Origin of the sequence: Streptococcus sanguinis SK49, assembly GCF_000212815.1 — a bacterium.
Taxonomy (GTDB): Bacteria; Bacillota; Bacilli; order Lactobacillales; family Streptococcaceae; genus Streptococcus; species Streptococcus sanguinis_C.
On sequence record NZ_GL890985.1, the window covers coordinates 1 to 114,354 of the forward strand.

At 41.4% G+C, this 114,354-nt stretch carries 113 protein-coding genes, 3 tRNA genes and 3 pseudogenes (1 of these 119 only partly in view); 41 read left to right on the plus strand and 78 right to left on the minus strand.

Annotation, left to right across the window (positions count from 1 at the left end):
- The 5 genes from HMPREF9380_RS10920 to tgt all read right to left on the minus strand — a co-directional run.
- Positions 1-842, minus strand: an 842-nt coding sequence (locus tag HMPREF9380_RS10920; RefSeq protein WP_002931532.1) for a vWA domain-containing protein, incomplete at its 3' end; no start/stop codon positions are given.
- A 63-nt stretch (positions 843-905) separates the two neighbouring features.
- Positions 906-1,496, minus strand: coding sequence for a peroxiredoxin family protein (locus HMPREF9380_RS10915; protein ID WP_032907077.1), 591 nt, complete (start codon positions 1,494-1,496; stop codon positions 906-908).
- A gap of 423 nt (positions 1,497-1,919) precedes the next feature.
- Positions 1,920-2,456, minus strand: coding sequence for a transcription termination/antitermination protein NusG (nusG, locus tag HMPREF9380_RS10910; protein ID WP_002894018.1), 537 nt, complete (start codon positions 2,454-2,456; stop codon positions 1,920-1,922).
- Between the two features lie 231 nt (positions 2,457-2,687).
- On the minus strand, positions 2,688-3,326 hold the full coding sequence (locus tag HMPREF9380_RS10905; RefSeq protein WP_002931535.1) for a uridine kinase family protein: 639 nt from the start codon (positions 3,324-3,326) through the stop codon (positions 2,688-2,690).
- A 25-nt stretch (positions 3,327-3,351) separates the two neighbouring features.
- Entirely contained in the window at positions 3,352-4,494 is a 1,143-nt protein-coding gene (gene tgt / locus HMPREF9380_RS10900) for a tRNA guanosine(34) transglycosylase Tgt (RefSeq protein WP_002931536.1), read from the minus strand.
- 152 nt (positions 4,495-4,646) lie between these two features.
- Here tgt and HMPREF9380_RS10895 point away from each other — a divergent pair, with 152 nt between their 5' ends.
- A complete protein-coding gene (locus HMPREF9380_RS10895; protein WP_002931537.1) occupies positions 4,647-5,522 on the plus strand; it encodes a DUF975 family protein in 876 nt (291 codons plus the stop codon).
- Between the two features lie 16 nt (positions 5,523-5,538).
- On the opposite strand, the gene HMPREF9380_RS10890 is transcribed toward HMPREF9380_RS10895, so the two are convergent.
- From HMPREF9380_RS10890 to polA, 3 genes are all read right to left on the minus strand, one after another.
- On the minus strand, positions 5,539-6,051 hold the full coding sequence (locus tag HMPREF9380_RS10890; protein ID WP_002931539.1) for a kinase: 513 nt from the start codon (positions 6,049-6,051) through the stop codon (positions 5,539-5,541).
- Position 6,052: 1 nt separating this feature from the next.
- Complete coding sequence (locus tag HMPREF9380_RS10885) at positions 6,053-6,490, minus strand: CoA-binding protein (RefSeq protein WP_032907078.1); 438 nt, start codon at positions 6,488-6,490, stop codon at positions 6,053-6,055.
- A 273-nt stretch (positions 6,491-6,763) separates the two neighbouring features.
- Positions 6,764-9,406, minus strand: coding sequence for a DNA polymerase I (polA, locus tag HMPREF9380_RS10880; protein WP_002931546.1), 2,643 nt, complete (start codon positions 9,404-9,406; stop codon positions 6,764-6,766).
- 110 nt (positions 9,407-9,516) lie between these two features.
- On the opposite strand from polA, the gene HMPREF9380_RS10875 reads away from it, so the two are divergent.
- On the plus strand, positions 9,517-10,002 hold the full coding sequence (locus HMPREF9380_RS10875; RefSeq protein WP_002931548.1) for a YcxB family protein: 486 nt from the start codon (positions 9,517-9,519) through the stop codon (positions 10,000-10,002).
- 47 nt (positions 10,003-10,049) lie between these two features.
- On the opposite strand, the gene HMPREF9380_RS10870 is transcribed toward HMPREF9380_RS10875, so the two are convergent.
- From HMPREF9380_RS10870 to hisS, 20 genes are all read right to left on the minus strand, one after another.
- Positions 10,050-10,664: an HAD-IA family hydrolase gene (locus HMPREF9380_RS10870; protein ID WP_002931550.1), complete on the minus strand. Its 615-nt coding sequence runs from the start codon at positions 10,662-10,664 to the stop codon at positions 10,050-10,052.
- Positions 10,661-11,938 carry an MATE family efflux transporter gene (locus HMPREF9380_RS10865; protein WP_032907079.1) on the minus strand — a complete coding sequence of 426 codons (1,278 nt, stop codon included), beginning with the start codon at positions 11,936-11,938 and terminating at the stop codon, positions 10,661-10,663. The genes HMPREF9380_RS10870 and HMPREF9380_RS10865 overlap by 4 nt, the downstream gene beginning before the upstream one ends.
- Before the next feature lie 182 nt (positions 11,939-12,120).
- Positions 12,121-13,056 (minus strand): YitT family protein, encoded by a 936-nt coding sequence (locus HMPREF9380_RS10860; protein WP_002894123.1) that lies wholly within the window; start codon positions 13,054-13,056, stop codon positions 12,121-12,123.
- Positions 13,043-14,797 carry an aspartate--tRNA ligase gene (aspS, locus tag HMPREF9380_RS10855; protein WP_002931555.1) on the minus strand — a complete coding sequence of 585 codons (1,755 nt, stop codon included), beginning with the start codon at positions 14,795-14,797 and terminating at the stop codon, positions 13,043-13,045. Before aspS ends, HMPREF9380_RS10860 begins: the two co-directional genes overlap by 14 nt.
- A gap of 169 nt (positions 14,798-14,966) precedes the next feature.
- Positions 14,967-15,179: a hypothetical protein gene (locus HMPREF9380_RS10850; protein ID WP_002931558.1), complete on the minus strand. Its 213-nt coding sequence runs from the start codon at positions 15,177-15,179 to the stop codon at positions 14,967-14,969.
- Positions 15,180-15,378: 199 nt separating this feature from the next.
- Positions 15,379-16,263, minus strand: coding sequence for a DUF4299 family protein (locus tag HMPREF9380_RS10845; protein WP_002931560.1), 885 nt, complete (start codon positions 16,261-16,263; stop codon positions 15,379-15,381).
- Positions 16,260-16,727, minus strand: a complete 468-nt coding sequence (locus HMPREF9380_RS10840; protein ID WP_002931562.1) for a hypothetical protein — start codon at positions 16,725-16,727, stop codon at positions 16,260-16,262. The genes HMPREF9380_RS10845 and HMPREF9380_RS10840 overlap by 4 nt, the downstream gene beginning before the upstream one ends.
- 1 nt (position 16,728) lies before the next feature.
- A complete protein-coding gene (locus HMPREF9380_RS10835; protein ID WP_002931564.1) occupies positions 16,729-18,927 on the minus strand; it encodes a hypothetical protein in 2,199 nt (732 codons plus the stop codon).
- On the minus strand, positions 18,924-19,367 hold the full coding sequence (locus HMPREF9380_RS10830) for a hypothetical protein (RefSeq protein WP_002931566.1): 444 nt from the start codon (positions 19,365-19,367) through the stop codon (positions 18,924-18,926). Before HMPREF9380_RS10830 ends, HMPREF9380_RS10835 begins: the two co-directional genes overlap by 4 nt.
- Before the next feature lies 1 nt (position 19,368).
- Positions 19,369-20,031, minus strand: coding sequence for a hypothetical protein (locus HMPREF9380_RS10825; RefSeq protein ID WP_002931568.1), 663 nt, complete (start codon positions 20,029-20,031; stop codon positions 19,369-19,371).
- Entirely contained in the window at positions 20,028-20,360 is a 333-nt protein-coding gene (locus HMPREF9380_RS10820) for a hypothetical protein (RefSeq protein ID WP_002931570.1), read from the minus strand. The genes HMPREF9380_RS10825 and HMPREF9380_RS10820 overlap by 4 nt, the downstream gene beginning before the upstream one ends.
- A 12-nt stretch (positions 20,361-20,372) precedes the next feature.
- Positions 20,373-20,762 (minus strand): hypothetical protein, encoded by a 390-nt coding sequence (locus tag HMPREF9380_RS10815; protein ID WP_002931572.1) that lies wholly within the window; start codon positions 20,760-20,762, stop codon positions 20,373-20,375.
- Between the two features lie 16 nt (positions 20,763-20,778).
- Entirely contained in the window at positions 20,779-21,420 is a 642-nt protein-coding gene (locus HMPREF9380_RS10810) for a hypothetical protein (RefSeq protein WP_002931575.1), read from the minus strand.
- A gap of 25 nt (positions 21,421-21,445) precedes the next feature.
- A complete protein-coding gene (essC, locus tag HMPREF9380_RS10805; RefSeq protein WP_002931576.1) occupies positions 21,446-25,861 on the minus strand; it encodes a type VII secretion protein EssC in 4,416 nt (1,471 codons plus the stop codon).
- Positions 25,862-25,863: 2 nt separating this feature from the next.
- Positions 25,864-27,123, minus strand: a complete 1,260-nt coding sequence (gene essB, locus HMPREF9380_RS10800; RefSeq protein WP_080560622.1) for a type VII secretion protein EssB — start codon at positions 27,121-27,123, stop codon at positions 25,864-25,866.
- A 1-nt stretch (position 27,124) separates the two neighbouring features.
- Entirely contained in the window at positions 27,125-27,364 is a 240-nt protein-coding gene (locus tag HMPREF9380_RS10795) for an EsaB/YukD family protein (protein WP_002894139.1), read from the minus strand.
- 1 nt (position 27,365) lies between these two features.
- Positions 27,366-27,824 carry a type VII secretion protein EssA gene (gene essA / locus HMPREF9380_RS10790; protein ID WP_002931581.1) on the minus strand — a complete coding sequence of 153 codons (459 nt, stop codon included), beginning with the start codon at positions 27,822-27,824 and terminating at the stop codon, positions 27,366-27,368.
- A 6-nt stretch (positions 27,825-27,830) separates the two neighbouring features.
- Positions 27,831-30,821 carry a type VII secretion protein EsaA gene (esaA, locus tag HMPREF9380_RS10785; protein ID WP_002931582.1) on the minus strand — a complete coding sequence of 997 codons (2,991 nt, stop codon included), beginning with the start codon at positions 30,819-30,821 and terminating at the stop codon, positions 27,831-27,833.
- A 217-nt stretch (positions 30,822-31,038) separates the two neighbouring features.
- Positions 31,039-31,326 (minus strand): WXG100 family type VII secretion target, encoded by a 288-nt coding sequence (locus HMPREF9380_RS10780; RefSeq protein ID WP_032907081.1) that lies wholly within the window; start codon positions 31,324-31,326, stop codon positions 31,039-31,041.
- Positions 31,327-31,489: 163 nt separating this feature from the next.
- Positions 31,490-32,770 (minus strand): histidine--tRNA ligase, encoded by a 1,281-nt coding sequence (gene hisS, locus HMPREF9380_RS10775; protein ID WP_002931585.1) that lies wholly within the window; start codon positions 32,768-32,770, stop codon positions 31,490-31,492.
- Positions 32,771-32,950: 180 nt separating this feature from the next.
- Between hisS and HMPREF9380_RS10770 the strand changes: the two genes are divergently transcribed.
- Positions 32,951-33,292, plus strand: a complete 342-nt coding sequence (locus tag HMPREF9380_RS10770) for a metal-sulfur cluster assembly factor (RefSeq protein ID WP_002899327.1) — start codon at positions 32,951-32,953, stop codon at positions 33,290-33,292.
- A gap of 82 nt (positions 33,293-33,374) precedes the next feature.
- Here HMPREF9380_RS10770 and ilvD read toward each other — a convergent pair whose 3' ends face one another.
- Both ilvD and HMPREF9380_RS10760 read right to left on the minus strand, forming a co-directional pair.
- Positions 33,375-35,078 carry a dihydroxy-acid dehydratase gene (ilvD, locus tag HMPREF9380_RS10765; protein ID WP_032907459.1) on the minus strand — a complete coding sequence of 568 codons (1,704 nt, stop codon included), beginning with the start codon at positions 35,076-35,078 and terminating at the stop codon, positions 33,375-33,377.
- A gap of 188 nt (positions 35,079-35,266) precedes the next feature.
- Positions 35,267-36,133, minus strand: a complete 867-nt coding sequence (locus HMPREF9380_RS10760) for a hypothetical protein (protein WP_002931588.1) — start codon at positions 36,131-36,133, stop codon at positions 35,267-35,269.
- A 185-nt stretch (positions 36,134-36,318) separates the two neighbouring features.
- Between HMPREF9380_RS10760 and rpmF the strand changes: the two genes are divergently transcribed.
- Both rpmF and rpmG read left to right on the plus strand, forming a co-directional pair.
- Positions 36,319-36,501, plus strand: a complete 183-nt coding sequence (gene rpmF / locus HMPREF9380_RS10755; protein WP_002894148.1) for a 50S ribosomal protein L32 — start codon at positions 36,319-36,321, stop codon at positions 36,499-36,501.
- A gap of 15 nt (positions 36,502-36,516) precedes the next feature.
- Positions 36,517-36,666, plus strand: a complete 150-nt coding sequence (gene rpmG, locus HMPREF9380_RS11245) for a 50S ribosomal protein L33 (RefSeq protein WP_001265622.1) — start codon at positions 36,517-36,519, stop codon at positions 36,664-36,666.
- A 78-nt stretch (positions 36,667-36,744) separates the two neighbouring features.
- On the opposite strand, the gene HMPREF9380_RS11960 is transcribed toward rpmG, so the two are convergent.
- Positions 36,745-36,930: a hypothetical protein gene (locus HMPREF9380_RS11960; protein WP_002892741.1), complete on the minus strand. Its 186-nt coding sequence runs from the start codon at positions 36,928-36,930 to the stop codon at positions 36,745-36,747.
- Between the two features lie 28 nt (positions 36,931-36,958).
- Between HMPREF9380_RS11960 and HMPREF9380_RS10750 the strand changes: the two genes are divergently transcribed.
- The 10 genes from HMPREF9380_RS10750 (at position 36,959) to HMPREF9380_RS10705 (ending at position 44,790) form a co-directional block, all read left to right on the plus strand.
- Entirely contained in the window at positions 36,959-37,573 is a 615-nt protein-coding gene (locus HMPREF9380_RS10750) for a CadD family cadmium resistance transporter (protein WP_032907083.1), read from the plus strand.
- An 11-nt stretch (positions 37,574-37,584) separates the two neighbouring features.
- Positions 37,585-37,923, plus strand: coding sequence for a Cd(II)/Zn(II)-sensing metalloregulatory transcriptional regulator CadX (gene cadX, locus HMPREF9380_RS10745; RefSeq protein WP_000711078.1), 339 nt, complete (start codon positions 37,585-37,587; stop codon positions 37,921-37,923).
- A gap of 50 nt (positions 37,924-37,973) precedes the next feature.
- Entirely contained in the window at positions 37,974-39,389 is a 1,416-nt protein-coding gene (locus HMPREF9380_RS10740; RefSeq protein WP_000667640.1) for a helix-turn-helix domain-containing protein, read from the plus strand.
- Between the two features lie 320 nt (positions 39,390-39,709).
- Positions 39,710-40,159, plus strand: coding sequence for an RNA polymerase sigma factor (locus HMPREF9380_RS10735; RefSeq protein WP_002931599.1), 450 nt, complete (start codon positions 39,710-39,712; stop codon positions 40,157-40,159).
- 201 nt (positions 40,160-40,360) lie between these two features.
- Positions 40,361-40,681: a hypothetical protein gene (locus HMPREF9380_RS10730; protein WP_002931600.1), complete on the plus strand. Its 321-nt coding sequence runs from the start codon at positions 40,361-40,363 to the stop codon at positions 40,679-40,681.
- Positions 40,681-41,781 carry a type IV secretion system DNA-binding domain-containing protein gene (locus HMPREF9380_RS10725; RefSeq protein WP_002931602.1) on the plus strand — a complete coding sequence of 367 codons (1,101 nt, stop codon included), beginning with the start codon at positions 40,681-40,683 and terminating at the stop codon, positions 41,779-41,781. Before HMPREF9380_RS10730 ends, HMPREF9380_RS10725 begins: the two co-directional genes overlap by 1 nt.
- A complete protein-coding gene (locus tag HMPREF9380_RS10720) occupies positions 41,778-42,383 on the plus strand; it encodes a hypothetical protein (protein WP_000182709.1) in 606 nt (201 codons plus the stop codon). The genes HMPREF9380_RS10725 and HMPREF9380_RS10720 overlap by 4 nt, the downstream gene beginning before the upstream one ends.
- A 205-nt stretch (positions 42,384-42,588) precedes the next feature.
- Complete coding sequence (locus HMPREF9380_RS10715) at positions 42,589-43,194, plus strand: replication protein (protein WP_002931605.1); 606 nt, start codon at positions 42,589-42,591, stop codon at positions 43,192-43,194.
- Positions 43,187-43,435 (plus strand): MerR family transcriptional regulator, encoded by a 249-nt coding sequence (locus tag HMPREF9380_RS10710; protein ID WP_001058391.1) that lies wholly within the window; start codon positions 43,187-43,189, stop codon positions 43,433-43,435. Before HMPREF9380_RS10715 ends, HMPREF9380_RS10710 begins: the two co-directional genes overlap by 8 nt.
- 89 nt (positions 43,436-43,524) lie before the next feature.
- The gene (locus HMPREF9380_RS10705; protein ID WP_002931608.1) at positions 43,525-44,790 is read left to right on the plus strand and encodes a tyrosine-type recombinase/integrase; all 1,266 of its coding nucleotides are present in this window, start codon (positions 43,525-43,527) and stop codon (positions 44,788-44,790) included.
- A 214-nt stretch (positions 44,791-45,004) separates the two neighbouring features.
- Here HMPREF9380_RS10705 and HMPREF9380_RS10700 read toward each other — a convergent pair whose 3' ends face one another.
- The 3 genes from HMPREF9380_RS10700 to HMPREF9380_RS10690 form a co-directional block, all read right to left on the minus strand.
- Positions 45,005-45,229, minus strand: coding sequence for a helix-turn-helix transcriptional regulator (locus HMPREF9380_RS10700; protein WP_002931610.1), 225 nt, complete (start codon positions 45,227-45,229; stop codon positions 45,005-45,007).
- A gap of 2 nt (positions 45,230-45,231) precedes the next feature.
- On the minus strand, positions 45,232-45,828 hold the full coding sequence (locus HMPREF9380_RS10695; protein ID WP_002931613.1) for a hypothetical protein: 597 nt from the start codon (positions 45,826-45,828) through the stop codon (positions 45,232-45,234).
- Positions 45,829-45,985: 157 nt separating this feature from the next.
- Positions 45,986-46,849: a cation diffusion facilitator family transporter gene (locus HMPREF9380_RS10690; RefSeq protein WP_002931616.1), complete on the minus strand. Its 864-nt coding sequence runs from the start codon at positions 46,847-46,849 to the stop codon at positions 45,986-45,988.
- Between the two features lie 169 nt (positions 46,850-47,018).
- Here HMPREF9380_RS10690 and HMPREF9380_RS10685 point away from each other — a divergent pair, with 169 nt between their 5' ends.
- Both HMPREF9380_RS10685 and HMPREF9380_RS10680 read left to right on the plus strand, forming a co-directional pair.
- A complete protein-coding gene (locus tag HMPREF9380_RS10685) occupies positions 47,019-47,540 on the plus strand; it encodes a TetR/AcrR family transcriptional regulator (protein ID WP_002910979.1) in 522 nt (173 codons plus the stop codon).
- A 38-nt stretch (positions 47,541-47,578) separates the two neighbouring features.
- The gene (locus HMPREF9380_RS10680) at positions 47,579-48,745 is read left to right on the plus strand and encodes a CynX/NimT family MFS transporter (RefSeq protein WP_002931618.1); all 1,167 of its coding nucleotides are present in this window, start codon (positions 47,579-47,581) and stop codon (positions 48,743-48,745) included.
- A gap of 26 nt (positions 48,746-48,771) precedes the next feature.
- Here the strand turns inward: HMPREF9380_RS10680 and HMPREF9380_RS0110925 are convergent.
- Both HMPREF9380_RS0110925 and HMPREF9380_RS10675 read right to left on the minus strand, forming a co-directional pair.
- A pseudogene (locus HMPREF9380_RS0110925) lies at positions 48,772-50,034 on the minus strand (S41 family peptidase).
- Positions 50,035-50,037: 3 nt separating this feature from the next.
- On the minus strand, positions 50,038-50,619 hold the full coding sequence (locus tag HMPREF9380_RS10675; protein ID WP_032907091.1) for a DNA-3-methyladenine glycosylase: 582 nt from the start codon (positions 50,617-50,619) through the stop codon (positions 50,038-50,040).
- Positions 50,620-50,899: 280 nt separating this feature from the next.
- Here HMPREF9380_RS10675 and HMPREF9380_RS10670 point away from each other — a divergent pair, with 280 nt between their 5' ends.
- From HMPREF9380_RS10670 to HMPREF9380_RS10660, 3 genes are all read left to right on the plus strand, one after another.
- Positions 50,900-51,295, plus strand: coding sequence for a hypothetical protein (locus HMPREF9380_RS10670; protein WP_002931628.1), 396 nt, complete (start codon positions 50,900-50,902; stop codon positions 51,293-51,295).
- A 162-nt stretch (positions 51,296-51,457) separates the two neighbouring features.
- On the plus strand, positions 51,458-52,204 hold the full coding sequence (locus tag HMPREF9380_RS10665) for a DeoR/GlpR family DNA-binding transcription regulator (protein ID WP_002931630.1): 747 nt from the start codon (positions 51,458-51,460) through the stop codon (positions 52,202-52,204).
- A gap of 32 nt (positions 52,205-52,236) precedes the next feature.
- Entirely contained in the window at positions 52,237-53,064 is an 828-nt protein-coding gene (locus tag HMPREF9380_RS10660; protein WP_002931632.1) for a Cof-type HAD-IIB family hydrolase, read from the plus strand.
- Between the two features lie 31 nt (positions 53,065-53,095).
- Here the strand turns inward: HMPREF9380_RS10660 and HMPREF9380_RS10655 are convergent, their stop codons facing one another.
- The 6 genes from HMPREF9380_RS10655 to HMPREF9380_RS10630 are packed head-to-tail and all read right to left on the minus strand — an operon-like array spanning position 53,096 to position 58,084.
- The gene (locus HMPREF9380_RS10655) at positions 53,096-53,581 is read right to left on the minus strand and encodes a GNAT family N-acetyltransferase (RefSeq protein ID WP_002931633.1); all 486 of its coding nucleotides are present in this window, start codon (positions 53,579-53,581) and stop codon (positions 53,096-53,098) included.
- Between the two features lie 40 nt (positions 53,582-53,621).
- Positions 53,622-54,890, minus strand: coding sequence for a D-alanyl-lipoteichoic acid biosynthesis protein DltD (gene dltD, locus HMPREF9380_RS10650; protein ID WP_002931634.1), 1,269 nt, complete (start codon positions 54,888-54,890; stop codon positions 53,622-53,624).
- Positions 54,883-55,122 (minus strand): D-alanine--poly(phosphoribitol) ligase subunit DltC, encoded by a 240-nt coding sequence (gene dltC, locus HMPREF9380_RS10645; protein ID WP_002894204.1) that lies wholly within the window; start codon positions 55,120-55,122, stop codon positions 54,883-54,885. Before dltC ends, dltD begins: the two co-directional genes overlap by 8 nt.
- 19 nt (positions 55,123-55,141) lie before the next feature.
- Complete coding sequence (gene dltB, locus HMPREF9380_RS10640; protein ID WP_002931635.1) at positions 55,142-56,386, minus strand: D-alanyl-lipoteichoic acid biosynthesis protein DltB; 1,245 nt, start codon at positions 56,384-56,386, stop codon at positions 55,142-55,144.
- Positions 56,383-57,933, minus strand: a complete 1,551-nt coding sequence (gene dltA / locus HMPREF9380_RS10635; RefSeq protein WP_002931636.1) for a D-alanine--poly(phosphoribitol) ligase subunit DltA — start codon at positions 57,931-57,933, stop codon at positions 56,383-56,385. Before dltA ends, dltB begins: the two co-directional genes overlap by 4 nt.
- 19 nt (positions 57,934-57,952) lie before the next feature.
- Positions 57,953-58,084 (minus strand): teichoic acid D-Ala incorporation-associated protein DltX, encoded by a 132-nt coding sequence (locus tag HMPREF9380_RS10630; protein ID WP_002894209.1) that lies wholly within the window; start codon positions 58,082-58,084, stop codon positions 57,953-57,955.
- Between the two features lie 258 nt (positions 58,085-58,342).
- On the opposite strand from HMPREF9380_RS10630, the gene HMPREF9380_RS10625 reads away from it, so the two are divergent.
- The 5 genes from HMPREF9380_RS10625 to HMPREF9380_RS10605 all read left to right on the plus strand — a co-directional run bounded on the left by HMPREF9380_RS10625 (position 58,343) and on the right by HMPREF9380_RS10605 (position 62,060).
- A complete protein-coding gene (locus tag HMPREF9380_RS10625; protein ID WP_002931639.1) occupies positions 58,343-58,681 on the plus strand; it encodes a PadR family transcriptional regulator in 339 nt (112 codons plus the stop codon).
- Positions 58,656-59,255 (plus strand): DUF1700 domain-containing protein, encoded by a 600-nt coding sequence (locus HMPREF9380_RS10620; protein WP_002910970.1) that lies wholly within the window; start codon positions 58,656-58,658, stop codon positions 59,253-59,255. The genes HMPREF9380_RS10625 and HMPREF9380_RS10620 overlap by 26 nt, the downstream gene beginning before the upstream one ends.
- Entirely contained in the window at positions 59,248-60,315 is a 1,068-nt protein-coding gene (locus HMPREF9380_RS10615; protein WP_002931642.1) for a DUF4097 family beta strand repeat-containing protein, read from the plus strand. The genes HMPREF9380_RS10620 and HMPREF9380_RS10615 overlap by 8 nt, the downstream gene beginning before the upstream one ends.
- Positions 60,316-60,460: 145 nt before the next feature.
- Complete coding sequence (locus HMPREF9380_RS10610; RefSeq protein WP_002931645.1) at positions 60,461-61,414, plus strand: S66 family peptidase; 954 nt, start codon at positions 60,461-60,463, stop codon at positions 61,412-61,414.
- The gene (locus HMPREF9380_RS10605; RefSeq protein ID WP_002931650.1) at positions 61,407-62,060 is read left to right on the plus strand and encodes an HAD family hydrolase; all 654 of its coding nucleotides are present in this window, start codon (positions 61,407-61,409) and stop codon (positions 62,058-62,060) included. The genes HMPREF9380_RS10610 and HMPREF9380_RS10605 overlap by 8 nt, the downstream gene beginning before the upstream one ends.
- An 83-nt stretch (positions 62,061-62,143) precedes the next feature.
- Here HMPREF9380_RS10605 and HMPREF9380_RS10600 read toward each other — a convergent pair whose 3' ends face one another.
- The 3 genes from HMPREF9380_RS10600 to HMPREF9380_RS10590 form a co-directional block, all read right to left on the minus strand.
- Positions 62,144-63,403 carry a carbohydrate-binding domain-containing protein gene (locus tag HMPREF9380_RS10600; RefSeq protein ID WP_002931651.1) on the minus strand — a complete coding sequence of 420 codons (1,260 nt, stop codon included), beginning with the start codon at positions 63,401-63,403 and terminating at the stop codon, positions 62,144-62,146.
- A gap of 19 nt (positions 63,404-63,422) precedes the next feature.
- On the minus strand, positions 63,423-64,136 hold the full coding sequence (locus HMPREF9380_RS10595; protein WP_002931652.1) for a polyphosphate polymerase domain-containing protein: 714 nt from the start codon (positions 64,134-64,136) through the stop codon (positions 63,423-63,425).
- Positions 64,137-64,325: 189 nt separating this feature from the next.
- Positions 64,326-66,749: a YhgE/Pip domain-containing protein gene (locus HMPREF9380_RS10590; RefSeq protein ID WP_002931654.1), complete on the minus strand. Its 2,424-nt coding sequence runs from the start codon at positions 66,747-66,749 to the stop codon at positions 64,326-64,328.
- Between the two features lie 215 nt (positions 66,750-66,964).
- Between HMPREF9380_RS10590 and HMPREF9380_RS12095 the strand changes: the two are divergent.
- Together HMPREF9380_RS12095 and HMPREF9380_RS10585 are read left to right on the plus strand one after the other, a co-directional pair.
- A pseudogene (locus HMPREF9380_RS12095) lies at positions 66,965-67,075 on the plus strand (DUF4947 domain-containing protein); the annotation flags it as partial.
- Between the two features lie 201 nt (positions 67,076-67,276).
- The gene (locus tag HMPREF9380_RS10585; protein WP_002931655.1) at positions 67,277-67,807 is read left to right on the plus strand and encodes a TetR/AcrR family transcriptional regulator; all 531 of its coding nucleotides are present in this window, start codon (positions 67,277-67,279) and stop codon (positions 67,805-67,807) included.
- A 104-nt stretch (positions 67,808-67,911) separates the two neighbouring features.
- On the opposite strand, the gene HMPREF9380_RS10580 is transcribed toward HMPREF9380_RS10585, so the two are convergent.
- The 15 genes from HMPREF9380_RS10580 to mnmA all read right to left on the minus strand — a co-directional run bounded on the left by HMPREF9380_RS10580 (position 67,912) and on the right by mnmA (position 84,112).
- Positions 67,912-68,856, minus strand: coding sequence for a 3-oxoacyl-[acyl-carrier-protein] synthase III C-terminal domain-containing protein (locus HMPREF9380_RS10580; protein ID WP_002907590.1), 945 nt, complete (start codon positions 68,854-68,856; stop codon positions 67,912-67,914).
- Between the two features lie 100 nt (positions 68,857-68,956).
- Positions 68,957-70,216 carry a F390 synthetase-related protein gene (locus HMPREF9380_RS10575; protein WP_002931656.1) on the minus strand — a complete coding sequence of 420 codons (1,260 nt, stop codon included), beginning with the start codon at positions 70,214-70,216 and terminating at the stop codon, positions 68,957-68,959.
- Positions 70,185-71,012, minus strand: coding sequence for an MBL fold metallo-hydrolase (locus tag HMPREF9380_RS10570; RefSeq protein WP_002931657.1), 828 nt, complete (start codon positions 71,010-71,012; stop codon positions 70,185-70,187). Before HMPREF9380_RS10570 ends, HMPREF9380_RS10575 begins: the two co-directional genes overlap by 32 nt.
- Complete coding sequence (locus HMPREF9380_RS10565) at positions 70,987-72,018, minus strand: NAD-dependent epimerase/dehydratase family protein (RefSeq protein WP_032907100.1); 1,032 nt, start codon at positions 72,016-72,018, stop codon at positions 70,987-70,989. Before HMPREF9380_RS10565 ends, HMPREF9380_RS10570 begins: the two co-directional genes overlap by 26 nt.
- Before the next feature lie 200 nt (positions 72,019-72,218).
- Positions 72,219-72,830: a 30S ribosomal protein S4 gene (rpsD, locus tag HMPREF9380_RS10560; RefSeq protein ID WP_002899562.1), complete on the minus strand. Its 612-nt coding sequence runs from the start codon at positions 72,828-72,830 to the stop codon at positions 72,219-72,221.
- Between the two features lie 262 nt (positions 72,831-73,092).
- Positions 73,093-73,815, minus strand: coding sequence for an ABC transporter ATP-binding protein (locus HMPREF9380_RS10555; protein ID WP_002931661.1), 723 nt, complete (start codon positions 73,813-73,815; stop codon positions 73,093-73,095).
- Positions 73,812-74,813 carry an ABC transporter substrate-binding protein gene (locus HMPREF9380_RS10550; RefSeq protein WP_032907102.1) on the minus strand — a complete coding sequence of 334 codons (1,002 nt, stop codon included), beginning with the start codon at positions 74,811-74,813 and terminating at the stop codon, positions 73,812-73,814. The genes HMPREF9380_RS10555 and HMPREF9380_RS10550 overlap by 4 nt, the downstream gene beginning before the upstream one ends.
- Before the next feature lie 44 nt (positions 74,814-74,857).
- Complete coding sequence (locus HMPREF9380_RS10545) at positions 74,858-75,610, minus strand: ABC transporter permease (RefSeq protein WP_032907105.1); 753 nt, start codon at positions 75,608-75,610, stop codon at positions 74,858-74,860.
- 303 nt (positions 75,611-75,913) lie between these two features.
- Positions 75,914-76,537, minus strand: coding sequence for an HAD family hydrolase (locus HMPREF9380_RS10540; protein ID WP_002931664.1), 624 nt, complete (start codon positions 76,535-76,537; stop codon positions 75,914-75,916).
- Positions 76,538-76,633: 96 nt separating this feature from the next.
- A complete protein-coding gene (locus HMPREF9380_RS10535; protein WP_002894239.1) occupies positions 76,634-76,909 on the minus strand; it encodes a Veg family protein in 276 nt (91 codons plus the stop codon).
- A 2-nt stretch (positions 76,910-76,911) separates the two neighbouring features.
- Complete coding sequence (dnaB, locus tag HMPREF9380_RS10530) at positions 76,912-78,267, minus strand: replicative DNA helicase (RefSeq protein WP_002894241.1); 1,356 nt, start codon at positions 78,265-78,267, stop codon at positions 76,912-76,914.
- 26 nt (positions 78,268-78,293) lie between these two features.
- On the minus strand, positions 78,294-78,746 hold the full coding sequence (gene rplI, locus HMPREF9380_RS10525) for a 50S ribosomal protein L9 (RefSeq protein ID WP_002894242.1): 453 nt from the start codon (positions 78,744-78,746) through the stop codon (positions 78,294-78,296).
- Positions 78,743-80,734: a DHH family phosphoesterase gene (locus HMPREF9380_RS10520; protein WP_459561810.1), complete on the minus strand. Its 1,992-nt coding sequence runs from the start codon at positions 80,732-80,734 to the stop codon at positions 78,743-78,745. The genes rplI and HMPREF9380_RS10520 overlap by 4 nt, the downstream gene beginning before the upstream one ends.
- Before the next feature lie 187 nt (positions 80,735-80,921).
- Positions 80,922-82,829: a tRNA uridine-5-carboxymethylaminomethyl(34) synthesis enzyme MnmG gene (mnmG, locus tag HMPREF9380_RS10515; protein ID WP_032907461.1), complete on the minus strand. Its 1,908-nt coding sequence runs from the start codon at positions 82,827-82,829 to the stop codon at positions 80,922-80,924.
- 137 nt (positions 82,830-82,966) lie between these two features.
- On the minus strand, positions 82,967-84,112 hold the full coding sequence (gene mnmA / locus HMPREF9380_RS10510; protein WP_260469364.1) for a tRNA 2-thiouridine(34) synthase MnmA: 1,146 nt from the start codon (positions 84,110-84,112) through the stop codon (positions 82,967-82,969).
- A gap of 274 nt (positions 84,113-84,386) precedes the next feature.
- On the opposite strand from mnmA, the gene sdaAB reads away from it, so the two are divergent.
- From sdaAB to HMPREF9380_RS10495, 3 genes are read left to right on the plus strand one after another with little or no spacing between them, the layout of a single operon-like run.
- A complete protein-coding gene (sdaAB, locus tag HMPREF9380_RS10505; protein ID WP_002928563.1) occupies positions 84,387-85,058 on the plus strand; it encodes an L-serine ammonia-lyase, iron-sulfur-dependent subunit beta in 672 nt (223 codons plus the stop codon).
- A gap of 8 nt (positions 85,059-85,066) precedes the next feature.
- Positions 85,067-85,939 (plus strand): L-serine ammonia-lyase, iron-sulfur-dependent, subunit alpha, encoded by an 873-nt coding sequence (sdaAA, locus tag HMPREF9380_RS10500; protein ID WP_002920017.1) that lies wholly within the window; start codon positions 85,067-85,069, stop codon positions 85,937-85,939.
- Between the two features lie 51 nt (positions 85,940-85,990).
- Positions 85,991-86,638: an HAD family hydrolase gene (locus HMPREF9380_RS10495; RefSeq protein WP_002931669.1), complete on the plus strand. Its 648-nt coding sequence runs from the start codon at positions 85,991-85,993 to the stop codon at positions 86,636-86,638.
- A gap of 133 nt (positions 86,639-86,771) precedes the next feature.
- Here HMPREF9380_RS10495 and HMPREF9380_RS10490 read toward each other — a convergent pair whose 3' ends face one another.
- From HMPREF9380_RS10490 to yfmF, 8 genes and pseudogenes are all read right to left on the minus strand, one after another.
- Positions 86,772-87,362: a LysM peptidoglycan-binding domain-containing protein gene (locus tag HMPREF9380_RS10490; RefSeq protein WP_002894257.1), complete on the minus strand. Its 591-nt coding sequence runs from the start codon at positions 87,360-87,362 to the stop codon at positions 86,772-86,774.
- A gap of 210 nt (positions 87,363-87,572) precedes the next feature.
- Positions 87,573-88,367 carry an energy-coupling factor transporter transmembrane component T family protein gene (locus HMPREF9380_RS10485; protein WP_002905670.1) on the minus strand — a complete coding sequence of 265 codons (795 nt, stop codon included), beginning with the start codon at positions 88,365-88,367 and terminating at the stop codon, positions 87,573-87,575.
- Complete coding sequence (locus HMPREF9380_RS10480; RefSeq protein ID WP_002908343.1) at positions 88,360-89,199, minus strand: energy-coupling factor ABC transporter ATP-binding protein; 840 nt, start codon at positions 89,197-89,199, stop codon at positions 88,360-88,362. The genes HMPREF9380_RS10485 and HMPREF9380_RS10480 overlap by 8 nt, the downstream gene beginning before the upstream one ends.
- On the minus strand, positions 89,175-90,011 hold the full coding sequence (locus HMPREF9380_RS10475; protein WP_002931670.1) for an energy-coupling factor ABC transporter ATP-binding protein: 837 nt from the start codon (positions 90,009-90,011) through the stop codon (positions 89,175-89,177). Before HMPREF9380_RS10475 ends, HMPREF9380_RS10480 begins: the two co-directional genes overlap by 25 nt.
- Before the next feature lies 1 nt (position 90,012).
- Positions 90,013-90,552, minus strand: coding sequence for a CDP-diacylglycerol--glycerol-3-phosphate 3-phosphatidyltransferase (gene pgsA, locus HMPREF9380_RS10470; protein ID WP_002905673.1), 540 nt, complete (start codon positions 90,550-90,552; stop codon positions 90,013-90,015).
- Positions 90,553-90,568: 16 nt separating this feature from the next.
- Entirely contained in the window at positions 90,569-91,423 is an 855-nt protein-coding gene (gene rodZ / locus HMPREF9380_RS10465; protein ID WP_002931671.1) for a cytoskeleton protein RodZ, read from the minus strand.
- A 33-nt stretch (positions 91,424-91,456) separates the two neighbouring features.
- Entirely contained in the window at positions 91,457-92,752 is a 1,296-nt protein-coding gene (gene yfmH / locus HMPREF9380_RS10460) for an EF-P 5-aminopentanol modification-associated protein YfmH (RefSeq protein ID WP_002931672.1), read from the minus strand.
- Positions 92,752-93,999, minus strand: a pseudogene (gene yfmF / locus HMPREF9380_RS0110930) (EF-P 5-aminopentanol modification-associated protein YfmF). Before yfmF ends, yfmH begins: the two are co-directional and overlap by 1 nt.
- A 187-nt stretch (positions 94,000-94,186) precedes the next feature.
- Between yfmF and yaaA the strand changes: the two are divergent.
- Together yaaA and recF are read left to right on the plus strand one after the other, a co-directional pair.
- Positions 94,187-94,585: a S4 domain-containing protein YaaA gene (gene yaaA / locus HMPREF9380_RS10455; protein ID WP_002931679.1), complete on the plus strand. Its 399-nt coding sequence runs from the start codon at positions 94,187-94,189 to the stop codon at positions 94,583-94,585.
- Positions 94,586-94,587: 2 nt separating this feature from the next.
- Positions 94,588-95,682 carry a DNA replication/repair protein RecF gene (gene recF / locus HMPREF9380_RS10450; protein WP_002931681.1) on the plus strand — a complete coding sequence of 365 codons (1,095 nt, stop codon included), beginning with the start codon at positions 94,588-94,590 and terminating at the stop codon, positions 95,680-95,682.
- 180 nt (positions 95,683-95,862) lie between these two features.
- Here recF and guaB read toward each other — a convergent pair whose 3' ends face one another.
- Both guaB and trpS read right to left on the minus strand, forming a co-directional pair.
- Entirely contained in the window at positions 95,863-97,344 is a 1,482-nt protein-coding gene (guaB, locus tag HMPREF9380_RS10445; RefSeq protein ID WP_032907112.1) for an IMP dehydrogenase, read from the minus strand.
- A gap of 205 nt (positions 97,345-97,549) precedes the next feature.
- Positions 97,550-98,575: a tryptophan--tRNA ligase gene (gene trpS / locus HMPREF9380_RS10440; RefSeq protein ID WP_002931685.1), complete on the minus strand. Its 1,026-nt coding sequence runs from the start codon at positions 98,573-98,575 to the stop codon at positions 97,550-97,552.
- Positions 98,576-98,865: 290 nt separating this feature from the next.
- Here trpS and HMPREF9380_RS10435 point away from each other — a divergent pair, with 290 nt between their 5' ends.
- On the plus strand, positions 98,866-100,488 hold the full coding sequence (locus HMPREF9380_RS10435) for an ATP-binding cassette domain-containing protein (RefSeq protein ID WP_002931688.1): 1,623 nt from the start codon (positions 98,866-98,868) through the stop codon (positions 100,486-100,488).
- 75 nt (positions 100,489-100,563) lie between these two features.
- The gene (locus HMPREF9380_RS10430) at positions 100,564-103,149 is read left to right on the plus strand and encodes a YfhO family protein (RefSeq protein WP_002931689.1); all 2,586 of its coding nucleotides are present in this window, start codon (positions 100,564-100,566) and stop codon (positions 103,147-103,149) included.
- 87 nt (positions 103,150-103,236) lie between these two features.
- On the opposite strand, the gene HMPREF9380_RS10425 is transcribed toward HMPREF9380_RS10430, so the two are convergent.
- From HMPREF9380_RS10425 to rlmH, 7 genes are all read right to left on the minus strand, one after another.
- Positions 103,237-103,310 (minus strand) — tRNA-Asn (locus HMPREF9380_RS10425).
- A gap of 5 nt (positions 103,311-103,315) precedes the next feature.
- Positions 103,316-103,387, minus strand: a tRNA-Glu gene (locus HMPREF9380_RS10420).
- A 45-nt stretch (positions 103,388-103,432) separates the two neighbouring features.
- Positions 103,433-104,197 carry a competence system response regulator transcription factor ComE gene (gene comE / locus HMPREF9380_RS10415; protein ID WP_002931690.1) on the minus strand — a complete coding sequence of 255 codons (765 nt, stop codon included), beginning with the start codon at positions 104,195-104,197 and terminating at the stop codon, positions 103,433-103,435.
- 5 nt (positions 104,198-104,202) lie between these two features.
- The gene (gene comD / locus HMPREF9380_RS10410) at positions 104,203-105,537 is read right to left on the minus strand and encodes a competence system sensor histidine kinase ComD (protein WP_002931692.1); all 1,335 of its coding nucleotides are present in this window, start codon (positions 105,535-105,537) and stop codon (positions 104,203-104,205) included.
- Between the two features lie 27 nt (positions 105,538-105,564).
- Positions 105,565-105,672: a hypothetical protein gene (locus HMPREF9380_RS0110935; RefSeq protein WP_002894290.1), complete on the minus strand. Its 108-nt coding sequence runs from the start codon at positions 105,670-105,672 to the stop codon at positions 105,565-105,567.
- A gap of 181 nt (positions 105,673-105,853) precedes the next feature.
- Positions 105,854-105,927 (minus strand) — tRNA-Arg (locus HMPREF9380_RS10405).
- 42 nt (positions 105,928-105,969) lie between these two features.
- On the minus strand, positions 105,970-106,449 hold the full coding sequence (rlmH, locus tag HMPREF9380_RS10400; RefSeq protein WP_002931694.1) for a 23S rRNA (pseudouridine(1915)-N(3))-methyltransferase RlmH: 480 nt from the start codon (positions 106,447-106,449) through the stop codon (positions 105,970-105,972).
- A 203-nt stretch (positions 106,450-106,652) separates the two neighbouring features.
- Between rlmH and HMPREF9380_RS10395 the strand changes: the two genes are divergently transcribed.
- The 5 genes from HMPREF9380_RS10395 (at position 106,653) to HMPREF9380_RS10375 (ending at position 111,848) form a co-directional block, all read left to right on the plus strand.
- Positions 106,653-107,840, plus strand: a complete 1,188-nt coding sequence (locus HMPREF9380_RS10395) for a S1C family serine protease (protein ID WP_002931698.1) — start codon at positions 106,653-106,655, stop codon at positions 107,838-107,840.
- Positions 107,841-107,903: 63 nt separating this feature from the next.
- Positions 107,904-108,665, plus strand: a complete 762-nt coding sequence (locus HMPREF9380_RS10390) for a ParB/RepB/Spo0J family partition protein (protein WP_002931699.1) — start codon at positions 107,904-107,906, stop codon at positions 108,663-108,665.
- Positions 108,666-108,878: 213 nt separating this feature from the next.
- Complete coding sequence (dnaA, locus tag HMPREF9380_RS10385) at positions 108,879-110,231, plus strand: chromosomal replication initiator protein DnaA (RefSeq protein ID WP_002931701.1); 1,353 nt, start codon at positions 108,879-108,881, stop codon at positions 110,229-110,231.
- A 158-nt stretch (positions 110,232-110,389) separates the two neighbouring features.
- Positions 110,390-111,526: a DNA polymerase III subunit beta gene (gene dnaN, locus HMPREF9380_RS10380; RefSeq protein ID WP_002908362.1), complete on the plus strand. Its 1,137-nt coding sequence runs from the start codon at positions 110,390-110,392 to the stop codon at positions 111,524-111,526.
- 127 nt (positions 111,527-111,653) lie between these two features.
- Positions 111,654-111,848, plus strand: coding sequence for a DUF951 domain-containing protein (locus HMPREF9380_RS10375; RefSeq protein ID WP_002931702.1), 195 nt, complete (start codon positions 111,654-111,656; stop codon positions 111,846-111,848).
- Positions 111,849-111,974: 126 nt separating this feature from the next.
- Here the strand turns inward: HMPREF9380_RS10375 and HMPREF9380_RS10370 are convergent, their stop codons facing one another.
- Positions 111,975-112,466, minus strand: a complete 492-nt coding sequence (locus HMPREF9380_RS10370) for a DUF1307 domain-containing protein (protein WP_002894297.1) — start codon at positions 112,464-112,466, stop codon at positions 111,975-111,977.
- A gap of 166 nt (positions 112,467-112,632) precedes the next feature.
- Here HMPREF9380_RS10370 and ychF point away from each other — a divergent pair, with 166 nt between their 5' ends.
- Positions 112,633-113,748 (plus strand): redox-regulated ATPase YchF, encoded by a 1,116-nt coding sequence (gene ychF / locus HMPREF9380_RS10365; RefSeq protein ID WP_032907115.1) that lies wholly within the window; start codon positions 112,633-112,635, stop codon positions 113,746-113,748.
- Between the two features lie 73 nt (positions 113,749-113,821).
- Positions 113,822-114,354, plus strand: the 5' portion of a protein-coding gene (gene pth, locus HMPREF9380_RS10360; RefSeq protein ID WP_002931704.1) for an aminoacyl-tRNA hydrolase. Its footprint extends 37 nt past the window's final position; 533 of the gene's 570 nt are visible here — the first part of the coding sequence; it begins with the start codon at positions 113,822-113,824; its stop codon lies off the right edge, out of view.

Genomic DNA, 114,354 nt, shown 5'->3' on the forward strand with positions numbered 1-114,354 from the left:
TCACCAGCAGTTCTCAATTCATTGGCACGACCAGTAATATCTTGAGCCGCTTCTGGATAGCTATTCACTCCCCAAGCACGTTGGATATCCCATGTTCTTGTATAGCTCTTATCCATGACAACTGTGTTAGAACCTGGCAGACGGTAACCGTTGGCTACCCCATCCGTTACCAGGAGGAAGACCGTCTTCCGACCGTTTTCCATATTACCCTTAACGCGGTTGTACTGAGCGATTGTATCTTGAATAGCTGGAACAGTTGGGGTTCCACCATCAACAGCGATATTATCGATGAAGCTATGAACTTTATTTTGATCGCTCGTTAAACCACTATTGCCATAGGTGTAGTGTTTACCAGTTGTGTTCGGATCGGTAAATGTATCTGCAGGGTTGCCACTAAAATCGTTATTATTAAAGTAACGCACCTGATCCAAACCTTGGTAAGAAGCAACGAAGACCCGGTCAGTTGTCCGAGGATCATCAGTCTTAACGAGATAAGGGTTTGTCTCATCGTATTGTTCTGGACTAACATAAGTAGTCAACCGTTTAAGGGCACGTTTGACACTTGGAATCGTTGTTCGGAATGACCCACTGGCATCCTGCAGGATAACCAAGTCAATCGGTTTCCGTGGAACTGTCCAGTCCGTTGCGTCTGTTTTTTCAATCTTCCGATAACACCCATTTTGTGTAATCGTTGTATGTTCATCAATCCGTCTCGTCTCGATATTGAGCGGATTGTTTTCCTCCGCTTTGACACTACTGATAAAAGAACCCGTAGTAGCCGATGGAATGGACATGAACAAAATTGCAAATAGAACTAGAACTTTTTTGACAAAATCTCTCATGCTATCTCAAGCTTATATAAATAGTAGAAACTTTTATATAAGCTTCCTCCTTTTCTTCTTTCTTTATTTCAAAATACTTTGTAATTGCTTATCAAGTGCAGCTTCATCATGAAACTCCAAGATGACTTTCTGTACTACCTGATTCTTATCCACTAGATAGATGCTAGGGATTGTACTCACTTGAAGAATATCTGCTGCTTTTTGTCCAGTGTCAGAGTAGTAAGGAAACGTAAAACCTTTTTCTTTAATATACTTATCAGCCGTTTCCTCTGTCTCAGTAGTGCCATGACCCGGACCAAGCATGTTTAACATGACAAAGTGAAGTCTGTCTCCGTACTTTTCATATATTTTTTGAATTTCTGGCAGTTGTCTTTGACAGTAAGGACACCAGCTAGCCCACTCCATAATCACCATTGGTTTGTCATAGAATTCCGAGCTTTTCCTTTGCTGTCCATCATGATCAATCATTTCAAAGTCAGGCAACTTCTGTCCAACTAGATTATGTTGTGCTACAGCATTCGTAGTTGAACTGGAAGTGTTCTGGGTCGATTCTTTCTTTTGCTTATTTGGACTATTGATATATAGCAAACCAAACACAGCTAAGATAATGACCCCTAATGCTAGAAATGGAAGCCACCACTTATCTTTCAACATCGCATCTCCTTTGTTCATAAAAAACATCTAACATCATTGACCTAATGCCGTCTAAGTTAAGACTTGTATTTCGAATAATTTACACTATGTCAATTCTATCACATATTATAACATTTTTGTTTCATCTTGCCAATATTTTGGCTGCAAAAATTAGCAAATCATTTGCAAGACCAAACATTTATTTTCATGCACGAAAGAACGCCTTAACAAAGCGGTTTCTTCAAGTTTTTATTATAGGAAAAGTGAATAAATGAACGAAAAATGCAAAATTTTATGCTTAAAAAAATTAGACATATTAACTAATATAGTCAAAAACATTTCTACACCGTTCATTTTGTCCTTTCCCAGTAGCTTTTAGCTTTTTCATACAAAAATAAGAATAGGCTCTAAAGACCTATTCTTATTTCTTTTATATTTGAATTATTACAATTCTGCAATTTGGCTAAGATTAACTTCAGCCACAGTGTCATTACCAAACATGGAAATAATCATCTTGACCTTGTTATTATCAATCTCAGTAATCTTACCTGTATAATCAGTAAAGGCACCATCAATGATACGAACGGTATCCCCAACCTTAACATCCAAGTCAAACTCCTGCACTGTTTGACCCATGGAGATGAGAATGTTGCGAATCTCTTCTTCCAAGAGCGGCGTTGGCTTAGAACGGTTTCCGTGTGACCCGACAAATCCTGTTACATTCGGAGTATTCCGCACGACAAACCAAGCTTCGTCTGTCATTACCATTTCCACCAAGACATAACCAGGGAAGCGATTTTCTTCGATTTCCTTGGTCTTACCATTTTTCTCTACTTGCACGGTCTGAGTGGGGATTTCCACGCGCAAGATATTTTCCAGCATATTATAAGTCTGAGCGCGCTGCAAAAGATTTTCTTTTACCTTGTTTTCATAACCTGAATAGGTCTGCAGTACAAACCAGCCTTTGTCAAAACTGTCCATGAGTTCATCCTTTCCTAAATAAAAAAGCCTGCGGGCTTCTGCTTCTTTCTAGCCCTATTATACCATAATTTCCTCAAATGCAAAGGAATTTATTAGATAATTTCTCAGACTGTCAAATATGTTCAAGATTCTTTTAAAGTCAGACTTTTAGACAAATACTCTCAAAACAAAAATCTCACTGACGCACATCAGTGAGATCAAAAATGAAAATTTACTCTTAGCTACTTTGTTTTATAGCAAAGAGCTGACCTTTTCGATGCGAAAACTGTTGCCTGACTGGCAGATGACAAGGTCTGCAGCCGCTAGATAGGGCTGATAAAAGTGCCTATATTGCTCTCGTCGAGCTAGATGCGTCTGCTTTATCCAATCTGGCCTGCGCTCTCGCACAGCCAAATCTCTTGCCAAGCGGCGCTCTAACTCAGTCTGGTCGTCCGTGTAAAAGCAAATCGACAAATCAAACAAACTTTCAGGCAAAAAGGCAGCCGACATGCCTTCTACTATTAAAATAGGCTTTCGGGCTGATAAACGCAAGCTAGGCGACCAAGCTGTGGCAATGGTCAGAATATCCAGACCAGACTGCAAGGCACAAATATCTCGTTCCAGACTCCCGAGCTCATGAACAGCTGGGATACAGGCTGTGACTTTTTGATGAGGAAAATCTTTGGAACTGAGCAAATCTCGATACTCTCCAGTAATTACATAAGGATCTGTTTCCAACAGATTGGCTAGGTCCTCACCCAAGGCTAGCTGGAGTTTTCGAGCAAAAGTCGACTTCCCTGAAGCACCGTGACCGTAAATACGCAGGGTGTGTTTCTGGTCGTCTGACAGATAAGCTATCAATCTGTTCAGCAATTTCTCTTCATCAGACATGGCTTCTCCTTTCAAATGGAGCTTCTTAGAAATTTCGGCTGGATTTATTGTAGCCGTAGCGCTCAATAAAGTCTTCACGGAATTCCAGCAAGTTATCATCCATGATGGCTTGGCGAACCTTCTTCATAAGGTTTACCAAGAAGTAGAGGTTGTGATAGCTGGTCAGGCGGATGCCAAAGGTTTCATCCGCTTTAAGCAAGTGGCGGATATAAGCCCTCGTATAGTTGCTGCAAGTGTAGCAGTCACAGTCATGGTCCAGCGGCGTGAAATCTTCCTCAAACTGAGCGTTTTTAACAACCAGACGCCCTTCGCTAGTCATACAGGTACCGTTTCGGGCAATCCGAGTCGGCAGGACGCAGTCAAACATATCAACGCCACGGATAACCCCATCAATCAAGCTATCTGGCGCCCCAACTCCCATGAGATAGCGAGGCTTGTTTTCAGGCAGCATAGGCGTTGTGAAGTCCAGCACAGCATTCATCTCTTCGTGGGACTCACCAACAGCCAGTCCTCCAATTGAGTAGCCCGGGAAATCCATGTTGACCAAGTCTTGAGCAGACTGACGACGCAAATCTTCAAATCCAGCACCCTGAACAATCCCAAAGAGTCCTTGGTCGTGCGGACGGCTGTGGGCCTTGAGGCCACGCTCTGCCCAACGGCTGGTCCGCTCAATGGACTTCTTGACATAGTCATAAGGCTGGTAGAACTGCGGGCATTCATCAAAGGACATCATAATGTCACTGCCCAGATTGTTCTGGATGGAGATGGCCTTTTCTGGCGACAGGAACATCTTGGAACCATTGAGGTGGTTCTTGAAAGTTACCCCTTCTTCTGTGATATTACGGCTGTCAGCTAGAGAATAGACCTGAAAACCGCCACTATCCGTCAGAATAGGCTGATCCCAGTTCATGAACTTGTGCAAGCCACCTGCACGAGCAATCAGCTCATCGCCCGGCCGCAGCCAGAGGTGGTAAGTATTGGACAAGATGATACCTGAACCCATTTGCTTGAGCTCTTCTGGTGACTGGGTCTTGACCGTCGCCTGGGTACCAACCGGCATAAACATAGGCGTCGGAAAGGTCCCATGAGGCGTGATAATTTCCCCCAAACGAGCACCTGTATGCTTTTCTTTTTTAATCAAACGATATTGAATCGGTGATGTTGACATGTTTCCTCCTGCTGGGAAAAACAGTCCCAGCGATTTTTCTTTTATATAATGAGCAACAATAGCTCACAAGATACCGTATGATTTTACCAAAAAAACTTCTATCTGTCACGGGGTATGATATAATGTAACAGACAAATCCAAATGGAGGAATTATGAATCTAAGTCACATCAGAGCTCAGGCTCGTACCGTCCGCAGCCAAACGAGAGGGATTTTTCTTTTGTTTGCGGCCCCAACTCTTGTCAGCACCCTCAGTATCTTACTTTCCCTTTATGACAATCTAAGAGATTCCATTCCCAGCCTGACCTTTAGGCAGTTCATTTATTTTCTGATTAGCCGGACTCTTTTTCCGACAATCATTCATTTTATCACAACTCTCCTGCTGCTTTCTGCCAGCTACACCATGATAAAGGTTCTTCGTAATAAAAAGGATGACGTCAGCTTTTCAGATATTGGCCATCTTTTTACGAGCAAGAATTTTACACCTGTCTTCAAGACGGTTTTGCTCAAACAACTGCTGATTTTTCTTTGGAATATTCCTATGTTCTGCGGGAGTCTTCTAGCAATCTTTAATGCTTATAAAATCCTCTCTATTTCGGAAAAAATCCCAGCCCATACAGTAGTGACGGCTCAAAGTGCTGCAGGCCAGCAGATTCTTCAATACACCCCTGGTATGTTACTGGGAACCCTCTTGATATTCACTGGCTTAGGTATTGCCATCCCTCAGTACTATGCTTATGCTCAAGCAGAGTTCATCCTCTATGATCAGCTTGAGGCTGGGAGTTACCAGGGAGCTTTCTATGCTATCCGTCAAAGCCGGAAGCTAATGAAAGGCTATAAAGGAAAGCTTTTTATGCTTAATCTGAGCTTCATCGGCTGGAATTTATTGGCCAGATTAACTTACGGCTTGCTGAATTTTATAGTTCTCCCTTATACAGCGACTGCTTACATTCTCTTTTATGAAGAATTGAAAAAAGAAAACGCAATCTCACATGAAAACAACCCACAGGCACAGGACTCCTTGTCCTAAGCTTGTGAGTTGTTTTTTATTTACTATTATATTCTGTCTTGTCCAGGGCAGAGCAGATTTTGTCAAAGGCTGCCTCTAGTGAATCCTCATCTGTGAAAAAGGCTTCCTCTTCCCAGCCCAAGAAGTCTCTGTCTTTCCACCAGCGCTTCATGTCGGCTGGGGTAAATTCTTCTTGTTTAGCTCTGGTCTGATGGCGACGGACTGTTTCTTCAAAGGATAGGTCATAGTAGTAAGCAAAGACCTGCGGAGCGAAGAGTTTTTTCAACCGCTCTAGCATCTGTCCGTAAATGTCTGTCTCATAAAACCCTTCTACTAAAACCAGCAAATCATGTTCGTAGCCGAAGCGAGCCAATGTCTCCGTCAGGTCAATAGACAAATTTCCCGGTTCAACTTTTTCCTTGAGCATATCCCGTCTAACAGTATCCTGCGCAATCAAGAGAGTCCCTCGGCCGTAGTGAGCCTGCAGTTTACTAGCGAGACTAGACTTGCCAGATCCGGAATTCCCACGAATGATAACTAACTTGGCCATCTTATTCGCCCAGAATCAAGCGTGTATGCTCGCGTTTAATGCAGCGGTCCATGACAATGTCATCCCGACCGGCTGCCCGCAAAATTTGCTCAGCCTCCTCACTCTCCAAGCCCAACTGAGCCCAGAAAATCTTGGCATCCGACTGCAGAAAATCAAGTGCCACATCTGGCAAAAACTCACTGCGGCGGTATATATCGACAATATCCACCGGAAAAGGAATATCTTTGAGACTAGCATAAACAGTTTCACCAAAAATCTGACTGCCCGCTGCCCGCGGATTAACTGGGATAATGCGATAGCCCCGTTCCTGCATCTCCTTTGACACACGGTTACTGGTCGTTTCTTCACGGTCAGACAGTCCGACAACAGCAATCACTTTGCTGTTTTTCAAATAATGCTCGACGATTGCATCACTGGGATTTTGAAAATGATAAGTCATAGGCTTCCTCCTCATTCATAATAAAGCTGGATAGTTTTGTAGTATTTGCGTCTTAGCTGAATCCGGGCTAAACACCGTGTGAAAAAGACAAGCTTCCTTGCATTCATCGAATACTGTGTCAGCTTTCTATTTTCACTTTGTATTTCACGCCCTTGATATCTTAAACTGAACATGATCTAAAACCTTGGAAAATAGATCATCCGTTCTAGGAGCATCGCTCCTTCGTCCGGATTCCTAATTTTCAGTCGGTTTTGACGCTCTTTGTATCTTATCTTACTTCGCCTCGTACCAAGTTTGGCCGGCATTTTCATCAGCCACTAGTGGAACGGCCAGCTCAATCGCAGCTTCCATAGTTTCTTTGACTAGCTGGCGGACGGCTGTTAGCTCGTCATTTGGCACTTCCAGCACGATTTCATCGTGCACCTGCAAGAGCATGCGAGACTTGAAATTCTTCTCAGTCAGAGCTCGATCCAGATTAATCATAGCGACTTTGAGAATATCTGCGGCGGAGCCTTGGATCGGGCTGTTAATGGCTGTGCGCTCCGCAAAATTTCGGATGTTAAAGTTGCGGGAATTGATGTCAGGCAAAGAACGACGACGATGGTAAATGGTCTCTACATAGCCTTTATCACGCGCTTCGCGGACGATGGTTTCCATATAGTTCTTAATACCTGGGAAACGCTCAAAATAGGTCTGGATATAGTCCTTAGCAGCCTTGCGGGAAATGCCCAGATTATTGGCTAGGCCAAAGTCGGAAATGCCATAGACCACTCCAAAGTTGACGGCCTTGGCATTACGGCGGTCATTAGGTGTCACATCCTCTGCCTTTTCAATACCAAAGACCCGCATGGCGGTAGCCGTATGAATATCTTCTCCATGCTGAAAGGCAGCAATCAAATGCTCGTCCTGCGAAATGTGAGCCAGCACCCGTAGCTCAATCTGGGAATAATCCGAGCTGAGAAGCACACTGTCTGCCCACTCCGGTACAAAGGCCTTGCGAATAAGACGCCCCTGCTCCAAACGAACGGGAATGTTCTGCAGGTTCGGGTCAACCGAGGACAGGCGACCCGTCTGGGTCAAATCCTGAACATAGCGAGTGTGGATCTTGCCGTCAGCCGCTATCGCCTCCTGCAGTCCGATGATATAAGTGGACTGAAGCTTGCTGATTTGACGGTATTCCAGAATCTTAGACACAATCGGTGCTATCGGTGCTAAACGCTCCAGTACATCCACCGCTGTCGAGTAGCCCGTCTTGGTCTTTTTGGTGTACTCCAGCGGCAGCCCCATATCCTCAAAGAGAATAGTTCCCAGCTGTTTCGGCGAGTTGATATTGAACTCCTGACCAGCCAGATCATAAATCTCCTGAGTCAGACTTTCCAGCGTCTTTTCATTTTCCGCCTGCATGCCCTGCAGGGTTTCCCGCTCAACCTTGATCCCCGCAATCTCCATCTTGGCTAGGACAAACGCCAGCGGTTGCTCCATTTCAAGCAACAAATCCAGCTGATCGTGGGAACGGAGCTGTTCTTGCATTGGCTCTTCTGTTTCCAGCAGTACTTGGATCTTACGAGCTAGATGCTTAAAGAGCTGCTCTTGCTCCGGCAAAGCGCGCTTGGCTCCCTTGCCATAAACCTCGTCATCCGTCGGCAGAATTGTTTGGCCGTAGAGGCGAGCAATAGTCGCCAGCTCATTATCCTCGACCGTCGAAAGCAGATACTTGGCTAGGCGCGCATCAAAGGCTGCTGCCGGCAGTTCAATGCCGTAATGACTGAGCAGTACCTTAGTCCGCTTGAGATCGTAGGTTTTCAGAGCTGTTTTTGTCAAGAACTCCTGAAAGAGAGGCTGCTGCAGTAAATCGCTGGAACCGACATAAATCTGACCGCTATCACCCCAGGCAAGACCGACAATCTCTTCCCTGTGATAGTTGTCGCCCAAGATTTCAAAATAGAAAAATTGCTCTGGTGCCAACATATCTGCTGTGACCTCAGTCACTTTGGTAAATTCAATTGGTTTAACTTCTACCGGCTCTTGACCAGTTCCTAGCTGAGCCTTGAGCTGCTTGAAGCCCATCTCGTCGTAGAACTTGCTCAGAGCCTCTACCTGAGGACCCTTATAAACCAAATCATCCAGCCCGATTTCAATCGGAGCCTGAGTATTAATGGTAGCTAGAGTTTTGGATAAGAAGGCCTTGTCCTTGTCATTGATCAGATTTTCCTTCATCTTGGAAGCCTTGAGCTGGTCAATATTTTCATAGAGATTTTCCAAAGAGCCATACTCCAAGAGGAGCTTGAGACCAGTCTTCTCACCGATCTTGGTCACTCCGGGGATATTATCCGACTGATCGCCCATCAGCGCCTTGAGGTCAATGAACTGCTCTGGTGTGATGCCCATCTTTTCCATGAGGTAGGCTGGGGTAAATTCCTCAAACTCGGCCACGCCTTTCTTGGAAATCTCCACCACGGTATTATCATCCGTCAGCTGAATCAAGTCTTTATCGCCGCTGACAATGGTCACATCGTAAGGCACAGCTGTTTTTTCAGCCATCTTGTCCAAGGTACCGATAATGTCATCCGCCTCATACTGAGCCAAGTCATAGAAGTGAATGCCTAGGTGCTTCAGCATTTCACGGATAAAAGGCAGCTGCTCACGAAATTCATCTGGTGTCTTGGCCCGACCAGCCTTATAGTCGGCGTACATCTCGGTCCGGAAGGTCGTCTTGCCAGCATCAAAAGCTACCAGGACATGAGTCGGCTGCACGCGCTCCAAGAGATGATTGAGCATGAGGTGGAAGCCATAAATAGCATTAGTATGCAGGCCCGATGGACTCTTGAAACGGTCGATTTGATTATAAAGCGCAAAAAAAGCGCGAAAAGCAACGGACGAACCATCGATTAATAATAATTTGTTCTTTTTTTCCATAGGTTTATTATAACACGAAAGGCGGACAAAGACAGAAAAGGCGGCGTGGAAAATAAAAAGTGATTTTAATAATTCCTGTATGGTATAATAATAAAAACTGGAGGTAAAAGATGTTTCCAATCCGTATTACAACTCTTGTGACTGAGGAAGTGTATCAACGATTTGCTTGGTCTATTTTCTTACGCGGGAAAAGTTTTTTGCTGAATATCATCATTTTTATAGGAATCCTGTCTCTCTATCTAACCTTCCTACCTGACAACCTGAAGCGTTTTTCATTCTTTACCGTGCTATTTATATCTTTAGTGACATTCTCAGCAATGTACTTTGGCATGGACTTTCAGATAAAGAAAGCCTATCAAAAAACTCCTTTTTGGAAGGATATGGAGCAAACCCTTATATTTGAGAAAGATAAATTTTCTGTGAAAAGCAAACGAGGAGAGTTTCTTTATAGCTATGATGACATCGTTAAAGTTTTTCATACTAAGGATGATTTTTATATCATGTTGGGACCAAATATCGGTTTCCCTATCGGAAAAAAGAACTGTTCTCCCGAGGCTCTTGAGTTCTTGCTAGAACTTCACATTGAGCATATGTAAAAGAAAAAGCAGGATAGACTGACAGTAGATCAGTTCTGGTCTGCTTTTTATTTTGTAAATAGATGCTTGATATCCACCAACTTCTCTATTTTTTGATTGATTTCTGGTCGGTAGTCACAGAAGTTAATGCTCTGGATGCCACTGTTGGCAGCGACATCCACATCCAGGGTCCGGTCGCCGATATAGTAGGTCTTCTGCTTATCCAGGCTATATTTCTCAAGCAGATAGTCGACACCTTCTGGGTGGGGCTTGCGCTCAAAGCCGTTGGCTGTTGTGATGATTTCTATAAAATAGTCATGAATGCCCAAGTCTTTTAAGATTTGATGGGCATTGAGTCCTTTGTGGGTATAGACAAACTGAGCAATGCCTTGCTCTTCAGCCCAAGCCAGTATCTCCGCTGCTCCTTCCAACAGATGGATCTGAGCATTCTTCTCCTTTAGGCTTGCTCCACGGAAGGCATTCATCTCGGCAGCATCCAGCCCCTTCTCAGACGCTACTTTTTCCAAGAGCTTCTGGACAGAGTGCTTTAGGATATAGCTGTGAATACTCGCTCTGTCAAAGTCCAGACCATAGTGAGCGTAGGTTTCCTCAATCCCCGCCAAAATAGCATCGTAGGAGTCCAGCAAGGTGCCGTCCAAATCCCAAATAAACGCTTTTGTCATGTGATTTTCCTCATTTTTCTGTCAAATAAAACCTTTAAAAATAGCCAGCGGAAGCCATTGTCCAAGAGCATCCCAGTCCAGACTCCTGGCAGACCCAAGCCAAAAGTCACTCCCAGCAAGTAACCGACAATAATGCGAATCAGCCACATGCCAACAGTCGTGGCATAAAAGGGCAGTCTGGCATTCCCTAGCCCCTGCCAGATAGCTGTGTAAATAACGGTTCCCACTGCCATAGGAGTGCCCAGCAGGGAGAAAAGCATGACTGAAAGACTGGCTGTGATCGCTCCGCTATTGTCCGTATAGAGTAAGGTCAGTGGCCGACCAAAAGCGAAAATTCCTAGAGCCACGGGCAGCATGCAAGCAAAAGACAGCCAGAAGGTCCGCTGACGAATCAGACCGACCTCTTGCATATCTCCCTCACCTACCGCATGGCCTACCAGCATGACTGTTGCTGTCGCAACCCCAAAGGCAGGCATATAGTTAAACTGAGTCAAGACTTCACCGATGGCATTCCCCGCTACTGCGTCTGTCCCAAAGGCGACCACAATGGCGATGATAACTACATCACCCGCCCGCATCATGAGCCGCTCTCCAGCAGCCGGCAGAGACAGGCGCAAGAGCTCTCCATCTAAGCCCCAGCTCCAGCGGATTGTGGACAAATCCAGCTCCCGCCAAAGAATCAGCACACCAACTAGACGAGCCAGCACCGTTCCCAACGCTACACCGACAATACCAAGACGAAAGATGTAAATCCCTAAACCAGAAAAGAGGGCATTGAGGACATTAGTCAGAAGACTAACATACATGGGGAATCTAGGATTGCGTGTGACCCGCACTAAAGCTCCAAAAGAAGTCATCAAGCCTAGCAGAACAATAGTCCCACCAACCAGAGCCAGATAAAGACCGCCTGCTTCAGCCACCGCCTTTTCCGTCCCCAGAAGGTCCAGCATCTGCCTGCCAAAGAGCAGGGAAATCAGCCCCAACAGAAGGCTCAGAAGTAGCGTCAGCTTGATAGCCTCGGCTGTATGATAGGCCAAACGCTCCTTGTCTCCTTGAGCCAGAGTTTTGGAAATAAGACTGGAAATAGCAGCCCCCAGCGCGATAAAAATTGCCTGATAAATCGTAATGATGTTGCCGGCCACCGAGACACCAGAAATCGCAATCAGCCCAAGACTGGCCACCAGATAGCTGTCGACCATTCCCATGAGCATCTGCAAAAAATTCTCCGCCATAGCCGGCAAGGCGATATTCATGATTTTTTTATACGTCGTCATTTTCTGATAATCTCCTGCATTTGCATATCCTTTCTTACTTGAGATTTCCCCCCTCCACAATAGAGAATAGAAAGCGGTGGGACTATTGTCCTACCGCATATGAATCTCCTATCACAAAACCTCGTTTTAAGCACAAACTCCCACACTATACTACTTCGCATTCCCAAACTTAATGGATATCTTCACTCCTCCACAAAGAGTCCCAAGATATGGACATTATCTGCGACGGAAACGAAGGCAGCTGGATCTGTATGCTTCATGATTTGCTTAAATTCATTAAACTCAGCTCGGGTAATAACTGTCACCAGAACAGCTTTTTTCTCATGATTATAAGTTCCCTCAGCGCCATGGATTACTGTCGCCCCACGATGCAGCTTGTTATGAATCTTATCAATCACCCTATCCGGATGGCTAGTGATAATCATAGCCTGCATGCGCTTCTGCTTGGTAAAGACAGCATCCGTCACTCGGCTAGACACAAAAATAGTAATCATGGAGTACAGCGCATACTCCCAGCCAAAGGTCAAACCCGCAATCAGCATGATAATCCCATTGACAATCAAGGAAATATTCCCGACATTCCGGCCTGTTTTTTTCCGAACAGTCAGACTGACAATATCAGTCCCACCGCTGGAAATGCTGGACTTAAGGGCAAAGCCAATCCCCGTGCCCATGACCACACCACCGAAAAGGGCGTTGATAATAGGATTATCAGTCAAGGTCACTTCCGGCACAAACTGGATAAAAAGTGAGCTCATGGTAACCGTGATAAAGGTAAAAATGGTAAACTTATGCCCAATCTGGTACCAGGCCAGGATCATCAGCGGAATATTGATGGCGTAAAAAGTCACAGAAACCGGAATGGTAAAACCTAAGAAACGAGTACTGAGGGCAGTAATGACCTGCGCCAGACCAGTCGCCCCGCTGGAATAAACATGCCCCGGCTGAAAGAAGAAATTAACTGCGACAGCTGACAAAAAGCCATAGACAAGCGAGGCGGAAATCTTCTCATCGTACTTCTCACGCGAGATACTCTTTAAAGACCGCAAAATCTTAAAATTATAAGCAAACCTGCGGACATAATAGCGAAAGAGTTTGTAAAAATTAGTCTTCTTCATGTGCTTCCACTTGTAAACTTAATTCCTCTAGTTGAGCGACCGACACTGGGCTAGGTGCCTGTGTCATTGGATCAGAAGCCTTGTTATTTTTCGGAAAGGCAATGACTTCGCGGATATTTTCTTCACCAGCCAAGAGCATCACAAAGCGGTCCAAACCTAGTGCCAAGCCGCCATGCGGTGGAAAACCATAGTCCATAGCCTCCAGAAGGAATCCAAACTGCTCAGTAGCTTCTTGAGGTGAGAAACCAAGCGCCTTAAACATCCGCTCCTGCAAGTCTTTCTGGTTGATCCGAAGACTGCCGCCGCCCAATTCATAGCCATTAAGGACGATATCATAGGCCACAGCCCGTACCTTGCTCAGGTCACCTTCCAGCTCTTGCTCAGAATCTTTCTGAGGCAGGGTGAAAGGATGGTGGGCACTCATGTAGCGCCCCTCTTCTTCTGACCATTCAAACATGGGCCAGCCCACCACCCAAAGGTAGTTAAATGTATCTGGGTCAATCAAGTCCAACTCTTTGCCCAAACGTACACGAAGAGCTCCCAAAGCAGCATTTGCCACTTCCAAAGTATCAGCTACAAAGAGAACTAGGTCATTATTTTCAAGCTGTAAAGCTTCTGTCAACTGACTTGTCAAGTCTGTCAAGAACTTAGCAATTGGACCAGCTAGTTCACCATCAGCTACTTTCACCCAAGCAAGACCTTTAGCACCATGCTGTTTTGCTTGCTCTGTCAGCTTGTCTATATCCTTGCGAGAGTATTTATCTGCAGCATTTTTCACCACGATTGCCTTGACAGCTGGAGCTTCTGAAAAGACCTTGAAGTCAACTCCCTTGACAAGCTCTGTCAAGTCCTGCAACAACATCTCAAAACGAGTATCAGGCTTATCAACCCCATAAAGAGCCATGGCATCATCATACTTCATACGAGGGAAAGGCAGAGAAACATCAATACCTTTGGTCTCTTTCATGACACGAGCAATCAAGCCTTCTGTAATGTCCTGAATCTCCTGATCAGACAAGAAAGAAGTCTCCAAGTCCACCTGAGTAAACTCTGGCTGACGGTCACCACGCAAGTCCTCGTCACGGAAGCATTTAACAATCTGGTAATAACGGTCAAAACCAGCGTTCATCAAGAGCTGCTTGGTAATCTGCGGACTTTGTGGCAGAGCGTAAAAATGCCCCTGATGAACCCTGCTAGGCACCAAGTAATCACGCGCCCCTTCTGGTGTTGACTTGGACAAAAATGGTGTCTCCACATCAAGGAATTCCAGCTCATCCAGATAATTGCGGATAGAGTGGGTCACCTTGGCACGCAGCTTGAAGTTCTCCAGCATTTCTGGCCGGCGCAAGTCCAGATAACGGTAGCGCAAGCGCGTATCGTCATTCACCTCAATGCCGTCTTTGATTTCAAAAGGCGTCGTCTTGGCTGTATTTAAGACAGTCAAGCTTTCCACATGTAGCTCCACGCTTCCTGTCGCCAGCTTGTCATTGACCTGCTCACGCGCAGCCACTTTACCTGTCACCTCTATCACATACTCACTGCGCAGACTTTCTGCTGTTGCCATGATCTCTGCAGCCACTGTCTCAGGATTGATGACCAGCTGCATAATGCCTTCGCGGTCGCGCAAATCAATGAAAATCAGACCGCCCAAATCCCGACGGCGGGCTACCCAGCCCTTCAAAGTGACTTCCTGACCAACATGCTCCTTGCGAACACGCCCAGCATACATAGAACGTTTCATCTTTACTCTCCAAATTTTTAATTCTGTTACTATTTTACCACAAAGCGCCTAAGAAAGCCCTTCTGTCCGTTCTTTTTCTGAAAAATATTAAAGCTTCACATGACTAATGCTGACAATTATGACAAAAGGCCTGAGGCAAAGACCCCAGACCTACTGTCTACTCTATAGATTATTCCTTTTTCTTGCTATCCTCATAGAGACTGGGCGCAAATGCTTTTGTCACCATGGCTGTCAAGAAGCGAAACCCTCCCGCTGCTAGACCAAAAATTGGCGCTAAAGCACGGAAGAAAAAATCCCCCCGCATAAATAAACAAAGCAGACCAGTAATCACAAAGATAGCCAAGCTCTGCACTACAACTACCAATAATATTTTCTTCATCATTCCCTCGACTTTCTATAGACTATTATAGCATAAGAAAGGAAGGTTAGGACGGAAACCGGAAACTTTTGGAGAATAGCAAGTAGAAGAATGAGGCGCAAAGCTAAGTTCAGGTGGATATCCATACATTTTTTAAACAATTAATTTGTAATTAAATCGCCAACTGACTAGTAGAAAGTTCTTATCTCAGTGATTTTATCGCTTATAATTCTAGTTTTTCCATTATTTCCTGCAAAGTATCAGGTGAAATCGGGTCTACAAGAACATACTTGGCATCCAGCATATAGATGCCTTCAGTCAATGACTCTAAGTACTGACGATAAGGAACTTCGGCTAGTTTTTCCCCATCGGCTGTCATGATAAATAGTCGTGCAACTGCAACCTTACTTCCTCTATACTGTTGCAAATATTGAGGTTCTAACTCTGGTTGAGATGGTAAGATTGTTCGTCCTTCACTATTTAGATAGTTGACAGGGATGATGATATCTTCACCATCCTGCTCTACTTTAAAAACTTGCTGCTCAGAGTAATAAGCATTCAGCTGTTGGGTAAAGCGCAAACGCTGGTCATAGCTATTCAAAAGTTGCTCGTCCGGAACATGGATAATCTGCCCTAGGTAGAGTTCATTGATGTAAATGGGACGTTTCACTCCCATAACTTCTACTATAGGATTGACTTTTACTTCCTTAGTCAATTCTGAAAGAGCTGATAAGAAAATATCTGTGAAATGAAATTCTAGAATAGAATCTTTATCATACGCCACACCATCATGTTCACATACAGTTACATCTAAGAGAATGAGCAAGGTTTTCAAGAACATCAAGGCCCCAGTCCAGTCAGAAGCTGTCGCCAAATCTGGAACAGATACCTGATAAGCTTGACCATCAAAAGATAGACGGAACCCTAAACTAGACTTCTCTTTGACCCCAAACTGAACAGAATGGAAATCCGAAATAAGAGAGTCCGCAGATGGCTTTAATCCTGCATCCTTAGCGGAAACGCTGTAACATTCAAAGAGTTCTGCTTGAAGCACCTCACCAATTCTTAGTGATTGGTTGCTTTTTATTGTAAAAATAACTGATTTCATATTTTTCTCCTTCGGTCTACTGGCAAATCCTTTCTACGACGTAGAATCGTTACTTCGCTGACAGGGATTTTCCCTGATGCATACATGGTCTGGCCATATTTCTCATCCAATAATTCCGCATCATCAGCTAAATTGTTTTCAATTAGAAATTCTTTATCAAAAACCAGGAGTCGCACATAAGAATCGGGTGCTGTAAAATCATCATCCCCATGCTTGTGACCAGCCATTGTAAATTCCTGACCTTTATATAGGACACGATCATAAACCGAATACCTCTGACTAACCTCACTATAAGGCACAAGCTTCCCGTATACGCCTTCTCCGGCATCATCTACATAGAAACTATAGGGAACGTAGCCTTCTTCCAACATCGCTGGATCTTTTGAAAGTAGGATATAGTCATTTATATAATTCACAAAATTAGAGTATACTTTATTTTGGTAAACTAGATATTCTTTATCCATTTTATCCCTCCACGTATTCCATTATACCATCTTTATTAACCCTACCAACCAAGACTTCCTCGCCTCCGACATTTAGATATAATTTAGAACCTTCCTTGAGTCTACTTCTATCTGAATGAAGATATTCTGGAACCAAAAACTCGTCTGAATCTGATTTTATGAAGCCATTTCCACTAGCAGGGTCTATTACTTTCTTAGGCTTGCCTGTAGAGCTATTCATCACAATATTACCTTTTCCATCTATTAAATTCCCTTCCATATCCCCATATGGGATTTTAATATAGCCCGTCTCATCAGTAGTGTACTCTAAGCGAAGGTATGCATCGGTTTTAAGAACTAAATTACCATTCTGATCACGTACTGCAACCCTATTGCCATTTGCATCAATCATAGTTTCAACAAATGGAGATCCTTCATAGTCTAGTCGCAAGCCTTCTACAGCTTCTCTGATATTAGTAATATTTTTCACATCCGAACGTCTGGCTGCATAGCCACCTGCTGTTGCTTTTTTCTTCCTATCGAATAGCCAAACCTCAGCTTCAATAGGCATAATCTTTTGCATGACTGTTGAATCATCTGGATACGGAATTGCATTACGAATATCAATCATCATGTCATATTCAGACTGTGTCATTTTGGTTACATGCGTATTCCTTAGTCGATTAAACTCATCCCAAGAAACACCATACTCTTGTAATTTTTGGTCAATAATTGCTCGAGTTGTTGGTTGACTTGGTGATGGATTGACTGTTCCCTTGGCCTTCGGCACGTCCACATCTCCTGGCTTGACTCCGCTAACAGCCTTGACTGCGCCGTCGCCTGATATCTGCTTGACCTTCGGTACATCCACGCTGACTGTTGGATGGGGTTTCAGCTTAGCCAGGCTCATATCAGCTGAACTGGCTTTCAGATGCAGATCTGGCCTACTACTCAAACGTACATTAGCTGGATCCAGCTTGGGTAGCTGTCCAACTTTGCTCGATATATCAAAATCACCTGCTGGTCTGCTTCCACCTGGTAAGTCCACATCCAAGTCTGGCGTGCCTCCACGGCCGAACTTCCCACCAAAGTAATTACCAGCCTTGCCTACTCCAAAGCTAGTGACTTGCCCAATCACTAAATTCTGAAGTGCCGTGCTTGAGTCTTGATCTGTTGCTACTGTATAGAAAACCTTTGAGACATCATTGGCATCGTCCGCATACTTTCCTAATGTTGCCAAATTCTTCAATAAGTTTGGACCCGATGTGCCAAACTTCGTCAGATAAGCTAGTGAGCCCATTGATGCCAAAGTCGTAGCTGCATCTATCCCAGCCCAAACTCGATCCTCAGTTGAAAGACGATCGCCTGTTATCATAGTCTGACCTGTCCACGCGGAGTAAGCATTGTCCGCAAATAGATAGGCACCACTTGCATAAGTTAGGGTCAAAGATGCTCCAGAAGTAAAAGGAGCAAAGATAATACCTCCCGCTGCTGCTAAACCGGCTAAAACCTTTAAGCCAATATCAACTTTCTGCAAAGTATCCTTATTTTCTTCTTGAAAGCGACTAGCTTTCAACCCCTGATAATCAGGTATTTTGCTTGGGAAATACGCCTCAACAATATCTTCTGCACTTTTCCCTTCTAAATTTTTTATTTCTTTATCAGTCAGCTTATCTTTTTGAGCTAGATAGGCTTTTGCTGCCTGTAAGCGAGTCTCATAAACATCCTTTGCCGCCTCAATAGGACTAGCCTTCCCATCTAAAAGTTCGTGTAATTTGTACGGTTGGGGATCATTATAAGCCCTCTGTTCAAAACCATTTGCACCTGCTTCTTGCTTATATTTAATCGTATCTTTTTTTGTATATTTACTCTCGTAAGGTTTTTTATCTCCATTGACATTATTTAGACTCTTAAACGCATCATCCATTCCTCGGGTGAACTTATTGTCAATATTTTGCATGATGTCTGAGTGGACTTTCTTCGCGCTATTTAACATACTATAAATGCGCTGAATCGATTTGTCGAAGATACTACTATCTTTTTTTACACCTAAGGCGGCTTCCCCCTTCTGGGTATATAGGTCTTCAACACCTTCAGACTTTACAGTATTCCCAGCAGCTTCGATATTATCCATGATATCACTCATTGAGCTGAAATAATTATATGCTGGATCTGGTGCTTCTGTGGAAAAGTCTGGTTGATTAGAGTAGTACTTTGTCATTTCTGTGCTCCTCCCTCAAGACTCTTTCTATATTCTTGGTAATTACGCTTAATCTGGTCAATAGATCCTTTTGGATCCCGTTTAATAGCTTCCTTGTCTTCTGCTTTTGCAGTTGGATCGTTCAAGACTAGATTGGCAATTGAGGTTGCTAATACTTTGTCCATATCAATCATTGTATCATAAGTATTTTTTGAATGTCGGTAGAGTACTTCACAAATGGTTTCAAACTCTTGTGCTTTTAGGTGATAACGGGATAAACCACCATTACTATCACCCTTTCCTATAAAATCGTGAAAGGCGCCTTCAGACGAAAGGTTGGGAAGATTTGATCTAACACTTTGAATTTTTGTAACAATTTGTCCAGCCAGATTGACCATATTTAAACTATGATAAATAAGTTGTTCTTGGTCTGACAGAACTAATTTAATATCTACTGGCATATTAAAGACTCACTTTCAATTTTTTTATAATTTGCTCTTTCAGTTGATCACTGTCAATTGACCGTCGGATTTGCCTATAGAAATCATATTCATAAAGATGGTTATCGTTTTTTAAATAGATGATATCCTGCGTATCTTTTGACAATTCGTTAACTCGAATTCGAATAGCTTCATCATTTCCGTGATGAAGCACCAAGCTCATGAAAGCTTCTTCTTCCCATTGAGAGTGGATATAATCTTTCACGGTGTCATCAATATTTTGTAAAACGTTATGACTTTCCATCAAAAATGCTAGAAAAACTGCACATCCCGCACGATCAATTTGAAATTGATTTTCACCAACTTCTATAATGATAACTGCCATTCTCTTGAACTGATCAACCCCTGGAGCATAGAAAAACCGTTGATCAACTTGACAGTGATAAGATGCTTTATGATACTCTTTCAAATAAGCTCCATACATCGCGCATTCCTCTGTTGGCTGATTGTCAACTATAAGCCCAAGCTCCTTTAAATCTTCAAAGCCCTTCTCCAAAACCCATAAAAGATTTTCTTTTCGGGTTCCTGTCCATTCAGCTGGAGCCGGAAGCGGAAGAAATATTAAATCATCCGAATAATCATTAAATAAATGTAACGTATATAAAGCTTCTAACGTAAATATCATGCGTTATCAATCTCCTTTATTACATGAGAACTAGATATAGAACCAAGCAATTTTTTAAGACCTGATACAGCTGTTTGAAGTTCTTTTATACTCTTTCCATAATCAGTCCTATATAATTTAACAAACCTTTTCAAGTCCAAGTATTGATTTTTACTTTCACCTTTCCATTCTGTCTCATTTGCTTCAAGGCCAGATATTTCGGCATCAATATCTGAAAGAAGACTTTTGATTTCATTTAATTCACTTATTACAGTTTCTATCTGACTATCATCATATGTAACCACATTACTAGTATAGCTGTTATCAATAGCATTTATATTTGTATCCATAAGCTTCTCCTCTTACCACCAAAGTTGTTCCCAAATTGGTTTTCCTTTATTATAAGCAGCCCTGTTACGGCTGATAGATTTTTCTAAATCTGCGATTTTCTCTCCTAATGTCACATATAAGTCTTTGAAAGATGAGTTGGCATCTTTCACAAAATCAAGATACTCTTTTACAGTTTTTTTATCCGACTCCAATTTAGACTTTAGATTAGATAGATAATGATATCCTTCATTCCCATCAATCTTAGAAATAGCTTTTTCAGATAATTCTATATAATACTGATAGACACTAAGATCAATATCCGTATCTAATCCATGATTTTGAATCGAATTTCGTACTCTCTTATACTTATCTCGCTTAGCTTTATCACTATCGATTTGAGCTATCAAACTAGCATCACTCATTTATTTCTGCCTCCTTCTAGTTTCCGGATTGTTCACCTGATTGTTTTTCTTTCAAGTCTTGCACGGATTTATCTATAACCTTTTTCACGACTTCATCATCTGTACCATATATGTGAGGATATGAACTACCAGTATCACTGTTAGATTGGTTCGTCTGATCTTCTTCTGTTCCAGTTGATGATTGCTCTGTTGAAGAAGAGTCCGAACTAGAAGATTCAGAGGAAGTAGTTGAGGTAGTTGGCGTTGATGAGTCAAAATTTATTTTAGGCCTATCATTGAATTCTCTCACGTTAATATCTTGTTGCTGAACTGGCCTATAAAACATAGCAAAGGTCAAAAGCAAAATGAACGTTGCACCAATGCCAGCCAGTGTTCTTTGGGTTGCTTCCTTACTAGGAAGCTTCACTCCTTTTGGACTCAGTTCTTTCCAATCTGGATGCTCCTCTTCAATAGATTTTTTTTGTTTCAAAAAAGGAACAATAAGAAATTGATTTATAGATCCTAAAGTCACTATTGAGGCTGAGAAGAACGGTATGTATCTGGAAGAACTGAATAGAAGCATACAATAAAGAATAGAAAATAGAATAAAAAGACAAAATATCAAAAAAAGTCTGATTCTATACTCTTTTTTTATTTGCAAATACTGTTCCTTAGACATCTTAATCACTTCCTCGTTTCTTTAGTTATTTTGTAATCTTTAGTTTTACTTGCACGTTCTGATAGTGGAAGTAAATTTGATCATCTAACAGTGGCTCCTCTCGTCCCATAGATGAGCGAGTAAAGATACTTTGATCACTCATTTTCATAGCTATGAGAGCTGTGTCTAAATGAGCTTTCATGTATTTAGTTATGTCTGTATAACTGGCAAGATATGTTTTGTGGGTAACAAAGATGAAATGAAGTCCTACTCTCTGTCCTTCCTCTATTAGGAGAGCAAGCTCATTAGGTTCAATGTTACTTTGCGAAACAAACTGTGAGACATCCGTTATAACAACAAAATGTTCAAAAGTACTACGTTGTTTTCTAGCCATAAGAACCCTTTCCTTCAAGAACTCAAGTGTCGAACGGCAATCCATATCATAGCCTATATAATTACCTACATTATCTGAAAACTGACTGTGTTCCGCAATTGAATCAAAAATGGTAATCATCTCTTTGTTAAACATATGAAGCAATATTCTTATCATATGGTTTGTTACAGCAGTCATAGCAGTATCTTTATCAGATAACACGAGCAGATGTTTAAATTTACTAAACGGCAGACTAACCGTCTGAACTTCTTCAAATTCCACACCAATTGGTAGTTCGTGATTCTCAATGGCTTCCTTAGTGGTCGGTAGATTCATAAATTCATCAATCGTCAACTCCTCTGGTACCATCGGAATGGCACTTGGTCGCTGTCCGGTCCAAGCTTCTTGGAGAGAAGCGACTTCTTGACGCAGGTTGTTGAGGACCTGCGCATCATTGGCACCCGCTACCGGCAAAGCCAGCTGGATAACATCGACTTCGTCACGCTTCATGAGCGCCCGACCCTTGATGTCTTCCATCGTTTTCGCCAGTGGGGTAGAGTCCACGATAGAGCGGACTTCTCCGAAATCATTCTGTGGCAGACTCAGCTGGTGCTTGAAGTTGGCATAGAACTGCGCCCGAAGGTTGGACTGACGGCCCGCTGTTACCAAGAGGTGAACACCAATGCTGAGACCTTCACGAGAAATCCGCACTAAAAGCTTGAAGAGCTCCGCTTCATAAGCTTCTTCCCTCATGGACTCATAGCTGTCCAACAGGATGACGATAGCCGGTTCTTCCTGACCGCTAGCCTGACGGTAGAGCTCTAGTGTACCAACACCGTAGTCGGACAAAAGCTTCTTACGCCGGTTGAGCTCCCGCTCCATGATACGAACAAACTTGGCAATCTTCTCCGTCTGATCCAAAAGCAGGGTATCGGCTACCTGTGGTAATTGCCCCAGTGGTGCCAGACCATTGGTTCCGAAGTCCATTAGATAGAGCGTGACATCTTTGGGACTGAACTTGCGAGCCAAGTCCATGGCCGCACTCTGCAGGAAGGTTGTCTTCCCCGTACCAGGACTTCCGTAGAGCAGGATATGCCCATCCTTGGACAGGTTGACAAAGACAGGCTCTTGCTTCTGTGCCTGCGGAATATCCGCCATTCCCAGAAGGACGGAGACAGGCTTCTTCTGCTCCCAGGCTTCCTGCGGCTGGATCGGTTCCAGTTCCTGTAGGGTCATCCGCTCTTTAAGCGGTGGCAGCCATGGCTGTGGTACCGGTGGGATCTGCTGGCTCTCTGTCAGCAGTTGGATCTGACTGACAATAGCCTCCAGCTCTGTCGGTACTTCCTTGATATCCTCGGCTAGGTCAAGACCTGACAGGTCTTGATTGAGCACTTCGTATTGGCCTAGGTCGTTAATCAGGTAGATGGTATGGTCTTCGATACCCAGCTCATCCTTATCCGGCTGGTAGTCTGCCCCTGACCAGGCTGACTGGAAGAGTTCATAGACTTCATTATTCCCGACCTGCAGATAGGCCCGTCCAGTCTGGGTGATCTCCGCCGCATCAGGCGTCTTAAGCATTTCCATCGAGTCCGTCCGGTCTGCTACCTTGAGCGCCAGCTTAAAGCGGGAGTTGGACCAGATCTGGTCATCCACCACCCCAGAGGGCTTCTGAGTGGCCAGGATCAAGTGGACCCCGAGAGAACGTCCGACCCGAGCGATGGATACCAGCTCCTTGATAAAGTCAGGCTGGTTGACCTTGAGCTCTGCGAACTCATCCGAGATGAGGAAGAGATGGGGCAGAGGTTCGGTTGCTTCCCCGTTTTTAAATTTCTTTTGATATTGGTTGATATGATTGACTTCAAACTCTCTGAAGAGCCGCTCCCGACGGTGAATCTCCGCATTGATGGAAGCCAGCGCCCGCATGGATTGGGCACCGTCCAAGTTGGTAATGGTTCCCAAGAGATGAGGCAGGTTTTTGAAGAGATTGGCCATTCCCCCACCCTTGTAGTCGATGAGCAGGAAGGCCACATCGTGCGGGTGGAAGTTGACGGCCAGACTCAAGATATAGGACTGGATAGTCTCCGACTTCCCAGATCCAGTTGTCCCGGCAATCAGCCCGTGCGGGCCGTGAGCTTTTTCATGCAGGTTGAGGTAGACCAGGTCTTCCTTACCCCGCAGGCCGATAGGCACTGCCAAGCTCTTATACGGCGCATTCTGTTGCCACTTTTGCAAGACTTGCAGGTCTGAGAAGGTCTCTGCCCCATACATCTCCATAAAAGTCACAGTATCAGGGATCGAGCTCTTGAGATTCTGTAAGTGATTGAGCGGCGCCAAGGTCCGAGCGATTCGCTCCTTGTCATAGCCTTCTGGGAAATGATCCAAGCGGAAGTCAATTTCTCTAAGGATTCCTTCTTCCATGACCAGCTGACCAGTGTTGCGGTCCTTGATATTGACAACCGTCTTAATATTCTCAGACAGAGAGCTCATCACATCCTGCACGAAAATTAGTGAGCAGCCCAGGTCAGTCGGATCCTCAGTAAAGAACTCCATGATGATATGGTCGAGAATCAGCTTTTCATCCGTGACCAAGACCACATAGTGAGGACTGTAGAGCGTCGTCTCTTGCCGGGTTGCTTCTTCCTTCTGTGCCTTGCGCAGTTTCAGGATCTGATTGAGACTGTTTAGGACCTGATCGTGCGTCCGCTGGTTATAGACAAAGCCACGGACGTTCAGCTCTTGTAGAGTCGCATGCGGCAGCCAGCGCAGCCAATCCCACTGATCGCGCTCCTCCTCTGGCATGATGGTAATCACCTGCACATCGTGGTAGGAGTGAAAGACCGCTAACTGCATGACCAAGAGCTGGAGCTGTTCTAGGACCAGATTGCGCGGACCGATATAGCCGACCGGTCCATGGCTGAGATTAGCCACGATAGGAAGGTCGGGGATTTTCTTATGCCGAGTGTAGAGAGCATAGCCCTCCTCTTCCAGCGCATCTTTCTTGCCGCTCCGCTCCTCTTGACCGTAGGTCAGCTTATAAGAGGTTGGCACCTGGCCAAGTCCCAAGCGATAGTAGAGAAAGTCAAAGTGCAGCGGTGTCTTCTCGTAGATGCGGTGGCTGTAGTCTGTCACCAGACCCGTTAATTCGTTAATGTTTGGGAAATGGTAAAGCATGCCATCACGCTGCTCACGTTCCAGCTTATTCAGCTCAATAGCCTTATCTTTTAGATAGAGGTGATAAAGATCGATGCGCTCTTTCTTGTCTTCCTTGAACTTCTTGCGGTTTTTGAAGAAACCTCGAACCGAAAAGATAGCACTGGCGATTGACATAGTAACTGTAACGAGGATATAAATCCCCCGCGGCTGAACTAGTGTAATCAGTACCGTCACCCCAACCATGAGAAGTGGCGGCACAATCAGTCTCAAGAGCTCATCATTGGGCTTTTGAGGTTCCTTGCTTGGCGGAGCAATCTGAATCTTGTCCTCTGAGCTCCGATAGATAATCCGCGGTGAGCGGTGATAGTCTGGATAGTCTGGATAAAAACCATGACGAGAAGCCCCCCGCAAGGTCAGGTTAGGGCTGACCGTAGCTGGACCAGTCACCCAGATTTCTTCTGGATAGACCTTGAGGCAGATACCCTCCAAGCTTAGCTCGTCACCTGCTTCCAGCTGGATTTGGTCTCCCGTCCACTCAATGTGATTGAGGTAGACTTGACCTCGCATCTTGGTCAAAAGCCAAGAATCATTCGTTCGCTTCAAGAGCAACTCCAAAGGCGCTTCCAAGCTGATGTCAGCCCCCTTCTGGTCGCTGATGAGCAACTCTTTTCTGTCCAGCAGGTCATAAACGGATGGTTCTGAATCAGATTGATAAAAGGTGAGATTACCCAAGGCCAAGCCGTCAGTTACGACACCCGTATCTTCCCCCATCTGATAAAAGACTTGCCCCTCAGCTAGCTGAAGCTGGATAGGAGTTTCCTGATGGGGCAGGTAAAGCTGAGCCTTCTCACTCGCTGCCAAGAGAACTTTCTTGTCCTCTGTCAGCTGTAGCTCATAGCGCAGATGGTCTGTATAGATGATGATTGTCTTGCTCATACTTACTCCTTCGCGCTACTGCTAGATGACGCTTCACTGCTGGAGGAAGAGCTTGTTCCTGATGAAGCACTTTCACTAGAAGCACCAGAGCTAGAATCGCCAGTCAGAAGCTCTTTACGGCTATCCCAGTATTTCTTATACTCGCTCTCCAAAGACTCAAGCTTACTCTCCCGATCCTTACCAGACAAGCTATCGTCCTCACGAACCTGTTTCATATGTTTTGTCAATGCATAAATGATTAAATCTGAGTCATTAATCCGTTTGGCTGTGTCCAAAGCATCTTCAAAATCATTACGTCCAACTTGAATCCAGTAATTGAGATACAAATCATCTGATTTTAGTGTGACATTGTTCAGGATGACCTTACGCTGATCATCGGAAAATTCTAGTCCCTGAATATACGAGTAGGCTAGTTCATATTTCTGTGTATTCGGCAGACTCTTAGGAGAGATGCCCTCCAGCTCATCGATGACCTTGCTGTAGTCCACTTTTATAAAGGCAGTGTCCGCCTGTAACAGCTTTTCCTTGAAAGGATTCTGTATGAAAATCAAATAAATCAAAGGAATGGTCAAAATCACAACAGCTGCTGTCAGCCAGATGGTCGCCAGTTTGAAAATCTTATGCTGGCGCTTGGAGACCAATGTCTGCTTCTCCGCTTCTTCTGCAGCCTTTTCCTGATAGGATTTCTCCAAAACAGCAACCGCATCTTCCAGGCTGTCAGCCTCACGCAGCTCCACTAGGAAATCCGGCAGAGTTTCTAGCTCTAACGAGCCCTTGTAAAGCTCCATAAAGTCCAGATCTGCAAAGAGCGTCACCGCAAAGCACTTAGCCTGACGCAAAAAGTCCTCCCGAGAGATAGCCTGAGGTGTCATGATACCTGGAACACCACGGTAAGCAATCTTCGCCTGCGCATCCTTGGTAATAAAGAGATTGCTAGGATGCAGCAAAAAAGTCACCGGCAATTCCAATGCAGCTTCTAGGGCAAACACATTGAGAGCCAGACGAATCCGCTCAGAAATTGTACGCTTTTCAATCTCTTCTTTAGAAAGCCCTAAAGGCTCAATCTGATAGGTGAAGTAGACACTATCGTGGTCGGCCTTAGTCTCCTGCTCCAAGAAAAGCGGATGATGCAGGTCCAAAAGCAAGAGCTCCCGCAAATCCTGCGTTGCCACATCCGAGCGCTTCAGCGTTAGGCTCCAATTCTTGTCATTTTTTTCATAGATAAACTCTTGTTCAGCAAATACAAATTTTTCCTCAGTCACCTTAAATCTCCTCAATCTCTACTAAATCTCCCGTTGTGACTGGATAATCAGCCAAAACCTTGCCCTCATCCAGTATCAACCCCTTGTTAATAATCCGCAGCTGATACTTATGGCGCTTTCCTTCGATATTGAAAATCTGATCAATCTCCCGAATGAAGCGCCGGACCTCAATCCGCTTAGGAATGCGAATATCCACGTCCTTATCCCGCAAACGGAGGGTGATATTGATATGTCCTTCCATGTTATACTTCTCCCTTACTGATACGATAGCTGATAAAGACAGTCATACTGACCAAGAGTATGGCTGCTACAAAGTAGACTACTCCTGGCAGAAAATCATCCCAGCTGCTTTCTTCATCGCTTTTCAAACTCGTCTGCAGCTTGGACAATTTTTCCGTTCCCGGCTGAAAAAGCTCCTTGGAATGGTAAATATCCGTCGGCCCCTGTATAGCAGAAAACAGTTGTCCCGCTTCTGTGGCCAACTGTTTATTTTGATACTGCTTCATTTCCTGAATTTTTTCTTGATTCTCAGCAACGAAAAGAGACTTGGTGCCTTCCGATTGTGCTCCAAAGTTCAGTTCTTGCTCTTTTTCAATCCGCGAATTATCTATCTGCAGACGATTATCCTTTAGCTCATCTGCGGCGACAGCCGTCACCGCAAACGAACTTAGGAATAAGAATAAAAACAGAATTTTTTTCATACTCTTTTAAACTTCCTCAGTTTTTAATGTTCTAGTCTTGATAAAGATATTAGCTGCAACCAACAGAGCTAATACAATAACCATACTAAAGATAGCAAAGAAACCAGCGGTCTTACCGTCAAAGTAACCTGACAACATACCTTCCAAGAGTGACAGCACATTCAAGCTCTTGATAAAGGCAGGAAAACCTGTCAGACTGGCTGTCGTACCAATAGCATTGGATAGATATACAAAGCTGATAATCATGAAGAAAGCTAAGCCCATACCCAACACTCGCAAGTGTTTAAGAATCAAATATTGCCCTTGAATCAAGACAAAACTTGCAATCACAATCAGTAAAACCCAAGATGGCACATACTCTCTGCTAATATGAAGCTGAACACTTGAGACAATACCGATAACTAAGCCTACTGTCAAAGAAAGGAAAGCTAGAATGCCTACAGCTGTAATATCTGTATCTTGTAATTTATTCAGTTTAAAACGATCTTTAACCTTGCGCACAATATTTTGCGTTGCAAAAAGATAGGCCGTAAAGAGACTGACGATTTCCAATAAGAGAATCCAAGTAAATGGACGGTAAACATTGACAGTCGCTTTGACAGATGAAGAAGACTGAGCAACCGGATTAGATAGGAAATCCAACAACACTTCATTAGGAACACCGTTCTCATAGGCATTGTTAAGAACCTTTACAAAAGATTCCACAAAGTTACCATTGTCTTCCAATTCTTTATTAAATTGTCCCATCAAGCTTTCAGCATTCGCAGACAATTTCTCTGTCGTTCCCTGCGCATTTTCCAACTCTCGATTAAAGTTACTAAAAATCTGATTAACACTGTCGACCGCTTGGACATTCGTTTGTGAAGAAGCCTTAACACCTGAGGTAGAAGATAGCAAGGAAGTGAACTCTGAATTTAGAGATGACATGTCTGCATCTGTTTTTTGTAATGCTTTTGACGAGGTCTCTCGAGAAGTTGAGATATCTTTCAATTTCTGCTGTACATCTTTATACAAGGCTAGCTGTTTAGAAATTTCTTCTGTTAGAGTCTCATTGCTTTTCTCAATTTGCTCAAGGTTATTTTGCAAGTCTGGACCTAAATCTTCCAATTTCTTCAAAGCTGTATCTAATCGACCTTTAATACTTCCAGAAGGCTCTTGATTGTCTTTATTGTCCTTATCTTGAGTATCACTCTGAGTGATGCTTTCTTGATATTCACTCAAATTATTCTGAACAGCCTCAATTAAAAGGTTAGATAAAGCCTCAGACATATCTTCATTTTTAAGCTCGATGAAGTCATTGTACGTATCCATCGCATTCTTAGCTTTTTCATAGGAAGCAGAAATTTCCTGTACTTTGGCACCGTATAAAGCTGCAGCAGTCTGAGCAGCACTTACATCTACCGAAGTAGTAGCAACTGTGACACCATTCAATGAAATTCCAACGGAGCTGTTAACTGTTTTAGCTGCCTCCTCATTTTCAACACTAAAATGAATAGTAAAAGAACCATTCTCGACTAGCGTAATTTCTTGACCATCAGTTACAGATTTACCATCATAGGTAATTGAAGTGACTGTCATACCTGATGGAGCCTGAACAGAAACAGTAGCTTTCGTCCCCTCTTTCCCAGCCACTGGGCCACTAACCGCACTAGCTGCTTCATCAGCCTGAGATGCCAAGTAAACCAGTTCTGCTGCTGCATTACTTCTATTTTGAGTAAACTTGTCGGCAGCACTATTATCAAAATCATACGTAGATATAGAAAGACCAAATTTTAAATCACTTGGATAGCTACTTGGAACTTTTTCTATAGCATTGATTGCTTGATTTCTTAAATAAGTCTCATAGTTAGTTAAAGTATCTGAACCACCTTTTCCAAGCACAGTTTCTAAGGTGATTTGCGACTTGTCATTAACTCCATAGTAGCTTGTTAATTTCTTCTTAACAAAATTTGAAATATTTCCTTCGTGCTCAGCTAACTTTTCACGTTCAGCCTTCAAATTCTCAGATAAAGAAGCAATCTGTTTATTGACATCATCAGTAAGACTTGCATATGTTTTTAGTGTCTCAGGTTTAGTCTTATCAGAAGCACGCAACTGCTCACTCAAAGTTTTTTGCGTATCCTCCAAACTTGAATATAACTTCTGAGTCTCTTCATCCAAAAGTTGACGATCCATAGCAATCAATTGAGTCATGAACTCTTCGTAGCTTGTTTGATCACTAATCCGCTGCTTCAGAAGGCTATCAAAATTCTTTCCATAGGCTGCTTGAGAATTATCCAAATCATCAAAAGCCTTAGTATAGGTTTCTAAAGTGTTTTTCAGAGAGTTGTTAGCCTCAACAGAGGAAGAGGACATACTAACTAAGGTTGGAAAGATATTTTTAGAACCAATAGCAGATTCCAACAAATTGGTTCGATAATTCCCAATATTGGTTATTTGCACCTCTGAACTAGCTTGGACATTTTGCTGAGCTGTATATAGATTACTCAAAATGCTAACCATATACATATCAACAAGTTGACTATTTAAGTCAGCGATTATATCCTTAGCTAGATTATTAGCTTCTTTTTCAACCTGCATATTTCCAGCAGCATTTACCTTGTAAGAAACAGTTGTTTTATCGGCTTTGATAGCATTAACATCCAAAATTTTCTCTGAAAAATCACTTGGAATTGTCACGACAAGCTGATACTTACCATTTTCTAGTCCGGCATCCGCAGCACCACGAGTTACAATATACCAATTTTGTGAGTCATCACGCTCCAGATTTTTTACGTAGCTGGACCCCAAATTAAATTCCTTCTTATCAACCTTTACAGCCCGATCTTCATTAACGACCGCGACATTCAGTTTAGTTTTTTGATCTGTTTTAATCTTGCCATCTCTAGCGCTGCTTGTATTTTTTTGTACAGCGACATTCAGAGTAACCACGGACGCTAGCAGAGCAACGACTAAAACAACATTTCCTACATATTTAAGTAATTTTTTATTTCCCATAGATACTAAGTTCTTTTTCTTTTTTCTTCAATGTTATATAAAGGAGCACATAGTAAAGACACAGATAGCCCTAACAGTCTAATTCATATATTGATTCAGATTGTTAGAGCTTGCCTTAACATGATAGGGATCTTCTTCCAATCAATGAAAGAAGCCGCTTTTTTATTCTTTACAAAAATAGGAAGGCTCTCGCCTTCCTAAAGCCGTTATAACAAAATTAGTGAATTTGTGCAGCGATATCTTGGTCAGTTTGCTCAACGATGTCAGCAACTTTAACCAACTGAGCGTTAATATCTTGAAGCAATTGTGCAAATTCTTTGATTTTTGGAGATAATTCATTGAATTGTGCTTCAAAACTATCAAATGCAGAACCATCCCAGTTATCAGCAATAACTGCTTGTTCATTAGTCAAGTTATTAAGAACTTGAGTAACTTCCTCTGAACCTTGAGTGTACTTTTGTGCAGATGTGCGAAGTTCTTCTGGAGTTAATTTAATTTGTGCCATAGTTTTCTCCTTTAGCAAATTTATATAACGCATTTATTATAACAATAATTAGTCCATGTTTCAAGAGTTTTTTTATATTTTTTCTAAAAAATATTGTCACATTGTCAACCATCGATCGTGAACTTCTTTATAAATCAGCGTTTAATGCATGATTTATTGAGGCTTAAAACCCTAATTTTTCAAAAATAAGCTGATAGTTTTCTTGGATTTGGTCTAGGCTAACAGTAATCTCCTCACGATTATGATTATTCTTAACAGTCACCTGGCCACTTTCCACTTCGCTTTCACCCAAGGTGATAAGAGTTTTGGCTTTAAAGGTATCAGCCGACTTAAACTGAGCCTTGAGCTTGCGGTCCAGATAATCCCTTTCTGCCGCAAATCCTTGTGCGCGGAGAGCCTGCACTAACTCCAAAGCTCTGCCATTGGCACCAGGTCCTAAAACAGCTACATAAACATCCAGAGCGGTTTCAATCGGCAACTCTACTCCTTGCTTGTCAAGTACGAGAAGTAGGCGTTCTAAGCCCATACCAAAGCCAACACCTGGCGTCTCTGGACCACCAAAGTAAGCAACTAGCCCATCATAACGGCCACCGGCACAAATAGTCAGCTGACTGCCAGCCACCTCTGTCGTAAACTCGAAAATGGTGTGATTATAGTAGTCTAGCCCACGAACCATATTGGTATTGATGACATAAGGAATCTGTAAGGTCTCTAGCATAGAACGAACAGCCGCAAAATAGTTACTGCTCTCCTCATCCAGATAGTCCAGAATAGACGGAGCACCTTCTACAGCCGCCTTGTCCTCGGGCTCTTTAGAATCCAGCACGCGCAGCGGATTCTCCTCCAAGCGACGTTGGCTATCTGCTGATAGGCTAGCCTTCAATGGGGTCAGATAATCAATCAAGGCCTGACGGTAAGCAGCTCTGCTCTCAGGATTCCCTAGCGAGTTAAGCTCCAAGCTGACATTGGTAATGCCAATATCCTTGAAAAATTGAGCCGCCATGGCAATCATTTCTACATCTGTAGCAGGATTATTAGAGCCAAAACACTCTGCTCCAATCTGGTGAAACTCGCGCAGACGGCCAGCCTGAGGCCGCTCATAGCGGAACATAGAGCCCATATAATAGACTTTGACAGGCTTTTGCACTTCAGGAGCAAAAAGTTTATTCTCTACATAAGAACGCACCACGGGCGCTGTCCCTTCTGGACGCAGCGTAATATGGCGGTCGCCCTTGTCATAGAAGTCATACATTTCCTTGGTCACAATGTCTGTCGTATCCCCGACCGAGCGGCTGATGACTTCATAGTGCTCAAAAATTGGCGTGCGGATTTCACCGTAATTGTATTTTCTAAATGTCTTGCGGGCAAAGCCTTCTACATACTGCCACTTGGCTGATTCCTGAGGAAGAATGTCCTGAGTTCCTTTAGGTTTTTGTAATTTCATCTTCTGACCTCCGCCTTCTTTAGTACTTATATTCTATCATAAGTCCGCCATTTTGAGGAGGCCGAAAGGGATTTTTCGTTTGGAAGAACTAAATCCGTTTTCATGTTCCAAAATGGCTTGAAAAAAAGTCTGAATTGTGAGAAAATAAAAACAATTCAACTCAGATAGAAGGGGATAGCCATGAGAGACGATATCAAAATCAATGATCGAGCAGCTGCCATTCAGGATAAATTGGTGGAGAAGCTCGAGCGTATTTACGATCCGGATGTAGAGCTGGATGTCTATAACTTAGGGTTGATTTATGAAATTAACTTAGACGAAAATGGCCACTGCAAGGTTGTCATGACCTTTACCGATACAGCCTGTGATTGTGCTGAGAGTCTGCCCATCGCCATCATGGACTCTCTTAAGAAAATCGATGAGATTGAAAGTGCCTCTGTCGAGGTTACTTGGTCTCCTGCTTGGAAAATCACCCGTATCAGCCGTTTCGGCCGCATTGCTCTGGGAATCAGTCCTAGATAAGAAGGTACTTAGTTTATCTACATTTAAAATAAAAACACCAAACCCGCTAGAAAAACTAGCGGGTTCTTTTATCATATATAAGCTATTTTTTACCAGTTTCTTCCGGTTTCCAGAAGTCTGTAACTGCACCTTTAGCGGCAGAGGATACCATGTGAGCATATTTACCAAGTACCCCGCGACTATAAAGCGGTGGGATGGTCGTTTCTGCCTTGCGTTTCGCCAACTCTTCGTCAGAGACTGCCATGGAAATTTCCTTGGTATCTTGGTCAACCGTGACCATATCGCCTGTACGAAGATAGGCAATCGGGCCACCATCCTGAGCTTCCGGAGCAATGTGTCCAACAACCAAGCCATAAGTACCGCCTGAGAAGCGGCCGTCAGTTAGAAGGGCCACCTTGTCCCCTTGACCTTTCCCTACGATGATAGAAGAAAGTGACAGCATTTCTGGCATACCAGGGCCACCCTTTGGTCCAACGTAGCGAACTACAACCACATCGCCATCGACCACTTCATCGGCCAGTACCGCATCAATAGCGGCTTCTTCCGAGTCAAAGACCTTAGCTGGTCCAACGTGACGGCGGACTTTAACACCAGAAACCTTAGCAACAGCGCCGTCTGGAGCTAGATTACCATGCAAGATGATAAGCGGACCGTCTGCACGTTTTGGATTTTCAAGCGGCATAATGACCTTTTGACCTGGTGTCAGATCAGCAAATTCTGCTAGATTCTCTGCCACCGTCTTACCTGTACAAGTGATGCGATCACCATGCAGGAAGCCGTTCGCCAAGAGATATTTCATCACAGCCGGTACTCCACCAACCTCGTAAAGATCTTGGAAGACATACTGACCTGACGGTTTCAAATCAGCCAAATGAGGCACTTTCTCTTGAATGACATTAAAGTCATCTAGCGTCAGCTCAACATTGGCCGCGTGAGCCATGGCCAGTAAGTGCAGGGTAGCATTAGTAGAACCACCCAGAGCCATAGTCACTGTGATTGCATCTTCAAAGGCTTCACGTGTCAAAATATCAGACGGCTTCAGCCCCATTTTCAGCATTTTCACAACAGCACGACCAGCTGCTTCGATATCCTCTTGCTTGTCCTTGGACTCAGCAGGGTGAGAAGAGGAGCCTGGCAGGCTCATACCCAGAACTTCAATAGCCGTCGCCATAGTATTGGCCGTGTACATACCGCCACAGCCACCAGGTCCAGGACATGCATTACACTCGATGCGGCGCACTTCCTCAGCTGTCAAGTCGCCATGATTCCATTTTCCGATTCCTTCAAAGACAGAAACCAAGTCAATGTCCTTGCCGTCCAGATTCCCCGGCGCAATCGTTCCGCCGTAGGCAAAGATAGCAGGAATATCCATGTTAGCAATGGCAATCATGGAGCCTGGCATATTTTTATCACAGCCCCCGATGGCTACAAAGGCATCCACATTATGCCCGCCCATGGCAGCCTCGATGGAGTCTGCGATGATATCGCGTGAGGTTAGAGAGAAGCGCATGCCCGGCGTTCCCATGGCAATCCCGTCCGCAACCGTAATAGTCCCATACTGGACAGGCCAAGCTCCCTCTGCTTTGATGCCTTCCTTGGCCAGCTTGCCCAAGTCATGCAAATGGATGTTACAGGGTGTATTTTCCGCCCAAGTGGAAATCACCCCAACAATAGGCGTTTCAAAATCTTTATCAGTCATCCCCGTCGCGCGAAGCATGGCACGGTTAGGAGATTTAACCATACTGTCATAAATCTTACTTCTGTGACGAATATCCTTATCTGTCATAGCTTTCCCTTTCATTGCAGTAATCTTTGTGCTTTATTATACCACACTTAGGCTGTATTTTACAGAGGAAAATTTTAAAATTTTCAGAATTTTTCAAAAAATGAATTTTCCTCAAAAATCCTAAGCAATTAAAGCCTATTAGCTTAATTCCTTAAATAAACAAGTTCTCCTTAAAATATAGTAAAAATCTAAAAAGTGCGAACTAATTTACCTCCACGAATATCCAACACAATCACCTCAGAAATACCGCCTCTAGCGCTACCAGAACGCTCTCTCAAATCATAGCCTACTAGGTAATAACCATCCCAAAATTGACTGTAGTCTAACTTTTTAAGCTTTTGAAAAAAGACTCCGGGGTACTTATCTCTAGCTTTCTCATCATCATACAAATCATCAACTAATAGCTCATAGTTCACTCGAAGCTGCAGAGTATGTTTTTGCAGATAAGACTCAACATCAACATTATAATAACCATTGAGAGGCAAGCCTTTCTGCCTGTTCTTTTGGAAATCCTGAACTAGCTCTGCTTGCCCAGCATCTAGCATTTCTGAGGTTATTTGTCCGTCATCCTGATGAAGCACTTCCATTGTTTCACCTGAAATTTCTTTTAAAGTCAGATCCTCATCTTCTAGCTTTTTGAAGACCGACTTCATTTTCTTAAACTGATTCTGAACATAAGGCTGCTGCCACATGGCTTCCAACTGAATGCTATCATCTAAGCCTGTCTCAGTTTCCTCAGGTACGGGACTTAATCTTGAAGCTTCGTATTGCTTGGTTGTCGGATCATAATCCACGCTATCTGAGAAGGTCAAAAGTCTTCCATCAATCTTTTCTTTATAGCTAAAGTCCATGGTCTCCCCATAACCTGCCGGTCTATCGTAGTTTTTGACTGTCACTTTCCCCTTGTATCCCATTCTTTGGAAATCCATAGTCAAATGCTTTTCCACATCTTTCATAGTTTGATAATCACGAAAACTTTTCACTCCCCAAAAGATTAAAACAATACACATGATTCCCAGCCAGAATAGACCAAGTAATTTTAATGCTGCTTTCATAGTCCGCCTCCTTTGTTCTTATTATAGCATACGGAAAAACGGGTTTCTTTTAAAAACCTAAGCAGAAAAGATTTAAAAAAATCTGTCAAGTAACTTTACTTTACAAAAAAGTTTTGTTATACTGTTAAAGTTGATGAAAATCATCAAATTGAATCGAATTCATAAACTAAAAGGAGAAACAAACAATGGCAGTACCTGCACGTCGCACTTCTAAAGCGAAGAAAAACAAACGCCGCACTCACTACAAAGTGACAGCTCCAACTGTAACTTTTGACGAAACTACTGGTGATTACTCACGCTCTCACCGTGTATCCCTTAAAGGATACTACAAGGGCCGTAAGATTGCCAAAGCTGCTGCAGCAGAATAATAGAAGGGAGCTACCATGCGCGTAAATATCACACTTGAACACAAAGAATCTGGTGAACGCTTGTACCTCACTTCTAAAAACAAGCGCAACACACCAGACCGTCTTCAATTGAAGAAATACTCACCAAAACTTCGCAAGCACGTTGTGTTTACAGAAGTTAAGTAAGGGTTTCAGTACACGTCAATAGACGTCAAAATATTGATTTTAAGCGATTTTTGATTTTTTGAAACTCATTATATCGCACTACAAATCAATAAAAACTCTACCTTTTACTCTACCTTTTTTAGATAAATATATCATCTGGATATTGAAGTTAAGCCCTGCTATCATTTCGATGGCAGGGCTTTTTAATATTTGGTACACTAACTTCTTATCTATATTTTGGTGGATTTTAAGTTGACATCTACAAAGTTTAATGTTAGAATACATTCAAAAATATATTTGAATGAGGTATTTTATGATTCAAAATGTTGTTACTTCAATAATCCTGTATTCTGGGACAGCCGTAGACTTACTTATTATCCTAATGTTATTTTTTGCCAAAAGAAAAAGCAGAAAAGACATCATTAACATCTATTTAGGACAATTTCTAGGCTCTGTTAGTCTAATATTCCTAAGTTTGCTTTTTGCATTTGTCTTAAATTATATTCCTAGTAAAGAGATTTTAGGTTTACTCGGTTTGATTCCAATTTTCCTAGGCCTAAAAGTTTTGCTTTTAGGAGATTCTGATGGAGAAGCTATTGCAAAAGATGGTTTGCGAAAAGACAATAAAAACCTGATTTTTCTAGTCGCTATGATTACTTTTGCAAGTTGTGGCGCTGACAATATTGGTGTCTTTGTCCCATATTTTACCACCTTAAATTTAGCGAATTTGATAGTGACTTTACTTACTTTTCTAGTCATGATTTATCTCTTGGTTTTTTCTGCACAAAAATTAGCACAAGTCCCTTCTGTTGGAGAAACTTTGGAAAAATATAGCAGATGGTTTATTGCCGTTGTCTATTTAGGATTGGGGATGTATATCCTGATTGAAAACAACAGCTTTGACATGCTAAGGACTGTGTTCGACTAGGAGAAAAAATTATGAAAAAAGATAGTATCTGTCAAGTGGATGTTATAAATCAACAAAATGTTACAACCGCAACGAACTACCTTGAAAAGGAAAAAGTCCAAAAATCACTTCGCATTTTATCAAAATTTACCGATAATAAACAGATAAATATCATCTTTTATCTCCTTGCCGTCGAAGAACTCTGTGTCTGCGATATAGCCTGTTTATTAAATCTCAGTATGGCATCTGCCTCCCACCATCTTCGTAAACTAGCCAATCAAAACATCTTGGACACTAGAAGAGAGGGGAAAATTATATATTATTTTATAAAAGATGAGGAAATCAGAGATTTTTTTAATCAACTAGGATAACAACTATTTCTACTACTTTCTACTTTTCCATGATTATAGGGGGATTATATATGAAATTTTTTGAAGAAAATTATTCACAAGAAATACCTACTCGTATCAAAAATTTAAGAAAAAAATACAATATTACACAAAGCGAACTAGGCAATGCAGGTCAAGTTAGTCAAGTTGAAAGTGGTAAGCGACCAATTACGAGTTCGATGTTAGTTTATTTAAATGCTCTAACCGCTTCGAGCTATACGTATATCGTTTTTGGAGAGTTAGATGAGTTTATTGAGAATCTGTTTCATTATTTTTTCAGTTCTATTTTATATAGAGATTTAGAGGCTGTAGATGAAAAACTATATTCTTTCATGAGTGATGATTTAATTTCAATCCAATCAAGTTGTCTAAGTATTGCCAAGACATTTGCAAATTTCAATATTCAAAGAAAAAGATTTATGATTTCTACTGAAACTGAAATGGATACTTTTCACAAGAAAGATGACATTGACGTATGGGTTGGTGGAAAAAGTTATAACCCCGCTAGAAGTTTTAGAACCCGTACCATCAATGAATTGACTGTCATTGATTTTGAAGAAATGTTTGATATTCTTTGGTTGATGTTAGGGGATAATTTAATTAAATCATTTGAAGTTAATGTCTGTGGTATCCTATTTGAATTAGGCGGAAATGACATACCCTCAACATTTAGGCAAGAAAACATTGATCCTCTCATCAATAAATGGTGGTATGATAATGTTTCGACAGAAATTATCCCTAATCTAATAAAAAAACTCAAAGAAAATCCCTTGTTTAATATCGGATTTATGGTAAATGATATATTAGAAAGAATGTATAAAGAGAATATTCCAAAATCTTACCTTACATCCGTCCCATTAGTTATTTCTCAAAAAGGAAGAACAACCTATTCGTTTAGTATGACTGGTGGTCAACAAATAGATGGAGTGAAATTCACACAGATATATGAGGACTATATGAAATTACTCAGTCAAGGTAAGGATATCGCAGAGTTATATCAAAAATATTCTAAAGAAGAGTTGGCAAATCTAGGCATTAATATTTATCAATCCAATGATATAGAAAGGACTGAGGAAAGAACTTTTGATGAAATTATCAGTTGGGTTTCCAACCCTTATGCAACAAGACCAATTCAAGAAAGGCACACTATTCAATTAGAGCCAACAAGATTTTCACTAGAGGATAAGAAAAGAATTGAAGAAGCTGCAGCTCAAGGACTAAGCGAAATCGACCTTATTGATTTAGTTGACCTATATGATATTAATTTAGACAATACAAGCGTCAATCGCCATATTGTGGGGTTATTGACTAATAACACCCAAGTAACATACTATTTCCAAGAACAATTAAATAAGGAGTTGCTGTCAATGGCTCACGCTTTAGATAACGTACAACAGGCCTTTATTAAATTATTAAGTGAAGAGGAGATACGAAAATTTGCTCTTTAAAGACTAGGTGAATCGCCTAGTCTTTTTTTGCGCCTCGTTTTACAAATTAGTCTATTGAAGTAAAAAAAGAAGTAAAAAATAAAAGAACATTACGCCTTATACTGAATATATCAAGAAAAACTCTTGATATAAATTTTAATAGTCCAAATTGATGGCCATCAAAGGACAGATTGAAACAAATATGATGACATGACGATAAAGGTCATGTCTTGCATAGAATTGTTTCGCTGTTTCTTTGTTGTGCCTTTTGGTATACTCAGCGTTCAATATTTGCTCATTTTGTTTCCTTCTGTCCAAAGGACAGAAAGGAGCTCATCATTATGAGTAATAAAGTACAAGAACGTCGTGAGCGTAAAATCAAAGAAGCTATTAAAGCTAAAAATTGGGATGAAGTAACTCGTTTGCTTCAACAAGAACAAAGTAACGCAGAACGTCGTGACCGATACCACAATAGACGAATCAAAGACGAAACAATAGCTAGCAAAAATGCCAAAAAGTCTGTACGTTATGATGTCATTGCAAGTTCTGATTTGAATCCCGAAGAAGCTTTAATCCTAGAGGAGTTAAGACAAGCTATTCGTGAAGCTAAAGCATCCCTATCAGAAATTGACAGTAAGATTGTTGAAATGATAGCGGAACAAGGTTCAAGCTATAAAGAAACGGCTCGCTATATCACTGAACATTATAAGAAAATGAGTGATGTAACTGTCAAATCTCATTATTCTAAAGCGCTTGAAAAATTAGCTTCTTTATTAGAAGACTATCGCTAATACCTTAAATCCAGTGCTAAGAGGCGCTGGATTTTTTGTTAAAAAAATTAAAAATTCAACAAATAACTTTGCGTTTAACTGTCTCATTCTCCTTAGTAATAAGGAGGTGGTATACAACTAAAACAACTATGTCCAGCTCACGACCAAAACCGAGCAAGTCGCATTCGTATTATTTCTCAATAATAAAGGAGGAACAGCCCCATGGCATTCAAAATGAAAACCACAAAAGGTGGTTATACAACTACATTGGCTGATAAAATTATCAGTCAAAAACAACCGATTTACTCACTCAGTACCGAACTTGAACCACAACAACGGTTTGAAGAAGGAAAACCAACTGGCGAAATCGTAGCCTATAAAGCATGGTTTGTACAGGAAGGGCAAGACCCTTTCCAAGTAAAATTTGAAGATTCGATTGAGCTTCCAGCTTTTCAATCCATGATTCAATTTGACACCCTACAAGCCTGCGAAGTCAAATATAACGTTTACTTCAAAGCAAATGGTATCAAGGAGGTTCGATAATGACTTCACAATCTCGTGATGTGCTGAACCAATCTTTCCTGCAATCTTACCTGCTCCAGAGCCTAAACATGGCTCTGGGGGCTTTAATGCAGGGGGAAACCAGCTATACTAATTCTTTTAACGTCATTATTCAAGAAGACGGCTTTGTCTTTGTCCCTCGCCTGCCGTGCGCCTATATCCTCGATGACGACTTGTACAAGAAAATATTTCTGATTGCCAATGCTTCACTTTACCCACAATATACGCTTCTAAAACAAAATGCTACCTACTTTGTCCCCCTAGAAACAGATGATTTACACATTCAACGTGGCTTATTCTTCCCTTGGAAAAAAGGAATTTCAGAACGGTTGGCAATTCCCGATTTGGATAAGTTTTCAGCCAGCTTAACACATGGGAAAATCCCTGTCATGAAGCACTTTGAACTCAATTTAGATAGGGTCAATCACTGGGCTATTGCTGGAAATTCAGGTTCTGGGAAATCGTACGCTCTCACTTACTTCTTGAGTGTACTGAAGCATATGTCTGACTTGATTATCATTGACCCTAAATTTGATACACCAAGTCGATGGGCAAGGGAAAATCACATTGCGGTTATCCACCCTGTTGAAAACCGTTCAAAATCAGATTTTGTCTCACAGGTTAATGAACAATTAAGCCAGTGTGCAACTCTCATTCAGAAACGACAAGCTATCTTATATGATAATCCCAATCATCAATTTGCCCATCTAACTATTGTTATTGACGAAGTCCTAGCTTTATCCGAGGGAGTCAATAAGAGTATCAAAGAAGCCTTTTTCTCCTTACTCTCACAGATTGCCTTGTTAGGACGTGCTACAAAAATCCATCTGTTTTTAGTAAGCCAGCGTTTTGACCACAATACCATTCCTATATCGGTGAGGGAACAGCTAAACGTATTGTTACAAATTGGAAATATCAATCAGAAAACTACTCAATTTTTATTTCCAGACCTAGACCCAGAGGGGATTGTCATTCCAACAGGACATGGGACAGGTATCATTCAAGTTATAGACAATGAACACCCTTATCAAGTTCTACCCTTACTCTGTCCAACCTACTACACTAAACGAGGTATTCTATGACCAATAAAACCTACTTTATGAGAAGTTTTAATCTCATACTATATTTATTTCTATTTGCACCTATCTGTTCTGCATTTGGATGGTTATTCAATTATCTTTCCGTTCAACTAACAAATATCACGTTTGTCAATTTAGATACGGTCAAAAGTATTACGGATATCATTAGTTCCGTTTGTCATGGATTTGCACTTATTTCTCTTCTACTTGCCTTATTTTTGGTTGGATTAGAAATAATACAACGGTTGAAAACAGATAGTCTTTGGAACTATATCCAATCTGTCTATCACACTTTTCTGTTGCGACACTTCCTGTTTCAGCGTGAACGAGTACAGAAGATAAGCAATCTTGAACATCAGACGGTTACTACTATCAACCCAATCCATAACGGATTTAACCGAGCTGTTCGTAAGTGTATCGTAGATATACGAAAAGATACCATCACTATTTTTCTAAAAGTCCCTAGAGACCAACAAGGGCAAAAAATTCTAAAAGAGATGGAAGCACAATTAAAAGAAGAAATCGTCAGCCAACACGCAGACTATTATTTCTCCTCTCCTATTCGAGTTCGTAACCAATTGTGGTTCACTGGACAAAAACGTTAATCCCTTGGGGCTGTGGCTTGCGTTAAGCAAAAGCCAGACAGCCCCTTTTTATATTCTTTTCTATCATGACCTATTGGGGTGACTACGACCCCCAATAGGTCAATAATCAATAATCACAAAAAATTCAATTTTTTCAAAAAAACTTTGCATACGACCTGTCATTTCTCCTTAGTAATAGAACCCAAAAGAAATGAGGTAACTGCCTATGGCAAAAGAACAGCGCTCAACCAAATGGACTTTTCTCTTCTACGAGGAAAGCGCACCAGAGAACTACTTGAATATATTAGAGGAACTCCATATTCCGTTTATTCTTAGTCCTTGGCACGATAAGGACGTTAATAGACAGACGGGAGAGTTCAAGAAATCGCACAAACACGGTGCTTTCTTCTTTGATTCACTGAAAAGCTATTCACAAGTATCAAATATCATCAGTGACAAACTAAACGGTCCAGCACATGTGGAGGTAGTTATGTCTCCCACTGGTTTATTTGACTACTTTACCCATGCGGAAAATCCAGATAAGACCCCCTACAACATTGAGGATATTGAAGTCGGTTGCGGCTTTAATTTAGAAAAATTCTTGATGGAGATGAACTCCTCGGATTTTATACATGAAGTAGTTGATATTATCGAAGAGAACGACTTTACCGAATTTGAAGAATTGGTCTGGTATGCCCGAGCAAACAATACCAATTTATTAGGGCTTATCATTGAACGTACATATTTCTTCGCCAAATACCTAGATTCACGAAGATACAATCCTAATCGACTCTATAATTCAAACACAGAGGAGAAAGAGAATAATGAATAACGAAAAATTAGAACAAATTGAACAATTATTGCAAACACTTATCAAACTCATTCAAATCAAAGAACAGAACATACCACTAAAGATAATACAACAGCGAGAATTGCTAAAACAGCTAAATATCTCCCCAAACACACTAAAAACTTGGGAACAAAAAGGATTAAAAAGATTAGAACCTCCTATAGAGGGAACTCGAACCGTCTTCTATCTACTAGATGATATTATCAACTTTTTACAATCCTAATTCTGAAAATTTGTGCTAAAATAGTTTTATCTAAAAGAAAGAGTGGTAACTATTTTAGCCTACTTCAATATCCATGAAGAAAGGCAAATATGGAAACTGAAACAATTATTCATAATGGCAAAAAAGTCATTAAAAAAATCAAAAAAGATAGGTCCATCTCATACACTTTGAAGGGGACATTTCTGGGAAAAGATATCAAAACTGGTAAGCAAGTCACTACTACCATTACAGCCAAGACACTAAAACAGTTAGATAGAGCAATCATTCAAGCACGACTAGAATTTGAAAAAAATGGCTCAACACGAGAAAAAGTTATCGTCATTGATACACTGGAAGATTTAGCTGAAGAATGGTTTAAATCATATAAAACCTGGGTTAACTCGCATAATACTCTGAACAGAGTAAGAGGTTATCTTGATAATTATATTATCCCTAAATTTGGAGATTACAAACCAGATAAAATTGAATCTGCGGATATCCAGCTTTGGTTAAACGATTTGGCAAAGAAATCAAAAGAGTCCATTGAATCTGGTATAAAGCGTGCTGATAAAGGTAGTGCTAAAGATTTTGGTGCTGTTATCCATAAGTTGAAAGATATTTTTGACTATGGAATTACAAACTATGGACTAATCACTAATCCTGTTAGCACTGTTAAGATACCACCTAAGCCAAAATCAAATAAGCAACGCATCATGGTATTACATGATGATGGTCTTGTAATATGGCTTAATTATCTTGAAAGTTTAGATAACAATAGAGCCAATCGTAGATTTAAGTTAATTTGTAATACTCTATTAGCCTCCGCTTTGCGAATAAATGAATTACTTGCATTGACGATTGATGACCTAGATTTTGAAAATTCTTCTATTAACGTCAGTAAAACATTGATGTGGAAAACCGCAAATAAAAAAGATGGGACAAAAGGGGAAGTTATCTGTAAAGCTACACCAAAAACTGATGCAGGAAATCGCTCTGTCCCTGTCCCTCCCCCCATAATAGAAAAACTCAGAGATTTCCACCACGAAATGAACAAGTATCTTGAATTGCACAACAGACATAGAACAAAACTGATTTTCCCTACAATCTATGGGAACTATATGTGTGACAGAAACGAGAGAACAACTCTTAAGAAAAGGTTAGTAGGTCTTGGATTACCAAACTATGGTTTCCATTTATTCCGACATACTCATGCTTCAATGCTACTTAATGCTGGAACAAATTGGAAAGAACTCCAAGTCAGAATGGGACATAAATCCATTTCAACTACAATGGATACTTACGCTGAATTAGCACCACAACGAAAGTTAGAAGCTGTGGGGATTTATCTTGAAAAGATTGCTGAGCTAACGCAATAACTACTCTACCATTCACTCTACCTTTTATTATGTAGCATTCTAGAAACATTGATGTACCAACGTTTCTAACAGCTAAAATAGAAATTATTTAACTCTTACAGAAGTGAAGTAATTTATATAAGAAAAATCCTTTGAAATCAACGTTTCAAAGGATTTTTCTTTTGGCTTCAATTCCTAACTAATCAACGAACTTAATACTAGGTCTCGAAAAGAATTATGCCTCCTCTTTCTGTCTGAGTTCAAAGAGGTCTTCTACTTTCAAATTAAAAACTTGAGCAATTTTGAGAGCCATTTCCAGCGAAGGATTGTAGCGGTTATTTTCCAAATGCAGAATTGTCTCGCGCCGCATGCCGATGCGGTCGGCTAGCTCCTGCTGGGTCATACCTATGGATTCGCGAACGGATTTTAGATTGGTGATAATCTTGCTTTCTTTAGCCATGGTTATCCTCTCCGTTCTAAGATAAGATAGACAATTGCAAAGATGCAAATCAAGGCAGCTATGCTAATAAAAATCTGACCTATGTAAAGAGTGAAAGAACCCATGTACCCAATGATAACTGCTAGGATCATCAGTGCGCCTAGTATAAAAACAAACATCAAGCTAGCTGCCTTAGCTAGATTCGCATAGAAGCGTTCGTCTGGAGTTTCCTTGACATTTTTCAAAGAGAAAAAACCAAATACAATCACTTCAATAACGAGGCCAACTCCCAAAATCCATTCTTTAATGCCAGATCTTACGCTTGGGGTCGCAACCCAAATCCCTACTGTATAAAAAATGGTTGCTGCAAACAGAAGCATCGTGTACAGCTTAGCAGACAAGTCAAAAATAGTCTTTCCCTTACCTTTCTGACTCTTAGATGGCCATGGTTTCATGTGTAGCCAGCCCCAAATAGCTACAATCTGACCTAGCACTGAAATACCAGCAATAACTAACTTGGGTCCCCAACTAAGATTAGAACCAAATAAAACAGTAAAATCAATAAAGAGAGCTGCGGCAATCATCGCAATGAGACCACCCGTTTTTTGACTATTTTTCATGATAGACTCCTTTCCTAGTGTTAGAAATATTTAACACCCTTTATGTTATAAATATATCACATAGCGATTTAGAAATCAAGGATTTATGAGTTGAGGTTCAAATTATTTTTAAAAGATTCTATAAAAAAACAGCCTCAGAAACTATTGAGACTGTTTTTTAATTACTGACACAATGTTTATCATGTTCTTCCAAGCTGCTATCCGTCTGGATAGTGATTTTGGTGATACCATAGGCTTGCAGTTCTTGACGCAGAATAGTTTGGGTCTCGGCCAGCAGATCTGGATTTTCAAGACAGATATGGATCATGGCAAATTTTTCTAAACCGTCTGTGGTCCAGACATTGAGCTGGGTAATAGCCTGAACGTTTTCAACTGCCAGAATTTCCTGATAAAGCTGACTCAGATCAATATCGCTTGGGATGTGATCCAGAAAAATCTTGATGTTTTCCCAAAACTTAGGCAGGGCCTTGCTGAGAATGAAGCCCGCAATAAGCAGGGAGAGCAGTGGGTCAAGAAAATACCAGTCAGTAAAGCGCAACACGATAGAGACCAGAATAACAGCCACCCAACCCAGAATGTCCTCTAAGAAATGGAGACTGAGAATAGACTCATTGTGACTGTGTCCATGACCATGGCCGACTACCTTACTGGCTGCTAGATTGACTATAATGGCAAAGATACCCAGCACCAGCATGCCGTCATAATTGACCTTTTCAGGCGCAAAGACCTTGGGTACGTTTTCGATAATCACCAAGGTTGAGCCGACCAGCAAGATGACCGAGGTCAACAGGGCTCCCAAAAGGCTGTAGCGCTTGTAGCCCAGAGTGTATTTCTTGTCTTCTTTTTTATTAGAAATTTTTTCAAAAAGGGTAGAAAGTCCGATAGCTATCGCGTCTCCTGTATCGTGCACGGCATCGGCTAGTACAGCGCTGGAATTGAACATGAAGCCAAAGATAAACTCAAGAATGGCAAAGGAAAAGTTTAACAGAAAGGCAATAGTCATATTTTTACTAGATTTCACAGCAGCCTCCTTTCAGTTTGGCTAAATTTATAGTATAATGTAATCAAAACGGAACACCTTGTTCAGTTTTCTTCATCTTTATTATCCCTTATTCTCAGAAAGGAAACAAGAAGCAATTGAGGGGCTTTGTCTGTTACTGAACAATCCTGCTCTTTTGTTCCGAAACGCTATGGACAGACGAGTCAAGAAATCACGCGCAGCTATTTACCAAGCTTTTATCAGCCTGCTGCATCAAAAAAGCTATGAAAGCATCACCGTGCAAGAAATCATCGACCTGGCAGACGTTGGCCGGTCGACTTTTTATGCCCATTTCGATACCAAGGAAGCCTTGCTAGAGGAGGTTTGCCAAGACCTCTTTCAGCATACCTTTCTTGAACGCGACGACGGCAAGGATCTCTTTGAAGCAACCGCCCATATTTTCAAGCATTTCCAAAAGAATCAGGACAAGATTGCGACCTTGCTGCTATCGAAAAATATCTATTTCACCAATCGCCTAAAGATTGAGCTGGAAAACTATCTCTTTCCGATGATTCAGGAACAGCTTCTGCAGAAAAAATCTCAGCTGCCAGAGCCCTTTCTGAGAAATTATGTGACTTCTACCTTTGTGGAGACGGTCAGCTGGTGGCTCCAGCAGAAGAAAACATTGCCAGAAACAGTTATCAGCCAGTATTTTCTGGATTTGATGGACTGATTTTATTTTGATATTTATATAGGAGGAAACTTTACTTTATGAAAAAGAAACATTCAAAATTTTTGCTTCCAGGTATTCTGATGGTGGGGGTTGTCCTACGGGCGCCTTTTGCAGTGCTACCTGTTGTGCTGGGCGATATTGCTAAGGGGCTGCAAGTTCCCGTCAACTCTCTAGGACTACTGACTAGCCTGCCCTTGATTATGTTCGCTCTCTGCTCTGCCTTTTCCCCACGCCTGGCTCAAAAAGTCGGCTTGGAAAAGCTCTTTACCATAGCCATTATTGTGCTGACTCTGGGCTCTTTTATTCGTATCTTTAACCTGCCTCTACTCTATGCAGGTACAATCATGCTAGGGGCCGCCATCGCTGTCTTAAATGTGCTCCTGCCTAATGTCATTCAGGCCAATCAGCCAGAAAAAATTGGATTTTTAACCACGCTTTATATCACTTCTATGGGACTAGCCATCTCAATCATGTCTCCCTTGGCTGCGCCTATTGTCCGCTTAGCTGGCTGGAAAGGACTGATTCTCGCCCTGACTCTCATCTGCATACTGGCCTGCTTAATCTGGCTGCCTAACAGTCGGCATAATCACCAACTGACTAGCAAAAGCCGCGAGCAGCAAATGGGGGCTCTGCTAAAAAATCCTAGAGTATGGGCTCTGATTGTTTTCGGTGGCCTGCAGTCCTTACTCTTTTATACGGCTATCACTTGGCTGCCGACTCTTGGTCAGTTGGCAGGACTTTCCAATGATGCTACTGGTTTCTTGGCCTCTGTCTTTTCCTTTATCAGTCTTCCTCTGGCTATGACGATACCTAGTCTGACAACGCGTCTATCCGCTAAAAAACGCTTAAGAATGATTGCTCTCTTTTCTGCAACTGGTATGGTTGGTCTGGGTATGCTGCTGGGCAGGACAGATTCCTTTGTCTACTGGCTCATCCTCAACTTGCTAATCGGCATGTCTGTCAGCGCCCTCTTCCCCTACCTCATGGTCACTTTCTCGCTGAAAACCAGTACTCCTGAGCAAACCGCTCAGCTATCTGGCTTGGCCCAGACTGGTGGCTATATTCTGGCCGCCTTTGGACCAAGCCTCTTTGGATACAGCTTTGATTTATTCCATTCCTGGACTCCAGCTATCCTCATTCTCATTGGTCTGGCTGCCATCGTGACACTAACACTCTTTTACATTGAGAAGTTTGACAAGATATAATATAGAGGAAAAAACGCTTAGAAATCCTAAGCGTTTTTGCAATAGTTGAGGCACTTTTCCAGGTCCACATCCCGCTCTAAGTGCTCTGGTGTCCAAGGAATCAGGATATCCGGTTCAACTCCCTTATCATTCATGCCTTTTCCTTGATCAATCCTAGTGTCACGTGAAGTGGGGAACAGGAGCTCATAGTCACCAAAATCCTTCACGCAGCAATTGGAATAATCTAAAATTCCCATAGTCGGACGCCCTAGGACCGTAACCTTGGGCATCTTTTTCATAGTATCAACAAAATTATCACCTGAAGACCCACAGGTAACATCTGCTAGCACAAAGACTTTTTCAGGTCGAGCTAGGCCTAGAACGTCTGGTAGAAAGTTCTGCTCACTGTCTTCATCGCCATAAAGGACATACCCTTTTCCCCGATTTTCTTCTAATTCTTTTAGAAATTCTTTGAGAATCTGGTGAGTTTCTGCTGACAAGTTTGGATCTTCTAGGATATTTTGCATCAGTTGCTGGCGCAAATCAACATTTCTATCGGTATAGAGAATCTCCATCCCATCATCGTTTGGCAAATCTAAGTCTCTGAAGGCCTTTCCCTGAGGAAGAGTATATTTGAAAAGTGGATAATAAAGCGAGTCCGTCCCACCATAATTGACTCGAACATCAATGATTAAATACTTGGCCTGCTCAATAGCTGCTTGGCTGTCTGCATATAGCTGACTGATAGCAGCCTCATCCGTAAAATCTTCTAACTTGAGATAAACGATGTCCTCAGAAAGATTGCGCCATTCAAACTGCAGTGGCTTCTTTGGCTGAGCGGTTGGCTGAACATGCAGTTGCTCTTTCTTGTCATTGCGTACTACTGTAACTTCTCCGGCATGCCCAACAAAGTAAGCCCACTCCTTGTGCTGTCGCTCTGGTGTGGAACTGACAAAATAATCCTTGTGCTCTTGATACACCTGAGGCAAGGCTTTTCCATCTAAGGCTAGAATCTGGTCTCCACGTTTCAGCCCCGTGTCACTATTTGCCTGTAGGACGTAGAGGCAGTCTTGGTAGTATCTCAGTTAAAAGCCGGGCGGTTGCGTTTCCTTAAGCCCAAACCAAACATGAGACAAAATCCTAAAACTGGCTATATAACAATGCATCTGGTAAAGAAAGTCCTCTTGGCTCATCTGGTCTGTGATACGCGCTCGATATTCTTCAGGATTTGCACCCATGATGTCTTTCTTTGTAGAAGAATCCTCTCGCATAATTTCTACGACTTGCTCAAAAATCTCTGTTTTCTTCATCTTTTACTCCTTATTCCATGTGTACTCATCATCCAGCAGGCCTCGCTTAGGCATTTTTGAGACATGACGATTGCCGGTCACATAAAAGCCCAAAGGCTCCTCTCGCCAAGCATCTGTGCAGGTCACGCCAATCCGCGGACGACTGGCAATCTGATTCGGAGTCAAGTCATGGGCTAATTGCAGACTGGAGGTCGCTAAACTCTGTCCATCAAAGCGCTTATCAATCCCAGCATACTTGGTTAACTTGCCAGGACCATTAGCTATAAGTCGGCCATCCGGTAGCTCCAAGGCTCGAATCAGTACGGCTTCAGCCACATTTTCAGCCTTGGTCACTAGATTCAGCATATGATGGCCATAAATCTGATAAACATACCAGTGACCAGCTGGTAGATACATGGATTCATTCTTAGGGGAGCGGCGCCCTCTAGCTGAATGACAGGCACTGTCCTGACTTCCTAGATAGGCTTCTGTTTCGACAATTCGGCCTAACTCCTGGCCATTTAGAATCAACTGCATACCTAGCAAAGCTCGCGCTGCCGCAACTGTGTCTACCTCGATTAGTTTCTGAAAATCTCTTGATAACATAGGTTGATTATAGCATGATTTCTCCATTTACAGAGGAAAAGAAATGTTGCAAAAATGTTATTTTTCTCCTTATTCTAGACAAATTATTTGTTACAGAATTATTACATGCGAAATTGACAAAAAGTTGCGAAAAAGCTTATAAAATCTATGTATTTTCTATTTATTTTGTATATTTTTTGTAACATTTTTGTTAATGCAGTGTGTTATTTTTGTATCATTCCGGTTTTTTATTGCTTCAAATGAAATATTTGTTTAATATTATACTAGAAGGAGGGGTAAGATGAAAAAATTATCTAAAATTTCTTTATTTTTATTACCACTAATTGCACTTTTCTTTTTGACAGCTTGCGGAAATTCTGCAGATAAGAAGACTGAAGAAAGCTCAAGTTCTAGCTCAAGCGTTTCTTCTTCATCTAAAGCTAAGTCAACCTCTAGTAGCTCATCTGAGCAAAGCAATAGCGCTAAAGTCAACGTAAATGGCGGAGATGCTAGTGTTAATGTAAATGCCGGTGACGAAGGCGATGATGCTTCTGTTGAAGCTAATGGAGACGGTACTGCTAATGTACAAACTGACAACGCTGGTGTTAACGTAAACGAAGACGGCGTTCATGTTCAAGGTGGCGGTGTCGATGTTAAGGTCGGCAGCGACGGAACTGTGAATGTCCAAACCCCATAATTGAAAAACATCTTTCAGTTATTATAATTCATAAAAACCGAGTTTTGCTCGGTTTTTTGATTTTCTCCTGTACATTTCAAAAAACTTAAAAAGCATTAAAAATACTTGTAAAAACTTATTCGCTGTGTTATACTCTATTTAGAAAAGCAAGGAGGGACAAGCATGTATCAAGAACAACGCTTAGCTGAAATCTTAGAGCTCTTGGCTGATAAAAAACAGCTGTCAGCCAAGGATATGATTGAACATTTTCAGGTCTCTAAAGATACTATTCGGCGAGATTTTTCAATTTTAAGCGAGCGTAGGCTTGTGCAACGCACCCACGGAGGTATTATCTCGCTGGATACTAGCCGGCAAATCCCCTCCTTTAACGACCGCATCAACCAACTAAATCAAGAAAAAAAGGCTATTGCACAGAAGGCCCATGACTTTCTCAAGCCGGGGCAGATTGCTTTCTTTGATGTCTCAACCATCGTTCTCCATCTGGCCCAGCGCATCAAGGATCCTATGACAATCTATTCCCATTCTCTGGATAATGCAATCATGCTGAGCACTCAGGACAAAGTGGACTTTCACCTCTTAGGCGGAAAATTTTATCCCAAAAATCGATTCTACTACGCGCTCAATGAAGCAGAGCTGTTGCAGCAAATTTCCTTTGACATTGCCTTTATCGGAGCAGCTAGTGTCTCTGATGGTCTAGTCAGCTTTGAAGACGAGGCCGATGCTCACCTGAAAAAACTAGCTTTGAAACACGCTAAGGTTAAGATTCTGCTGGCCGAGCAAGACAAATGGCAGAAAGAATCTAAGTACATCCTGGGGCCTGTCAGCGACTTTGACTACTGGATTACGGACCAAGAGCCCAGCCCTAAAGTCCAAGAATTAATCGGAGACAAGGTTAAAATAATTTATTAAATCGATCCATTAGACACAAAGGAGGAAGAGCTATGACAAACCAACCGATTCGCCTGATTATTAGCGACATTGACGGTACCATTTTGGATGACCAGCATCAAGTAGATCCTAAACTCAAGGACATGATTCCCCTGCTAAGCCGAGAAAAAATCCCTTTCGTCCTCGCTTCTGCTCGCTCTCCTCTAGGCATGGAGCCCATTGCGCGTGAGCTGGGACTGGGAGATAATCCGCTGGCCTGTTACAATGGCGCTCTAGTCATCAAGGGCGAGCCACAAGCTTATGAAACTATTATCGAGCATCCTCTGGACAAGAAAGAAATCCGCACTTTTCTGGAACTTGTCAAGGCTGAATTTCCTAGTGTATCCATCAATCTCTACTCTGGCAAGGATTGGATTGCTGATCGTCTCGATAAATGGGTGCAGATAGAGGCTGAGATTACAGGTGAACAGCCGATGATTCAGAATGTGTTAATGCCAGTGCTGGATGTGCTAATCCCTATCCATAAGCTACTTCTTATCGATGAAGCGTCTGTCATCCAGAAACTCCATGACTACCTGCAGACTTTAGACTTTCCCAAGACAGCCTTCTACCTTTCTAAGGACAACTATATGGAAGTCACGGCCAAGCATGTCTCCAAGGAGCAAGCCTTGTACGAAATTGCCCAGCACTACCAAGTGCCACTAGAAGAGGTCATGACAATCGGAGACAACTTCAATGACCTTCCTATGCTCCGCCTGGCTGGACTTGGAGTCGCTATGGGCAATGCCCCTGAGGCAGTCAAAACCGAGGCAAAAGCCGTCACCAAAAGTAACAATGAGCACGGGGTCGCGGAAGCTATAGAAAAGTATGTTTTGATATAACGCAAAAAATCTGCTCAAGGGCAGATTATTTTTATTGATGATAATCATAAGCCAGGCGAGGGCTGCCATCAGCCACATAAATAATGCCACACTCCCTAAAGCCGTAGTTCAGAACAGCAGCCTGCATAGCTTGATTGTCCGCATGGGTATCGATTCGCAAGTAGGGAATCTGCTGGCAGCAAAAATCAAAGACCTGACGGGATAGGCCCCTAACTTGCCCATTTGAAGCGATGCGGTGAATGGTGCCGTAAGGCTCTGCAAAATGCCAGGCCCCTTTTTCGATGACCTGATAGGTCGGGTCTTCTCCAATGATAAAAGCAAAGGTGCCGACCAGCTGCCCTTCTTCCTCGACAACAAAGGAGTAGCCAGCCGCGATGTCTTCCTCAATCAAGCCCGCGCTGGGATAGCCTCCATCCCACTGAGTCGGATTGCCCTGGTCTTTCATGAACTGACGGGCCACATCATAAATCTCCATAATGGCTGGGATATCTTCTATTTGGGACAAACGAATTTTCATCTTTCCTCCTTTATAAAAATAAGGCTGGAAAGTCCCAAGCTTATTTGAATTCTTCTGGTTTGCCAGTATACTGAGACCATTCCTTGCTAAAGAAGCGGTCATTCATCTGGTAGTTTGGCGCCGGCTGTGGATTGGCTACAAAAGGATCAACCGCCTTATCAAAGGCTAGCCAGCCATTCCAACCCATGTGAATAGTGTCCTGCATGAAGTAAGGCTTGTCGCCATCTTTAGAAAAGTCAGCAATGTTGGTAAAGCCCTGACTTTCCAGCTGGTAACGAATCTTAGCCACTGTCCGCTGGTACATTTCAGGACTGAGTCCTGTATACTCCATCCACTTAGAATTGACCGGTGGAATGATGAAGATGACATTGGTCTTTGACTTGGCAAACTGATCCAGAACCAGCTGCAAGTCGTTGTACTCAGGGGATTTTTCATAAGATTGCTTGGTCTGAAAACCTCTGAGCTTGGCAACCTTGCCGGCCAGACGGGTCTTGTAAAAGTGATTGTCTATGCCAAATTGGTTGTTATTGGTCTTCTTCTTGGCCTCTGCTGTAGCAATCTCTTCCAAAGCTTGATAGGAGAAGGTGTCTGGCAAATCAGCCATATAAGGCAAAATTCGCTGGTCATAATTTTCATTGTTGAGGGCAGCAAAGTTGCTGAAAAAAGCATCTTGGCGCTCATTAAGATGAGCCATCATCTCAATATGACGCTCTTCAAAGCTGCTCAGCTTTTTACCTTCAGACAGCTTCTGGACGCTCTCTGCCATAGCAACATCTGGATAAAGCTGCAGGAGGCGCTGGGCTGCATATTGCGCCGCCGCATCTCCCTGCTGCTGAGACAGATAAGCCGTCAGCTGGTCACTGTTGAAGTACTGCTGAAAGGCCGAAGCATCATAGCCAGTCTTGGTGAACCACTGGGGCGACACTACATAGACCGCCGTTTGCCCCTCCAACTCAGAGGACATCTGCTGCATACCAAAGTACTGATTAAATGATGCTGCCCCGCGCTGGCCTAGAAAATAAGGCCGATAGGAGCGGTTGTATTTCTCAGCCAGCACTGCCGGATGCATGCTATCAAAGCGCAGCCATTCACTAGAGCCAAAGAAGGGAACAAAGCGCATCTTCTTATCGGTCAAGGCTGTCACCTTCTTGCTGCGGCTCTTGAAGTTTTCTGCTGTCAGGGTCACTGCCGAGCGCTTCTCTGCTTCTATATCATGCTTTTTTTCAAGCGGATAGAAGAAAAAGAGCAAGGCAACCATGGCCATGGCGCAGAAAACTGGCCCCAGAATCAGCCAGAGTCGTTTAAGCATTGCGAAGCTCCGTCACGCCTTCAACGATTTTATTGGCTGTGTTCCAGTCATCGCGGCCAAACTCTGACACTGGCACGCGGATATCAAAACGGTTTTCCAGCTCAACAATCAGTTCGACCGTTCCCATACTGTCTAGGACACCAGCATCAAACAAATCCTCGTCCATCATGTCTGACACATCTTCCATAAATAGTTCTTCAATAATTTCAATTACTTCTGCTTTTATATCCATTTTTCTTCCTCATTCATTTTTATTTTTTAAACCAAAGCTCATTTAAAAATCCCGAAAAGATTAAAAATGAGAACATGACTGCGTGAAAGGTCACCACAATCCCCAAAGCTTGAGTCCATTTATTGTCTGGCAGAGGCGGAAGCCCCTTAGCCTTGCGCTCCTTGTTTAGCGTTTTCTTCTTGCGCAGCCAGGCATCATTGACGACCAGACCAGCTCCATGAAAGAGACCGTAGGCGATATAGTACCAGGTCACACCATGCCAGAAGCCCATGATCAGCATGTTGATCAGATAGGCTACACTAGAGGTCGTGTTGCGGTTTTTAAAGACCTTATTGCGCATCAGGACCATGACCAGCCGCATAAAGACAAAATCACGGAACCAAAAGGACAGACTCATGTGCCAGCGATTCCAAAATTCTTTCAAATCGCGTGAGAGAAAAGGCTTATCAAAGTTGATAGGGCTCTTGATTCCCATGAGATTGGAAATAGCTAGCGCAAACATCGAATAACCGGCAAAGTCAAAGAAGAGATCCAGACCAAAGACATACATGACGCCCAGAGTTCCCAGATTAAAGAAACCGCCGGTATAGAGAGCGTTGGTCTTGACATGACCCAGCAGCAGATGTCCAAAGATATGGGCCAGGATAAACTTATAAAGGAAGCCTAGCATGATATACTTGACAGACTGCTCTAGCATATCCAGCAGCTCATCGCGCTCAGGAATGTTCAAATAGTCTTCATTGAAACGCTTGAAACGATCAATAGGACCGCTTGAAAAGGTCGGCATGAAGAGCAGGAAACGCAAGAACTCCCAGAGCGTGAACTCTGTCAAAACTCCATCCCGCATCTCAATCATCATCCCTACCGAGCGAAAGGTCAGATAGGAAATTCCCAAAAAGCCAAAGAGAGACTGATGACCGCTGATCGCGGGCTCTACCTTGACAAGCACAAGCGGCAGAACCGCCAGCAAGGTATGCAGATAAAAGATCCACTTGCTGTCCCGCGACCGGCGATAGAGCTTGTATGAGTAAACCCAAACTATCTGCCAGATGACATAGCCTAACAAAGCACAAAGCTGCGCCAGACTAGGACCTGTCAGCATCAGGACGATAAAGACCAAGCTGACCAAAGCTTCATAAAGAGGGAAGCGCTTCTTAAAGAAAAGTCCGACAAAGATTGGCAGAACTGCCAGAACGATATAGACAAAGTAAACTGGGTTGCCGTAGGGTTCCAAGTGAGGCAGCTGTTTCAAGAAATCCATCATCGCTTATTGACCTCGCTAATCAGCCCCTTGATGTCAATCTTGCCATTTGGAGTCAGAGGCAGGGTCTCTCGATAGAGGAACTTGGACGGCATCATATAGGACATCATGATATCCTGCAGATCTTCCTTGATTGCCTTGGTAATATCAATTTCTCGCTCAAACTGCTCAGCCACACCGTCTTTGAGAATGACATAGGCTAGCAGATTTTGGACCTTGTGGTCCTTATTGTAGCGGGGCACAGCCACTGCAGAATCAATGTATTTCGATTTGTTCAGGTTCTGAGACACATCCTCTAGCTCAATACGGAAACCATTAAACTTGATCTGGAAGTCCATCCGGCCGCCGTAAAGAAGCAGGCCTTCATCTGTCATTGAGCCGACATCTCCTGTATGATAGGCTGGCAGACCTTCAAATTCAAAGAAGGCTTCAGCTGTCTTCTCAGGATTATTCAGATAGCCTTTGGATACGGCTGGACCGCAGACGATGATTTCTCCCTGCTGGCCATTCGGCACCTTCTGCCCTTCTTCGTCAATGACAAAAGTCGGAGAATCCGCCTTGGTATAGCCAATCGGCAGGCGCTTGCAATTCTGCAGCATCTCATCTGTCACTGCTACTGCAGACAGGGCTACTGTTGCCTCAGTCGGACCGTAAGCATTGATAATGCGAGCTTGAGGGAAGCGATCGCGCAGCTTCTGAGCTGTCTTGACCGTCAACTCCTCACCATCAAAGTAGAAATGCGTCAGCTGAGGCAGCTTCTGACTATTAAAGTCATCCGACAGCAAGGCCATATCCGCGAAAGAAGGCGTCGACGTCCAGATAGCAATAGGCAGACTGAGAATCGTATCAAACAGCTGCTTGAAATCCTGAGTCACAGCCGAAGGCAGGGCAAAAAGAGTCCCTCCCAAGGCCAAAGTCGGTGCCCAATACATGACCGACAAATCAAAAGAATAAGGAGGCTGAGCCAACATTTGAGGACGATCCGGAGTCGCAAACTCCTTATCTGTAATCATCCAATTCGTAAAGCTGAGCAAATTATTGTGGGAAATCTGCACTCCCTTAGGTTTGCCAGTCGTTCCCGATGTGAAAATGATGTAATAGTTGTCATCTCCCTGCACCGGATGGCTAAGCTCATAGGATGCTCCCTCTCTGAAGGCTGTCTGAACTTGCTCCGCACTAAAAATAGGAGCTGCCACATCTGCTAGTGGAAAATTATTGATAGCAATAATCAAGCTTGGCTCAGCAACTTCCACAATCGCTGCCACGCGCTCCAAGGCTGAGTGGCTGTCGATAGGAATGTAGGCATGACCAGACTTGGTCAAGGCCACAAAAGTAGCCAGCATTTCGTATTCCTGACCGCCAAAGACCACAACCGGAGACTTGTCAGGAAGTCCCAAACGGTCAATCTGAGCCGCCAACGAATCGGAATCCTTCTTTAAATCACCATAAGTATGAACTTGACCTAAAATATCATAGACCGGAAAATCCGGCTGCACCTGAGCAAAATGCTCAATCGCTTCAATCATATCTTGTATCACTTTATTTGACATTGTTTCCTACTCTCTCACATTAAAATTCATTATAGATAAAGCCGCCCTGACCCTGACCCAGATAGCTAAAGAAATAAAGCAAGGCCAGAAAGATAACAAAATATAGTAGGGTTTGGCCCAAAAACTTATATAGGGTTTGATGTTTTTTCATTGATCTCTCTTATATTTTTAGTTAGACTTACACCATTTTACCATTTTATGGAAGATGTTTTCAACACAAAAGCTAAGGAAGATGTAAAGTTCTTGTAAGGAAGAAAGGTACTTTGATGTTCCTTATAAACAGCCATTAAAAGACTTTTTCAAAAAATATATAAAAATTTTATATATTTTGCTTGACTTTTTTCCTAAGAGGTTGTAGACTATATATAGAAAGATTATATATAAATATTTTACACAAGGAGGTGGTCCTATGTCTTTCCCCACATCATCGGCTTTGATTGAGTTTCTCATCTTAGCCATCCTTGAAAAAGACGATTCCTACGGTTATGAAATCAGCCAGACAATCAAGCTGATTGCCAATATCAAAGAATCAACACTTTACCCCATTCTGAAGAAGCTGGAGCAAAATGACTGCCTCACGACTTATTCGCAGGAGTACCAAGGACGAAAACGAAAATACTATTCACTCACTGCCTACGGGCACGAACAGCTACTCACTCTAAAAGAAGAGTGGCAAACTTATACCATGACCATCAGCGGTATCATAGAAGGGAGCATCCGTCATGACAAGAACCGAGTATCTAGCTGAGCTAGAAAAATATCTGAAAAAACTGCCACGCAAGGACTATGAGGAAACTATGGATTACTTCACTGAGTACTTCGACGAGGTAGGCCCAGAGGGCGAGGCAGCCGCTATTGCTGATCTAGGCAGCCCTAAGGAAGCGGCCCACGAGATTATGTTGAATCTTTTGGACAAAAAAGTCGAGGAAGATAATCAAGACAGCAGTTCATCAAAAAACACTAAGAACATCGTCCAGATTGCTATCCTATCCATTTTGGCAGCACCCTTGGCTATTCCGCTCTTTATAGTAGCAGCCCTTTTGACTTTTGTTTTCTTCCTCTTAGTCTTTATCTTTGCTCTCGTCATGGCTATAGGTGCCTTTGCCTTCTTTATCTTTGGCATCAGCCTGATTTGGGACACTTTGACAGTGGGACTGACGACATCTATCCCGGCCTTCCTGTTCACTCTGGGGCTCAGTGTTCTAGCTCTGGGACTGTCCGGCATCTTCTACGCAGGCATTTCTCCTGTTACTCAGTTTGGCAAGGCTGGCTTTGTCAAACTAGCTCAACTTTTCGCAAAGAAAGGAGCACGTCATGGCTAACATCAAATTGAAAAAACCTCTTTTATCTGCAGCTATTTTAGCCTGCCTCTTTGGTGGAGCCTTGACAACTATCGGCTCCATGACAGGCGGTGTCAATGACTTGGTCAATTCTACCAAAAGCAAGGTAAAACTAACGAAAAAAGAAGAAAGTTTCTCTGATCTTTCTTCCCTAAATATCAACTTAGCAGCTAGAAACCTCGTCATCAGCGAATCTCCTGATGACAAGGCTCACTTGACCTATTACCAAAGAGACGGCAACTATCAGATTGGCGGCAGCATGCTTGGAAAAATAACAACAAGTTCTGAAAATGGAAACTTAAACATCAAGGAAGATGGTGCAGACTCCTTCCACATAAGCACTGACATCCGCTCCTTCCACATAAGCACTGGCATCCGCTCCTTACTCAGCTTATTTGACCAAGAATCTCAGGAGAAGCGTACTGTGGAGCTTTCCCTGCCCAAGGGGACCAAGCTTGAGACATTCAGCGGCAGTTCGTCACTAGGAGATGTTACGCTGTCCAATCTATCAGCCAAAAATGCTGACTTCTCTCTATCTCAGGGCTCGTTGACTGTGAATGATGGCCAATTCGCATCTGGTAAATTTAAGAACTCTCTGGGAGAGATTACCATCAATAACAGTCAGATTAGCTCTGGAAAAATCATTGATTCTTCGGGTACCATCACTCTGAGCAACAGCCAGTTCGCATCTGGCGAAATAGCAAACTCTCTGGGAGAGGTCAATCTAAACTCGAGCAAAATCTCCGACAGCACTCTGAAAATCTCAAGCGGCTCACTGAACTCTGAACAGTTGGAATTAGCTGGTACAATCTCTATCACTAACCAACTGGGCGATATTAATCTGCATCTGGTTTCTGGCAGTTTGTCGCAGCTATCCTTTGATCTGAAAACGGATCTAGGTGAAATTGACATCCCTAGTAGTATAAGTGTAGAGCACTCCAAAGGCCATGAACTTGGCGGCTCTGCCATCCGTAAAGTCGAAAATCCGACAACTACACTTACTGCCAGCGTCGAAAGCGGTAGCATTAAGCTCAGCGAATAAATCATAGAAAAGAATATATACAATCAGGGAGTCTTCAGCGGCTCCCTTTTTTTGATAAAAATTCCCGCACTGACCTAAGTTTGCTTTACAGGTCTTGGCCTTTGTGCTATGATATTCTATAAAAATTTATCATAAGGAGGTCCCTATGAAAAAACTCGCACCTGGTATGCACATTCGGGTCGTCAGCCCTTCGGCATCAATCGAACACATCGGTGGCTTTGAGGCCAATCTAGCCGCCAAGGAGCGCTTGGAAAAGTTAGGATTTACTGTGTCTTTTTCGGAACATTATCTGGAAAATGATATGCTAGACTCTGCCTCCATCGAAAGCAGGGTGGAAGACATTCATGCTGCCTTTTCGGATGACTCCGTTGATGCTATTCTGGCCACCATCGGCGGTTTCAACTGCAATGAGCTCCTGCCCTATCTGGACTTTGAATTAATTGCTAGAAATCCTAAGATTTTCTGCGGCTACTCAGACACAACAGCCTTGCTCAACGCTATCTATAGTAAGACCGGCATGAAAACCTACATGGGACCGTCTTACTCCAGCTTTAAGATGGATGCCCTGCAGGACTATCAGACTGAGAGCTGGCTCAAGGCCGTCAGCCAGACTTCTTATGAATTGACTCCTAGTGAAAAATGGGGCGACAATGCTTGGTATTTGCCTGATGCGCCACTGACCTTCCATGAAACGGAGTGGAAAGTCTATCATCACGGACAAGCCCAAGCCACTGTTATCGGCGGTAATCTCTCCACCTTCTCACTTCTGCGTGGAACACCCTATGCCCCAACAGATGAAAACTATGTCCTCTTTGTTGAAGAGGCCGAAGAAGATGATTATGTGGAGTTTGACCGCAATCTAGCTGCCCTCCTTCAGGCCTATCCTAACCCGCAGGCCCTTCTCATCGGTCGCTTTCCAAAAGAATGTCAGATGACAGAGGAGCTGCTCCTTTATATCTTGGACAAACATCCAATTCTAAAGACGATTCCCGTCCTCTATGACTTGGACTTTGCTCATACTCAGCCACTTTTTACCATTACCATCGGTGCTCAAGTGACAGTGGATACGGAGAAGATGTTGATTAAGATAGATGAGTAAGACATATCATAATTATTGTGGAGGTAGTAAAATGTCAGCTCATAAATGGTTGTTTTTTGACGTTGGCTCTACTTTGATTGATGAAAAAGAAGCCTATCAAGATAGAATTAGGAGAGCAATTACAGAGACAAATATTAACTACGATATTTTTTATGCTCGTATGGTTGAACTGTTTAAAGAAGGCAAAAAGGGAGACTTGGAGACAATAAAAGAATTTAACTTAGAACGTCCCATTTGGAACTCTAATTTGGAGAAAGTATACCCAGATGCCCAAGTGGTCTTAAAAGAATTGCACAACCGATATAAAATCGGAATCATCGCCAACCAACTACCTGGCCTAAAAGAACGTTTGAAAAAAATGGGACTATATCAATGGATTGATTTAGTTGTCTCTTCTGCAGAGTTCGGACTTGCCAAGCCTTCCCCTGCCATTTTCACTTTAGCTTTAGAGAAAGCTCATTGCCCTGCTAAACAAGCTATTATGATTGGTGATCGAATAGACAATGATATCATACCTGCTAAAGCACTAGGAATGACAACTATCTGGTTAAAACAAGGTTTTAGTGCTTATTACCAACCCCAACGACTAGAAGAAAAACCTGATTTCACTATAGAAAATTTATCGTCTCTCTTAAGTCTTCTATAAAAGATTACTTTGCAGAAACATAGCTGCATCCCCGTCTTTTTCATAAATTAATAAGGCAGTTCAATTTGAACTGCCTTATTTTCTTATCGTCCACCAAAACCGCCTTGGCCGCCCGGGGCACCGCCGCCACCGGGTCCACCAGAGCCAGGTCCGTCGGCTGTGATTTCTGTTCGGCTTTCACCATTGACCGTGATAGTACCGCCAGTGTAGATAGCTGTTCCGTCAAAGTCAAAGGCAGATACCGTAGAACTAATATCCAAGTTTCCTCCTGACATGATGACATCGCCGTTGGAGTCGATAGCGTCTGTATCGCCTTCACCGACCTCGACCTTGATATCGCCACCAGTAATCTTGATAAAGATATCAGCGCCAGTTACGTCACTAGCTGCATTGATACCATCATCTGTCGCATAAAGGTCCAGCTTGCCTCCGTTAATGGTAACATTGGTTCCTTCCAGAGCTTCTACACTCTTGGAAACCGTAATTGTCCCACCATCAATCAAAGCGATATTGCTAGCGTGCAGACCATCATCACCTGCATTAATCGTGATAGTGCCGGACTGGATATAGAGATTCCCCAGAGAAGTATCTTCATCATTGTCTGCGTGGATGGCATCTTCTGTCGCTGTGATGTCGATAGTAGCGTCCTTGATATTAATGGCTGAAGCTGCTGAAAGACCATGCTTAGCTGCCTCGAGTGTATAAGTGCCACCTGTTACCCGCAAGGTCTGCTCAGACTTAATCGCTGTTTCATACTTGCCGTCAACTTTCAGGCTTCCAGAGCCGTTGAGAGTCAGATCAGAGTTACTATAGATAGCTGCATCTGCATCCGTATTACTTTGATTTGATGAGTCTGAGATTGTGTTTTGGCTGCCGTCAGCCAGAGTCAGGCTTGTTTTACCCGCATTTTCTACTAGAATAGCTGCATCTGTCCCGCTCATGGTTACACCATTTAGGACGATTTGGACCTTGTCGCTATCACCTGCTTTGACAACAATCTGCACATTTTCACTCGTTCCGGAAACGACATAAGTTCCAGCCTTTGAGATTGTCACAGTCGAGCCGGAGACACTAGCTCCGTCACCAGAGGTCTTAGCACTAGATCCACTCAGGCTGATGGTCGTCGCCTTAGACTCATCATAAGAAGCGTCTGAGTCCTCTGAAGCAAAGTAATCAGAGGTATTGGTCTTAGTCTGACTGGTGCTTGTAGCGTTAGCAGCCTGGGTAGTGCTTGAAGTTGTAGAACTGCTGGCGTTTGAGCTGCAGGCTCCCAGCACTGCTGTCATCAAAACCAGTGGAATCATCAATTTAATTTTTTTAAGGGTTGATTTTGATTGTTTCATTTTTATTTTCCTATCTATTCTATTTACTGCTGATACAGTTTGCCTTTTTGTAGGCAAAGCCGTATTTGGAGAAAGAGCTTGGAGACAGCTGGTAGCGATCCATGATCTCGCTGAGCCATAACGGACAAGCTTCTGGAATCTTAACTTCCATGATGACGTGATTGGCTAGCAGGAGATGACCTCCATGGCGACCAGCCAAGAGACTCAAATCATAAGGACGGTAGGTCAGGTCGTGATCAAAGGTAATCCGAATCCGCTCATCCTCAATCCCTTTCATCGAATAACGATTGTAGCCGATATACATCATGGGCTGAATGTTGCCAAAATGCTGGGTCAGCCAGACCATTTCCTTATCTATCTGAAGGTCAGTCAGCTGACTGTAATCACCGTCCAGATAGGCTTCCGCTGTCAGTAAATCTTCTGCAAGACGGCATTTGGTGACTAGACCTTCTGTCTTTTTCTTGATTTCCAAAAAGACTTGACTATCCTCGGTCGGATGCTCTTGATAAGTCCGCAAACGCACCTTCTCATCAAAGCAAGGATTTTCCAAGGACTCACGAATAAGCTGATAAGATGACGTATCGTAGTAGAGATTGTTAATAGTCGAATAAGCTCGCTCATCCTCCACCAAATAGCCTTCAAACTCTAGCAATAGATCCAGCAAAGTTTCCTTAGAAATGATGTATTTGGTTTCAAAGCGCTGAAAATGATGTTGAAAAAATTTTTCTGCCATGGGCTTCTCACCTCTCTATCTTTCTTGAATGTAATGCAATTTTAAAGATGAAAACTTAAAAGAAAGATAAAGAAAACTTAAAGAAAACAAAACATCTCCCTTTTCAGGAGATGTTGATGAGAGAAAAAGTAAAAGAATTACAGATAGACTTTTCATCTACATTTTTACAAATTCATAAAAGTACAAGCCCTAAGCTAACTGTTTTTTATCTGTTCGATAGACCAGAGTACCAAGTGCCATGAAAAGAACTAAAACAAAAGCAAGGAAGAGCACCTGACTACCAATTTGGCCGTTCATGGAAATCGTTTGGCGTAAGCCCGATACAGAATAGCTCATTGGCAGCCAAGGGTTGATAACTTGGAAAATCTTACTAGTCAGCTCCAGCGGATAGGTTCCTGCACTAGAAGCCAGCTGTAAGAGCAAAAGAATCAGAGAAGCAAAGGCGCCGAGCTTGCTATCCCAAGTAACCAAAGCTGTCACAAGAGCCATAAAGGTCATGCTGGCTAGGACAATCAAACCAAGGGTTGCCCACTCATGGTTAGCAGATAGGCCTATCAAGTGCACAGCACCATAGACCAAAACACCCGCCACGACAGAAATGACTCCATTTACCTCTATACGGGCCTTCAGCCAATCTCGTTTCGTCTTAGGTTCTTGACCCGATGGAAGTGTGCTAAAGATGATATTGGTTGAAATAGCTGCCACAAATAAAGCTACTGAAATCATATAAGGCGCCATCCCAATTCCATTTTTCTCTACCTTATTCTCATCTGTCTTGCTCAGTGTCAGAGGATCTGCTAGAGTTTTTGCATTGTCTTCCCTAGTAGAAACAGTCGACAATTTATCGCCTGCATTCGTGAGCCCATTGGACAAATCGCTCGTTGCCACAGTAAGTTTAGAGAGATTATCTGTTAAAGCACTGCTGCCATCAGCCAGCTTACCTGTTCCGCTCGCTAATTGATTGGCTCCATCTGCTAATTTCCCGAAACTAGAGGTCAATTCTGGCGATTTATCTGTTAATTGGGCAGCCCCGTTTGCTAATTTTGTTGTATTTGCTAGCAAATCAGGATTCTTACTTGCCAAAGCTGATGTCCCCTCAGATAGCTGACCGACTGCATTGGTATAGCTTGTCACCCCTTGTTCCAATTGTGTTGCGCCAGTCGTTAGTTTCTCATTTAGGGTATCTACACCTGCGGCTAGTTGATTGGCTCCTCCGCTTGCTGAACCGAGGCTAGTACTCACTGTTGATAAGCCATTATAAAGGCCATTAATCATGTTAGCTGCCTGTGGCAGAACTTGATTTGACGCACCCTCTAACTGACTAAGTTTTGTTTGACTAGCGCCTTTTATCGTTTCAAGAGAAGTCCTCATTGTATCAACTTCTGATAAAATTGCCTGAGCAGATTGGTCACTTCCTGCTTGACTAGCACTGACTGCTACATCAATCTCTGCCTTAGCTTCACTAGAAAGGCCTTGATAAGCACTGGTCCCTTGGACACTTGCCAAAGCTGCGGCCTTGGCGTCTTGATTATTATTGATAATGGCCTGAGCGGATGCTGCTATGCTAGTCAGTGAAGCTTCAATGCTGTCTGTCGACACTGCTGAGTCACTTGCTGCAGCTTGAATACTAGCATTCAACTGAGTCAAGCCAGTTGCCAAATCATTCACGTTTTGCTGGTTGTTAGCTAAGGTTGTATCTACCGATGACTTTAATGTAGCCAAGCCCGTATTCAGATTCGTCACACCTGTTGATAAGGCCTGAACTCCATCTCCTGACTGGGTGAGCTGTTGGACTCCACCCAATAAGTCTGCTGATCGACCCGACAGCTGATTTGCACCTGTGGCCACAGTACTTACACCATTTGCATAAGTGTTTATCCCATTTGACAAACTACCCAGTCCAGACGATACTTGTGCAACACTCCCAGTATAAGTTTGTAGACCTGTGTTAAATTGAGCTGCACCGGACGATAATTTGCTCGTAGCTTGATTCAGAGTTCTTAAGTTATCTGCAATTGTCTGACTGCCTGAACCTAGTTGTTGGCTGCCAGATGCTAATTGCTGAGCACCATCGGATGCCTTCACCAAGCCAGTTTTTAGATCTCCCATATTCTTAAATAAGGCGCTTGTATAAGTATCCGTCACATTTTGCGCCACCGTCTGCTTCAAAGAAGTCATGGCTGAATCACTCATCTTACCAGCAATAAAACTGTGGCCGCTAGACGTTTGATAGTCAATCTTCATTTGCTGAGGATTATCGGTCAAAATACTGGCTGCACGTTCAGATAAATCACTTGGAAGCGTCACAACCATGTAGTAATCACCCTTTTCCAGACCATTTTGAGCATCTTCTTTACTGACGAAGTGAAAATCCAGATTTTTATTTTCCTTGAGGCTGGAAACAACATCGTCGCCTATAGACAAGGTCTTACCACTAGCAGTTACAGCTTTATCCTGATTGACGACCGCTACCGGTAAGTCCGATACCTTTCCATATGGATCCCACATGGAGCTCAAGAAAATAACGTTATACAAGGCTGGAATCATAGAGACTCCCAACATCACAATGATAAAAGTCGGCTTTTTTAAAATAGCTTTCCATTCTCTTAACATGTCTACCTCCTAAAATTATACAAAGTGTCTAAATTTCGATAAAATTGATTATACACCAATCGAAAATTAATACAAGCTTATTTTTTAAAAAATGGACACAGTGTCTAATTTTGTTTAAAAAGATTGCAGGAAAGCGGAATCAGTTAATCCTACTGTCTTTAATCCTTGAATAATCTGTAGATAAAAGGTGTTTTTCCACAGGTAAGTACTCAGGAACTCAGTATATCCTCTACTCTTATAATAGCGAGCAAGTTTTTCTTATATTCTCACAAGAAGGAAATTTACTTTACGTGACTCCAAATCCTGATTACCTTTACTTTAAATAATACATTCTTTTCAAAAGAAACCTATTTGCTTCAGTGGTTTCTTTTTTTAAAATTGTTTTTATCACTATTTAAGAACTTCTGTGATACCATTTTCTGAAAACTTTGATATAATAGGTCTTAGTAACCTATCATTTTAGAGCAAAATTAGACTTGATGTCTATTTTTGAAGATAGTAAATAATAGGTCAAAAGGAGAAAAATTATGAATGAAAGTAATAAGAGAAAAAAAACTAAAGCTGTTATTGAGAGAGCCATGGTTACATTACTGCAACAGGAATCTTTCGACCATATCACAACTGTCCAGTTAGCCCAAGCTGCTGGTATTAGTCGTAGTAGTTTCTACACTCATTACAAGGACAAGTATGACATGATTGAACGTTATCAACAAAGCCTTTTTCACCAACTAGAATATATTTTTGAGAACAATCAAGAGGATATTAAAACTGCAATAACGGAAGTTTTTCAATTCCTTCAGCTAGAGCCGCTCTTGGCTGCCCTTTTGACAGAAAACGGCACGAAAGAGATTCAAAATTTCCTACGCCATAAACTACAGGTGATGTTGGCAGATAGTCTGCAGGATCGTTTTAGCAAGCGTATTTACAATCATTTTGAAAAAGAATACAGCAGGGTTTTTCTCGCCAATGCCTTCTTTGGTGTCTGCCAAATGTGGATTGCCAGAGGAAAAAAAGAAAGTCCTGAACAAATAGCAGAATTTCTTTTAAAAATGCTGTAAGAAGCTGCTGGAACCCAATGGGTTCCAATTCTTTTCATATTTTTGAAAAATTAAACAGGGTGTACGAAACCTCTTTTGGTTCTGCACACCCTATTTTTTTTATTTTATAGTTTCATAGCTAGCATATTGACCGTCATACCAGCTGCTGTTCCCATCAGAGCGATGGTGTCTCCTTCCTTGACTAGATTACGCTCCAGAGCATAGCAGAGAGAAAAAGGCACTGCTACTGACACCATATTCCCATAATCTTGCACAATATTAAGGTATTTATCATCAGGAATACCCAAGCTGCGCATGACCATTGGCAGGGCACGACTAGCCTGATGCGGAATGATATAATCCAAGTCAGACAGGCTGAGACCACTCTTTTCTTTAAATTCTTTAAACATTTCTGGAATTTTTCTGGCAGAGAGCAAGAGTATCTTCTTACCATTCATGTCAAACATGTAGTGAGTCTTGGTAGCGTCCGAGTACTCCTTAGGCTGAAAAGATGTCAAACCACCACGAATCTCTGTATCATGAGCTCCCTCAGACCAAGTCCGCTGCAGGCTGGAGATGACACCTCTCTCTTCCTCTGTTGCTTCAAAAATCAAAGCAGCCGCACCGTCACTGAACAACTCAAAACTTTCTTTCTGATTGGGATTAAGCCCTAAACTTCCAACCTCACTGGACACGATGAGGATCCTATGATACTCACCAGCCTCCAACAAATGAGACATGAGACTCAAAGCCGAGATAAAGCTGGTGCAAGTCGTATTGATATCCATGGCTGGAATGGACAAGCCCTTGGCTACCAACTCATGAATCAGGGCAGCAGTACAAGGAATAGGCTGAACGCCCACCGCACTGGCTGACACGATACAATCGATGTCTTTGATTGTCAAGCCCGCTTGCTCTAGGGCTTTTTCAATTGCCTTAACCGCCATGGAAAGCTGGGTTTCTTCATTTTCCACCACCCGATAACGGGTCTGATCATTAAAAGTCACAGTATTTCTAGGTAGATGCGTACCGTAACCAACAATCTTTATATGATTCTTTACTGCTGTCATATTAAACTCCTTCTTGTCAGACTTGGGGCTTCTCGGCAGCTGGGTAAACTGCCAAAGCGCTTCAGCCTCTGATTCATATATTTTTCCACTGGGGGCATTCTTAAGCCCGATAGATACGTTTCAACTTACGGCTTCTGTCCCGCTGATAATTTTCAAAAGAAATAGCAGGCATAAGAAAGTCTTTATCAGTCGCTAAGTTTTGAAATTGCTGGACAATCTCGTCTTCTCGCTGCTGACTATGATGTTCGATAGCAATGGTCAGCGAATGGTCCTGCTTCTGAGCTACTTGGTATTCTCCAATCCCATCAACTAAGAGCAGACAACGGCGAATAAAGTCTGGAAAGACCTCCACCGACTGACCTGCAGCATTTTCAAAAATGAAAATATCATCTGAGCGCCCCTCAATCCTGTCAATCCGTGTAAAGACCGAACCGCAAGGGCAAGGTTCAGGATTTTCGACCAAGATATCATTCAGCTCATATTGAAAAATTGGCTGAGAAGTCCGCTTAAAATCCGTAATAATTGGATAAAAGCGCCTATCATCCAGGTAGCGCTTATCTACATGGACAATATCTTCGTTTAGATGAAGATTGCCGTAGGCACAGCTGCAGGCTAAAAAGCCCTCGGTCGCTTGGTAGACCTGATCCACCATTTTCAGACCAAAACCTGCTTGAATCCTCTGCCGATCTGGCTCTTCCAAAATCTCTGCCACCGACACGACTTTGCTAGGGGCAATCTGCAAATTTCCTGCCTGGACTTGTTCTGCCAGCTCCAAGAGCATTGATGCTGGCGCTACCAAAATCGTCGGCTGGTAAGCATTCAAGCGCTCTACGTGTTCTTCAGCTCCCTGGAAAGTATCAAAATACTCCAGAGAAATCAAGCCTGAATTGACAGTCTGATAGAGTTGGTTATCTGCCCGAAGAAAGAAGGCTATTTTATGTCCAAAGAGTTTGCCTGTAGGCAGCATCTTGGCCAAGATGGCTGCCGCCCACATACTGCGCTCCTTTTCAGTGGTGACAAATAAACCTCGGTGACCGGATGTCCCCGAAGACAAGCCGACAGCAATTTCTCCTATCATAGGGCTGAAATCACGTGTCAGCTCGCTCTCCAGAGCCAAGGCTAGCAACTCATCTCGATCCAGTCCCTGAGTATTGAGCTCATTGAAATGCTCCATCATAAAGGCCTTATTCATCTTAAAATCTGCTGGAATGCCTGATTTGAAATAAGGCGATTCCTGCTGTAGAAATTCCCGATAAGCTGCTAAAGCCTTGACTTGATAGCGTTCCAATGCCTGTCGATCTTTAAATCGATACCCCCAGCGCATGACGCTAAAGGTTTTTAGAAATGTTCCTAGTTTCATACAAAATCTGCTCCGCTCTCTCAGCCGGATCATGACTGACTAGCACCTGATAGCCAACAGCAAGCAACTGCCGCAGCAAAGACACACCGGCCATGTATTCTTCCTTGCTATCCTGGATCAGTGACGGCAAGAAACGCATCTGCTCCGTGTACGGCAACAGATCCACGCCCCAGCACAAATCAGCTCCGATAAACAGATGATAATCTGGCAAAAAGAGACAAGCTTGACCAGCGGCATGTCCATCAACTGAGGCCAGATATATACTGCCATCCCCAAACAAGTCGACTGTCTTGCGATAGAGGAATGCTTCTTGCACCTGCTGAGGTTCCACTACTTCCAACCGACTCTCAAAATCCTGCGGAAGAAATTCCTTGAAAATCAAATCCTTCAGTTTGGCATGCTGATACGTTTTGAAGACGGTTTTGGTCAGAATGAAGCGAGCCTTGGGAAAGAAAGCGGCTCCGCCGATGTGATCTGGATGCAAGTGCGACAAGATGACATAAGAAATATCTTCTGGCGCAATTCCTTTTTGCTCAAGCAGACGATCTACACGCTCCTCTTCTGACATATCAACAGGCGTTCCCAGACCATAAAGCCAGTATTTAAAATTGGGCTTCAGAATAGCTGGAGAATAGCCAGTGTCGTAGAGAATATAGCCTTTTTCACGATGCTTCAAGAGGAAAACACCAGCTGGAAAAATCATTTTTTTCTTGGCAACTCCCTTAAACATCTGCTGCAAGTGACTGCTGCAGCGCCCAGGCTGAAGATACTCAATTTTCTCGATAATGTTGGACATATTTTGCAATCCCTTCACTGATTGTCAACTTGGGTTGGTAGCCCAAATCCCTTACCGCTGCTGATATATCCAGCGTTTGACTGTAACGCATTAAGTAATAAGTGTAAAGAGTCAGAGGTGGCTCTTTTTCAATGTTAAAAAAGCGATAAAAGCTTTCAAATCCTTGTGCCAGAAGACATAGAAAAGCAGCAGGTAACTTAATATAACGTTTACGAACTTGTAAACCATCTAAAGCTTCATCGAGCATATCCTTGAAACTACGGGATTCTCCGTTGGTAATGTTGTAAACTTGTCCTTGCGCTTCTGGCATTTCCAAAGCCAGTCGAACAGCAAAGGCCACATTTTCCACACAGGTCATGTCCATCATTTGCTGGCCATTTCTGATGAGTGGAATCGCCAGTTTTTGGCTTAAGCGCAGAATCCTAGGAAAGATACTGGTATCCCCAATACCAAAAAGCCCTCTTGGGCGCAAGATAACCGATGGAACTTGAGGATAGCTTCGGACAATCCGCTCAGCCATGAGCTTGCTTTTTATATAGAAATTCAGCTCATTCTCCTGAGGAGCAGCCTCTTCTTTGATAGCAAGTTGGTCACGTGCCGCAGCATAAACACTTGGGGAGGAAATATAGACCAGTCGTTGCACTCCAAAATGTCGGCACGCTTCCATAACCAACTTGGTTCCTACTACATTGGTCTGATAAAACTGCTCCCAGGATCCCCAAATCGTTGAGAGGGCACCAGCATGCACCACTGCATCCACTCCTTCGCAGGCTGCAAAAATTTCTTCTTCTCTGGTAAAATCTCCAGCAAAAAACTCTACTGAAGGACCTTCTAACTGCCGACCAGCCTTCAGATTACGGCCAAAAGCCCGCACCTGATAGCCTTGTTCAGCCAGCTCTTCAACAACATACTTTCCTAGAAAGCCAGTCGCTCCTGTCACTAGAACCTTCATCGCTACTCCTTTCATATAATTTTCTGTTTGTGTCTTGTCCCCATTATACACCATTTCAGCAAATCTTCCGTAAAAAAGCTGGAAAAAATCTTTACAAAGTGTCTCACCTGATTGGATGGGAGCAGCAAGAAATAAGATAATTACCCAAAGCAGCTGTCTCAATCCATTGACATTTTTTAGTTGGAAATAACTCTAATTAATTCATTGAGAGTATAAAAAAGAAGCCGGGAAACCGACTTCTGAACAAATACAAATTAAAGCATTTTGTTGTAGAATTCAACGATAAGTGCTTCGTTGATTTCTGGGTTGATTTCATCGCGCTCTGGAAGGCGAGTTAATGAACCTTCTAATTTTTCAGCATCGAATGATACGAATGCTGGACGTCCAAGAGTTGCTTCAACAGCTTCAAGGATTGCAGGCACTTTCAATGATTTCTCACGAACTGAGATCACTTGACCTGGAGTTACGCGGTATGATGGGATATCAACGCGTTTGCCGTCAACAAGGATATGACCATGGTTTACGAATTGACGAGCTTGACGACGAGTAGTCGCAAGACCAAGACGGTAAACAACGTTATCCAAGCGACGCTCCAAAAGAAGCATGAAGTTGAAACCAAGGATTCCTTCTTTGATTTTTGAAGCTTGAACAAACAAGTTACGGAATTGTTTTTCACCTACACCGTAAGTGAAACGAAGTTTTTGCTTTTCAGCCAATTGCAAACCGTATTCTGACAATTTGCTGCGGTTGTTTGGTCCATGTTGACCAGGTACATAGTTACGGCGAGCCAATTCTTTACCTGTACCAGTAAGAGAAAGACCTAAACGACGAGCTTGTTTCCAAGATGGTCCTGTATAACGTGACATAAAAATGTCCTCCTGTAAAATATTTTTGAGGAAATAGTCACTTAGAAAGCCCTGATTCGTGCAGAACATTTTCGCCCAAACAGCTAAGGCTACTTTTATAGCTGATGTTCTGTTGACGAGCTCCATGCTTTCCTGCTGCTATTTCACACGAAAGCTATTGTATCATGAATAAAGTCAAAAGTAAAGAGGATCATACAAAAAATCAAGCCAAAAGGCTTGATTAAAGTTGTTTCTTTAAAGCAAAGGAATTCCGACAGTTGTTTCACACTCCCAAAATCTTCAAAATCTCCTGCTTATATTGCAGCTTCTGCAATTCCTTATCCTCGCTGTCTGACCAAGTCAGTTGGAAATCTGCAACGATTTGCCCAGGCCGATTTTTCAGAACATAGATACGGTCACTGAGAGCCAGAGCTTCCTCGATGCTATGAGTAATGAGAAGAGTCGTCAGACCCAGCCTACGGTGAATATCCAGATACCAAGCGTGTAGCTCCATCTTAGTCAGCTCATCCAAGGCACTAAAGGCCTCGTCTAGAAGAAATAGCTTGTGACCGAACATATAGGTCCGTAGCAGAGCCACGCGCTGCCGCATCCCCCCACTCAGCTCATGTGGATACTTGTCTGCTACATCAAAGAGCCCGAACTCTTTCAAAATCTGAGTTGCCTGCTCCGTCGCTTCCTTTTTTGATACTTTTCGGATTAGCAGGGGCAAGATGACATTGCCTAGCACCGTCTTGTGCTCCAGCAGCAAGTCCTTCTGCAGCATATAACTCACCCGGCCCTTAGGATTTTCCTGCCCATCTAGGACAATCCTGCCCGACTGGACCTCCAAAATCCCCGCAATCAGATTAAAGAGGGTCGTTTTCCCGACTCCACTAGGCCCCAAAATCGCTACGACCTGGCCTGCTTCTACCTGTAGGCTGATATCTTTCAAAATCTGCTGCTCATCATAAGCATAGCTTACATTTTCAAGTTTAATTTCTGTCATTTTTTTATATAATCGTTGCTAAATCCCTTGTCACTCAAGTCATTGTCCACGATACCCTTATCCTTGGCCCATTTGTAAAAGGCATTCCAGCGGCTAGCCTCAAACTGACCCCACTTGTCCTTATCTGATGCATATTGCTCAGACAGATATTTTTGAGAAGCCAAGACAAAGTCACGCTTGTTTTTCAACTCTGGCGCATGCTTGATTAAAATATCCGCCGCTTCTTCAGGGTGCTCCATGGCATATTGATAGCCCTTCTTGATAGCCTGCAGGACCTTTTTCGCTTCGTCCGGATTCTTCTTCAGATAGTCATTATTGGCAATGATGACTGGAGAATAATAGTCAAACTCCTTTACATAGTCCTTCATATAAAAGAAATTAGTGTCCATGCCCTGAGACTGTGCCATGATGCCGTCCCAGCCATGATAAATCCAAGCTGCATCAAACAAGCCATTTTCAATCGGAGTAATAGAGTTGGAATCGTTGTTAGGAACCTTTTCTACCTCATCAAACTGACCTCCTTGGCTTTCAACCAAAGTTTTGAGCATGCCTAGCTCCACCGGATCATTCCAGGTACCATATTTCTTCCCAGCCAGATCCTTAGGACTTGTAATACCAGCCGACTTCTTGGAAATAATGCCCGAAGTATTATACTCTACAATAGCCGCAACAGCTGTGATTTCTGCGCCCTTATCCAGTTTTTTGGCCATAGAGTCCTGGAAGTAAATACCAAAAGGCGCCTTACCGTTGATAATCAAATCCGAACTGCTATCTTCAGGCGGCAACTTGATATCCACATCCACGCCTGCTTCCTTGAAGTAGCCCTTTTCTTGAGCTACATAAAGGCCGGTATGGTTGGTGTTAGGTGACCAGTCTAGGATAAAATCAATCTTTTTACCCTTGCTCTCAGATGTAGATTTCGACTGACCGCAGGCCACCAGGCCGATGATTGATACGGCAGCCAAACCTGCCAACAAGACTTTACAACTTTTTTTCATCATTATCCTCTTTTCTTTATTTGGAAAATAGCAGAGCTGAGCTCCTATTTCCACTTGATGACATATTTTTCACTGACAGCCACTAGCTTCATCCCCAGAAGACTGATGACCGAAACCAATATGATAATGGCAAACATGGTATCGTACTGGAAAAGTTTCTTAGACTGAATCATATAAACACCCAAGCCTTCGAAACCGCCCAGCCATTCGGAAACTACGGTCGTGATAAAGGCATAGGAAACACTGACGCGCAAGCCAGCATAGAAATAGGGCAAACTAGCTGGAATCTTAAAATGCCAAAGAATCTGCCAGCGATTGGCTTGCATAAGCTCAAAGAGAGTCATAGTATCCCGATCACAATGCCGAAAACCGTCCAGAATACTGACGATAATCGGAAAAGTCGTCGTCAGAATAATCAGCACAATCTTGGGCAAAATCCCATAACCCAGCCAGAGAACCAGAATTGGCGCTAAAGCAATGGTTGGAATCGTCTGCACCACGACCATCATGGGGTAGATTAGATCATTGAGCCAGCTCATACTGTCCATGAGTATAGCTAGTATACAGGCCAAGATGACGCCCAAGACTAAACCCAGCAAGGCTACTTTTAAAGTCGCCCAGCTATGACTTGCTAGAAAGCCAGCATCTCTGATAAAGGCCTGACCGATTTCCAGAGGTGTCGGCAGGATAAACTTGGGCAAGAGCTTGAGCCAGCCCATGACCTGCCAGATGACAAGTACACCCAGCATACCTAAGAGACCGATTTGCTGCCGCATCAGCCTTTGTAGTGCTTTCATTAGAACGATTTTCCTCCCTTCCTGTATTTTAGCGCTGCAATTCTTCAAGATATCACCATCGATAAAATTGATAAAAGAAAAAGCCTTTTCCATATATGGAAAAGGCGCACAAATACCACTGTTTTTTGGTATAATTCCTACGCTGGCATTACCCAGATCAGGTGCGGTCGAAGCTTACACTTCCTCTCAGACTGTACACAGACTCCCATATATAGGACTATGATAGCGCAATCATCAGCAAATGTCAAGGTTGGAGCTTGGACTCACTCCTTTTCAACGATAAGTGAAGCAAACGATCATCCATCAGTCAAACTTTCCTTTCGCAGCCAGCAAAGTCTCCATAGCCCTGATATTCTCTGTCTCGCTTGTGGATAAGATGGTTTCAAAGCCCAATTCAGCTGCCGTATCTAAGTTAGCCTGAATATCATCAATGAAAACGGATTCCACTGGATCCAGACCATATTTTTTCAACAGCTTGTGGTAAATCTCTACTTCTGGCTTGACGACACCGACCTCTGAGGAAAGGATATAGCCTGACAGCAGTGGGTAAATGGGCAACAAACCAGCTTTTTCAATATGATAAAAAATCTCACAAGTGGTTGACAAGATATAGATTCGATAACCTTGATCAGACCATAGCCGAATCCTTTCCTGTAAACCACTGTAAACATGCACAACCTCATACCAGTGATAAAAGATATTCTTAACGGCAGAATGATAGGAAACGTCCAGCTGAGCCAGGACTTCCTCACAGGCTTCTTTCAAACTCAGCTCTCCCTTGTCCGTCTGATGCCAGACACCCGACTCAAAAATGGCCTGTCTTAGGACCTGCCGCTGCTCTTTCTCAGGTTCAAAATATGTCAAGATTTTCTCAGAATTCCATTCAATCAGAACATTGCCCAAATCAAAAACTAAATTTTTAATCATGATGACCACCTGTTTTCTTTGCTTATCATCCTCTATATACGTCGATTTGACTGAGGAATTGCTTCAAATATAAGTAAAAAGGCCCACTGGACCTTTCTATTCATCAAAATAACGGATAAGGTTCTTTTCTGTCAAAATGTCAGAATAAGTATAAGACTCCACATAGGTATTGGAAATTTCCCCTGGCTGACCGCCTTCATTGGAATATTCCACGATAAACAGAGACGGATAGACTTCAATCAGACGGCCTTGCTTGCTTTTTTGGCGCTTACGACCGTTTTCCAGCGTCATCTCAACGATTTGTCCTTCATGCGCCTTGATATCTTCTTTGATTTTTTTCATTTTTGCCACATCTGTAAATGCATCACTCATCTTTATTCGTCCTCTCTTTTGGAAATACTTGAGAATTTATTATACTCTTTCTGGAAAATTAACTCTACTGTACCACGCGCCCCACTCCGGTTTTTCTCGATAATGACTTCAACCTTGTTGTTGGGAATGCCTTCTTCCTCCTCACCGGCTCGATCATAATAATCATCCCGGTAAAGGAAAGCAACGATATCCGCATCCTGCTCAATGGAACCTGATTCCCGAATATCAGACAGCACCGGTCGTTTATCCTGCCGCTGCTCCACGCCACGCGAGAGCTGACTCAGCGCAATGACTGGTACCTTGAGCTCCTTAGCCAAGATTTTCAACTGCCGAGAAATTTCCGAAACTTCTTGTTGACGGTTTTCACGACCAGTTCCTGTAATCAGCTGCAGATAGTCAATCAAGACCAGCCCTAAATTGCCCGTTTCCTGAGCCAGTTTTCGAGCCCGCGAGCGAATCTCTGTAATCCGAATCCCTGGTGTATCATCAATATAGATACTAGCGTTAGCCAGATTAGCTGTCGCAATGGTATATTTTTGCCACTCTTCATCTGTCAGTTGCCCCGTACGAATGGAATGAGAATTAATCACCCCTTCTGAAGCCAGCATCCGGTCCACCAAGCTTTCCGCCCCCATTTCCAGAGAGAAAATAGCTACAGTCTTATCCAGCTTGGTTCCGATATTCTGAGCAATATTAAGGGCAAAGGCCGTCTTTCCGACCGCTGGCCGAGCCGCCAGAATGATTAATTCTTCCTCATGCAAACCAGTCGTCATCTTGTCCAGCTCACGATAGCCAGTCGCAATCCCAGTGATATCTGATGTCTGCAGAGACCGAGCCTCCAGATTGCCAAAGTTAAGGTTCAGCACATCACGGATATTCTTAAAACCGCTACGGTTAGCTGTTTCACTGACATCAATTAGGGCTTTTTCAGCTCCGGCGATAATTTCCTCTGACAGCCGGTCGCCATCGTAGGCTTGATTGATAGACTCTGTCAGACGCGAAATCAGCCGCCTTAGAATGGCCTTTTCTGCAACGATTTTAGCATAGTATTCAGCATTGGCAGATGTTGGCACAGAATTGACCACTTCCACCAAGTAGCTGAGACCGCCGATATTCTGCAAATCACCCTGACTGTCCAAAATATTGCGAACCGTCGTTGCATCAATGGCATCCCCGCGGTCAGCCAAGTCAATCATAGCCTTGAAAATCAAGCGATTGGCATACTTAAAGAAGTCAGCAGGCTCGATATACTCACGAACAAAGACCAGCTTGCTCTCATCAATGAAAATGGCTCCTAAGACGGACTGCTCCGCTAAAATATCCTGAGGTTGAGCTCGGAGTTCATCAATCTCTGCCATCGGTAAATCCTTCCTTCAAATCACTATTATCCTTCTTTAACCCGCAAACGAATCACCCCAGTTATATCCTGATAAATTTTCACTGGAACATCTATCAGACCAATGGAGCGAATCGGTGAGTCCACCTTAATATGACGTTTGTCAATTTTGATACCAAACTGCTTCTGCAGCTCTTCTGCTATTTTCTTACTTGTAATAGATCCAAAGGTCCGGCCGTCTGGACCAACTTTTTCAGTAAATTCAACAAGAGTAGCTTCTTCTGCTAACTTAGCTTTAATAGCTTGAGCTTCTGCCACTAGTTCCGCGTGGGCTTTTTCTTCGGACTTTTGCTTGCCGCGCAGTTCACCGATAGCCTGGGCCGTTGCTTCCTTGGCTAAATTTTTCTTAATCAGAAAATTTTGAGCATAGCCAGTTGGCATTTCCTTGATTTCGCCTTTTTTGCCCTTGCCTTTTACATCTGCTAAAAAAATTACTTTCATCCTTTTTTCTCCTCGTCTATTATTACTTCCTCTTTAATGACTTGGTCCATAATTTCTTGATTCAGCGACTGAAGGACCTCAGAAACTGTTTTGCCTTCAATTTGAGCTGCCGCCAGATTAAAATGACCGCCACCGCCCAGCTTTTCCATAATTCGCTGAACATTGATCTTGCTGCGACTGCGAGCCGAAATAGACACATAGCCTTTGGTATTCTTGCTTACAACAAAAGTGGCTTCAATTCCTGACATAGAGAGCATGGTATCAGCTGCCTTACTGATGACAACTGTATCATAAGTGTTCTCTTCTGGACCAGCTGCTACAATGACATTAGGCAAAATCTTCTTGCCGTTTAAAATCAGCTCATTAATCGCACGATATTCCTCAAAATTCGTAGCAGAAATATCCTGAATCACAACACTGTCACTGCCCCGAGTTCGTAGATAGCTGGCCACATCAAAAGTCCGACTAGTGACTCGAGATGAAAATCCTTTGGTGTCAAGCATGATACCTGCCATGAGAATGCTGGCTTGCATCTTGCTGAGACGGTTCTTTTTAGAATTCTGGAACTGAATCAGCTCCGTTACCAATTCACTAGCACTGCTAGCCCCACTTTCGATATAGGCAATCACAGCATTTTCCGGAAAATCTTCATCACGGCGATGGTGGTCGACTACGATAATCTGACTGAATTGATCAAAGAAATCCTTAGACAGAGTCAGAGATATCTTGGAGTGATCAACCATAATCAAAAGAGAACGATTGGTCACCATATTTACTGCTTCAGAAAGCGGCACCAGATAGTCAGCCCCTTCCTGCTGGAGCTTTGTAATGGAGCGTTCAATGTCAGAAGCCATCTGGGACGGATCATAGACCACATAAGCTTTCTCAATGATATTACTGGCAAAGAGCTGCATACCAAGAGAAGAACCCAAGGCATCCATATCCAGATTTTTATGTCCGACTATAAAGACCTGATCCACACTCTTAATCTTATCAGAGATTGCAGTCATCATAGCCCGAGTACGGGTGCGCGTGCGCTTAACAGCTGACGCCGTTCCTCCACCAAAGAAGATTGGGTTCATGTTGTCATTATTTTCTTTGACGACAGCCTGGTCCCCGCCACGAACTTCAGCCAAGTTGAGGTTAAGCAGGGCAACCCTACCGATTTCATCATGATTGCCATCACCATAAGAAAAGCCCATACTGAGTGTCAGTGACAGCTCTCGATTTTTAGCTTCCGTCCGGAATTGATCAATGATAGAAAATTTATTTTCCATCAGCTGTTCCAGCACTGTGTAATCGGTAAAAAGATAGAACCGATCCATGCCAACCCGACGGTAAAACATGTGAAACTGCTCAGAAAATTCTGCTACGAAGTTAGCCACAAAGCTATTGATATGACTGATATCCGTGTCTGAAACGACATCTTCTAAATCATCATAATTATCCACCGAGATAATCCCGATCACCGGGCGCGTTGTTACCAAACCAACAGTAGCTTCGTATTCATTGGATGCATCAAAAAAATAAAACACACTTGATGCACGGTCCAAGTAAACCGAATATTTCTTGTCTACAACCGTAGCATAATGACCAGAGTCTGAATAAGCAGCCTTCATGATATTCTTGAGCATATCTGCATCAAAATCACCATCTTCGGTTGTAAAAATCAGTTCAGCATAGGGATTAAACCACTCTACATCACCATTATCTTCACTGATTTTAATGACACCAACTGGCATCTTATCCAGCAAGGAAGCGAGGCTTCCTTCTGCTTGATGATTGACATAATGAATCTGCTCAATCTCATCTAGCTCGGATACTCTCTGTTGCTGGATAAAAAGCACAATCAAAAGAGCCAGCACAAGCATGAGAGCAGCTAGCATGGCCAAACTATCACCAAAAAGCCTCAGACAGATGGCTAAGATTATAAAGGAAATTAGACCCGCCATCGCCAAATGAATTGGGGCAAAACGAAATTTTTTCATCATAGACCTCTTATTCCGCCATTTTACCATAAATCCTAGAAAAAAGCGAATTTCTCCCAATAATCAAAGCATTTAACAATGGTAAAGGAAGCGAAAAATAGTCTTTCAAAGTTTACAACATTGTAAACCTATTGTAAACTTACACAAAAAGGCTGCTTCCCAAAGGAAACTAAGCCTTTTACAAGAGTTACTTCGCTTGATTTTTAGAAATGCTTCTAGACTTGCCTTCTAAGTAAACCATCAAAATAGAAATATCTGCTGGATTGACACCAGAAATACGACTTGCCTGACCAATCGTTTCTGGATTAATTTTCTTGAACTTTTGCCGCGCTTCTGTCGCAATCGAATCAATATCATCCCAGTCAATATTTGCTGGAATCCGCTTCTCTTCCATACGCTTCATCTTTTCAACCTGATCGAGAGCTTTAGAAATATAGCCTTCGTACTTAATCTCTGTCTCAATTAGCTCGATAATCTTTTCATCAAGCTCCTCTGCCGCCGGACCAATGAACTGAACTACATCTTGGTAAGACACTTCCGGACGCCGCATAAATTCTTTGGCAGTTACTGCATCTGTCAGAGGCTTAAAGCCTAGCGCTTCTACCTTAGCGTTTGTTTCCTTAACAGGCTTTAGTTTGATAGATTCCAAACGCTTCATCTCGTTGTCAAATTGATTCTTTTTAATCTCGAAACGAGCCCAACGCTCATCATCTACCAGACCAATTTCTCGTCCTATCTCTGTCAAACGCATATCGGCATTGTCGTGGCGGAGAATCAGACGGTACTCAGCTCGACTAGTCAAGAGTCGATAAGGTTCTACCGTCCCTTTAGTGACCAAATCATCAATCATGACTCCAATATAACCATCACTACGCTTCAAAATCAACTCTGGCTTACCTTGGATTTTCAAGGCCGCATTAATCCCAGCGATAATTCCTTGACCAGCAGCTTCTTCGTAACCAGAAGTCCCATTGGTCTGGCCTGCTGTAAAGAGTCCTGAAATTTTCTTTGTTTCCAAGGTTGCCCGCAACTGGTGGGGCATAATCATATCGTACTCAATGGCATAGCCTGTCCGCATCATCTCAGCATTTTCTAGCCCCTTGATAGAGTGAACCAAGTCCTTTTGTACATCTTCTGGCAAACTAGTTGACAGCCCCTGTACATAAACCTCTTCTGTATCACGGCCCTCAGGCTCTAAGAAAAGCTGGTGGCGTTCCTTATCCGCAAAACGTACAATCTTATCCTCGATAGACGGGCAATAGCGAGGACCCACACCCTTAACGATACCTGAAAACATAGGAGCCCGGTGCAGGTTATTTTGGATAATTTCGTGACTTTCTGCATTGGTATAAGTCAACCAGCAAGGAACTTGATCTTTCACATAGTCCTCATCACGAGACGTGTAAGAGAAATGATTGGCCTTTTCATCACCTGGCTGAATCTCGGTCACATCATAATTGATAGATGATGCCTTGACACGCGGTGGCGTTCCTGTCTTAAAACGACCAATTTCAAAACCTAGATCACGCAGATTATCAGCTAAAGGAATGGCTGCTAGACTATGGTTAGGACCAGATGAATACTTGAGATCACCAATGATAATTTCTCCCCGCAAGGCTGTTCCAGTGGTAACAATGACAGCTTTAGCTGCATATTCCTGTTGCGTCGCTGTCTTAACCCCAATGACCTTACCATCTTCTACCAAGATTTCATTAATCATGGTTTGCCGCAGAGTCAGATTTTCTTGATTTTCGACAGTCTTCCGCATTTCTTTGGAGTAGACTTCCTTATCCGCCTGCGCCCGAAGAGCCCGAACAGCGGGTCCTTTACCAGTATTGAGCATTTTCATCTGGATATAGCTCTTGTCAATATTCTTGGCCATCTCTCCGCCCAAAGCATCTACTTCACGAACGACAATGCCTTTTGCAGACCCTCCGATAGATGGATTGCAGGGCATAAAAGCCAGCATCTCAATATTGATGGTTGCCAAAAGAACCTTACAACCCATTCGACTAGCAGCAAGCGATGCCTCAACCCCAGCATGCCCTGCTCCAATCACGATAATATCATAACTTTCAGTAAAATTGTGTGACATTTCTTTTTCCTTCATTTTTTCACCAAAAAAGGCCAATTCTCTAGAAGTGCAGGACAAAAAAGCCTGCAACATCCATGAGCTTTGACCATCATAGGTATTGCTTATCTTATTTTAGCAAATTATGTTGAATTGTCAATCTAAATGTACTGCAAGACTTGACCATTCTTATAAGCTCTGTCAATCAAGCCACCACCTAAGCACTCATCGCCATCATAAAAGACAACTGCTTGACCTGGAGTAACAGCCCTTTGAGGCTGATCAAAGTTGACAACTGCCTTGTCACCCTTTACAGTAACTGTCACTTTGGAATCAGGCTGACGATAACGGAACTTAGCTGTACATTCTATAGTAAATTCTTCTGGCATTTCTTTTGTGAAATGAACCTGACTAGCGTCAAGGCTGGTTGACATCAAATTGTCATGGTAAAAGCCCTGACCGACATAAAGAATATTTTGGCTGAGATCTTTTCCAACCACAAACCAAGGCTCATTATCACCACCATGTTGTCCACCAATTCCAAGACCACCCCGCTGGCCAATGGTATAATACATCAATCCAGCATGCTGGCCCATATCTCGGCCTTCCAAGGTCATCATGCGACCCGGCTGGGCTGGTAAATATTGACTCAGAAACTCTTTAAAATTCTTCTCACCAATGAAGCAAATACCTGTCGAGTCTTTTTTCTTGGCTGTAGCCAAACCAGCTCTTTCAGCAATTGCTCGAACTTCTGGCTTTTCTAAATGACCCAGAGGAAACATAGTCTTTTGCAGTTGTTCCTGTGATAGTTGACTTAAAAAGTAAGTCTGATCCTTATTGTTGTCCTTGCCACGCAGCATGTGAACCACGCCTTCTTGGTCTCTCTTCACCTGAGCATAGTGACCCGTTGCAACGTAATCTGCACCCAGTGTCAAGGCATAGTCAAGGAAGGCTTTAAACTTGATTTCCTTGTTACACATAACATCTGGATTTGGAGTCCTACCTGCTCGGTATTCCGCCAAGAAGTATTCAAAAACACGTTCCCAGTACTCTTTCTCAAAGTTGACAGAGTAGTAAGGAATGCCAATCTGATCTGCAACAGCAGCTACATCCTTGTAGTCCTCTGTGGCTGTGCAGACACCAAATTCATCTGTGTCGTCCCAGTTTTTCATGAAGATGCCAATCACATCGTAACCTTGCTCTTTCAAGAGCAAAGCAGTTACTGATGAATCGACGCCTCCGCTCATACCAACAACGACACGAGTCTTAGAGTTATCACTCATTGTGTTCTCCCATCTTTTCGTTATTTCACGATTGAAGGTCGTGCTGTGCTTTCAACGATTGAAGGTCGCTTGAGCAAGGCCTATTATAGCACGAAAGGACTAGGAAAACAAATCAGAAATTCAACTAAATTTATTAACTGTAAATTATGTTTACAACGTTGTAAATATATTGATTTTCTCATTTACTTTAATCTCTAGCAAAATTTTATAATATCCACTTTTAATTCATTTAAAAAATCAGCAGAAAGCCCTTAACTTTGTTATAATGAAAATAATAAATTAGCTGCAAGGAGAAATCATGACTTCACTAAGATTTCAATCTGTTTTTGATATTATCGGACCTGTGATGATAGGCCCATCAAGCAGTCATACAGCAGGCGCCGTCCGTATCGGAAAAATTGTCTCCTCTATTTTTAACGATGAGCCGACAGAGGTAGAGTTCCAGCTCTTTAACTCTTTTGCCAAAACTTACCGAGGTCACGGAACTGACTTGGCTCTTGTCGCAGGGATTCTAGGTATGGAGACTGATGATCCAGAGATTCCTAACAGCCTTGAAATCGCCCATAAACGCGGTATCAAGATTGTCTGGACGATTCAAAAGGATAGCAATGCTCCCCACCCTAATACGACAAAAATTACAGTCAAAAATGACCGTAAAACAATCAGTGTGACTGGAGTCTCTATCGGTGGAGGCAACATTCAAGTAACAGAGCTGAATGGCTTTTCAGTATCTCTGAGCATGAATACTCCGACCATCATTATTGTCCATCAGGATGTCCCAGGTATGATTGCCCATGTCACCGAAGCTCTGTCACGCTACAATATCAATATAGCTCAGATGAATGTTACACGTGAGAAGGCTGGAGAAAAAGCGATTATGATTATTGAAGTTGACAGCCGCAGCTGTGAGGAAGCCATTGATGAAATCCGTAATATTCCTCATCTGCACAATGTGAATTTCTTTAAATAGGAGAAAATATGTTTTATTCCATCAAAGAATTGGTAGAGCAAGCTGACTTGGATTACCAAGGAAATGTTGCTGAATTGATGATTGCTACCGAGTATGAATTGACTGGTCGTGAAAGAGATGAAGTCCTGCGGTTGATGCATCGCAATCTGGAAGTCATGAAAGCCTCTGTCCTTCTTGGACTCGATGAGAGCAAGTCTCGAAGCGGATTGACTGGTGGAGACGCGGCAAAACTTGACCATTATATCCAGACAGGAAAGGCTTTATCAGACCACACTGTGCTGACTGCTGCAAAAAATGCTATTGCTGTAAATGAACACAATGCTAAAATGGGCTTGGTTTGTGCTACACCAACAGCTGGTAGCGCTGGCTGTCTGCCTGCTGTCCTTACATCAGCCATTGAAAAATTAGGCCTCTCAGAAGAAGAACAGCTATACTTTCTATTAGCTGCAGGCGCTTTTGGCCTAGTCATTGCTAATAACGCCTCAATTTCGGGTGCTGAAGGTGGCTGTCAAGCTGAGGTTGGCTCCGCTTCAGCTATGAGTGCAGCTGCTTTAGTTCTGGCTGCTGGAGGTTCACCTTTTCAAGCCAGTCAAGCTATTTGTTTTGTCATTAAAAACATGCTGGGCTTGATTTGTGATCCAGTAGCTGGTCTTGTGGAAGTGCCTTGTGTCAAGCGAAATGCTATGGGAGCCAGTTACGCTTTTATTGCAGCCGATATGGCTCTTGCAGGAATCGAGTCTAAAATTCCTGTTGACGAAGTCATTGACGCTATGTATCAAGTCGGCTCAAGTCTGCCTACTGCTTTCAGAGAAACAGCTGAAGGCGGTCTAGCTACAACACCTACAGGTCGCAGACTTTCAAAAGAAATCTTTGGAGAATAACCTTGACAAATTTGTCAAGTAGATTTACTAGATAGTAAAAAAGGAGACAAGATGAGCCATTTGAAATATATCTTCTTTGATTTGGATGGAACCTTAGTTGACAGTTCAAAGGGCATCCAAAAATCCTTTGAATACAGTTTTAAACAACTTGGAAAAGAGTGCCCTGAAGAAAATATTATCAAAAGTTTTATGGGTCCTCCTCTGGAAGTAAGCTTCGCTTCTGTTCTTGAAGAAAGCCAAGTTCCAGAAGCGATTAGCTATTATCGCAGTTTCTATAAGGAAAAAGGCATCTGGGGCGTCCGCCTCTATGAGAGGATACCAGAATTGCTGACACAGTTAAAAGAAGCCGGCTATCAGATTTATGTAACAACAAGTAAAAATCAACCCACAGCACAAGATTTATTAGCAAATCTAGCTATCTCTGACCAATTTGATGATATTTTTGGCTCACTGCCAGATTCATTTCAAAAAGCAGATGTTCTGCGTCGAGCTCTGCAAACACTAGATGCAAATCCAGAAGAAACCATAATTATAGGTGATACAAAGTTTGATATGATTGGCGGTAAAGAAGTAGGGATCTCAACTCTAGGAGTCCTTTGGGGCTTTGGCAGTAAAGAAGAGTTACTAGAAAATGGAGCAGATTTGCTGGCTAATTCCCCCAACTACATTTTAAAAATATTGAAAGAACACTTTTCATAACTTTACATAGCTGTCAATATAGATAAGATTGTTACCTTTAAATCTTTATCTACACTACCATTTTCTGCTTATAAATTGTCAATTTTATGTAAACTAAAAAACAACAGATTTCTGTGGTTTTTTTATTTCTATCTTAATAGCCCCAAGCTGAAAGTCCTTGAGCACTGTAGGCACTATATGCTGATTGAATTTGATCATCAACAGTAGCTGTTGATCCCCAACCTGGCATCGTTTGGAAAAGACCACTAGCACCTGAAGGGTTGTAAGCATCTACTTGACCATTTGATTCACGGGCAATAATAGCTTCCCAAGTTGATGCAGGAACACCAGTCATTTCTGCCATACGTGATGCTGCATAAGAACCAGTTGCACCAGCGGTATTACCATTGCTAAGTACAAGGCCTCCTGATGTTGCTGCTGAATTAGCTGTTGCTGCAGGTGCTGCATAATTATTTACGGGAGTTGCAGTTGCTGCTACGCTTGTTTCAGACGTTTTGGCACTATTTCCAAGTTCCAAGATTTGACCAACACGGATGTGATTTGGATCTGCGATTTTGTTTAACTCTACTAATTTCTCAAGAGTTGTATTTTTTTCGTTAGCAATAGCTGATAAAGTATCACCGGCTTCAACTGTATAGGTCTCAGCATTTGCAATACCTGAAACCAAGAAAGCCGCTGCAGCGACTGCACCTGTTAAAGTCCATTTTGCTGTTTTTTTGTTCATTAAAATGTAATTCTCCTTTCGGTGATAATACTATCTTACACATAAAATATTACCAAAAAGTTACATTACCAAGTCAAACGTTACAAGAACATTTAGTTTAGACGTTAAAAACAGACTTTTAGAGCTTTTTTGTCAAATATTTTCTTTGACCAAGCAAAAAATAGACAAGTTTAACTTATACTATTCTCTAAAAACACTTTAAACAGCAGGTCAGTTTTTCAATATATAAAGTAGAATACCTAATATGAGTAAGCTAATAATAGCCAAGCTGTCATTTCTTTTCCATGCTAAGCGGCGAAAACGTGTCCGACCTTCACCTCCATTATAACCACGAGCTTCCATGGCAATAGCTAGAGCATCTGCCCTTTTAAAACTAGAAGCAAACAAAGGGATTAGAATGGGAATAATAGATTTAACCTTTTGAACAAGCTTTCCCTCGCCAAAGTCAACACCACGCGCCCTCTGGGCGTTCATAATCCGAGTAGTATCATCCATCAAAGTTGGAACGAAGCGCAGGCTCATAGAGAGCATCAGACCAATCTCATGTGCTGGCACCTTGAAAACCTTCAGAGGCTTCAGCAAAGACTCCACGGCATCAGACAAGCTTAAGGGTGTCGTTGTCAGAGTCAGAAGAGTAGAAAAGAAAATAATCAGAATAAAGCGGCTAAAAATAATGCCAGCCTGTGACAGTCCTAGTTCTGTAATTCTGACAAAAGCGAATCGAAAGATTGTGGCCCCTCCCGAGGTCAAAAACAACTGGAACAAGGTAGTAAAAGCTATGATAAAAACCATGGACTGGATACCCTTTAAAAAGAACTTCAAAGGAACCTTGGACAGCAAGACCAAACTAAAAACGAAAACAAACAACAGCAGATTGGTCACAAGATTATTAGCCCAGAAAATTAATAGAATAAAAAGAAACATCGCCAGCAACTTGCTCCGCGGATCCAAACGATGGATGATTGAATTTCCGGGAATATAGCGACCTAAAATCAACTTATCCATGCAAGATCTCCTTGAATTCTTCAATTGTAATAGGATAGTGCGAGAAGGTCATCCCTTTTTCCGCCAATTCGTGAGCAAATTTTGTAATCTTAGGAACACCCAATTGAATACTCTCCATAAAATCAAGATCCTGAAAGACCTGAGCAGGCTGACCGCTCTTGACGACTCTGCCCTTATCTAAAACATAGACTGTATCAGCAAAGTTGGCTACATCATCCATTAGGTGAGTTACCAAAACAATGGTCATACCGGCTCGATGCAGCTCTTCAAAGAGCCTCATCAGTTCTTTTCGACCAGATGGATCAAGTCCTGCTGTCGGCTCGTCCAAAACCAAGATATCAGGCTCCATGGCTAGTATACCAGCGATGGCTACCCTACGCATCTGGCCGCCAGAAAGTTCGAAAGGACTGCGATTGAACAAATCCTCAGAAATTCCGACTAAGTGCAGCTTTTCACGCGCCAAAGCTTCCGCTTCTTCCTTAGAAACACCAAAATTCTGAGGACCAAAAGCCACATCTTTCAAAACTGTTTCATCAAAAACTTGACTTTCCGGAAATTGAAAGACTAGACCAACCTTCTTGCGCACCTGTTTAATGTCTTTATTGACGGAATCAGCCGTGATGACTGTACTGCCTACTTCAACACTGCCCTGATTGGGAACCAGCAAGCCATTTAAAAGCTGGAGAATGGTTGACTTACCGCTGCCAGTATGACCGATAAGAGCGGTATAGCTGCCGGATTTTATCTCCAAATCCACTCCAAAAAGCGCTGGTCCCTCAAAAGGGGTGCCAGCTTGATAAGTATAACTTACATTTTTGAGAGTAATGCCCATAGTTGATCCTGCAATTCTTTTTCTGTTAAGTAAGTGTCTGGCAGAGGAAGCCCTGACTGACGCAAAGCCGCCTTTACCTGATTAACAAATGGCTGATCCAATCCTAGCTCTTCCAAATCTTCTCGAGAAAAAAGTTCTCTCGGGGTAGCAGTAGATTCAACCTGACCCTCTTTCATGACCAAAACACGGTCGCTTAAGGCTATTTCATCCAGGTCATGAGTGATAGAAATGACGGTCAGCTGATTACCATCTTTAATTTTTTTCACGGTCTGGATAAGATCCAAACGCCCCTCTGGATCCAACATGCTAGTTGCTTCATCCAAAATAATAATATCCGGTCTTAGAGCTACGACACCTGCAACAGCTACCCGCTGTTTCTGACCTCCAGAAAGACGAGCTGGTTCACGCTCCTTAAAATCCTGCATGCCGACAAGCTCTAATGCCTGCTGGACTCGCTCTACCATCAGATCATAGTCCAGCCCTTGATTTTCCAAACCAAAGGCTACATCGTCTTCTACAGTTGCACCGACAAACTGATTATCTGGATTTTGGAATACCATGCCAATCTGTCTGCGTTTTTCCCAGACGTTTTCAGCTGTTAGCTTATCGCCTGAGATAATAATATCTCCGCTTTCCGCTTCTAAAAGGCCGTCAATCAAACGAACTGTGGTTGATTTTCCACTCCCATTATGACCGACAATAGACAGCCATTCCCCTTTTTTTACTTGAAAGGAGACATCATTTAAAGTGTAATTCTCAGACTCACTATCATATTTGTACTTAAGATTTCTTACTTCGATGATATTTTCCATATTATTTAAAGGTATCTTTAAAGAGATAGGCACTTCCCTTGAAGTAGTCATATCCAGAATAAATCGTAAAGATTAAAGCGATATACAGAAGGATTTGCCCTAAGAGAGTCCAATGAATCAGTAGAAAAATAATAGCAAACATCTGCGTGAAGGTTTTGATTTTACCTGGCATAGCAGCTGCTAAGACCGTACCACCTGTTTCCACTAAAAGCAAGCGCAGACCTGTTACTGCCAATTCTCGGCAAATAATAATAGCCACAACCCAGGCAGGAGCCATTTTCATCTCAATCAACATGATAAAGGCAGACATCACTAAAAGCTTATCAGCCATGGGATCAGCAAATTTACCAAAGTTTGTTACCACTTCCCACTTTCGAGCCAAATAACCATCTAGATAATCAGTTATACTGGCAAAAGCAAAGATAAAAGCCGATAAAATATGCATGGTGTAAGAATGACCGAATGTTAAAATCACAACAAATACAGGGATTAAAGCAATCCTGACAAGAGTTAAGGCATTTGGAATATTTTCTTTTTTCATGGGATTCCCTTCGTTTTTATCCTTTCGTAATGTTTAAACTAATGGTTCCACTATCGCTAGTCAAAGCCGAAGTATCTAGTTTTTGTCCCTCTATCGTCACAGTTGCTCCTTTAACAGGTGCTAACGTAATAAGATACTTATTGCCTGGCTCAAGAGCAACCGTCTGGCTTGATTTTTCAGGAGATAAGGTGATGCCTTCGGCTAGTTCTGAATCGCTTATGCTTACCAAATTGGTTGTTTGCTCCACAGAAACGGTCACTTTGACAGGCTGACTTGCTCCGCTGTACTCAGCAGTCAAATTATCTCCGCTTCCACCAACTGTCAACTTGCTAGCCGAGGAAGAAACTGACTTAGAATCAGCCGAAGAAAAGGAACTCATCTGACTGTTAGTACTTGTAGAGGAAACCAGGCTATAGTTGTTGTCAGATGCTTTGTAACTTACCGAATTAGTATGAGCATAGCTCCAGATATAGTATACCACGAAAACTGCAATAGCTGAAGCCAATAAGAGAAAATAGAACAAGGGCAGAAAAGAGCTTTTATTTTTATTTTTTCTGCTCCTGAATTCCTCATCTGCTGCCAGTACCACTTCATCAAAGACTATCATCTCACCAGCTTCGTAAGCCTCCAGAATAATAGATTCATCCAAATCTACAGCCCAAGCATATTTTCGCAAGAAGCTGCGGGCATAGAAAGGACTAGGAAGCAAATCATAGTCATTTCGTTCCAGCGCTTCCAGCAAATCCTGCTGAATATCTGTCTTTTTTGACAATTCCTCTAAGCTCAGCCCTTGATTGGTCCGGGCAAGCTTCAACACTTCTCCTATCGTTTTTTTTCTCATACGTACTTTTCCCTTATTTCTATTCTTCACTATTTTAACAAAATTTTAAAAACGATTCTGGAATTATTTTGGAAAAATAGTAAAATCTGTCATATCACACTGATCGATAAATCGATGACCTAGTTTTATCACATCATTCAGGCTGATGTCCTGTAAAATTTTCGGCAAATCAAACAGATTCTCACCCGTCAAATGCGGTTCATATTGGGTTGCAATATACTCAAGCGAGTTTAAACCGTGCAGAAAATCACCAAACATCTCACTTTTAATCGTATCCAAATGCTCTTCTGTCACATCCGGATCCTTGTCAAAATTCTTGATGGCTGAGCGAAATTGATGAGAAAGTCCCACCGGTTCCTGAGTATCCATCGTCAGCATGACAAAGTGAAAATCTTTTTCTACTTCCACTTCTAACGTTAAAGAATTGTCCATTTCCCCACTTTCATAGAGGGACTGGAAACGCTTGGAAGTCCAGCCAAACATCATGGCAAATAAGAGTTTCAAAGTGATTTTATAGCGACACAACTCCGATTCATCAACAAAATCTGTGCCTCGAATCCCAACTGCCAGTTTTGGACTAGCTACCTCCATTCGGTAGGTGTCCGTTGATACCACTGGGTGAAGGCTAACAGGAATTTTTTCAATGGGTTCAGAGTTCCCTGCAAAAACTAGTTTTTCCTGCTGTTCAGCAATCTCAGTAGCTATCTGTTCCAAATCAAAATTACCAATTACAAACAAAGTCATATTAGAAGGATGATAAAAGTTACTGAAATTTTCCTTCAAATTTTCGACGGTAATCTCAGAGATAGACTCTTTCGTTCCTGCAATGTCTTCTGCCAGAGGTGTTTGAGGATAGAGATTGGCCAAGGCTCCAAAAAAGAGACGATAATCTGGATTATCCTGGTACATTTCAATTTCTTGGCCGATAATATCCTGTTCCCGCAAAATGGATTCTTTTGTGAAATCAGCCCGATGCACAAGTTCTTGCAAAAGCTGTAGGTTTTCTGAAATGTTATCCGTTGCAGAAAACAGATAACTAGTCCGAGTAAAGCTCGTAAAGGCATTGCTCTCAGCTCCTAGCTTAGTAAATTCCAGCAGCAGATCCTTTCCCTGCGGGCCTTCAAAAAGTTTATGTTCCAAAAAATGAGCTATTCCAGCCGGATAATGAGTGACCTGCTTGGTTTCACGTGAAACAATCCCTGTATCCACTGAACCAAAATTAGTTGAGATAATCCCATAAGTTTCATTAAAATCATTTTTAGGCAGAAGAAAAACACGTAAACCGTTTGCCAAGACTGTCTGATAGACAGTTTCTCCCACTGCTGAATAATTGATTTTTTCTAGCACTTCTCCCTGCATTATTTTCCTTCCATAAAGTAAATAGCTTGTAATTTTAAGAGACCAGCTGCTTTGATAATATCATCCTTACGAACCTGTTCCAAAGCTTCCAGCCAAGCTTCAAGAGATAAGAATTTTTTCCCTAAAACAGAAGCCATATAAGCTCTCTCTAAGATTGTATTCTGTCGATCCTGAGCTAACAATACCGAATTTCTCAGCATTTTCTTGGTTTGATTCAGTTCTTCCTGACTAAAATTCCCACGCTTCAAATCAACAATCTGTCGGTTGATTAAAGCAACTGTTCTGGTCCGATTACTGCGGTCAATACCAGCGTAAATCCGCATCATTCCTGAAAAAATATCAAAATTGCTAGAAATTGTATAAGCCAGCCCTTCCTTTTCACGAAGATTGACAAATAATTTCGAATGGGCAAAGCCACCTAGCAAAGCATTTAAAACGACCAAAGGCAGGTGCTCACTCTCTCCGTACTGAATAGGGAAGTGATAGGCCAACTCAATAATTGACTGATGGACATCTTTCTGCTCCAGTCCTTCTCGTAAAACATTGGAATATTCTTGCTGATAAACTAACTGAAGTTCTTGTTGGCGAGGTGCAAAATTGAAAGATTGAATTTTCTCCCGAACAGCCACTTCATTAAAGTCCCCAATAAAGAAAAAGTCAATCTGATTTTCCTGAAGCATCTCCTGAAAAGCAACAAAACTGCTTGCAGCTGTCTCTTACTGGATTAATTCAATTGTCCCAACACGAGGCATCTGCATTTCCTCTTCTTCATAAAAGAGTTTGTCTAATTCTCGATGAGCATGATAAAAATGATTCTCAATTTCAGCTTCCAAATCATTCAAAATATTTTTCTTCTCAATTTCAAAAGCAGATTCATCAAAAGCGTCTTGACTTACCAATGGAGAAAACAAGCTGGCTTTCAAAAAATCAAGCATGGCATCTGTCAGGACATTCTTACGACTCAAAAATTTATCCCGCACAAAAGAAAGATTGATATCTAAATAATGCACCAATCCTCTCCTTGAAAGACTCGTAGAATAATCAGCACCATACAAATTGGCCAAACGTTCTCTGAAAGCCTGCGAAGTAGGATAAACAGCATTGACAGTCTCTAGCATGCTAGCTGTTAAAACCCGACCAGCTACTGTTTCTTTGGACATAGGCGCTGAAAAACGAACCCTAATTTTGTTTGTTTTAAATTTTTCTGATTGAATAAAATGGAGACGAACTCCTTTAGTGATTTCCATGACGCCCCTCATACTGAATAATATAGACTACTATTATATCATGAAATGCCTCTGATTTGTTTGTTCCACCAAGCTTTTTGCTGATTAAAACGTTTTCTGATAACAGGAGAAAATTTCCGATTTTATCCAAAGCACCTCAGCACTTTTTACTAACAAATATGGTATAATGACAGGGCTGAGGTGAAATATGGAATATAAATTATTTGATGACTACATCACGCTACAAGCCCTTTTAAAAGAAACAGGAATTATCCAAAGCGGCGGAGCAATTAAAACATTTCTAAGTGAATATCCAGTCCTTTTTAACGGTGAGCCAGAAAACCGCCGGGGAAAAAAACTCCGTGTCAATGACATCGTCTCCCTTCCCGAGCAAGGAATCGAAATTAATCTGACAGCTCCTAGTCAAGAAGAAATTCTGCAACACCAGAAAGAAATCGCAGAAAAAAAACGAGTTGCTGAACTTGTCAAAGCCATGAATAGGGATTTAAAAAAATCTCAGACTTCTAAAAAAGAAAAGCGTAAGAATACAGGGGTACCTAAAAAGCAGAAAACTACTAAAAGCCCTGTTCGCTTCCCTGGTATCTAATCATGTGGCTGCAATCATTAAAAATCAAGCATTTCCGAAATTATCAGGAAGCTGATATTGACTTCCATCCTGGCTTAAATGTCTTTCTAGGCCAGAACGCACAAGGTAAAACCAATATTTTAGAAGCTGTTTATTTCCTAGCCTTGACAAGAAGCCATCGTACACGCTCAGATAAGGATTTAATTCATTTTACAGATAATGATCTCCTTGTCTCTGGCATCTTAGAAAAAAAGACTGGTAAAGTTCCCCTTGACATTAACTTGACACCAAAAGGTCGTATCACAAAAGTCAATCACTTGAAACAAAGTAAATTATCAGACTATATTGGAACTATGAATGTTGTTCTTTTTGCTCCTGAGGATTTACAGCTGATTAAAGGTTCTCCCAGTCTACGACGTAAATTTATAGACATTGAGCTTGGACAAATTAAGCCTGTCTATCTATCAGATTTATCCAATTATAATCATGTCATTAAACAACGCAATGCCTATCTGAAAGCTAATGACAAAGTTGATGAAACCTTCTTGACTGTTCTTGATGATCAGCTGGTTGACTATGGCTGTCGTGTAATCAGGCATCGGTTAGATTTTTTGCAAAAATTAGAAAGCTTTGCTCAGGACAAGCACTGGGACATTTCTCAGAATCTGGAAAAGTTGACTGTCAAGTATCTGTCATCTATTCCTTTACAAAAAATTGACAATTTAGAAGAAACTTACCGCTCTTCCTTAATAAGCAGCCGTAAACGTGATCTATTCAAAAAAAATACAGGTGTTGGTCCTCATCGTGACGATATTGCTTTTTTTATCAACCAGATGGATGCCAACTTTGGTAGCCAAGGTCAGCATCGCAGTCTTGTTTTATCACTGAAACTAGCCGAAATCAAGTTAATAGAAAGCATTACAAAGGAAACACCTATTTTGTTGCTTGACGATGTAATGAGCGAACTTGACAATAACCGTCAACTAAAATTATTAGAAACTATCTCTCAGGATATTCAAACTTTCATTACTACAACAACTTTAGAACATTTAAAAAATCTTCCACAAGATATAAAAATTTTCACCATCCAGCAAGGACAAATTGTATCTCAACCCTAGCATTACACAAAATTTACGTTTTTGTAAATTTCATTTACAAAATATTGCTTATAGTGTAAACGAATTATATCGAATTGTTATTAGAACAGCTTTTATAGTCTTTTAAATTGTAAACATATGTCAATTTAAATCGTAAATTTAAAACGAGGTTAGGAAAAATTCCCGACCTCGTTTTATTTTTTATTGAACTGAATAGTTAGGGGCTTCATTTGTGATTTGTACATCATGAGGGTGGCTTTCCTTTAATCCAGCGCCACTCATCTCAATAAACTGAGCATTATCGTGAAGTTCTTGCAGATTTGTAGCACCAACATAGCCCATTCCAGAGCGGATACCACCCAGCATCTGGAAGACAATATCTGCAGCAGCTCCCTTATACGCCACACGGCCTTCAATTCCTTCTGGAACTAACTTATTAGCTTCATTAACAGACCCTTGGAAGTAACGGTCACTAGAGCCCTTCTTCATAGCGGCGATAGATCCCATACCACGGTAAGTCTTAAATTTCCGACCTTGGAAGATTTCCGTCTCGCCTGGCGCTTCGTCTGTTCCTGCAAACATTGAACCTAACATAACAGCATTTCCGCCTGCAGCCAAAGCCTTGACAATATCTCCAGAATACTTAATTCCACCATCAGCAATGATGGTTTTTCCATATTCACGCGCCACAGCAGCTGCATCATAAATAGCAGTTACTTGGGGAACGCCAACACCAGCAATGACACGAGTTGTACAGATAGAACCTGGGCCAATTCCGACCTTAACAACATCCACGCCTGCTTCATAAAGAGCGCGTGCACCTTCAGCAGTTGCAATATTTCCAGCAATCAAGGTGCGTTCAGGGAAATGAGCACGAATCTCAGCAATCTTGCGTAAAACTCCAGCTGAGTGGCCATGAGCAGTATCAATAACAATCGCATCTGCACCCGCTTCAAAGAGAGCTTCCGCACGTTCGAAAGTATCTGAAGTAACACCGACAGCACCAGCTACCAAGAGACGGCCAAACTCATCTTTAGCAGCATTTGGAAACTCAATAACCTTTTCAATATCTTTAATGGTAATCAAACCTGAAAGGCAGCCCTTATCATCAACCAAAGGCAACTTTTCAATCCGGTGCTCCTGTAAAATGCGCTCTGCTGTTCCTAAATCTGTACCAACAGGCGCCGTTACAAGATTCTCACTGGTCATATGACGAGAAATAGGTTGATCATAGTCAGAAATAAAACGCAAATCACGATTAGTTAGAATCCCTACTAACTTACGATTTTCAAGAGTTTCTACAACAGGAACACCACTGATACGATAACGTCCCATCAGTTCATCTGCTTCAGCAATCGTATGATCTGGCGTTAGGAAAAAAGGATCAATAATAACGCCATTCTCAGAACGTTTAACCTTTCGAACTTCATCGGCCTGTTGCTCAATAGACATATTTTTGTGGATAACTCCAAGACCGCCAGCACGGGCAATAGCGATAGCCATCTGACTCTCTGTAACAGTGTCCATAGCGGCAGTAATGATTGGGATATTCAAGGTCAAATTCTCAGCAAGCTTGGTACTCAAATCAGCATCATTGGGCAGTACATGGCTTTCAGCTGGAATCAGAAGCACATCATCAAAGGTAAAACCTTTTTTCAAAAATTTAGTGTCCCAGTTAGACATCCACAGTTTCCTCTTTTCCTTCTTATTTGAACTAATACCCAAAGAAAATTGAAGTTCAGTTTTCTTTGAATAAGAGCTGGTTTTTTTGTTGTTAATATCATACCATTCTGTAGGAAATTGTCAATCATTATTATACAAAAAATAAAAACCATCATTTTTAAAACTAAAAACGATAGTTTTTGTGATTTATAATCAATAATGTTCGTTATTTAAAATAATTAATCCCCATCGCAGACTTCACTTCTGAAAGAGTCTGAGAGGCAGTTTGACGAGCCTTATCACATCCTTCTTGCAGCATCTGATAGACCTGTCCCATATCTTTAGCAAACTCCACACGACGCTCACGAATCGGACCCAACTCTCGCTCTAAAATTTCTAACAGATAGCGTTTGGTTTTGACATCTCCCAGACCACCTCTTTGATAATGCTCTTTCATTGAAGCAATATCAGCAGCATCTTCTGGGCGGCCAAAAACATCCAGATAGTGAAAGACCATATTTCCCTCAACTTTTCCAGGATCTTCCACTCTGATATGATTAGGATCTGTATACATGCTCATAACTTTCTTTTGCAGAATATCCATATCATCTGCCAGATAAATACCGTTATTGAGAGACTTAGACATCTTAGCATTGCCATCCAAACCAGGCAAACGTCCAGCTGCTTCATTTTCAGGATAAATCCCTTCCGGTTCTACCAAAACATCTGTCTGATAAGCGTGGTTAAAGGATCGAACAATCTCCCGAGTCTGCTCAATCATAGGCTTTTGATCATGTCCTACTGGTACAAAATTAGCTTTAAAAGCAGTAATATCCGCTGCTTGAGAAATTGGATAAACTAAAAATCCAGTCGGTAAACTTTCCCCAAATCCTTTTTGCGCAATTTCTGTCTTGACAGTAGGATTGCGTTCAAGACGAGCCAATGACACCAAATTCATATAATACATTGACAACTCTGCCAACTCAGGAATCTGACTTTGAATAAAAATAGTTACTTTTTTAGGATCCAATCCAGCTGCTAGATAATCTAAAGCTACATTACCAATAGACTCAACAATTTTCTGAGGATCCTTTGCATGATCTGTCAAAGCTTGCTGATCAGCCAAAAATACGAACATCTCATATTTACCCTGATCCTGCAAAAGCACGCGGTTCCGTAAACTTCCTACATAATGACCAATATGCAATTTTCCTGTCGGACGATCTCCTGTTAAAATAATTGGTTTAGTCATTTATTACTCCTCAATTTATAATGAGTTCATTATATCATTTTCAATGAAAATGAGAAAGAAGTTTCTAGAAAAAAGCGAAAATTCCAGTTTTTACAACTTGATTGACACCTATTTACAACATTTGTAAACTTAATTGACAAACTATTCTGGCTGTAAAACCTAAAAGTCTTAGTTCATACTATTCTCCTTTTTTCTTTCTACTTTGATTTTTTCTTTTTATCTCAGAATTATTTGAAAAAAGTTCTGTTTTCTAGTAAAATGAAGAAGATTATATATATAGGAGAAAGACATTGCTTACAGTATCAGACGTATCACTGCGTTTCAGTGACCGAAAATTGTTTGATGAGGTCAACATCAAATTTACAGAAGGAAATACTTATGGATTGATTGGAGCTAACGGCGCTGGAAAATCAACCTTTTTAAAAATTTTAGCTGGCGATATAGAGCCAACAACAGGCCACATTTCTCTAGGACCAAATGAACGTCTTTCAGTCCTTCGCCAGAACCACTTTGACTATGAAGAAGAACGGGCTATTGATGTTGTAATCATGGGAAATGAGCATCTCTACAACATCATGAAAGAAAAAGATGCTATTTATATGAAACCTGATTTTTCTGATGAAGATGGTGTACGTGCGGCCGAGCTTGAGGGAGAGTTTGCTGAACTAGGTGGCTGGGAAGCTGAAAGTGAAGCCTCTCAATTATTGCAAAATCTCAATATCCCAGAAGATCTTCACTACCAAAATATGAGTGAGCTCTCTAACGGAGACAAGGTTAAAGTACTCTTAGCTAAAGCCCTTTTTGGTAAACCTGATGTCTTACTTCTGGACGAGCCAACTAACGGTTTGGATATTCAGTCTATTACTTGGTTGGAAGACTTTCTTATTGATTTTGACAATACAGTTATTGTTGTATCCCACGATCGTCACTTTTTGAATAAAGTCTGCACTCATATGGCCGACCTTGACTTTGGAAAAATCAAGCTCTATGTCGGAAACTATGATTTCTGGAAAGAATCAAGTGAACTAGCGGCTAAGCTGCTCGCTGACCGAAATGCCAAAGCAGAAGAAAAAATCAAGCAACTTCAAGAGTTTGTTGCTCGCTTTTCTGCCAATGCTTCAAAATCAAAACAAGCAACTTCTCGTAAAAAGATGCTTGACAAGATTGAGTTAGAAGAAATTGTTCCATCTAGCCGTAAATACCCATTTATCAGCTTCAAAGCAGAACGTGAGATCGGTAATGATCTCTTGACAGTGGAAAACCTTTCTGTCAAGATAGACGGAGAAACTATTCTTGATAATATCAACTTCATTTTACGTCCAGGCGATAAAACAGCTTTGATTGGCCAAAACGACATCCAAACAACAGCTTTGATTCGTGCTTTGATGGGTGATATTGAATATGAAGGAACTGTCAAGTGGGGGGTCACAACCAGTCAATCTTACCTACCAAAAGATAATTCTCGTGACTTCGCTAGTGGTGAATCAATCCTTGACTGGCTGCGTCAATTTGCTAGCAAAGAAGAGGATGATAACACCTTCCTCCGAGGTTTCCTTGGACGCATGCTTTTCTCTGGAGATGAGGTTAACAAGTCTGTCAATGTCTTGTCAGGAGGAGAAAAAGTTCGGGTTATGCTATCTAAGTTAATGTTGCTTAAATCCAACGTTTTAGTCATGGACGATCCAACCAATCACTTAGATTTGGAATCAATCTCCAGCTTAAATGATGGCTTAAAAAATTTCAAAGGATCCATTATTTTTGCCAGTCACGACCATGAATTTATTCAAACCTTGGCCAACCATATCATTGTCCTGTCTAAAAATGGTGTCATTGACCGCATTGACGAAACCTATGATGAATTCTTGGAAAATCAAGAAGTTCAGGCAAAAGTCAAAGAACTTTGGAAAGATTAATCTCTTGTCAATTTACGTTTACAAAGCTTTACAGAGGCATGAAACAACGTTTCTGCCTCTTTCTATATAAGAAATATGAATCACATTAAAGAATATTTTAAAAAAAATTGGCCTTATTTTTGTGCCTTCCTTCTTCCATTTTTCGTCATGTTCTTTATCTACTTGATGTATGGAATTTACTGGAATAGTGAGCCGTCTCCCTTGCTTGGCGACGGCTTTCATCAGTATGTCATTTTTGACACCAACCTAAGAAATATCCTTCATGGCACAGATAGTATTTTCTATACTTTCTCCAGTGGACTTGGACAGAATTTCTATGCTTTATCCAGTTATTATTTAGGTAGCTTCCTATCTCCTTTGGTTTATTTCTTTGATTTGAAATCAATGCCAGATGCCGTCTATCTATTTACCTTAATCAAGTTTGGATTAATTGGACTCTCTGCCTTTATCAGCATCAAAGGAATATTCAAAAAGATTCCAGCTTTACTCATCATCACTCTTTCAACTTCATTTTCTTTAATGAGTTTTTCAGTCAGTCAATTGGAAATTAAAACCTGGCTGGATGTGTTTATCCTTGCACCTTTAATTGTTCTAGGTTTACATAGGTTGATAACTGGAAAAGGCAGAGTACTATACTTTACAACACTGTCAATTCTCTTCATCCAAAATTATTATTTTGGATATATGATGGCAATCTTTTTGGTCTTTTGGTACCTTCTTCAATTATCTTGGGATTTCAAAAATAGAATTAAAAGTTTACTTGACTTTACAATCGTATCTGCTTTAGCAGGTCTGACTAGCCTAGTCATGATTCTGCCAACTTACCTAGATATAAGTACTCATGGTGAAACCTTAACAAAAGTTTCTTCCTTGTTGACAGAAAAAAGTTGGTTTTTAGATGTGTTTGCTAAAAATTTTATTGGCAGTTTTGATACAACCAAGTATGGTTCTATCCCTATGATTTATGTCGGCACCTTCCCATTGATTCTTGCTATCTTATTTTTCACCTTAAAATCTGTTAAGTTTCACGTGAAACTTTGCTACTTTTTACTCATTGCAATTTTCATAGCTAGTTTTTATCTTCAATATTTAGACTTACTTTGGCAGGGAATGCATGCTCCGAACATGTTTCTTCACCGTTATTCTTGGCTATTTTCTCTGGTAGTTATCTATATGGCTGCTGAGACTTTAAATCGTTGGAAAGATGTGAAATTGATGAATGTTGCCATTAGTTTCACTTTGCTCAGTCTCGGATTCATTATGACTTTTATTCAGAGAAAACATTATGACTTTTTGGGTCCTGAGAATTATATTCTAACATTAGAATTTCTGCTGGCTTATCTCTTGATTAGCTTTGTCTTAGCAAAATCTTCTATTCAACCAAAAATCATTCTCCCTGTCTTGCTCTTCTTTGTTACTTTTGAATTGTCGCTTAATTCCTATTATCAAGTTGGAGGAATTGCTAAAGAATGGGTATTTGCCACTCGTTCATCTTACGCTAGTCATCTTGACGAGATTGACAAGCTTGTCAATTATTCCAAAAAGGACAATATTGACTTTTTTAGAACAGAAAGATTGAATCCACAAACGGGCAATGACAGTATGAAATTCAACTACAATGGAATTTCCCAGTTCTCATCTGTTCGAAATACTCAGGCAAGTTCTACTTTAGATAAACTTGGTTTTAAATCAGCAGGAACAAATCTGAATCTCCGTTATCAAAACAATAGTATTTTGATGGACAGTATTTTTGGTGTTCGCTACAATCTATCTGAAACAGATCCTCAAAAATTTGGTTTTCTTCCTGAGAAAACTGAAAAAGAAATGTCTCTCTACCAAAATGATGCTGCTCTTGGTTTAGCTTTTCTGACCAATGATGTTTACCATGATGTCAAGTTTACAAATTTGACTTTAGATAATCAGACAGAATTTTTGAATCAATTAACTGGCTTTGATTTTAAATATTATGATAAAGTAGATGCTATAACTACTAATGAAAATGTCAAGCAAATTGGTAACAGAGTGACTGTGGATGTTGACAGAGAGCATAATACAAGCTTTGCTAGTGTAGTCTATACTGTCAATGTACCTGCTAACAGTCAACTATATGTTAATGTTGCTGGGATTGATTTTAGTAATGATGATCAGACAGATGTTGACATTACTGTCAATAACTTTACAGAACGTTATACAACTAATAATGTCTTTCCTTTCTTTAATGCTGGCTATTTCAGTCAAAGTCAGACAGTGTCTATTCGCTTTACATTCCCAGACAATTCGACAGTTTCATTTGATACGCCAGAATTTTTTGCCGTTAATACTGAGCAATATCAAAATGTCATTCAAAAATTAAAAGAGCAGCCCGTTTCCACAACTACTGATTTAAACACAGTAAAAACAAATTATAGAGCGGAAAAGGATACTTCATTATTCTTTACCATTCCTTATGATAAGGGATGGTCAGCCACTCTTAACGGGAAGCCTATCGCACTAAAACGAGCTCAAAACGGCTTTATGAAATTAGATGTAAAAAAAGGAGAAGGAAAAGTTGTCCTCACTTTCATTCCTAATGGACTAAAAGAAGGTGGCATTGCCTTCATATCTGGCATAATCTTATTTGTTTGCTATAATTTTCTACGTAGGAAACGACATAGAATGTAAATATATAAAAAATAAGGCTCTTCATTAAAATGCTAGTGAAGGCCTTTTCTTGAACAATAAAAAAACACTCACTAGGAGTGTCTCTAGCTCCGGCAGTAGGACTCGAACCTACGACATCATGATTAACAGTCATGCGCTACTACCAACTGAGCTATGCCGGATAATATAGTCCGTACGGGATTCGAACCCGTGTTACCGCCGTGAAAAGGCGGTGTCTTAACCCCTTGACCAACGGACCATATGGTATGTTCTCTTTCAGAACATATTCCATTATATCAGGTTTTTAAGCTTTGTCAACTCTTTTCCCTTTATTTTCGAAAATATCTTTCAGATATTTCACTCTTAAACGAGTGACCGGACAGCGATGATTTTCGTAAAAAATAATTTCTCGATTTTTCTTGTCATAATCAACAATGTTGCCAATATTAACCAGATAAGATTTATGTGGTGAAAAAAATCGTTTAGATTGCTGATCTTTTTCTTGAATATCTGTTATCGTTCCATAAAACTCCTTAAGAAAATTTTTACCGACAATCCGAAGTTTATGAGAGCTCCCTGTCGTTTCGATATACAAAATATCGTTATAAGGCATTCGAACATCATTGCCACGATAACTATATTCAAAATAATCTACCATATTGGTATTTTCAATTAGTGTACTCTTAGTGTAAAGAATACTGTCTTTGATTCTATTTTTAAAAGCATCATTGTTGATATCTTTATCGATAAAATCAAGTGCTGATACTTTATATTTAAAAGTCATAGTAGCAAATTCAGATTTTGAGGTTACAAAAACTATAATGGCATAAGGATTATGATAACGTATAAATTGAGCTACTTCCAGCCCTTTTGTTTCCTCCCCCTTAATGTCGATATCCAAAAAATAAAGCTGGTTAACGTCTCCATTTTCAATATATTTTTTGAATTCTTTGATTTTTCCTGTAACCTGAACCTGGATGTCAATTCCAAGTTCCTCAGCAATTTCTGCTAATGTCGTTTCCATCCTGACTTGATGAGATACGGTATCCTCTAAAACTAACACTTTCATAAATTCTATCTCCTAATTGTTAAAATCTGTGTAAAATTGCTTGGCTCAATTTGTGTATCAAGAGTGATAAATTCATACCTATCTAAAATTTCCTTGATGTTATTCAATCCGAAGCCTCTATTTTCTCCTTTAGTTGAAAACTCAGGCTGATAGAGTTCTTCCAAATCCAATTTTCCTTCTTTACGAGAATTTTGAACAACAAAAATGGTTCTATCATCCAGTTGAACCAGAGAAACATGGACAATTTTTTCCAGGCTGTCAATGGCACTCTCAATAGCATTATTTAATAAAATACTAGCAATTCTGACCAGATCTAACAATTTGATTGGAAGGCGTTCCACTTTATCCTTAACTTCAAAAGTCAGCTGAATCTGATGTTCACGCGCTTGAAAGATTGTCTCAGTCATGACACTCCTTAAAGCTGAATCTCCTACATTATTCAAATCAAAAACTGTATATTTATCTGAACGCAGGTTCAAATTTGCATCAGCCAAGACCTCTTGATAAATGTGCTCAATTTCCTTGATATCTCCAGTTTGAATAGCCACTTGCATACTTGTCAGCATGCTAGCATAATCATGACGAAAACCTTTGATTTCATAGTACAATCTCACAATTTCATCAGTATATTCCTGAAGTCGAAGCTGTTCAGATTCTTTTTGACGTAAACGCTCTTCTTTCTCGTATTTCTCACGGCTGTCCTTGAATGTCACTAAGGTAGAAAGAAAGGCCAAGAAGCAAATAGTAGCAATCATGCTGCTAAAACTGTTGAAATGCTTTATATTACTAATCCAGTGAGAGAGATTTAAAATCAGCCAATTCACTGCATACAAACTGCTAATCATCAGAATCTGAGATTTAAAGAAACTTCTTTTAAGATAATCTATTCTGAAATCAAAAATATCAATAACCTTTACCATAAAGAACAAGGATATTAAGTTGATACATGTCAGAAACAAGCCCATGTACTGAACTACAAAATCATCTCCTAAAACAGATGAAATAATAACTGAAAAGAAAGTAGTAGAGCTATCAATTGACAGACATAAAAAGAAGGAAAGTAAGAAAGATTGGTATCTTTTAATCTTTTCAACTCTACAAAAATACCAAACTATAAATAGAGGGAGAAAAAATGACAGCGCATATGATGGAATTGTGCTAGAAAATGAAAATATGTGTCCTAAAAAAGCAATTATAAACGGAACTATAATCTCAAGACCAAAGCAAACAGCTACAAAAAAGTGAGTATGCTTAATTTTAATGATTTTTGATAAAATCACTAAAAATGCAGCTACATTAATAAAAGGATGAATAATTAATCCAGTTATTTCAAGTGACATAAATTTCTCCCCTAAACTTTAAAATTCTTATCTTCCAAAAATCCAACCCCATGGATTTGGAACACCTCTTAAATCCCAAAAGGTTTGAACAAGTGAATTGCTATTTGCAGCAATTTGAAAAGAATAGATTTTCATAACTATCTCCTATCTTTTTATCTTGTAAGTCACCTTACATTTATCATTATAGAAAAATAGAAAGAGTTAGTGGCAATTTTCCCTGAAATGTCATTTTTTATCCCCAAAATGACATTATACCAAAAAAATAGAAGAAAAAAACACGAAATATTGTAAAATACTTCGCATTTTTTTACCTTTCTGATCTCAGCAGGATTCGAACCTGCGACCGTTCGCTTAGAAGGCGAATGCTCTATCCAGCTGAGCTATGAGACCAATACCATCTCATTCTATCAGAAAATAGGGTTGCCGTCAAGATTACTTATGATAAGGACTCCCCTGCTGAATCATAAAAGCTCGATAGATCTGCTCTATTAAAACAAGGCGCATCAGTTGATGAGGTAGCGTTAATTTGCCAAAACTCATTAGAAGATTTGCCCGTTTTTTTACTGCAGGAGATAAACCTAAACTTCCTCCGATAACAAAAGTGATATCAGAAAAGCCACGCACTGTAGTATCTATAATGAGCTGACTAAACTTTTCTGACGGAAATTGCTTTCCTTCAATTGCCAAAGCAATAACAAATTCACGCTCATTGATTTTAGCCAGAATTTTATTTCCTTCTTTTTCAAGAATCTGCTGATTTTCTAAATCACTAGCTTTATCAGGTGTTTTTTCATCCGCTAGCTCAATCATTTCCACCTTGCAGAATCGATTGAGACGCTTCATGTATTCGGCAATTCCATCCTTTAAATATTTTTCTTTCAGTTTTCCAACTGTTACAAGTTTTATTTTCATAAGTTTATTCTATCATATTCATCTATACTTCACACTTTATTAACAAGTAAAATTTATCTGGGAATCGGCTAATCTGTGTATTTTCTAATGGCTATCAACAGTTTTTATAAGTTTTCCACAAGGTGTGGAAAACTTAGAGGATTTAAGTTATAATTAAGTTTAGCTAACTATAATTTCATCAATTGTTATTCGAGGAGGAAAATATGAAAAATACTTCAACTGTCTCTAAAAAGATTTTACTACTTTTTGTAGTATTAATTGTAGGTTTTATCGGAGGAAGTTTAGGGAACTATGCTACTTCATTAATTAACTCTAAACTTCTAAAGACTACTACCCATCCTAATTCAAGCTCAAATACAACTATAAAAACCTCTTATAAAAATTCTACAGATATCTCAGAAGCTGTTAAAAAAATTCAAAACGCTGTTGTGTCAGTAATTACTTATGCCAATTCTTCAACTAGTATTCTGAATGATGAATCCTCTGAGAATGAATCTCAAATCGCTAGTGAAGGTTCTGGTGTAATTTATAAAAAAGATGGAAAATCAGCCTATCTAGTAACAAATACCCACGTTCTTAACGGATCTACTAATGTGGATATCTTATTAACCGACGGTACAAAAGTTCCAGGTGAAGTAGTTGGTTCTGATGTATTCTCAGATATTTCTGTCGTTAAAATTAGCTCTGAAAAAGTAACTGATGTCGCAGAATTTGGAGATTCTGGTTCTCTGACAGTTGGTGAAACAGCAATTGCCATCGGAAGCCCTCTTGGAACAGAATACGCTAACTCTGTAACACAAGGAATTATTTCTAGTTTAGGCAGAAACGTTACGTTACAATCTGAAAATGGTGAAAATATTTCAACAACTGCACTGCAAACAGATGCTGCGATTAATCCTGGTAACTCTGGCGGTCCGTTGATTAATATCCAAGGACAAGTTATTGGGATTACTTCAAGTAAAATTTCTACAAATGGGCAAACCTCTGTTGAAGGGATGGGATTTGCGATTCCGTCTAATGATGTAGTAAATATTATCAATCAACTAGAGAAAAATGGAACAGTCACACGTCCTGCTTTAGGAATTCAAATGATGGATTTATCTAATCTGACAACTTCTGATTTTTCTAAATTAAATCTTCCTGCTTCAGTGAAATCAGGTATTCTTGTTCGCTCTGTTCAGCAAGGGATGCCTGCTGATGGCAAGCTTCAAAAAAATGATGTCATTACAAAAGTAGATAACACAGATGTGGAATCCACTAGTGACTTACAATCTGCTCTCTACAAACATAATATTGGAGATGAGGTAGAAATTACTTATTATCAAGATGGTAAATCTCAAACAGTCAAAATCAAACTCACTAAATCAACAAAAGAATTAAGCTCAAATTAACCTATTTACAATATTGTCAACACACCTTTACACAATCGTAAAGGTGTGTTATTCTATATACAAATGGAAAACTTTCAATATGTTACACTTAAAGATATTCGAACCAACCCTTATCAGCCTCGTAAAGAGTTCTCACAAAAAAAGATTGAAGAATTAGCGGCATCAATCAAAGAAAATGGTCTCATTCAGCCAATCATTCTTCGGAAATCTTCACTTTTTGGTTATGAAATTTTAGCAGGAGAACGAAGATTTAGAGCTGCCTCTTTTCTTGGCCTAGAAACGATCCCAGCTGTCATCAAAGAATTATCTGATGATGAAATGCTGAAACAGGCCATTATCGAAAATCTTCAAAGAGAAGACTTGAATCCTATAGAAGAGGCTGAGTCTTATCAAAATTTGATTGACAAAGGCTTGACACATGATGAAATTGCTAAAATCATGGGAAAATCTAGACCCTATATCAGCAATATTGTCAGACTTTTACAGCTGGCTAAAGAAGTTCGCCAAGCTATCAAGGAAGAAGAGATATCTCAAGGACATGCTCGCCTGCTGGTCCCCTTAAAAGAAGAAGAACAGTTACTATGGCTGAACAAGATCTGTCGAGAAGATTTATCGGTTCGAGCAGTTGAAAAGCTTCTCCAGCAAAAAAAGAGTCTCAAAAAGAAACCTAATAAAGAACTGTTTGCTAAATCTGAAGAGGAAAAAATTAAAAAAATTCTCGGTCTGGAAGTTTCTATTCAGTTAAAAAGCCAGAGTAAAGGAAAGCTGATTATTCCTTTTGAAAGCGAAGAAGAATATCAAAGAATTATAAACAGTTTTAAATAAAACTGTTATTTTCTTTTTTTAAAATAACAAAATTATCCACTGTTAAATCAATTAGGAAGCCTATTAAAATAAGAAATTCTAGCTTTATTCACATTCTGTGGATAACTTTAGCTGACAATGTGAATTCTTTTCCAGTTCTTGTGGAAAACTTTGAACCTTTATGATAAAATAAGATGCGTATGAATCAGAAAATTATAGAAAAGGAGGGAAGTTATGACCAAAGAACAGGACTTTTGGAATCGTATTTTAGAATTGGCTCATGCTCAGCTAAAACAGACAACTTATGATTTCTTTGTTGCTGAAGCCAAGCTTGTCAAAGTTGAAGAAAAGCAAGCTGTTATTTTCCTAGATAGTCCAGTGAAACAACTATTTTGGGAGCAAAACTTAGTAGGGGTTATTCTTACTGCAGGATTTGAGATTTTTAATGATCAGATTGCTGGAAAATATATTTTTGAAGAAGAAACTAACACTGAAACTCCGAAATCTGCAGTAACCAGTCCTCAAATCAGCACTGTTCAGCCAAGCTTGCCACCTATTGATACTGGCTTAAAGTCAAAATATACCTTTGATAATTTTGTTCAGGGAGACGGAAATATCTGGGCTAAAGCTGCTGCCTTAGCGGTATCTGAGAATCTAGCCACAACCTATAATCCTCTTTTTATCTACGGAGGACCTGGCCTGGGCAAAACTCATTTGTTAAATGCTATTGGCAATCAGATTTTAGAAAATATTCCAGATGCGCGTGTCAAGTATATACCAGCTGAAACCTTTATTAACGACTTCCTCGAACATTTAAGATTGGGAGAGATGGATAGCTTTAAAAAAATCTATCGTAGTCTGGATCTTCTGCTAATTGATGATATTCAATCTTTGGGCGGAAAAAAGGTTTCAACTCAGGAAGAATTTTTCAACACTTTCAATGCTCTTCATGGTGAAAATAAACAGATTGTTTTAACCAGCGACCGGAGTCCTGATCATCTGGACAATTTGGAAGAACGCTTGGTGACACGTTTCAAATGGGGATTAACTCAGAATATTACACCGCCAGATTTTGAAACACGAATTGCAATTCTGCGAAACAAAATTGAAGATTTGGATTATATTTTCCCGAATGATACTTTGGAATATCTTGCAGGACAGTTCGACTCCAATGTCCGCGACTTAGAAGGTGCTTTGAATGACATCAGTCTCATCGCTAGAGTTCGTCATCTGAAGGAAATCACTATTGATATCGCTGCAGAGGCTATTCGAGCACGCAAGCAGGATTCAAACCAGGTAACAGTTATCCCGATTGATAAGATTCAGTCTGAAGTTGGGAAATTCTATGGTGTTAGTGTCAAAGAGATGAAAGGCAGCCGTCGAGTACAAAATATCGTTTTAGCTAGACAGGTAGCTATGTATCTGACTCGTGAGCTGACTGACAATAGTCTGCCTAAAATTGGTCGTGAATTTGGCGGGAAAGATCATACGACTGTTATCCATGCACATGGAAAAATCAAAACTATGATTGAATCAGATGACAATTTGCGTTTAGAAATTGAAAGCATCAAGAATAAAATTAAATAGCATGTGGAAAACTACAGAATTTTTTCAAAACTTATCCACACTTTGTGAACAAGTCTCAAAACTTGTTAGAATAAGGACAAAGCTATTTTTCCACATAATTCACACAAACTACTATTACTATTAATCTTATAATCATAAATAAATAAAAAGGAGATCCCATGATTCATTTTTCTATTAATAAAAATCTCTTCTTACAAGCGTTAAATACTACTAAAAGGGCTATCAGCCATAAAAATGCAATTCCTATTCTTTCTACTGTAAAAATCGATGTTACCAAAGAAGGAATCACCTTAATCGGTTCAAATGGTCAAGTGTCAATTGAAAACTTTATTTCTACTCAAAATGAAAATGCAGGCTTGCTTGTCAACTCAACAGGCTCAATTTTATTAGAAGCGACTTTCTTTATTAATGTTGTTTCCAGCTTGCCAGATATTATTTTGGATTTTAAAGAAATTGAACAAAAACAAATCGTCTTGACTAGCGGCAAATCAGAGATTACCCTGAAAGGAAAAGACGCTGACCAGTACCCACGAATCCAGGAAATTTCTGCCAGCAATCCCTTGGTTCTTGAAACAAAAATTCTCAAAGATGTCATTAACGAAACAGCTTTTGCAGCCAGTGTTCAGGAAAGCCGTCCAATTTTAACTGGTGTTCACTTTGTTTTGACAGATAACCGTTCTTTGAAAACAGTTGCGACAGACTCCCACAGAATGAGTCAAAAGAAAATTACTCTAGAGAAAAACGGAGATAATTTTGACGTAGTCATTCCAAGTCGCTCTTTACGTGAATTTACGGCTGTTTTTACCGATGAAATTGAAACGGTAGAGGTTTTCTTTGCTAACAATCAAATTCTTTTCAGAAGCGAAAATATCAGCTTCTACACCCGCCTCTTAGAAGGAAATTATCCAGATACAGATCGTTTGATTCCAACTGAATTTACGAGTGTCCTTACTTTTAATACTTCTGATTTACGTGCAGCTATGGAACGCGCTCGTCTCTTGTCTAATGCCACACAGAATGGAACAGTTAAACTGGAGATTGCAGGCGGTATTGTCAGTGCCCATGTAAATTCACCAGAGGTCGGCCGTGTTAACGAAGAAATTGATACAGAAAGTGTAACTGGCGAAGATTTGACCATTAGCTTTAATCCAACTTATCTGATTGATGCTTTGAAGGCCATTGACAGTGAAAAAGTAACGATTAGTTTTATCTCATCCGTTCGTCCTTTCACCTTGGTACCGAGTGAAGACACAGAAAACTTTATTCAGCTGATTACACCTGTCAGAACTAATTAAAATGAAAAGCAGTGGGACAAGTTAAAGATTTTTAATTCTTGGTCCTAAGCTCTTTTCATTGACAAAGTATGATAGATACTTAATATTTCTTCCTGGACAATGATAGTTCTTTGAAAGGAGAAAGAAAATGTATGAAATTGGTCATTTTATAGAGATGAAAAAGCCCCATGCCTGCACCATTAAAGCGACTGGGAAAAAGGCGAATCGCTGGGAAATCACAAGGGTTGGTGCAGATATCAAAATTCGTTGTACCAATTGTGAACATCTTGTGATGATGAGTCGTCACGATTTTGAAAGAAAAATGAAGAAAATAATAGATTGAACTAAAAAATCATCGTAAATGCTATTGTAGAAAACTAATTTGCATTGCTGAAGATTAGATTTAGATTTTTTTCTGATTTTTCAATCAAAAATGGATAGGACTTAAAAAGTCCTATCCATTTTGCTTTTATTTAAGATCTTCAAATTTACCGTCTTTAACTTCTTTATAACCTGCTTTTTCAAGTAATTTAGCAGTTTCTTTATAGCTGATATAATCCGCTTTTTGATTACCAGATGTTTGAAGAAGCTGCTTACTTTGTAGTTCTTCAATATCAGCTTTACTGAAATCAATTGTCAGTTTTTCAGTTAAATAATCATCTTTGTACTCGATTTTATGAGTTAATCCTTTGATACCCTCAATAGATTTAGCATAGGCTTCTGTCTGCTCTTTAGCAGTGTCTTTTGTCAAGCCAACTGGTTTATAGTAGAAGGTGTTGTTTGTTTCGTTTATAAGAAGCTCATCACCTTTATATTCAACAGTGATGCGGCTATCTTGTTTAGTATTTTGGTCAATCAGCTGGAAATAAGCTTTTTTAGGACTGCTGCAGGCAGCTAAAACAAACAAAGCGGAAACCGCAAGGAAGGAAAGAAAAAGTGTTTTGAAAGTATTCTTTTTCATTAGGGACTCCTTTAATAAGAATATTAGCTATATTATACCATTTTTTTCTTCAATTTATTTTACATTTTTGTAAAGAAAGCTAGAAAAAATAACTTAAATCCGCTGTTTAGGATAAGGATTTATGGTATAATGGTTTGGATTGAAAAGATGAATGGAGAAGATAAGAATGGCTTTGACAGCAGGAATCGTTGGTTTACCCAATGTTGGTAAGTCAACTTTATTTAATGCAATTACAAAAGCAGGTGCAGAAGCAGCTAATTACCCTTTTGCGACAATTGATCCAAATGTCGGGCGGGTAGAAGTTCCGGATGCTCGTTTAGATAAATTAACAGAACTCATCAAACCACAGAAGAAAGTCCCAACAACTTTCGAATTTACTGATATTGCTGGAATTGTGAAAGGTGCTTCAAAAGGAGAAGGACTAGGGAATAAATTCTTAGCCAATATCCGTGAAGTAGATGCTATCGTCCACGTAGTACGTGCTTTTGATGATGAAAATGTCATGCGAGAACAGGGCCGTGAGTCTGAATTTGTAGATCCAATGGCCGATATTGAGACCATTAATCTAGAATTGATTTTAGCAGACCTAGAAAGTATTAACAAACGTTATGCACGTGTAGAGAAGATGGCTCGTACTCAAAAAGATAAGGATTCAGTGGCAGAATTTAATGTTTTACAGAAAATTAAGCCTGTCCTAGAAGATGGTCTGTCAGCTCGCACAATTGAATTCACAGAAGAAGAACAAAAAATCGTTAAAGGACTCTTTCTTTTAACGACTAAGCCGGTTCTCTATGTGGCCAATGTCAGTGAAGATGAGGTAGCAGATCCAGATAATATTGACTATGTGAAGCAGATTCGTGAATTTGCAGCTACAGAAAATGCTGAAGTTGTTGTCATTTCAGCGCGTGCAGAGGAAGAGATTTCTGAATTGGACGATGAAGATAAGTCAGAATTTCTGGAAGCTATCGGCTTGACAGAATCAGGTGTGGATAAACTGACCAGAGCAGCTTATCATCTGTTGGGACTTGGAACCTACTTTACAGCTGGTGAAAAAGAAGTGCGTGCCTGGACCTTTAAGCGTGGAATGAAAGCTCCTCAAGCGGCTGGTATTATTCACTCAGACTTTGAAAAAGGCTTTATTCGAGCAGTGACTATGTCTTATGATGACTTAGTGCACTATGGCAGCGAAAAAGCAGTTAAAGAGGCTGGACGTTTGCGCGAAGAAGGAAAAGAATATATCGTTCAAGATGGCGATATTATGGAATTTAGATTTAATGTGTAAAGTATTTGTAAAGTTTAAAAATTCTAGGTTGGAAATTTTTTTCCAGCCCTTTTGGCTTTTATAAAGGAGAAAAATGGTAAAGTTAATAGTCGGTCTGGGAAATCCAGGAGAAAAATATATCGAAACCAAGCATAATGTTGGTTTTATGCTAGTTGACAAAATTTGTAAAGATCTTGATCTAAAGTTTACAGCTGATAAAATCTTTCAAGCAGATATCGCCTCTACTTTTCTAAATGGTGAAAAAGTCTATTTTGTAAAACCAACTACATTTATGAATGAGAGCGGAAAGGCCGTTCAAGCTTTACTAGCATACTATGGTTTAGATATAGAGGATTTATTGGTCATCTATGATGATTTGGATATGGAAGTTGGTAAGATTCGTTTGCGCAGTAAGGGTTCAGCTGGTGGCCATAATGGCATTAAATCTATTATCAAACACATTGGAAGTCAAGAGTTTAAACGGATAAAGATAGGTATTGGCCGTCCAAAAGAAGGTATGACAGTGGTCCACCACGTTCTAGGAAAATTTGATAAAGATGATTATATAATGATTCTGAATACTCTTGATAAGGTTGACAAGGCTGTAAAATATTATTTACAGTCAGG

Coding starts and splice junctions, on each gene's coding strand:
- HMPREF9380_RS10915 (WP_032907077.1), bottom strand. CDS start 1,496: ATGTTGAAAGATAAGTGGTGGCTTCCATTTCTAGCATTAGGGGTCATT.
- nusG (WP_002894018.1), bottom strand. CDS start 2,456: ATGGACAGTTTTGACAAAGGCTGGTTTGTACTGCAGACCTATTCAGGT.
- HMPREF9380_RS10905 (WP_002931535.1), bottom strand. CDS start 3,326: ATGTCTGATGAAGAGAAATTGCTGAACAGATTGATAGCTTATCTGTCA.
- tgt (WP_002931536.1), bottom strand. CDS start 4,494: ATGTCAACATCACCGATTCAATATCGTTTGATTAAAAAAGAAAAGCAT.
- HMPREF9380_RS10895 (WP_002931537.1), top strand. CDS start 4,647: ATGAATCTAAGTCACATCAGAGCTCAGGCTCGTACCGTCCGCAGCCAA.
- HMPREF9380_RS10890 (WP_002931539.1), bottom strand. CDS start 6,051: ATGGCCAAGTTAGTTATCATTCGTGGGAATTCCGGATCTGGCAAGTCT.
- HMPREF9380_RS10885 (WP_032907078.1), bottom strand. CDS start 6,490: ATGACTTATCATTTTCAAAATCCCAGTGATGCAATCGTCGAGCATTAT.
- polA (WP_002931546.1), bottom strand. CDS start 9,406: ATGGAAAAAAAGAACAAATTATTATTAATCGATGGTTCGTCCGTTGCT.
- HMPREF9380_RS10875 (WP_002931548.1), top strand. CDS start 9,517: ATGTTTCCAATCCGTATTACAACTCTTGTGACTGAGGAAGTGTATCAA.
- HMPREF9380_RS10870 (WP_002931550.1), bottom strand. CDS start 10,664: ATGACAAAAGCGTTTATTTGGGATTTGGACGGCACCTTGCTGGACTCC.
- HMPREF9380_RS10865 (WP_032907079.1), bottom strand. CDS start 11,938: ATGACGACGTATAAAAAAATCATGAATATCGCCTTGCCGGCTATGGCG.
- HMPREF9380_RS10860 (WP_002894123.1), bottom strand. CDS start 13,056: ATGAAGAAGACTAATTTTTACAAACTCTTTCGCTATTATGTCCGCAGG.
- aspS (WP_002931555.1), bottom strand. CDS start 14,797: ATGAAACGTTCTATGTATGCTGGGCGTGTTCGCAAGGAGCATGTTGGT.
- HMPREF9380_RS10850 (WP_002931558.1), bottom strand. CDS start 15,179: ATGATGAAGAAAATATTATTGGTAGTTGTAGTGCAGAGCTTGGCTATC.
- HMPREF9380_RS10845 (WP_002931560.1), bottom strand. CDS start 16,263: ATGAAATCAGTTATTTTTACAATAAAAAGCAACCAATCACTAAGAATT.
- HMPREF9380_RS10840 (WP_002931562.1), bottom strand. CDS start 16,727: ATGGATAAAGAATATCTAGTTTACCAAAATAAAGTATACTCTAATTTT.
- HMPREF9380_RS10835 (WP_002931564.1), bottom strand. CDS start 18,927: ATGACAAAGTACTACTCTAATCAACCAGACTTTTCCACAGAAGCACCA.
- HMPREF9380_RS10830 (WP_002931566.1), bottom strand. CDS start 19,367: ATGCCAGTAGATATTAAATTAGTTCTGTCAGACCAAGAACAACTTATT.
- HMPREF9380_RS10825 (WP_002931568.1), bottom strand. CDS start 20,031: ATGATATTTACGTTAGAAGCTTTATATACGTTACATTTATTTAATGAT.
- HMPREF9380_RS10820 (WP_002931570.1), bottom strand. CDS start 20,360: ATGGATACAAATATAAATGCTATTGATAACAGCTATACTAGTAATGTG.
- HMPREF9380_RS10815 (WP_002931572.1), bottom strand. CDS start 20,762: ATGAGTGATGCTAGTTTGATAGCTCAAATCGATAGTGATAAAGCTAAG.
- HMPREF9380_RS10810 (WP_002931575.1), bottom strand. CDS start 21,420: ATGTCTAAGGAACAGTATTTGCAAATAAAAAAAGAGTATAGAATCAGA.
- essC (WP_002931576.1), bottom strand. CDS start 25,861: ATGAGCAAGACAATCATCATCTATACAGACCATCTGCGCTATGAGCTA.
- HMPREF9380_RS10795 (WP_002894139.1), bottom strand. CDS start 27,364: ATGGAAGGACATATCAATATCACCCTCCGTTTGCGGGATAAGGACGTG.
- essA (WP_002931581.1), bottom strand. CDS start 27,824: ATGAAAAAAATTCTGTTTTTATTCTTATTCCTAAGTTCGTTTGCGGTG.
- esaA (WP_002931582.1), bottom strand. CDS start 30,821: ATGGGAAATAAAAAATTACTTAAATATGTAGGAAATGTTGTTTTAGTC.
- HMPREF9380_RS10780 (WP_032907081.1), bottom strand. CDS start 31,326: ATGGCACAAATTAAATTAACTCCAGAAGAACTTCGCACATCTGCACAA.
- hisS (WP_002931585.1), bottom strand. CDS start 32,770: ATGAAATTACAAAAACCTAAAGGAACTCAGGACATTCTTCCTCAGGAA.
- HMPREF9380_RS10770 (WP_002899327.1), top strand. CDS start 32,951: ATGAGAGACGATATCAAAATCAATGATCGAGCAGCTGCCATTCAGGAT.
- ilvD (WP_032907459.1), bottom strand. CDS start 35,078: ATGACAGATAAGGATATTCGTCACAGAAGTAAGATTTATGACAGTATG.
- HMPREF9380_RS10760 (WP_002931588.1), bottom strand. CDS start 36,133: ATGAAAGCAGCATTAAAATTACTTGGTCTATTCTGGCTGGGAATCATG.
- rpmF (WP_002894148.1), top strand. CDS start 36,319: ATGGCAGTACCTGCACGTCGCACTTCTAAAGCGAAGAAAAACAAACGC.
- rpmG (WP_001265622.1), top strand. CDS start 36,517: ATGCGCGTAAATATCACACTTGAACACAAAGAATCTGGTGAACGCTTG.
- HMPREF9380_RS11960 (WP_002892741.1), bottom strand. CDS start 36,930: ATGTATTCTAACATTAAACTTTGTAGATGTCAACTTAAAATCCACCAA.
- HMPREF9380_RS10750 (WP_032907083.1), top strand. CDS start 36,959: ATGATTCAAAATGTTGTTACTTCAATAATCCTGTATTCTGGGACAGCC.
- cadX (WP_000711078.1), top strand. CDS start 37,585: ATGAAAAAAGATAGTATCTGTCAAGTGGATGTTATAAATCAACAAAAT.
- HMPREF9380_RS10740 (WP_000667640.1), top strand. CDS start 37,974: ATGAAATTTTTTGAAGAAAATTATTCACAAGAAATACCTACTCGTATC.
- HMPREF9380_RS10735 (WP_002931599.1), top strand. CDS start 39,710: ATGAGTAATAAAGTACAAGAACGTCGTGAGCGTAAAATCAAAGAAGCT.
- HMPREF9380_RS10730 (WP_002931600.1), top strand. CDS start 40,361: ATGGCATTCAAAATGAAAACCACAAAAGGTGGTTATACAACTACATTG.
- HMPREF9380_RS10725 (WP_002931602.1), top strand. CDS start 40,681: ATGACTTCACAATCTCGTGATGTGCTGAACCAATCTTTCCTGCAATCT.
- HMPREF9380_RS10720 (WP_000182709.1), top strand. CDS start 41,778: ATGACCAATAAAACCTACTTTATGAGAAGTTTTAATCTCATACTATAT.
- HMPREF9380_RS10715 (WP_002931605.1), top strand. CDS start 42,589: ATGGCAAAAGAACAGCGCTCAACCAAATGGACTTTTCTCTTCTACGAG.
- HMPREF9380_RS10710 (WP_001058391.1), top strand. CDS start 43,187: ATGAATAACGAAAAATTAGAACAAATTGAACAATTATTGCAAACACTT.
- HMPREF9380_RS10705 (WP_002931608.1), top strand. CDS start 43,525: ATGGAAACTGAAACAATTATTCATAATGGCAAAAAAGTCATTAAAAAA.
- HMPREF9380_RS10700 (WP_002931610.1), bottom strand. CDS start 45,229: ATGGCTAAAGAAAGCAAGATTATCACCAATCTAAAATCCGTTCGCGAA.
- HMPREF9380_RS10695 (WP_002931613.1), bottom strand. CDS start 45,828: ATGAAAAATAGTCAAAAAACGGGTGGTCTCATTGCGATGATTGCCGCA.
- HMPREF9380_RS10685 (WP_002910979.1), top strand. CDS start 47,019: ATGGACAGACGAGTCAAGAAATCACGCGCAGCTATTTACCAAGCTTTT.
- HMPREF9380_RS10680 (WP_002931618.1), top strand. CDS start 47,579: ATGAAAAAGAAACATTCAAAATTTTTGCTTCCAGGTATTCTGATGGTG.
- HMPREF9380_RS10675 (WP_032907091.1), bottom strand. CDS start 50,619: ATGTTATCAAGAGATTTTCAGAAACTAATCGAGGTAGACACAGTTGCG.
- HMPREF9380_RS10670 (WP_002931628.1), top strand. CDS start 50,900: ATGAAAAAATTATCTAAAATTTCTTTATTTTTATTACCACTAATTGCA.
- HMPREF9380_RS10665 (WP_002931630.1), top strand. CDS start 51,458: ATGTATCAAGAACAACGCTTAGCTGAAATCTTAGAGCTCTTGGCTGAT.
- HMPREF9380_RS10660 (WP_002931632.1), top strand. CDS start 52,237: ATGACAAACCAACCGATTCGCCTGATTATTAGCGACATTGACGGTACC.
- HMPREF9380_RS10655 (WP_002931633.1), bottom strand. CDS start 53,581: ATGAAAATTCGTTTGTCCCAAATAGAAGATATCCCAGCCATTATGGAG.
- dltD (WP_002931634.1), bottom strand. CDS start 54,890: ATGCTTAAACGACTCTGGCTGATTCTGGGGCCAGTTTTCTGCGCCATG.
- dltC (WP_002894204.1), bottom strand. CDS start 55,122: ATGGATATAAAAGCAGAAGTAATTGAAATTATTGAAGAACTATTTATG.
- dltB (WP_002931635.1), bottom strand. CDS start 56,386: ATGATGGATTTCTTGAAACAGCTGCCTCACTTGGAACCCTACGGCAAC.
- dltA (WP_002931636.1), bottom strand. CDS start 57,933: ATGTCAAATAAAGTGATACAAGATATGATTGAAGCGATTGAGCATTTT.
- HMPREF9380_RS10630 (WP_002894209.1), bottom strand. CDS start 58,084: ATGAAAAAACATCAAACCCTATATAAGTTTTTGGGCCAAACCCTACTA.
- HMPREF9380_RS10625 (WP_002931639.1), top strand. CDS start 58,343: ATGTCTTTCCCCACATCATCGGCTTTGATTGAGTTTCTCATCTTAGCC.
- HMPREF9380_RS10620 (WP_002910970.1), top strand. CDS start 58,656: ATGACAAGAACCGAGTATCTAGCTGAGCTAGAAAAATATCTGAAAAAA.
- HMPREF9380_RS10615 (WP_002931642.1), top strand. CDS start 59,248: ATGGCTAACATCAAATTGAAAAAACCTCTTTTATCTGCAGCTATTTTA.
- HMPREF9380_RS10610 (WP_002931645.1), top strand. CDS start 60,461: ATGAAAAAACTCGCACCTGGTATGCACATTCGGGTCGTCAGCCCTTCG.
- HMPREF9380_RS10605 (WP_002931650.1), top strand. CDS start 61,407: ATGAGTAAGACATATCATAATTATTGTGGAGGTAGTAAAATGTCAGCT.
- HMPREF9380_RS10600 (WP_002931651.1), bottom strand. CDS start 63,403: ATGAAACAATCAAAATCAACCCTTAAAAAAATTAAATTGATGATTCCA.
- HMPREF9380_RS10595 (WP_002931652.1), bottom strand. CDS start 64,136: ATGGCAGAAAAATTTTTTCAACATCATTTTCAGCGCTTTGAAACCAAA.
- HMPREF9380_RS10590 (WP_002931654.1), bottom strand. CDS start 66,749: ATGTTAAGAGAATGGAAAGCTATTTTAAAAAAGCCGACTTTTATCATT.
- HMPREF9380_RS10585 (WP_002931655.1), top strand. CDS start 67,277: ATGAATGAAAGTAATAAGAGAAAAAAAACTAAAGCTGTTATTGAGAGA.
- HMPREF9380_RS10580 (WP_002907590.1), bottom strand. CDS start 68,856: ATGACAGCAGTAAAGAATCATATAAAGATTGTTGGTTACGGTACGCAT.
- HMPREF9380_RS10575 (WP_002931656.1), bottom strand. CDS start 70,216: ATGAAACTAGGAACATTTCTAAAAACCTTTAGCGTCATGCGCTGGGGG.
- HMPREF9380_RS10570 (WP_002931657.1), bottom strand. CDS start 71,012: ATGTCCAACATTATCGAGAAAATTGAGTATCTTCAGCCTGGGCGCTGC.
- HMPREF9380_RS10565 (WP_032907100.1), bottom strand. CDS start 72,018: ATGGTGTATAATGGGGACAAGACACAAACAGAAAATTATATGAAAGGA.
- rpsD (WP_002899562.1), bottom strand. CDS start 72,830: ATGTCACGTTATACAGGACCATCTTGGAAACAAGCTCGTCGTTTAGGT.
- HMPREF9380_RS10555 (WP_002931661.1), bottom strand. CDS start 73,815: ATGACAGAAATTAAACTTGAAAATGTAAGCTATGCTTATGATGAGCAG.
- HMPREF9380_RS10550 (WP_032907102.1), bottom strand. CDS start 74,813: ATGAAAAAAAGTTGTAAAGTCTTGTTGGCAGGTTTGGCTGCCGTATCA.
- HMPREF9380_RS10545 (WP_032907105.1), bottom strand. CDS start 75,610: ATGAAAGCACTACAAAGGCTGATGCGGCAGCAAATCGGTCTCTTAGGT.
- HMPREF9380_RS10540 (WP_002931664.1), bottom strand. CDS start 76,537: ATGATTAAAAATTTAGTTTTTGATTTGGGCAATGTTCTGATTGAATGG.
- HMPREF9380_RS10535 (WP_002894239.1), bottom strand. CDS start 76,909: ATGAGTGATGCATTTACAGATGTGGCAAAAATGAAAAAAATCAAAGAA.
- dnaB (WP_002894241.1), bottom strand. CDS start 78,267: ATGGCAGAGATTGATGAACTCCGAGCTCAACCTCAGGATATTTTAGCG.
- rplI (WP_002894242.1), bottom strand. CDS start 78,746: ATGAAAGTAATTTTTTTAGCAGATGTAAAAGGCAAGGGCAAAAAAGGC.
- HMPREF9380_RS10520 (WP_459561810.1), bottom strand. CDS start 80,734: ATGAAAAAATTTCGTTTTGCCCCAATTCATTTGGCGATGGCGGGTCTA.
- mnmG (WP_032907461.1), bottom strand. CDS start 82,829: ATGTCACACAATTTTACTGAAAGTTATGATATTATCGTGATTGGAGCA.
- sdaAB (WP_002928563.1), top strand. CDS start 84,387: ATGACTTCACTAAGATTTCAATCTGTTTTTGATATTATCGGACCTGTG.
- sdaAA (WP_002920017.1), top strand. CDS start 85,067: ATGTTTTATTCCATCAAAGAATTGGTAGAGCAAGCTGACTTGGATTAC.
- HMPREF9380_RS10495 (WP_002931669.1), top strand. CDS start 85,991: ATGAGCCATTTGAAATATATCTTCTTTGATTTGGATGGAACCTTAGTT.
- HMPREF9380_RS10490 (WP_002894257.1), bottom strand. CDS start 87,362: ATGAACAAAAAAACAGCAAAATGGACTTTAACAGGTGCAGTCGCTGCA.
- HMPREF9380_RS10485 (WP_002905670.1), bottom strand. CDS start 88,367: ATGGATAAGTTGATTTTAGGTCGCTATATTCCCGGAAATTCAATCATC.
- HMPREF9380_RS10480 (WP_002908343.1), bottom strand. CDS start 89,199: ATGGGCATTACTCTCAAAAATGTAAGTTATACTTATCAAGCTGGCACC.
- HMPREF9380_RS10475 (WP_002931670.1), bottom strand. CDS start 90,011: ATGGAAAATATCATCGAAGTAAGAAATCTTAAGTACAAATATGATAGT.
- pgsA (WP_002905673.1), bottom strand. CDS start 90,552: ATGAAAAAAGAAAATATTCCAAATGCCTTAACTCTTGTCAGGATTGCT.
- yfmH (WP_002931672.1), bottom strand. CDS start 92,752: ATGCAGGGAGAAGTGCTAGAAAAAATCAATTATTCAGCAGTGGGAGAA.
- yaaA (WP_002931679.1), top strand. CDS start 94,187: ATGGAATATAAATTATTTGATGACTACATCACGCTACAAGCCCTTTTA.
- recF (WP_002931681.1), top strand. CDS start 94,588: ATGTGGCTGCAATCATTAAAAATCAAGCATTTCCGAAATTATCAGGAA.
- guaB (WP_032907112.1), bottom strand. CDS start 97,344: ATGTCTAACTGGGACACTAAATTTTTGAAAAAAGGTTTTACCTTTGAT.
- trpS (WP_002931685.1), bottom strand. CDS start 98,575: ATGACTAAACCAATTATTTTAACAGGAGATCGTCCGACAGGAAAATTG.
- HMPREF9380_RS10430 (WP_002931689.1), top strand. CDS start 100,564: ATGAATCACATTAAAGAATATTTTAAAAAAAATTGGCCTTATTTTTGT.
- comE (WP_002931690.1), bottom strand. CDS start 104,197: ATGAAAGTGTTAGTTTTAGAGGATACCGTATCTCATCAAGTCAGGATG.
- comD (WP_002931692.1), bottom strand. CDS start 105,537: ATGTCACTTGAAATAACTGGATTAATTATTCATCCTTTTATTAATGTA.
- HMPREF9380_RS0110935 (WP_002894290.1), bottom strand. CDS start 105,672: ATGAAAATCTATTCTTTTCAAATTGCTGCAAATAGCAATTCACTTGTT.
- rlmH (WP_002931694.1), bottom strand. CDS start 106,449: ATGAAAATAAAACTTGTAACAGTTGGAAAACTGAAAGAAAAATATTTA.
- HMPREF9380_RS10395 (WP_002931698.1), top strand. CDS start 106,653: ATGAAAAATACTTCAACTGTCTCTAAAAAGATTTTACTACTTTTTGTA.
- HMPREF9380_RS10390 (WP_002931699.1), top strand. CDS start 107,904: ATGGAAAACTTTCAATATGTTACACTTAAAGATATTCGAACCAACCCT.
- dnaA (WP_002931701.1), top strand. CDS start 108,879: ATGACCAAAGAACAGGACTTTTGGAATCGTATTTTAGAATTGGCTCAT.
- dnaN (WP_002908362.1), top strand. CDS start 110,390: ATGATTCATTTTTCTATTAATAAAAATCTCTTCTTACAAGCGTTAAAT.
- HMPREF9380_RS10375 (WP_002931702.1), top strand. CDS start 111,654: ATGTATGAAATTGGTCATTTTATAGAGATGAAAAAGCCCCATGCCTGC.
- HMPREF9380_RS10370 (WP_002894297.1), bottom strand. CDS start 112,466: ATGAAAAAGAATACTTTCAAAACACTTTTTCTTTCCTTCCTTGCGGTT.
- ychF (WP_032907115.1), top strand. CDS start 112,633: ATGGCTTTGACAGCAGGAATCGTTGGTTTACCCAATGTTGGTAAGTCA.